This window comes from Streptomyces sp. NPDC056479 (assembly GCF_042795335.1).
Lineage (GTDB): Bacteria > Actinomycetota > Actinomycetes > Streptomycetales > Streptomycetaceae > Streptomyces.
Window position 1 is genome coordinate 136,718 of the sequence record NZ_JBHTRZ010000010.1, and the last position, 112,809, is coordinate 249,526.

General features: G+C 70.3%; 107 protein-coding genes and 1 pseudogene. 76 read left to right on the plus strand and 32 right to left on the minus strand.

Annotated elements, in window-relative coordinates; translation table 11 throughout:
• Positions 1-308 precede the first annotated feature (308 nt).
• Positions 309-887, plus strand: a complete 579-nt coding sequence (locus tag ACFQ6S_RS34305) for a hypothetical protein (RefSeq protein WP_383418503.1) — start codon at positions 309-311, stop codon at positions 885-887.
• Positions 888-945: 58 nt separating this feature from the next.
• Here ACFQ6S_RS34305 and ACFQ6S_RS34310 read toward each other — a convergent pair whose 3' ends face one another.
• A complete protein-coding gene (locus ACFQ6S_RS34310; RefSeq protein ID WP_383418505.1) occupies positions 946-1,251 on the minus strand; it encodes a ferredoxin in 306 nt (101 codons plus the stop codon).
• Positions 1,252-1,498: 247 nt separating this feature from the next.
• On the opposite strand from ACFQ6S_RS34310, the gene arc reads away from it, so the two are divergent.
• The 6 genes from arc (at position 1,499) to prcA (ending at position 7,706) form a co-directional block, all read left to right on the plus strand.
• Positions 1,499-3,265 (plus strand): proteasome ATPase, encoded by a 1,767-nt coding sequence (gene arc / locus ACFQ6S_RS34315; protein ID WP_383418507.1) that lies wholly within the window; start codon positions 1,499-1,501, stop codon positions 3,263-3,265.
• 245 nt (positions 3,266-3,510) lie between these two features.
• Positions 3,511-5,022 (plus strand): depupylase/deamidase Dop, encoded by a 1,512-nt coding sequence (gene dop, locus ACFQ6S_RS34320; protein WP_383418509.1) that lies wholly within the window; start codon positions 3,511-3,513, stop codon positions 5,020-5,022.
• 198 nt (positions 5,023-5,220) lie between these two features.
• The gene (locus ACFQ6S_RS34325; RefSeq protein WP_030244016.1) at positions 5,221-5,439 is read left to right on the plus strand and encodes a ubiquitin-like protein Pup; all 219 of its coding nucleotides are present in this window, start codon (positions 5,221-5,223) and stop codon (positions 5,437-5,439) included.
• A 129-nt stretch (positions 5,440-5,568) separates the two neighbouring features.
• Positions 5,569-6,081: an endonuclease VII domain-containing protein gene (locus ACFQ6S_RS34330; RefSeq protein ID WP_383418512.1), complete on the plus strand. Its 513-nt coding sequence runs from the start codon at positions 5,569-5,571 to the stop codon at positions 6,079-6,081.
• Positions 6,033-6,878, plus strand: coding sequence for a proteasome subunit beta (gene prcB / locus ACFQ6S_RS34335; RefSeq protein WP_383418514.1), 846 nt, complete (start codon positions 6,033-6,035; stop codon positions 6,876-6,878). The genes ACFQ6S_RS34330 and prcB overlap by 49 nt, the downstream gene beginning before the upstream one ends.
• A gap of 60 nt (positions 6,879-6,938) precedes the next feature.
• On the plus strand, positions 6,939-7,706 hold the full coding sequence (gene prcA, locus ACFQ6S_RS34340; RefSeq protein WP_383418516.1) for a proteasome subunit alpha: 768 nt from the start codon (positions 6,939-6,941) through the stop codon (positions 7,704-7,706).
• A gap of 78 nt (positions 7,707-7,784) precedes the next feature.
• Here the strand turns inward: prcA and ACFQ6S_RS34345 are convergent, their stop codons facing one another.
• Positions 7,785-8,801 (minus strand): LacI family DNA-binding transcriptional regulator, encoded by a 1,017-nt coding sequence (locus ACFQ6S_RS34345; protein WP_383418518.1) that lies wholly within the window; start codon positions 8,799-8,801, stop codon positions 7,785-7,787.
• A 98-nt stretch (positions 8,802-8,899) separates the two neighbouring features.
• Between ACFQ6S_RS34345 and ACFQ6S_RS34350 the strand changes: the two genes are divergently transcribed.
• From ACFQ6S_RS34350 to ACFQ6S_RS34400, 11 genes are all read left to right on the plus strand, one after another.
• Positions 8,900-10,159 (plus strand): MFS transporter, encoded by a 1,260-nt coding sequence (locus tag ACFQ6S_RS34350; protein WP_383418520.1) that lies wholly within the window; start codon positions 8,900-8,902, stop codon positions 10,157-10,159.
• A gap of 9 nt (positions 10,160-10,168) precedes the next feature.
• Positions 10,169-11,530, plus strand: a complete 1,362-nt coding sequence (gene pafA / locus ACFQ6S_RS34355; protein ID WP_028801611.1) for a Pup--protein ligase — start codon at positions 10,169-10,171, stop codon at positions 11,528-11,530.
• A gap of 149 nt (positions 11,531-11,679) precedes the next feature.
• Positions 11,680-12,681, plus strand: coding sequence for an FKBP-type peptidyl-prolyl cis-trans isomerase (locus tag ACFQ6S_RS34360; RefSeq protein WP_383418522.1), 1,002 nt, complete (start codon positions 11,680-11,682; stop codon positions 12,679-12,681).
• 64 nt (positions 12,682-12,745) lie between these two features.
• Positions 12,746-13,117 (plus strand): FKBP-type peptidyl-prolyl cis-trans isomerase, encoded by a 372-nt coding sequence (locus ACFQ6S_RS34365; protein ID WP_383418524.1) that lies wholly within the window; start codon positions 12,746-12,748, stop codon positions 13,115-13,117.
• Between the two features lie 167 nt (positions 13,118-13,284).
• A complete protein-coding gene (locus ACFQ6S_RS34370; RefSeq protein ID WP_383418526.1) occupies positions 13,285-14,238 on the plus strand; it encodes a helix-turn-helix transcriptional regulator in 954 nt (317 codons plus the stop codon).
• A gap of 19 nt (positions 14,239-14,257) precedes the next feature.
• Positions 14,258-15,274: a helix-turn-helix transcriptional regulator gene (locus tag ACFQ6S_RS34375; RefSeq protein ID WP_383418528.1), complete on the plus strand. Its 1,017-nt coding sequence runs from the start codon at positions 14,258-14,260 to the stop codon at positions 15,272-15,274.
• Between the two features lie 44 nt (positions 15,275-15,318).
• Entirely contained in the window at positions 15,319-15,612 is a 294-nt protein-coding gene (locus ACFQ6S_RS34380) for a hypothetical protein (protein ID WP_383418530.1), read from the plus strand.
• A gap of 20 nt (positions 15,613-15,632) precedes the next feature.
• A complete protein-coding gene (locus ACFQ6S_RS34385) occupies positions 15,633-15,827 on the plus strand; it encodes a hypothetical protein (protein ID WP_030956492.1) in 195 nt (64 codons plus the stop codon).
• A gap of 260 nt (positions 15,828-16,087) precedes the next feature.
• Positions 16,088-16,381: a Sec-independent protein translocase subunit TatA gene (gene tatA / locus ACFQ6S_RS34390; RefSeq protein WP_383418532.1), complete on the plus strand. Its 294-nt coding sequence runs from the start codon at positions 16,088-16,090 to the stop codon at positions 16,379-16,381.
• Positions 16,382-16,428: 47 nt separating this feature from the next.
• On the plus strand, positions 16,429-17,379 hold the full coding sequence (gene tatC, locus ACFQ6S_RS34395) for a twin-arginine translocase subunit TatC (RefSeq protein ID WP_383418534.1): 951 nt from the start codon (positions 16,429-16,431) through the stop codon (positions 17,377-17,379).
• Between the two features lie 113 nt (positions 17,380-17,492).
• Positions 17,493-20,345, plus strand: coding sequence for a DEAD/DEAH box helicase (locus tag ACFQ6S_RS34400; RefSeq protein WP_383419013.1), 2,853 nt, complete (start codon positions 17,493-17,495; stop codon positions 20,343-20,345).
• 75 nt (positions 20,346-20,420) lie between these two features.
• Here the strand turns inward: ACFQ6S_RS34400 and helR are convergent, their stop codons facing one another.
• Entirely contained in the window at positions 20,421-22,604 is a 2,184-nt protein-coding gene (helR, locus tag ACFQ6S_RS34405; RefSeq protein ID WP_383419015.1) for an RNA polymerase recycling motor ATPase HelR, read from the minus strand.
• 741 nt (positions 22,605-23,345) lie between these two features.
• On the opposite strand from helR, the gene ACFQ6S_RS34410 reads away from it, so the two are divergent.
• The 5 genes from ACFQ6S_RS34410 (at position 23,346) to ACFQ6S_RS34430 (ending at position 27,967) form a co-directional block, all read left to right on the plus strand.
• On the plus strand, positions 23,346-24,938 hold the full coding sequence (locus ACFQ6S_RS34410) for a sensor histidine kinase (protein ID WP_383418536.1): 1,593 nt from the start codon (positions 23,346-23,348) through the stop codon (positions 24,936-24,938).
• Positions 24,935-25,342 carry a roadblock/LC7 domain-containing protein gene (locus tag ACFQ6S_RS34415; protein ID WP_383418538.1) on the plus strand — a complete coding sequence of 136 codons (408 nt, stop codon included), beginning with the start codon at positions 24,935-24,937 and terminating at the stop codon, positions 25,340-25,342. The genes ACFQ6S_RS34410 and ACFQ6S_RS34415 overlap by 4 nt, the downstream gene beginning before the upstream one ends.
• Complete coding sequence (locus ACFQ6S_RS34420; RefSeq protein ID WP_383418540.1) at positions 25,339-25,740, plus strand: DUF742 domain-containing protein; 402 nt, start codon at positions 25,339-25,341, stop codon at positions 25,738-25,740. Before ACFQ6S_RS34415 ends, ACFQ6S_RS34420 begins: the two co-directional genes overlap by 4 nt.
• Entirely contained in the window at positions 25,721-26,341 is a 621-nt protein-coding gene (locus ACFQ6S_RS34425) for an ATP/GTP-binding protein (protein ID WP_383418542.1), read from the plus strand. The genes ACFQ6S_RS34420 and ACFQ6S_RS34425 overlap by 20 nt, the downstream gene beginning before the upstream one ends.
• A 135-nt stretch (positions 26,342-26,476) precedes the next feature.
• On the plus strand, positions 26,477-27,967 hold the full coding sequence (locus ACFQ6S_RS34430) for a cytochrome P450 (RefSeq protein ID WP_383418544.1): 1,491 nt from the start codon (positions 26,477-26,479) through the stop codon (positions 27,965-27,967).
• 18 nt (positions 27,968-27,985) lie between these two features.
• Here the strand turns inward: ACFQ6S_RS34430 and ACFQ6S_RS34435 are convergent, their stop codons facing one another.
• Positions 27,986-28,927 (minus strand): RluA family pseudouridine synthase, encoded by a 942-nt coding sequence (locus tag ACFQ6S_RS34435; RefSeq protein WP_383418546.1) that lies wholly within the window; start codon positions 28,925-28,927, stop codon positions 27,986-27,988.
• Positions 28,928-29,509: 582 nt separating this feature from the next.
• Here ACFQ6S_RS34435 and ACFQ6S_RS34440 point away from each other — a divergent pair.
• Entirely contained in the window at positions 29,510-29,671 is a 162-nt protein-coding gene (locus ACFQ6S_RS34440) for a hypothetical protein (protein WP_383418547.1), read from the plus strand.
• Between the two features lie 565 nt (positions 29,672-30,236).
• Here ACFQ6S_RS34440 and ACFQ6S_RS34445 read toward each other — a convergent pair.
• Entirely contained in the window at positions 30,237-30,446 is a 210-nt protein-coding gene (locus ACFQ6S_RS34445) for a hypothetical protein (RefSeq protein ID WP_383418548.1), read from the minus strand.
• Between the two features lie 206 nt (positions 30,447-30,652).
• Between ACFQ6S_RS34445 and ACFQ6S_RS34450 the strand changes: the two genes are divergently transcribed.
• From ACFQ6S_RS34450 to ACFQ6S_RS34460, 3 genes are all read left to right on the plus strand, one after another.
• Positions 30,653-31,660: a hypothetical protein gene (locus ACFQ6S_RS34450; protein ID WP_383418550.1), complete on the plus strand. Its 1,008-nt coding sequence runs from the start codon at positions 30,653-30,655 to the stop codon at positions 31,658-31,660.
• A gap of 17 nt (positions 31,661-31,677) precedes the next feature.
• A complete protein-coding gene (locus ACFQ6S_RS34455; protein WP_383419017.1) occupies positions 31,678-33,057 on the plus strand; it encodes a cytochrome P450 in 1,380 nt (459 codons plus the stop codon).
• A gap of 134 nt (positions 33,058-33,191) precedes the next feature.
• Positions 33,192-33,488, plus strand: a complete 297-nt coding sequence (locus tag ACFQ6S_RS34460; RefSeq protein WP_383418551.1) for a hypothetical protein — start codon at positions 33,192-33,194, stop codon at positions 33,486-33,488.
• Positions 33,489-33,614: 126 nt separating this feature from the next.
• Here the strand turns inward: ACFQ6S_RS34460 and ACFQ6S_RS34465 are convergent, their stop codons facing one another.
• Together ACFQ6S_RS34465 and ACFQ6S_RS34470 are read right to left on the minus strand one after the other, a co-directional pair.
• Positions 33,615-34,460, minus strand: a complete 846-nt coding sequence (locus ACFQ6S_RS34465; protein ID WP_383418552.1) for a siderophore-interacting protein — start codon at positions 34,458-34,460, stop codon at positions 33,615-33,617.
• 172 nt (positions 34,461-34,632) lie between these two features.
• On the minus strand, positions 34,633-35,562 hold the full coding sequence (locus ACFQ6S_RS34470; RefSeq protein WP_383418554.1) for a 5'-3' exonuclease H3TH domain-containing protein: 930 nt from the start codon (positions 35,560-35,562) through the stop codon (positions 34,633-34,635).
• Between the two features lie 187 nt (positions 35,563-35,749).
• Here ACFQ6S_RS34470 and ACFQ6S_RS34475 point away from each other — a divergent pair, with 187 nt between their 5' ends.
• The 4 genes from ACFQ6S_RS34475 (at position 35,750) to ACFQ6S_RS34490 (ending at position 40,464) form a co-directional block, all read left to right on the plus strand.
• A complete protein-coding gene (locus tag ACFQ6S_RS34475) occupies positions 35,750-36,826 on the plus strand; it encodes a glycine betaine/L-proline ABC transporter ATP-binding protein (RefSeq protein ID WP_383418555.1) in 1,077 nt (358 codons plus the stop codon).
• The gene (locus ACFQ6S_RS34480) at positions 36,819-38,645 is read left to right on the plus strand and encodes an ABC transporter permease/substrate binding protein (protein WP_383418557.1); all 1,827 of its coding nucleotides are present in this window, start codon (positions 36,819-36,821) and stop codon (positions 38,643-38,645) included. Before ACFQ6S_RS34475 ends, ACFQ6S_RS34480 begins: the two co-directional genes overlap by 8 nt.
• A 530-nt stretch (positions 38,646-39,175) precedes the next feature.
• Positions 39,176-39,745, plus strand: a complete 570-nt coding sequence (locus ACFQ6S_RS34485) for a helix-turn-helix domain-containing protein (protein WP_383418559.1) — start codon at positions 39,176-39,178, stop codon at positions 39,743-39,745.
• Positions 39,745-40,464 carry a helical backbone metal receptor gene (locus tag ACFQ6S_RS34490; protein ID WP_383418560.1) on the plus strand — a complete coding sequence of 240 codons (720 nt, stop codon included), beginning with the start codon at positions 39,745-39,747 and terminating at the stop codon, positions 40,462-40,464. The genes ACFQ6S_RS34485 and ACFQ6S_RS34490 overlap by 1 nt, the downstream gene beginning before the upstream one ends.
• On the opposite strand, the gene ACFQ6S_RS34495 is transcribed toward ACFQ6S_RS34490, so the two are convergent.
• The gene (locus ACFQ6S_RS34495; RefSeq protein ID WP_383418562.1) at positions 40,376-41,500 is read right to left on the minus strand and encodes a TDT family transporter; all 1,125 of its coding nucleotides are present in this window, start codon (positions 41,498-41,500) and stop codon (positions 40,376-40,378) included. The genes ACFQ6S_RS34490 and ACFQ6S_RS34495 overlap by 89 nt on opposite strands.
• 70 nt (positions 41,501-41,570) lie before the next feature.
• On the opposite strand from ACFQ6S_RS34495, the gene ACFQ6S_RS34500 reads away from it, so the two are divergent.
• The gene (locus ACFQ6S_RS34500; protein WP_383418564.1) at positions 41,571-42,494 is read left to right on the plus strand and encodes a LysR family transcriptional regulator; all 924 of its coding nucleotides are present in this window, start codon (positions 41,571-41,573) and stop codon (positions 42,492-42,494) included.
• Positions 42,495-42,509: 15 nt separating this feature from the next.
• On the opposite strand, the gene ACFQ6S_RS34505 is transcribed toward ACFQ6S_RS34500, so the two are convergent.
• From ACFQ6S_RS34505 to ACFQ6S_RS34515, 3 genes are all read right to left on the minus strand, one after another.
• The gene (locus tag ACFQ6S_RS34505; RefSeq protein ID WP_383418566.1) at positions 42,510-43,208 is read right to left on the minus strand and encodes a gamma-glutamyl-gamma-aminobutyrate hydrolase family protein; all 699 of its coding nucleotides are present in this window, start codon (positions 43,206-43,208) and stop codon (positions 42,510-42,512) included.
• 20 nt (positions 43,209-43,228) lie between these two features.
• Positions 43,229-44,674, minus strand: coding sequence for an ethanolamine permease (gene eat, locus ACFQ6S_RS34510; RefSeq protein ID WP_383418568.1), 1,446 nt, complete (start codon positions 44,672-44,674; stop codon positions 43,229-43,231).
• 169 nt (positions 44,675-44,843) lie between these two features.
• Positions 44,844-45,590 (minus strand): FadR/GntR family transcriptional regulator, encoded by a 747-nt coding sequence (locus tag ACFQ6S_RS34515; protein ID WP_383418570.1) that lies wholly within the window; start codon positions 45,588-45,590, stop codon positions 44,844-44,846.
• Between the two features lie 86 nt (positions 45,591-45,676).
• Between ACFQ6S_RS34515 and ACFQ6S_RS34520 the strand changes: the two genes are divergently transcribed.
• Genes ACFQ6S_RS34520 through ACFQ6S_RS34535 form a run of 4 tightly spaced genes read left to right on the plus strand, consistent with a single transcriptional unit; the run spans position 45,677 to position 50,170 of the window.
• Positions 45,677-47,041, plus strand: a complete 1,365-nt coding sequence (locus tag ACFQ6S_RS34520) for a glutamine synthetase family protein (protein WP_383418572.1) — start codon at positions 45,677-45,679, stop codon at positions 47,039-47,041.
• 8 nt (positions 47,042-47,049) lie between these two features.
• Positions 47,050-48,423 (plus strand): aldehyde dehydrogenase family protein, encoded by a 1,374-nt coding sequence (locus ACFQ6S_RS34525; RefSeq protein ID WP_383418574.1) that lies wholly within the window; start codon positions 47,050-47,052, stop codon positions 48,421-48,423.
• The gene (locus tag ACFQ6S_RS34530; protein ID WP_383418576.1) at positions 48,420-49,202 is read left to right on the plus strand and encodes a 3-oxoacyl-ACP reductase; all 783 of its coding nucleotides are present in this window, start codon (positions 48,420-48,422) and stop codon (positions 49,200-49,202) included. Before ACFQ6S_RS34525 ends, ACFQ6S_RS34530 begins: the two co-directional genes overlap by 4 nt.
• Before the next feature lie 26 nt (positions 49,203-49,228).
• Positions 49,229-50,170, plus strand: a complete 942-nt coding sequence (locus tag ACFQ6S_RS34535; protein WP_383419019.1) for a DUF2510 domain-containing protein — start codon at positions 49,229-49,231, stop codon at positions 50,168-50,170.
• Position 50,171: 1 nt separating this feature from the next.
• On the opposite strand, the gene ACFQ6S_RS34540 is transcribed toward ACFQ6S_RS34535, so the two are convergent.
• Positions 50,172-51,374, minus strand: coding sequence for an amino acid deaminase/aldolase (locus tag ACFQ6S_RS34540; protein ID WP_383418578.1), 1,203 nt, complete (start codon positions 51,372-51,374; stop codon positions 50,172-50,174).
• Between the two features lie 1,105 nt (positions 51,375-52,479).
• Here ACFQ6S_RS34540 and ACFQ6S_RS34545 point away from each other — a divergent pair.
• Together ACFQ6S_RS34545 and mycP are read left to right on the plus strand one after the other, a co-directional pair.
• Positions 52,480-53,730 carry a hypothetical protein gene (locus ACFQ6S_RS34545; protein ID WP_383418580.1) on the plus strand — a complete coding sequence of 417 codons (1,251 nt, stop codon included), beginning with the start codon at positions 52,480-52,482 and terminating at the stop codon, positions 53,728-53,730.
• A 20-nt stretch (positions 53,731-53,750) separates the two neighbouring features.
• Positions 53,751-54,971: a type VII secretion-associated serine protease mycosin gene (gene mycP, locus ACFQ6S_RS34550; protein ID WP_383419021.1), complete on the plus strand. Its 1,221-nt coding sequence runs from the start codon at positions 53,751-53,753 to the stop codon at positions 54,969-54,971.
• 8 nt (positions 54,972-54,979) lie between these two features.
• On the opposite strand, the gene ACFQ6S_RS34555 is transcribed toward mycP, so the two are convergent.
• Positions 54,980-55,993 (minus strand): serine hydrolase, encoded by a 1,014-nt coding sequence (locus ACFQ6S_RS34555; RefSeq protein ID WP_383418582.1) that lies wholly within the window; start codon positions 55,991-55,993, stop codon positions 54,980-54,982.
• Positions 55,994-56,142: 149 nt separating this feature from the next.
• Here ACFQ6S_RS34555 and ACFQ6S_RS34560 point away from each other — a divergent pair, with 149 nt between their 5' ends.
• Positions 56,143-56,874, plus strand: a complete 732-nt coding sequence (locus tag ACFQ6S_RS34560) for an SseB family protein (protein WP_383418584.1) — start codon at positions 56,143-56,145, stop codon at positions 56,872-56,874.
• Between the two features lies 1 nt (position 56,875).
• Here ACFQ6S_RS34560 and ACFQ6S_RS34565 read toward each other — a convergent pair whose 3' ends face one another.
• A complete protein-coding gene (locus ACFQ6S_RS34565) occupies positions 56,876-57,241 on the minus strand; it encodes a DUF1844 domain-containing protein (RefSeq protein ID WP_383418586.1) in 366 nt (121 codons plus the stop codon).
• Positions 57,242-57,573: 332 nt separating this feature from the next.
• Here ACFQ6S_RS34565 and infC point away from each other — a divergent pair.
• The 10 genes and pseudogenes from infC (at position 57,574) to ACFQ6S_RS34615 (ending at position 68,554) form a co-directional block, all read left to right on the plus strand.
• Positions 57,574-58,273 (plus strand): annotated as a pseudogene (gene infC, locus ACFQ6S_RS34570) (translation initiation factor IF-3).
• Between the two features lie 112 nt (positions 58,274-58,385).
• Positions 58,386-58,580 carry a 50S ribosomal protein L35 gene (gene rpmI, locus ACFQ6S_RS34575; RefSeq protein ID WP_383418588.1) on the plus strand — a complete coding sequence of 65 codons (195 nt, stop codon included), beginning with the start codon at positions 58,386-58,388 and terminating at the stop codon, positions 58,578-58,580.
• A 101-nt stretch (positions 58,581-58,681) separates the two neighbouring features.
• Complete coding sequence (gene rplT, locus ACFQ6S_RS34580; RefSeq protein ID WP_006141703.1) at positions 58,682-59,065, plus strand: 50S ribosomal protein L20; 384 nt, start codon at positions 58,682-58,684, stop codon at positions 59,063-59,065.
• 102 nt (positions 59,066-59,167) lie between these two features.
• Complete coding sequence (locus ACFQ6S_RS34585) at positions 59,168-60,016, plus strand: TrmH family RNA methyltransferase (RefSeq protein WP_383418591.1); 849 nt, start codon at positions 59,168-59,170, stop codon at positions 60,014-60,016.
• A gap of 53 nt (positions 60,017-60,069) precedes the next feature.
• Positions 60,070-61,206 carry an ATP-binding protein gene (locus tag ACFQ6S_RS34590; RefSeq protein ID WP_383418593.1) on the plus strand — a complete coding sequence of 379 codons (1,137 nt, stop codon included), beginning with the start codon at positions 60,070-60,072 and terminating at the stop codon, positions 61,204-61,206.
• Between the two features lie 147 nt (positions 61,207-61,353).
• Positions 61,354-62,475: a phenylalanine--tRNA ligase subunit alpha gene (gene pheS / locus ACFQ6S_RS34595; RefSeq protein ID WP_383418595.1), complete on the plus strand. Its 1,122-nt coding sequence runs from the start codon at positions 61,354-61,356 to the stop codon at positions 62,473-62,475.
• The gene (pheT, locus tag ACFQ6S_RS34600) at positions 62,475-64,991 is read left to right on the plus strand and encodes a phenylalanine--tRNA ligase subunit beta (RefSeq protein WP_383418597.1); all 2,517 of its coding nucleotides are present in this window, start codon (positions 62,475-62,477) and stop codon (positions 64,989-64,991) included. Before pheS ends, pheT begins: the two co-directional genes overlap by 1 nt.
• A 241-nt stretch (positions 64,992-65,232) precedes the next feature.
• Positions 65,233-66,306, plus strand: a complete 1,074-nt coding sequence (locus tag ACFQ6S_RS34605) for a PP2C family protein-serine/threonine phosphatase (RefSeq protein WP_383418599.1) — start codon at positions 65,233-65,235, stop codon at positions 66,304-66,306.
• A 276-nt stretch (positions 66,307-66,582) separates the two neighbouring features.
• Positions 66,583-67,923: a transcriptional regulator gene (locus ACFQ6S_RS34610; RefSeq protein ID WP_383418600.1), complete on the plus strand. Its 1,341-nt coding sequence runs from the start codon at positions 66,583-66,585 to the stop codon at positions 67,921-67,923.
• An 85-nt stretch (positions 67,924-68,008) separates the two neighbouring features.
• Complete coding sequence (locus ACFQ6S_RS34615; RefSeq protein WP_383418602.1) at positions 68,009-68,554, plus strand: NUDIX hydrolase; 546 nt, start codon at positions 68,009-68,011, stop codon at positions 68,552-68,554.
• Between the two features lie 14 nt (positions 68,555-68,568).
• Here the strand turns inward: ACFQ6S_RS34615 and ACFQ6S_RS34620 are convergent, their stop codons facing one another.
• Both ACFQ6S_RS34620 and ACFQ6S_RS34625 read right to left on the minus strand, forming a co-directional pair.
• Positions 68,569-68,826 (minus strand): hypothetical protein, encoded by a 258-nt coding sequence (locus tag ACFQ6S_RS34620; RefSeq protein ID WP_328882801.1) that lies wholly within the window; start codon positions 68,824-68,826, stop codon positions 68,569-68,571.
• 224 nt (positions 68,827-69,050) lie between these two features.
• Positions 69,051-69,923, minus strand: coding sequence for a 3-hydroxybutyryl-CoA dehydrogenase (locus tag ACFQ6S_RS34625; protein ID WP_383418604.1), 873 nt, complete (start codon positions 69,921-69,923; stop codon positions 69,051-69,053).
• Positions 69,924-70,141: 218 nt separating this feature from the next.
• Between ACFQ6S_RS34625 and ACFQ6S_RS34630 the strand changes: the two genes are divergently transcribed.
• Positions 70,142-71,383, plus strand: coding sequence for a glycoside hydrolase family 10 protein (locus ACFQ6S_RS34630; RefSeq protein ID WP_383418606.1), 1,242 nt, complete (start codon positions 70,142-70,144; stop codon positions 71,381-71,383).
• Positions 71,384-71,390: 7 nt separating this feature from the next.
• On the opposite strand, the gene ACFQ6S_RS34635 is transcribed toward ACFQ6S_RS34630, so the two are convergent.
• Together ACFQ6S_RS34635 and ACFQ6S_RS34640 are read right to left on the minus strand one after the other, a co-directional pair.
• The gene (locus tag ACFQ6S_RS34635) at positions 71,391-71,585 is read right to left on the minus strand and encodes a DUF1918 domain-containing protein (RefSeq protein WP_383418608.1); all 195 of its coding nucleotides are present in this window, start codon (positions 71,583-71,585) and stop codon (positions 71,391-71,393) included.
• Positions 71,586-71,679: 94 nt separating this feature from the next.
• On the minus strand, positions 71,680-72,594 hold the full coding sequence (locus ACFQ6S_RS34640) for a DMT family transporter (RefSeq protein ID WP_383418610.1): 915 nt from the start codon (positions 72,592-72,594) through the stop codon (positions 71,680-71,682).
• Here ACFQ6S_RS34640 and ACFQ6S_RS34645 point away from each other — a divergent pair.
• From ACFQ6S_RS34645 to ACFQ6S_RS34655, 3 genes are all read left to right on the plus strand, one after another.
• Positions 72,593-74,083, plus strand: coding sequence for a PLP-dependent aminotransferase family protein (locus ACFQ6S_RS34645; protein ID WP_383418612.1), 1,491 nt, complete (start codon positions 72,593-72,595; stop codon positions 74,081-74,083). The two genes, ACFQ6S_RS34640 and ACFQ6S_RS34645, sit on opposite strands and share 2 nt — an antisense overlap.
• Complete coding sequence (locus tag ACFQ6S_RS34650; RefSeq protein WP_383418614.1) at positions 74,080-74,529, plus strand: GNAT family N-acetyltransferase; 450 nt, start codon at positions 74,080-74,082, stop codon at positions 74,527-74,529. Before ACFQ6S_RS34645 ends, ACFQ6S_RS34650 begins: the two co-directional genes overlap by 4 nt.
• Positions 74,530-74,641: 112 nt before the next feature.
• The gene (locus ACFQ6S_RS34655) at positions 74,642-75,235 is read left to right on the plus strand and encodes a histidine phosphatase family protein (protein ID WP_383418616.1); all 594 of its coding nucleotides are present in this window, start codon (positions 74,642-74,644) and stop codon (positions 75,233-75,235) included.
• Here the strand turns inward: ACFQ6S_RS34655 and ACFQ6S_RS34660 are convergent.
• A complete protein-coding gene (locus ACFQ6S_RS34660; protein WP_383418618.1) occupies positions 75,217-75,660 on the minus strand; it encodes a DUF6314 family protein in 444 nt (147 codons plus the stop codon). The genes ACFQ6S_RS34655 and ACFQ6S_RS34660 overlap by 19 nt on opposite strands.
• Before the next feature lie 135 nt (positions 75,661-75,795).
• Between ACFQ6S_RS34660 and ACFQ6S_RS34665 the strand changes: the two genes are divergently transcribed.
• The gene (locus ACFQ6S_RS34665) at positions 75,796-78,270 is read left to right on the plus strand and encodes an alpha-L-arabinofuranosidase C-terminal domain-containing protein (protein ID WP_383418620.1); all 2,475 of its coding nucleotides are present in this window, start codon (positions 75,796-75,798) and stop codon (positions 78,268-78,270) included.
• Between the two features lie 49 nt (positions 78,271-78,319).
• Here ACFQ6S_RS34665 and ACFQ6S_RS34670 read toward each other — a convergent pair whose 3' ends face one another.
• The 3 genes from ACFQ6S_RS34670 to ACFQ6S_RS34680 are packed head-to-tail and all read right to left on the minus strand — an operon-like array spanning position 78,320 to position 80,308.
• Positions 78,320-79,030, minus strand: coding sequence for a response regulator (locus ACFQ6S_RS34670; protein WP_383418622.1), 711 nt, complete (start codon positions 79,028-79,030; stop codon positions 78,320-78,322).
• Positions 79,031-79,085: 55 nt separating this feature from the next.
• Positions 79,086-79,808 carry a CBS domain-containing protein gene (locus tag ACFQ6S_RS34675; protein WP_383418624.1) on the minus strand — a complete coding sequence of 241 codons (723 nt, stop codon included), beginning with the start codon at positions 79,806-79,808 and terminating at the stop codon, positions 79,086-79,088.
• Positions 79,809-79,843: 35 nt separating this feature from the next.
• On the minus strand, positions 79,844-80,308 hold the full coding sequence (locus ACFQ6S_RS34680) for a Crp/Fnr family transcriptional regulator (protein WP_383418626.1): 465 nt from the start codon (positions 80,306-80,308) through the stop codon (positions 79,844-79,846).
• Positions 80,309-80,638: 330 nt separating this feature from the next.
• Here ACFQ6S_RS34680 and ACFQ6S_RS34685 point away from each other — a divergent pair, with 330 nt between their 5' ends.
• The 4 genes from ACFQ6S_RS34685 (at position 80,639) to ACFQ6S_RS34700 (ending at position 85,629) form a co-directional block, all read left to right on the plus strand.
• Positions 80,639-81,556 (plus strand): universal stress protein, encoded by a 918-nt coding sequence (locus ACFQ6S_RS34685; protein WP_383418628.1) that lies wholly within the window; start codon positions 80,639-80,641, stop codon positions 81,554-81,556.
• Positions 81,557-81,574: 18 nt separating this feature from the next.
• Positions 81,575-81,808: a hypothetical protein gene (locus tag ACFQ6S_RS34690; RefSeq protein ID WP_383418630.1), complete on the plus strand. Its 234-nt coding sequence runs from the start codon at positions 81,575-81,577 to the stop codon at positions 81,806-81,808.
• 104 nt (positions 81,809-81,912) lie between these two features.
• Positions 81,913-84,294, plus strand: a complete 2,382-nt coding sequence (locus ACFQ6S_RS34695) for a phosphoketolase (RefSeq protein WP_383418632.1) — start codon at positions 81,913-81,915, stop codon at positions 84,292-84,294.
• 264 nt (positions 84,295-84,558) lie between these two features.
• Positions 84,559-85,629 (plus strand): zinc-dependent alcohol dehydrogenase family protein, encoded by a 1,071-nt coding sequence (locus ACFQ6S_RS34700; RefSeq protein WP_383418634.1) that lies wholly within the window; start codon positions 84,559-84,561, stop codon positions 85,627-85,629.
• Positions 85,630-85,669: 40 nt separating this feature from the next.
• Here ACFQ6S_RS34700 and ACFQ6S_RS34705 read toward each other — a convergent pair whose 3' ends face one another.
• Positions 85,670-86,134 carry a pyridoxamine 5'-phosphate oxidase family protein gene (locus ACFQ6S_RS34705; RefSeq protein WP_383418636.1) on the minus strand — a complete coding sequence of 155 codons (465 nt, stop codon included), beginning with the start codon at positions 86,132-86,134 and terminating at the stop codon, positions 85,670-85,672.
• Between the two features lie 397 nt (positions 86,135-86,531).
• On the opposite strand from ACFQ6S_RS34705, the gene ACFQ6S_RS34710 reads away from it, so the two are divergent.
• From ACFQ6S_RS34710 to ACFQ6S_RS34740, 7 genes are all read left to right on the plus strand, one after another.
• The gene (locus ACFQ6S_RS34710; protein ID WP_383418638.1) at positions 86,532-88,259 is read left to right on the plus strand and encodes a GAF domain-containing protein; all 1,728 of its coding nucleotides are present in this window, start codon (positions 86,532-86,534) and stop codon (positions 88,257-88,259) included.
• Positions 88,260-88,423: 164 nt separating this feature from the next.
• Positions 88,424-89,281 carry a universal stress protein gene (locus ACFQ6S_RS34715; RefSeq protein ID WP_383418640.1) on the plus strand — a complete coding sequence of 286 codons (858 nt, stop codon included), beginning with the start codon at positions 88,424-88,426 and terminating at the stop codon, positions 89,279-89,281.
• Positions 89,282-89,408: 127 nt separating this feature from the next.
• Positions 89,409-90,437, plus strand: coding sequence for an N-acetyl-gamma-glutamyl-phosphate reductase (gene argC / locus ACFQ6S_RS34720; protein ID WP_383418642.1), 1,029 nt, complete (start codon positions 89,409-89,411; stop codon positions 90,435-90,437).
• Positions 90,434-91,585, plus strand: a complete 1,152-nt coding sequence (gene argJ / locus ACFQ6S_RS34725) for a bifunctional glutamate N-acetyltransferase/amino-acid acetyltransferase ArgJ (RefSeq protein WP_383418644.1) — start codon at positions 90,434-90,436, stop codon at positions 91,583-91,585. Before argC ends, argJ begins: the two co-directional genes overlap by 4 nt.
• Positions 91,582-92,496, plus strand: coding sequence for an acetylglutamate kinase (gene argB, locus ACFQ6S_RS34730; RefSeq protein ID WP_383418646.1), 915 nt, complete (start codon positions 91,582-91,584; stop codon positions 92,494-92,496). Before argJ ends, argB begins: the two co-directional genes overlap by 4 nt.
• Positions 92,493-93,689: an acetylornithine transaminase gene (locus ACFQ6S_RS34735; protein ID WP_383418648.1), complete on the plus strand. Its 1,197-nt coding sequence runs from the start codon at positions 92,493-92,495 to the stop codon at positions 93,687-93,689. Before argB ends, ACFQ6S_RS34735 begins: the two co-directional genes overlap by 4 nt.
• Before the next feature lie 19 nt (positions 93,690-93,708).
• Positions 93,709-94,245, plus strand: a complete 537-nt coding sequence (locus ACFQ6S_RS34740) for an arginine repressor (protein WP_383418650.1) — start codon at positions 93,709-93,711, stop codon at positions 94,243-94,245.
• A 107-nt stretch (positions 94,246-94,352) separates the two neighbouring features.
• On the opposite strand, the gene ACFQ6S_RS34745 is transcribed toward ACFQ6S_RS34740, so the two are convergent.
• The 6 genes from ACFQ6S_RS34745 to ACFQ6S_RS34770 all read right to left on the minus strand — a co-directional run bounded on the left by ACFQ6S_RS34745 (position 94,353) and on the right by ACFQ6S_RS34770 (position 99,701).
• Positions 94,353-95,156, minus strand: coding sequence for an FAD:protein FMN transferase (locus ACFQ6S_RS34745; RefSeq protein ID WP_383418652.1), 804 nt, complete (start codon positions 95,154-95,156; stop codon positions 94,353-94,355).
• Complete coding sequence (locus ACFQ6S_RS34750) at positions 95,149-95,931, minus strand: FMN-binding protein (RefSeq protein ID WP_383418654.1); 783 nt, start codon at positions 95,929-95,931, stop codon at positions 95,149-95,151. Before ACFQ6S_RS34750 ends, ACFQ6S_RS34745 begins: the two co-directional genes overlap by 8 nt.
• A gap of 37 nt (positions 95,932-95,968) precedes the next feature.
• Positions 95,969-97,351, minus strand: coding sequence for a ferric reductase-like transmembrane domain-containing protein (locus tag ACFQ6S_RS34755; protein WP_383418656.1), 1,383 nt, complete (start codon positions 97,349-97,351; stop codon positions 95,969-95,971).
• Positions 97,352-97,441: 90 nt separating this feature from the next.
• Positions 97,442-98,143, minus strand: a complete 702-nt coding sequence (locus ACFQ6S_RS34760; RefSeq protein WP_383418658.1) for a L,D-transpeptidase — start codon at positions 98,141-98,143, stop codon at positions 97,442-97,444.
• A 3-nt stretch (positions 98,144-98,146) separates the two neighbouring features.
• Entirely contained in the window at positions 98,147-98,734 is a 588-nt protein-coding gene (locus tag ACFQ6S_RS34765; RefSeq protein WP_383418660.1) for a pyridoxamine 5'-phosphate oxidase family protein, read from the minus strand.
• Positions 98,735-98,849: 115 nt separating this feature from the next.
• Positions 98,850-99,701: a hypothetical protein gene (locus tag ACFQ6S_RS34770; protein WP_383418662.1), complete on the minus strand. Its 852-nt coding sequence runs from the start codon at positions 99,699-99,701 to the stop codon at positions 98,850-98,852.
• Between the two features lie 274 nt (positions 99,702-99,975).
• Here ACFQ6S_RS34770 and argH point away from each other — a divergent pair, with 274 nt between their 5' ends.
• The 4 genes from argH to ACFQ6S_RS34790 all read left to right on the plus strand — a co-directional run bounded on the left by argH (position 99,976) and on the right by ACFQ6S_RS34790 (position 104,736).
• Positions 99,976-101,409, plus strand: a complete 1,434-nt coding sequence (gene argH, locus ACFQ6S_RS34775) for an argininosuccinate lyase (RefSeq protein WP_383418664.1) — start codon at positions 99,976-99,978, stop codon at positions 101,407-101,409.
• Between the two features lie 194 nt (positions 101,410-101,603).
• Positions 101,604-102,575, plus strand: a complete 972-nt coding sequence (locus ACFQ6S_RS34780; protein WP_383418666.1) for an aldo/keto reductase — start codon at positions 101,604-101,606, stop codon at positions 102,573-102,575.
• An 83-nt stretch (positions 102,576-102,658) separates the two neighbouring features.
• Positions 102,659-103,210, plus strand: a complete 552-nt coding sequence (locus tag ACFQ6S_RS34785) for a TetR/AcrR family transcriptional regulator (protein WP_383418668.1) — start codon at positions 102,659-102,661, stop codon at positions 103,208-103,210.
• On the plus strand, positions 103,207-104,736 hold the full coding sequence (locus tag ACFQ6S_RS34790) for an MFS transporter (protein ID WP_383418670.1): 1,530 nt from the start codon (positions 103,207-103,209) through the stop codon (positions 104,734-104,736). Before ACFQ6S_RS34785 ends, ACFQ6S_RS34790 begins: the two co-directional genes overlap by 4 nt.
• Before the next feature lie 161 nt (positions 104,737-104,897).
• Here the strand turns inward: ACFQ6S_RS34790 and ACFQ6S_RS34795 are convergent, their stop codons facing one another.
• Positions 104,898-105,572 (minus strand): lysophospholipid acyltransferase family protein, encoded by a 675-nt coding sequence (locus tag ACFQ6S_RS34795; RefSeq protein WP_383418672.1) that lies wholly within the window; start codon positions 105,570-105,572, stop codon positions 104,898-104,900.
• A 378-nt stretch (positions 105,573-105,950) separates the two neighbouring features.
• On the opposite strand from ACFQ6S_RS34795, the gene ACFQ6S_RS34800 reads away from it, so the two are divergent.
• From ACFQ6S_RS34800 to ACFQ6S_RS34810, 3 genes are all read left to right on the plus strand, one after another.
• On the plus strand, positions 105,951-107,114 hold the full coding sequence (locus tag ACFQ6S_RS34800; RefSeq protein ID WP_383418674.1) for a glycerophosphodiester phosphodiesterase: 1,164 nt from the start codon (positions 105,951-105,953) through the stop codon (positions 107,112-107,114).
• A 74-nt stretch (positions 107,115-107,188) separates the two neighbouring features.
• Positions 107,189-107,704, plus strand: coding sequence for an RNA polymerase sigma factor (locus ACFQ6S_RS34805; protein ID WP_383418676.1), 516 nt, complete (start codon positions 107,189-107,191; stop codon positions 107,702-107,704).
• A 45-nt stretch (positions 107,705-107,749) separates the two neighbouring features.
• Positions 107,750-108,250 (plus strand): GNAT family N-acetyltransferase, encoded by a 501-nt coding sequence (locus ACFQ6S_RS34810; protein ID WP_383418678.1) that lies wholly within the window; start codon positions 107,750-107,752, stop codon positions 108,248-108,250.
• On the opposite strand, the gene ACFQ6S_RS34815 is transcribed toward ACFQ6S_RS34810, so the two are convergent.
• Both ACFQ6S_RS34815 and ACFQ6S_RS34820 read right to left on the minus strand, forming a co-directional pair.
• On the minus strand, positions 108,240-108,683 hold the full coding sequence (locus ACFQ6S_RS34815; protein ID WP_383418680.1) for a hypothetical protein: 444 nt from the start codon (positions 108,681-108,683) through the stop codon (positions 108,240-108,242). The two genes, ACFQ6S_RS34810 and ACFQ6S_RS34815, sit on opposite strands and share 11 nt — an antisense overlap.
• Complete coding sequence (locus ACFQ6S_RS34820; RefSeq protein ID WP_383418682.1) at positions 108,664-109,023, minus strand: hypothetical protein; 360 nt, start codon at positions 109,021-109,023, stop codon at positions 108,664-108,666. The genes ACFQ6S_RS34815 and ACFQ6S_RS34820 overlap by 20 nt, the downstream gene beginning before the upstream one ends.
• 69 nt (positions 109,024-109,092) lie before the next feature.
• Between ACFQ6S_RS34820 and ACFQ6S_RS34825 the strand changes: the two genes are divergently transcribed.
• From ACFQ6S_RS34825 to ACFQ6S_RS34840, 4 genes are all read left to right on the plus strand, one after another.
• Entirely contained in the window at positions 109,093-109,740 is a 648-nt protein-coding gene (locus ACFQ6S_RS34825) for an HAD family hydrolase (RefSeq protein ID WP_383418684.1), read from the plus strand.
• Between the two features lie 328 nt (positions 109,741-110,068).
• The gene (locus ACFQ6S_RS34830; RefSeq protein ID WP_383418686.1) at positions 110,069-111,103 is read left to right on the plus strand and encodes a methionine ABC transporter ATP-binding protein; all 1,035 of its coding nucleotides are present in this window, start codon (positions 110,069-110,071) and stop codon (positions 111,101-111,103) included.
• Entirely contained in the window at positions 111,100-111,825 is a 726-nt protein-coding gene (locus ACFQ6S_RS34835) for a methionine ABC transporter permease (RefSeq protein ID WP_383418687.1), read from the plus strand. The genes ACFQ6S_RS34830 and ACFQ6S_RS34835 overlap by 4 nt, the downstream gene beginning before the upstream one ends.
• A 62-nt stretch (positions 111,826-111,887) precedes the next feature.
• Entirely contained in the window at positions 111,888-112,721 is an 834-nt protein-coding gene (locus ACFQ6S_RS34840) for a MetQ/NlpA family ABC transporter substrate-binding protein (protein ID WP_383418689.1), read from the plus strand.
• Positions 112,722-112,809: the final 88 nt, after the last annotated feature.

The window sequence follows — 112,809 nt, forward strand, 5'->3', positions numbered from 1 at the left end:
CCAACCTACGGGGGGACCTCTTCTAGTGAGGCCCGTCCGCTCTCCGCTCGGAACCGGTGGGGGGGTGGTGGGGGTTCTAAGCAAAATACTGCGCCCCCACCCACAGCGCCTTTTGGTTGACCCCTCATGTTGACGCGACGCGCCCATGACCGAACGGCCTGAGCACGCCGCACGCCCCGTGCGCACCCCGAACCGCCGGACATCCGGCACGTGAACTCCACACCCCCGCCGTTCCCCCAGCATGTGACGTGTGGCACGATGCTGGCCACCCACCCCCACCGGCACAGCCCTCACAGGAGACGCTCCTAGTGCAGCAATCCGCCGTCCCGGAACTGGCACACACCCACACCCGGCCCATCCACTGGCTCGCCACCGCCACAGCGGTCGCCGGAGTCGTGGCCTTCTCCTCGGTCCTCCAGCCCAACTCGGCGACCGCGGCCCAGGCAGCCGGTCCGGAGACGAAGCACGCCGCCGCCGTGCTCACACCGCCCGACCCCGCGCGCGCCGACTTTCCGCTCGAATGCGGCCCCGTGAAGGCGATCGTGGTCAAGAAGGCCACCGGAGACCTCGACGGCGACGGCAGCCCCGAGACCGTGGCCGTCGTGCACTGCGACTCCCCGATGGGCACCCCGCCCGACGGTGTCTACGTCCTCACCCACGCCAAGGCCGCGGCCGCGCCCCGCCTCGTCGCGACCCTCATCGACCCGAAGGACAACATCACCGTCAGTGACGTCGCTGTCCGTGACGGAGCGGTCAACGCGAGCCTGCTCGGCTACTCGTCGGACGACGTGCCGCGTTGCTGCCCCGACGTGAAGGACAGCGCGAAGTGGCAGTGGAAAAATGGCGCGTTCGTCCGCTCGACACCGGCCGGTGCCCACAGCGTCTGACCCACGCCACCGAGCGTTGTGAGAAATCAGACAGTCGTAACACCCCGTATGCGCAAGGTCACTCGGCGTCCGGGCCGTACACCTCGACCCTGTCCGAAACGCGACGCACATGGATGCAGTCGCCCGGGCACTCCTTCGCCGAATCCACCACATCCGTGAGAAGGGGCAGCGGTACGGGCGTTGTTGCCCCCTTGGCCTGCAAAAGCTCGTCCTCGGAGCCCTTCACATAGGCCAGACCGTCGATGTCCAGCTCGAACACCTCGGGCGCGTACTGGGCGCAGATGCCGTCGCCGGTACAGAGATCCTGGTCGATCCAGACCTCCAGCGCCTCACTCTCGACCCCGGCCGTCTGCTCCACGCTCATCTCTCCTGCCGTCTGCCTGCCCCCGAGCCGCACGGGAATCCGGCCAGCTCTGACGGGTGTTGAACACTTTGACCCTACCTGGACCTGGGTTCCAATCATGTGCGGTGGGTATTCCCCTGGCGTGAGGGAGAGCGCAAGGGTGAAGATCGGACACACCCCGACCGTCTTTGTGATCTAGGGGTTTCAATCGACACCCACCCAGGTAGGGTCTGGAAGCGTCCAGCTCCCCTTGGAGGAGGTGAGGACCGTGGCAGCCCACGACGACGACATGAACCGCGGCATCCGCCCGGGACGGGGGTCCGACGACCCGGCCGGGCAGATCGCTTACCTTGAGCAGGAGATCGCCGTCCTGCGACGCAAGCTCGCCGACTCTCCGCGGCACACGAGGATTCTCGAAGAGCGGATCGTCGAGTTGCAGACGAATCTGGCCGGTGTGTCCGCACAGAACGAGCGACTGGCCAACACGCTCCGTGAGGCCCGAGACCAGATCGTGGCCCTCAAGGAAGAGGTCGACCGGCTCGCGCAGCCGCCGGCCGGCTTCGGTGTCTTCCTGCAAGCCAACGAGGACGCCACCGCCGACATCTTCACCGGAGGCCGCAAACTCCGCGTGAATGTCAGCCCGAGCGTCGAACTCGACGACCTCCGGCGCGGCCAGGAAGTGATGCTCAACGAAGCGCTCAACGTGGTCGAGGCCATGGAGTTCGAGAGCGTCGGCGACATCGTCACCCTCAAGGAGATCCTCGAGGACGGCGAGCGTGCCCTGGTACTCGGGCACACCGACGAGGAGCGCGTGGTCCGGCTCGCCGAGCCGCTGCGGGGCATCACCATCCGCCCCGGCGACGCCCTCCTGCTCGAACCCCGCTCCGGCTATGTCTACGAGATCGTTCCGAAGAGCGAGGTCGAGGAACTCGTCCTCGAGGAAGTCCCGGACATCGGCTACGAATCGATCGGTGGCCTCGGCAACCAGATCGAGATGATCCGCGACGCGGTCGAGCTCCCTTACCTCTACCCGGACCTGTTCAAGGAGCACGAACTGCGGCCGCCCAAGGGCGTCCTCCTCTACGGGCCCCCCGGATGCGGCAAGACGCTCATCGCCAAGGCCGTCGCCAACTCGCTGGCCAAGAAGGTCGCCGAGGTCACCGGCCAGGCCTCCGGCAAGAGCTTCTTCCTCAACATCAAGGGCCCCGAGCTGCTGAACAAGTACGTCGGCGAGACCGAGCGGCAGATCCGCCTCGTCTTCCAGCGTGCGCGTGAGAAGGCCAGCGAGGGCACGCCCGTCATCGTCTTCTTCGACGAGATGGAGTCCCTCTTCCGCACCCGCGGCTCCGGTGTCAGCTCGGACGTGGAGAACACCATCGTCCCGCAGCTGCTCGCCGAGATCGACGGTGTGGAAGGCCTGCAGAACGTGGTCGTGATCGGCGCCTCCAACCGCGAGGACATGATCGACCCGGCCATCCTGCGCCCCGGCCGCCTGGACGTGAAGATCAAGATCGAGCGTCCCGACGCCGAGGCCGCCAAGGACATCTTCGGCAAGTACCTCACCCAGCGGCTCCCGCTCCACCCCGAGGACGTCGGCGAGCACAGCGGCGACAAGTCGATGACGGTCCAGAGCATGATCCAGACCGCCGTCGAGCAGATGTACGCCGAATCCGAGGAGAACCGCTTCCTGGAAGTCACCTACGCCAACGGCGACAAGGAAGTCCTCTACTTCAAGGACTTCAACTCCGGCGCCATGATCGAGAACATCGTGGGCCGCGCCAAGAAGATGGCGATCAAGGACTTCCTGGAGCACAACCAGAAGGGCCTCCGCGTCTCCCACCTCCTCCAGGCATGCGTGGACGAGTTCAAGGAGAACGAGGACCTGCCGAACACCACCAACCCGGACGACTGGGCCCGGATCTCCGGAAAGAAGGGCGAGCGGATCGTCTACATCCGCACCCTGATCACCGGAAAGCAGGGCGCGGACACCGGACGCTCCATCGACACGGTGGCCAACACCGGTCAGTACCTGTAAAAGGCAGGGCGGCTGCGGGTGCCCTCACCGGGTACCCGCAGCCGACTGTTTTTCGGGCCAGGATCGGAACACAAGGCGTGCAAGGCAATGACGCAAATGATCTCCCCACCAGGACAAAGGCGCTCTAGGCTCTTCCGTACCGCCAAGTCGCGCAGTGCGGGGACGGGCACCGCACACGCAACCGAGCGCCAGCGGTACTTGTGCGGCGCCCACGACCGAGGGTGCCGCCGGGCAAGGAGGGCCGCATGACCGTACGGCGAGTAATGGGCATCGAGACGGAGTACGGGATCTCCGTCCCCGGCCACCCCAACGCCAATGCCATGCTCACCTCATCCCAGATCGTCAACGCCTACGCGGCGGCGATGCACCGGGCCCGCCGGGCTCGCTGGGACTTCGAGGAGGAGAATCCGCTGCGGGACGCGCGAGGCTTCGACCTCGCCCGTGAGGCCGCCGACGCCAGCCAGCTCACCGACGAGGACATCGGGCTGGCCAATGTGATCCTCACCAATGGCGCCAGGCTCTACGTCGACCACGCGCACCCCGAATACAGCTCCCCGGAGGTCACCAACCCACGGGACGCCGTGCTGTGGGACAAGGCCGGCGAGCGGATCATGGCGGAGGCCGCCGAGCGCGCGGCCCAGCTGCCCGGTGCCCAGCCCATCCACCTCTACAAGAACAACACCGACAACAAGGGCGCCTCCTACGGCACGCACGAGAACTACCTGATGAAGCGGGAGACCCCCTTCTCGGACATCGTGCGCCACCTCACGCCCTTCTTCGTCTCCCGTCAGGTCTTCGCCGGAGCGGGCCGCGTCGGCATCGGCCAGGACGGCCACGAGCACGGCTTCCAGCTCAGCCAGCGCGCGGACTACTTCGAGGTCGAGGTGGGCCTGGAGACGACCCTCAAGCGCCCCATCATCAACACCCGCGACGAGCCGCACGCGGACGCGGAGAAGTACCGCCGCCTCCATGTGATCATCGGCGACGCGAACCTCTCCGAGATCTCGACCTACCTCAAGCTGGGCACCACGGCCCTGGTGCTGTCGATGATCGAGGACGGCTTCATCGCCGTGGACCTCGCCGTCGACCAGCCCGTACGCACACTGCACCAGGTGTCGCACGACCCGTCCCTGAAGCGGCTGGTCACCCTCCGTAGCGGTCGCACACTCACCGCGGTACAGCTCCAGATGGAGTACTACGAGCTGTCGCGCAAGTACGTGGAGGAGCGCTTCGGCGCGGACGCCGACGAGCAGACCAAGGACGTCCTCACCCGCTGGGAGGACACCCTGAACCGCCTGGAGCGGGATCCCATGAGCCTCGCCGGCGAACTGGACTGGGTCGCCAAGCGGGAGCTCATGGAGGGCTACCGCCGCCGCGACAACCTCGACTGGGACGCCGCCCGGCTGCACCTCGTCGACCTCCAGTACGCCGACGTACGCCCCGAGAAGGGCCTCTACAACCGTCTGGCGGCCCGCGGACGCATGAAGCGCCTCCTGGACGAGGAAACCGTCGAACGGGCGAAGGCGAAGCCGCCGGAGGACACCCGGGCGTACTTCCGCGGCCGCTGCCTGGAGCAGTACGCCGACGACGTCGCCGCGGCTTCCTGGGACTCGGTCATCTTCGATCTCCCCGGCCGGGACTCCCTCCAGCGCGTCCCAACCCTCGAACCGCTTCGCGGAACGCGAAATCACGTCAAGGAGCTCCTGGACCGCTGTCGCACCGCGGAAGACCTGGTCAAGGTCCTTTCAGGCGGCTGAGGGGTACTCGGGCGGTGTCGGCCGGACGTCGGTGGGCAGGGTGGAAAACCCGGCGTCCGGGAATCATCGAGGTGGCCCCCGTACGTTGGAGAAACTGCGGGGCCGATGTCAGACCCGGCTTGTAGGGTCTGATCATCACCGATCGGCAGGAATGCCGACCTGTCGACCATGTCGGGCGAACTGAGCGGGGTGAGGGATATGGCAACCAAGGACACCGGCGGCGGACAGCAGAAGGCCACGCGTTCCACTGAGGAGGTCGAGGAGCAGGCAGCGGAAGCGCAGGCTTCCGAGGACCTCAAGGAGCGCCAGGAGAAGCTGAGCGATGACGTCGACTCGGTTCTGGACGAAATCGATGATGTGCTCGAGGAGAACGCAGAGGATTTCGTTCGCTCCTTCGTGCAAAAAGGTGGGCAGTAGGCCGCTTTTCCCTTCGAATTGAAGGCTTGTGGCTAACGGGGGCATCGAGTGCAAGAAGAGCAAGGTGTGAAGCGCTGTCCGCGGTGCGAGGAGGACAAGCCTCGGACAGCCTTCGCAAGGAACAAGGCGATGCGTGATGGGCTGCAGGTCTACTGCCGGGAGTGTGCGTCGGCGTACCACCAGGCGCGGCAGGTGGCCAAGGGGCGCAACGTGCGGCCGCGAGTGGATGTACCCGCAGGCCACAAGTACTGCCGCACGTGCGGCAAGATCAAACCGCACAGTGAGTGGACGCGGAATCGCAGCGCTTCGGACGGCTTCGCGACGCTCTGCAAGCCATGCAAGGCCATTAAGGGGCAGGCAGGCCATCTCAAGCGCCACTACGGCATCACCGAAGCCGAACGCGACGAGATGATCGCCTCTCAAATGGGGCTCTGCGTGATCTGCCTGAAAGCTCCGGCCGCACATGTGGATCACTGCCACGAGACGGGTAGGGTCCGTGGCGTACTGTGCTTCAACTGCAATTCGGCCATCGGCAAGTTGGGTGACGATCCCGACGCCGTCCGCCGGGCCGCCGCTTACTTGGAAGGAATCGCGTGGAAGCCAACACTCGTAGCACCGGGCGTCTACCAGCTGCCTTCCTGACGCCTGGGTCGTCCTCGTTCATGGACTTTCTCTCCGACCACCAGCCGGAGCTGCTGCCCGGCAAGCGTCAACTCCCGCCCACGCAGGGTGTGATCGAGGCGCCGCACGGCACGACGATCGTGTCCGTGACGTTCCCCGGTGGTGTCGTGCTCGCCGGTGACCGTCGCGCCACCATGGGCAACGTCATCGCGCAGCGGGACATCGAGAAGGTCTTCCCGGCGGACGAGTACTCGGCTGTCGGCATCGCCGGCACGGCAGGCCTGGCCGTCGAGATGGTCAAGCTCTTCCAGCTGGAGCTGGAGCACTTCGAGAAGGTCGAGGGTGCCCAGCTGTCGCTGGAGGGCAAGGCGAACCGGCTGTCGACGATGATCCGGTCGAACCTGGGCATGGCGATGCAGGGGCTGGCCGTCGTGCCGCTCTTCGCCGGGTACGACGTCGATCGCGAGAGGGGGCGGATCTTCTCGTACGACGTCACCGGTGGCCGTTCCGAGGAGCACGGCTTCGCCGCCACCGGCTCCGGTTCGATCTTCGCGCGTGGCGCCATGAAGAAGCTCTTCCGTGATGACCTGAGCGAGTCCGATGCCACGACGCTCGTGGTGCAGGCCCTCTACGACGCGGCTGACGACGACTCGGCGACCGGTGGTCCCGATGTCGCCCGCCGGATCTACCCGATCGTCACCGTGATCACCGAGGACGGTTTCCGTCGTCTGGGCGATGACGAGTCCTCCGAGATCGCCCGTTCCATCCTGGAGCGGCGTCTGGAGCAGCCCGACGGCCCGCGCGCCGCGCTGCTGTAGGCGACGGCTCGGTCTTATCAAGGTGATCCTGTGACTTCGACAGAAAGGGACGGATAACCGGTGTCGACGCCGTTCTATGTCTCACCCCAGCAGGCCATGGCCGACCGGGCGGAGTACGCGCGCAAGGGCATCGCCCGTGGCCGCAGCCTGGTCGTCCTCCAGTACGCCGACGGCATCGTGTTCGTCGGTGAGAACCCGTCCCGTGCGCTGCACAAGTTCAGCGAGATCTACGACCGCATCGGCTTCGCGGCGGCCGGCAAGTACAACGAGTACGAGAACTTGCGGATCGGCGGTGTCCGGTACGCCGATCTTCGTGGCTACACCTATGACCGTGATGATGTGACCGCCCGTGGTCTGGCCAACGTCTACGCCCAGACGCTGGGCACGATCTTCTCCTCCGCGGCCGAGAAGCCGTACGAGGTGGAGCTGGTCGTGGCCGAGGTGGGGGTGACTCCCGAGGGTGACCAGATCTACCGGCTGCCGCACGACGGGTCGATCGTGGACGAGCACGGTTCGGTCGCGGTGGGTGGCAATGCCGAGCTGATCAGCACCTACTTGGATCAGCGTCACCAGGACGGCATGACCCTCGCCGAGGCCCTGGAGCTGGCCGTGCAGGCGCTGTCCCGTGAGTCGAACGGCTCGCAGCGGGAGATCCCGGCCGAGCGGCTGGAGGTCGCGGTGCTGGACCGTACGCGTCCGCAGTCACGGAAGTTCAGGCGCATCGTGGGTCGTGAGCTGGCTCGGCTGCTGGAGGCCGGTGGCGCGGCCACCGGGGCCGAGAGTGCCGACGACGAGGACTCCGACGAGTCCGGCGCTTCCGACGAGTAGTTCCCCGCCCCGCTTCATCCTGCCCTTACTGTGCCCCGGCCGACCGCTCGGCCGGGGCACAGGGCGTTGGGGGGCCCGTCAGGGCGTGCTGGGCGGGGCTGTGGAGCCTCGTACGGCGAGTTGGACCGGAATGTCGCCCTCCTCGGGTTCTCGGCCCTCCAGGACCGCCAGGAGGGCTTCCATGCCGCGCTCCCCGAACAGCTCGGCGTCCAGGCGGACGGTCGTCAGCTCCGGGTCGATGGCGGTGGCGAGGGCGAGGTCGTCCAGGCCGGTGACGGAGATGTCGTCGGGGATGCGCAGGCCGAGGCGGCGTACGGCTTTGTAGGCGCCGGCGGCGAGCTTGTCGTCGTCGCAGACGATCGCCGTGGGGCGGGGGCCCTTGGCGGCGAGGGCGGTCGTGGTGGCGGTCTGCGCCCCGTCGATGGCGATGGGCGCGCGAACGGTGAGCAGCGAGGTGCCTGGTACTGCGCCGACCCGTGCGGCCAGTTCGCGTGCGCGTACCTCGAAGGTCCAGGACGCGATGTCGGCGGCGAGATGCAGGATGCGCTGGTGGCCGAGGCCCAGCAGGTGCTCGGCGATCTGGCGGACACCGTCGGCGATGTCCAGGTTCACGGTCGCGGCGCCCAGGCTGCCGGCCGGGTCGCTGTCCAGCATGACCAGGGGGAGCTGGTCGCCGCGGATGGCGGTGAGGGCGTCGGCGGCCATGGAGGAGGCGATCACGCCGTCGAGGGCGGCCTGGGCGGATGCGAAGGGGTTGCGGGCTGGGCCGATGCCTTCGGGGGAGGGGTAGAGGACGACGCCGAAGCCGTGCCGGGCGGCGACGCGGGCGGCGCCGGTGTAGACGCCCGCGAAGAATTCGGTGGTGAGGGCGGGGACCACCAGGAGTACGGTTCTGGTGTGGCCGAGGCGGAGGTTGCGGGCGGCGAGATTGGGCCGGTAGCCCAGTTCGCGGGCGGCCTCGCGGACCCGTTCGGCCGTGGCCTCGGAGACCCGTCCGCGCCACTTGTCGCCGAGCACCAGTGAGACCGCTGCCTGGGACACGCCCGCCACCTGGGCCACGTCCCGGCTGGTGGGGCGGGTGCTGCCGTGTGCCACCGTGCACCTGCTTCTTCGTCTGGACTCCTGAACAGCGCACATGGTACGTATGACGAAGGACGTTATACGTAAAACTTCAGCGGAGGGCGGCGCGGCCGATGACCGGCGCATACGTGGAGATCCTCAGGGCGAGGCATGCCGCCCGGCTGCTCGTCGGCACGCTCACCGGGCGGCTGCCGAACGCCGTCGCCGCGCTCGCCATCCTGCTGTTCGTGCGCTCGGAGGGCGGTTCCTACAGCCTGGCCGGTGCCCTGGCGGCTGTGTACGGGGTCGCCAACGCGGTCGGTCAGCCGCTGCTGGGGCGGCTGGTGGACCTGCACGGCCAGCCCCGGGTGCAGCTGCCCGCCGCGATCGCCTCGGCCCTCGCGATGGCCGCGTTCGCCTTCGTGGGCATCGGCGCGCTGCCGCTCGCGTACGCCGCGGTGGCGGCCTCGGGACTGTTCACACCGCCCCTGGAGGGCGGCCTGCGGGCACTGTGGTCATCAGTCCTGCCCAAGGAGGGCCAGGTGCACACGGCGTACGCGATGGACGCCGTGGCGCAGGAAGTCATGTTCACCGTCGGACCGTTGCTGCTGACGCTGTGTGCGTCGCTGTGGTCGGCGCAGGCGGCGCTGCTCGTCCTGAACGTCATCGGGGTGCTGGGCGCGCTGTCGGTGGTCGTCTCGCCGCCTTCGCGCGCGTGGCGCTCGGCGCCGCGCGAGGCGCACTGGCTGGGCGCGCTGCGCTCGGCGGGGCTGCTGGCGCTGCTCGCGTCCTTCCTGTTCGTCGGCATGGCGATGGGCTCCATCGCGGTGGCGGCCGTGTCGTACGCGGACGACAACGGCGGTGACGTGGTGTACGGCTGGCTGATGGCGGGCCTGGGCCTGGGCGCGCTGATCGGCGGCACGGTGTACGGGTCGCGGGAGTGGGGCGGCGAGCCGGCCCGGCGACTGCGGGTGCTGGTGGCGCTTCTGGCGGTGTGTTACCTGCCGCTGATGCTGATGCCGGGTGCGGTCGCCATGACGCTTCTGGCGGTGCTCGCGGGTGTGTTTCTGGCGCCCTGTATCGCCTGTGCCTTCGTGCTGGTCGACCGGCACGCGCCGCGGGGGACGGTCACCGAGGCCTTCTCCTGGCTGGTGACCACGTTCACGGTGGGCGCGTCGGTCGGAACGGGCCTCGCGGGTCCGGTCGTCGAGGCGGGCGGGGCCTTCTGGGGGTTCGCCGTGCCGGGTGGGGCAGGGGCGGTGTCGTTGCTGGTCCTGCTGGCCACCGGACGGGTCCTCGCAGCTCCCGGCAGGGGTGCGGTGGTTGCGGCTTCATCGGAAAATGATCCAAACCGTGCTGTCGAACCCCGTTTCAGCTCAGGGGATCGGGCGTAATGTTCAGTCATGGACCGCCGCATTTTCGGGCTGGAGAACGAGTACGGCGTCACGTGCACGTTCAGGGGACAGCGCCGCCTGTCGCCTGACGAGGTGGCGCGGTACCTCTTCCGCCGTGTCGTGTCATGGGGCCGCAGCAGCAATGTCTTTCTGCGAAACGGCGCCCGCCTCTATCTCGACGTGGGATCACATCCGGAATACGCCACACCCGAATGTGACAACGTGACCGAACTGGTCACCCACGACAAAGCAGGCGAGCGCATTCTCGAAGGACTCCTGGTGGACGCCGAACGACGCCTGCACGAGGAAGGAATCGCGGGCGACGTCTACCTCTTCAAGAACAACACCGACTCGGCGGGCAACTCCTACGGCTGCCACGAGAACTATCTCGTCGCGCGCCACGGCGAGTTCTCCCGGCTCGCGGACATCCTCATTCCGTTCCTCGTCACGAGGCAGCTTCTGTGCGGCGCCGGAAAGGTGCTGCAGACCCCGCGGGGCGCGGTGTACTGCGTCAGCCAGCGGGCCGAGCACATCTGGGAGGGCGTCTCCTCGGCGACGACCCGTTCCCGGCCGATCATCAACACGCGCGACGAGCCGCACGCGGACGCCGAGCGCTACCGCCGCCTGCACGTCATCGTGGGCGACTCGAACATGTCCGAGACGACCATGCTGCTCAAGGTCGGCGCGACCGACCTGGTGCTGCGCATGATCGAGGCGGGCACCGTGATGCGCGACCTGACCCTGGAGAACCCGATCCGGGCGATCCGCGAGGTCAGCCACGACATCACCGGCCGGCGCAAGGTGCGGCTGGCCAGCGGCCGCGAGGCCTCCGCGCTGGAGGTGCAGCGCGAGTACTACGAGAAGGCCGTGGACTTCTGCGAGCGCCGAGGCATCCGCACCGGCACGGTCGAGCAGGTCCTGGAGCTGTGGGGCCGCACGCTGGACGCGATCGAGGCCGAGGACCTCGACCGGATCGGCACCGAGATCGACTGGGTGATGAAGTACAAGCTCATCGAGCGGTACCGGGCCAAGCACAACATGACCATGTCGCATCCGCGGGTCGCGCAGATAGACCTCGCCTACCACGACATCCACCGGCGTCGTGGCCTCTACTACCTGCTGGAGAAGAAGGGTCAAGCAGCGCGTATCTGCAACGACTTGAAGATCTTCGAGGGCAAGTCCGTCCCGCCGCAGACCACTCGGGCCCGGCTGCGCGGTGATTTCATCCGCAGGGCTCAGGAACAGCGCCGGGACTTCACCGTCGACTGGGTCCATCTGAAGCTGAACGACCAGGCGCAGCGCACGGTGTTGTGCAAGGACCCGTTCCGTTCGGTGGACGACCGGGTGGAGAAACTGATCGCCGGTATGTGATGGCCGGTAAGTGAGTGACGCGTTCCCCTTGGCCGGCGCGGTCGGCCGGAACGCAACACGGGCGCCGTACGTTTCCGTACGGCGCCCTGCTCACGCCGTAGAGTTGCGCGCACGCCATCCACAAGATCGACGATTACGAGGCCCCCACCGTGCGCCGACGCTCACTTCTCATCGCCGTACCCGCAGGACTGGTCACGCTCGCCGGATGCGGTGACGACAAGGCCGACTCCAGCAAGGCGAGCGACAGCCCGTCGCCGTCGGCCCCGGAGGGATCGGCCGCGCCGTCGCCCAAGATCGTGGACGGTCCGCTGCCGAAGATCACGGCGGGCACGAAGTTCGACGAGAAGCCGACGGTCGCCAAGGGCAGCGGTGAGCCGTCGAAGGACCTCGCGGTGAAGACGGTGATCGCGGGCAACGGCACGACGGTCGCGGAGAACGACTACATCCAGGCGAACTACCTGGGCCAGATCTGGGCCACTGCCAAGGTCTTCGACAACTCCTACGACCGCAAGGCACCCCTGCTCATCCAGCTCGCCCAGGGCCGCATCATCGACGGCTGGCGGTACGGCCTGGTCGGCAAGAAGACCGGCAGCCGCGTCGAGATGGCCGTACCCCCGACCTGGGGCTACGGCAAGGAGGGCAACGCCCAGGCCGGTATCAAGGGCACCGACACGCTGGTGTTCGTGGTCGACATCCAGGACACCTTCAACAGCAAGAGCTCCGCCAAGGGCACCGAGGTCGCGCAGGACAACGTCGACCTGCCCAAGGTCGGCACCAACACCGACGGCAAGGCGCCCTCCCTCGAGGTCCCCAAGACGGACCCGCCGAAGAAGCTGGTGGCGAACTACGTCCTCGAGGGCGACGGCGACGAGCTCACGGCGGAGAACACCGTGCTGGTGCAGTACAAGGGCGTGCAGTGGTCGGACGGCAAGCAGTTCGACTCGACGTACGCCAAGAAGCAGCTGGTGTCGTTCCCGCTGCAGCAGGTCGTCCCGGGCTGGTCGCAGGGGCTGACGGGCAAGAAGGTCGGCAGCCGCGTGCTGATCGTCATCCCGCCGGACCTGGCATACGGCGACAACCCGCCGCCGGACAGCCACATCGCCAAGGGCGCCACCCTGGTGTTCACGGTGGACATCCTGGCCAAGATGTGACGTCGCCCGGGGTGATGAAAGACTGGGGCCGTTGCCTTTCCACAACAAGCTTGGAGCGTAGGACGTGAGCATCGACAAGCCCGAGATCGACTTCCCGGGCGGCGAGCCCCCGGCGGACCTCGAGATCAAGGACATCTGGGAGGGCGACGGCGCGGTTGCGCAGGCGGGCCAGACCGTCACCGTCCACTACGTGGGCGTGGCCTTCAGCACCGGTGAGGAGTTCGACGCGAGCTGGAACCGCGGCACGCCGTTCCGCTTCCCGCTGGGTGGCGGCCGCGTCATCAAGGGCTGGGACCAGGGCGTGCAGGGCATGAAGGTCGGCGGCCGCCGCCAGCTGACCATCCCGGCGCACCTCGCCTACGGCAACCAGAGCCCGACCCCGCTGATCAAGCCCGGTGAGACGCTGATCTTCGTGGTCGACCTGCTCGGCGTCTGATCGTCGTCGGACTCGTCGCGTCCGGTCGTCGGCTGTGATCGGCGCACGACCGGAGCCGACTACCTGGGGCCCATGCCTGTGCGGGCATGGGCCTCGGCTTTTGCCGGGCCACTTCGGAGCGGTACGGTCAACGCTCGTAAGCACCATAGGGAAGGCGAAGGGCGTCGATGGCCATTGCCAAGGCCGAGCGGCTCATGAACCTGGCGCTGTGTCTGCTCGGGACGCGGCGGCCGCTGAGCAAGCGCGAGCTGCGTGAGTCCATCGAGGCCTATCTCGAAGCGGGCAGCGACGACTCCTTCAACCGGATGTTCGAGCGCGACAAGGACGATCTGCGCGAGCTCGGCCTGGTCATCGAGACGGTGGAGAACCTCGACGGCGAGGTCGGCTATCTGGCCCGCCGCGACAGCAACCGCCTCGCGCCCGTCACCCTGGACGCCGAGGAGGCCGCCGCCCTGGGCCTGGCCGCCAAGGTGTGGCAGCAGGCCCGGCTCGCGGGCGCGGCCAGCGGCGCCCTGCAGAAACTGCGCGCGGCGGGACTGCTGGAGGACGTCGACCCGTATGAGGCGCACGGCGCGCTGGAGCCCCGAATCCCGGTGCACGAGGCGGCGTTCGAGCCGTTGATGCTGGCCTGCCGTGACCGTCGCCCGGTCGTCTTCGACTACCGCAAGGCCACCGCCGCCCGCCCCGAGACGCGGCATGTCGAGCCGTGGGCGCTGGAGTGCTGGCGCGGCCACTGGTATCTCGCGGGCTGGGACCGGGACCGTGGTGCCGAGCGGGTCTTCCGGCTGTCCCGGATCACCGGCAAGGTGCGCAGCCGCAGCGGCCGTTTCACCGCCGAGGTCCCCGATGTCGTCACCGTGCGCGAGACGGTCGCGAGCTGGGCGGGGGAGACCGCCGACCGCTCCGCGCTGATCCGGCTGCGCACGGACGCCGGGTACCCCCTTCGGGCGAAGGCCAGGTCGGTGCGGGAACTCGGGGACGGCTGGGACGAGTTGGAGATTCCGTACGGCCATGGGCTGGATGCCTGGCTGGTCGAGTTCGGGCCGGACGTGGTGGTCGTGGAGCCCGCCGAGCTGCGGGCCGATGTGGTGGACCGGCTGCGTGCCGTGGCCAAGGGCTGAGGGGGAGCGGAGCGACACAGTGGCAGGTAAACCGGTCAGGCCCACGAGCGCCATCGACCAGACCCGGCGGATGCTCTCCCTGGTGACATATCTGAGGGAGCGTCCCGGCGCCCGCGTCGAAGACGTCGCGCGCGCATTCGGCATCTCCGAGGACGAGCTGGTCTCCGACCTGGACGTGCTGCCCATGTGCGGCACCAGTTTCCGCGGCGGCGACCTGCTCGACATCGACACCGACGGCGAGCGCATCTGGTGGCACAACCCCGACGACGTCGCCGAGCCGCTGCGGATCGCCGCCGACGAGGCGACCGCGTTGCTGGTGGCCGCCCGTGCCGTCTCCACACTGCCGGGGCTGCGCGAGAGTGACCGGCAGGCGCTGCTGCGGGCGACGGCCAAGGTGGAGGCCGCGGCGGGGGAGGCGGCCGGCGCCAGCTCCCGGCTGTCGGTGACCTTCGAGTCCGAGGGCGGTGTCTTCGCCGACGTCGATCGGGCGATCTCCGAGCGGCGCCGGCTGTGGATCCGCTACTACTCGCCGGCCCGCGACGAGGTCACCGAGCGCGAGATCGATCCCATCCGCCTGGTCAGCGTCGGCCACACCTATGTCGAGGCCTGGTGCCGGCGCTCCGAGGCGCGCCGCACCTTCCGGCTGGACCGGGTCGCCGAGATCAAGATCCTCGACGAGCCGTCCGCGCCGCCCGAGGTCGAACTGCGGGACCTGTCGGAGGGGCTGGTGCAGCCCGCGGCGGAGGATCCGGAGGTCGTCGTCGAGGTGGCTCCGGCCGGACGCTGGGTCGCGGAGTACTACCCGCACGACAGCGCGGATGAGCTGGCGGACGGCGGACTGCGTATCTCCCTGCGTACTCCCGACCCCACCTCACTGCGCCGCCTGGCCCTGCGGCTCGGCCGCGACGGCCGGATCGTCTCGCCGCCCGAGCTGGCCGACAGCGCCCGGCAGGCGGCCCGCGAAGCGCTGGCGGCGTACGACGGGATAGAGGTGCGGGGCGCTCACGAAGCGCATGGAGTCGACGACGGACAGTAGGACAGGCAGTTCGGCAAGGCAGTGCGACAGGCGGGAGCAGGGGCTTGAGCGAGTCGGCGACGTCCGGTGTACGGGGTATGACGGTGGCTTCCGCTTTCGCCGGGATGAGAAGCGTGACCCAGGTGGTGTTCAAGGCGGGCTGCCCGGACTGCCGGGGCCGTTTCGAGCTCGCCGCGAGCGCCCTGCGGCTCGTCATCGGCGCGACCAGCCGTACGACGTTCTACTCCTTCACCTGCCCCGAGTGCGGCGCCTCCGTCCGTAAGCCGGCCGGCGAGCGGGTCGTCGAGCTGTTGACGGGCGGCGGGGTCAGCACCCTGCGGCTGCATTCCACGGTGTAGGACGGTCTAGGCTCGCCTTCATGTTCTGGCCGATGTTCGCGGTAGCTGTGGGTTTCCTGGGTCTCGCCGTCCTCGGTGTGCTCGCCGTGCGGGTCTTCCTGGAGGCGCAGCGCCTGGGCCGGCAGGTCACGGACTCCGCGCAGCGCATCAGCAGGGCGGCCGAGGATCTGGAGCGGGCCAGTATGAGCGCGGCCCGGGCTGTGGACTCCCTCTAGGCCCCCCAAGGATTGGGTGTGAGTCCTGCGCCCGATGCGTTTTGGGCCACTTCGCCCTGTCAACTTGCCGTGGGGGCCAGGTACGCTGCTGGTCGCGGCCGGAGAACGAGGCCCGGCCCGCGGACAGGGAGTACGCACGGGGATTGCCTGACGTTTACCCCTGAGCGTTACGATCGCTGTCAACGCGATCGTTCGGACACATGTCCGACCGATCGGACGGCAATCCCATCCCAGCAGCCTCGGTGAGAAGGTAAAGACTTATGTTCGGAAGGCTCGGAGCCCCCGAGATCATTCTCATCCTCGTCGTCATCATCCTGCTGTTCGGCGCGAAGAAGCTTCCGGACATGGCGCGCTCGCTCGGCAAGTCCGCGCGCATCCTGAAGAGCGAGGCCAAGGCGATGAAGGACGACGGCAAGTCCGCCGCCCCGGCCGACCCGCCGAACAACACGGGCGACGACCAGCAGCCCCCGGCTCAGCGCATCATCCAGGCTTCCCCCGGCGACGTGAACAGCTCACGCCCGGTCACCGAGCCGACGGACTCCACGAAGCGCTGACGCAGGGCCGGTGACCTCCGGCCCGCCGCACGAGATGGGAACGTGGGTTGCTGAAGTCTGCCCGCAATGAGGAGAAGGATCCCGAGGGGCGGATGCCCCTCGCGGAGCACCTTCGTGAGCTCCGCAACCGGCTCGCGAAAGCGCTGCTCGCGATCGTCGTGATCACGGTCGTCGCCGCCTTCTTCTATCAGGACATCATCAACTTCTTCACCAAGCCGGTCCTCGAGTCGGTCGGCTGCCCGAAGTCGTTCGAGGAACTGGCCAAGACGGCGCGCGACGAGAATCCGTGCGCGCAGATCACGATCAACGGTCTGCTCGCGCCGTTCACGCTGGCCCTGAAGGTGTCCCTGATGGCCGGTGTCGTGCTGGCCGCACCGGTCTGGTTGTACCAGCTGTGGGCCTTCGTCGCCCCCGGCCTGCACAAGCACGAGCGGAAGTACGCCTACGCGTTCGTCGCCACGGGCACCCCGCTCTTCCTGGCCGGCGCCTTCTTCGCCTACAAGGTGCTGCCCAAGACGGCCGAAGTCCTGATCGAGTTCACCCCGTTCGGCGTGGACAACCTGCTGCCGCTCGACGACCTGCTCGACCTCGTCACGCGCATGGTGATCGTCTTCGGTCTCTCCTTCGAGCTGCCGCTGCTGCTGGTGATGCTCAACTTCACCGGCGCCATCACCGGCAAGCGCATGCTCGGCTGGTGGCGCGGCATGATCATGGGCATCACCGTGTTCGCGGCCATCGCGACGCCCAGCACGGACCCGCTGACCATGATGGCCCTCGCCGGACCGATCTGGTTCCTGTACTTCGCGGCCGTCGCCGTCTCCCTGGTCAACGACCGCCGCAGGCGCCGCCGTGACGAAATGGGCCCCGACGACGACGAGGCCTCCGACCTGGACCTGACCCCCGAGGCGATCGGCGAGGTCGAGACCGTCTCCGCCGCCCGGGCGCTGCCCGAGCAGGCGAGCAGGGACCGCGTCAACGGATACGACGACGTGACCTGAGAGGCGGATCTCAGGAAGCCACGGCCGGGGCGCCCGCGGGGCGCACCCGGCCGTTCGCGTCGAGCGGTCGTGAGCTGCGCGGATCCCGGGTTTGCGGAGTGCCGATCCGGATAATGATCGTCCTGTTGTCAGTGGGGCCCGGTACGCTCGAAAGCACGATGACAGAGGACCTCTCACCGGCCGAGCGGTACGCGGCGGCACGCATGCGCGCTGCGGAGCAGGCCACCGCGCTCGCCTCCTTCCGCGAGATGTACGACTTCGGCCTCGACCCCTTCCAGATCGAGGCATGCCAGGCGCTCGAGACGGGCAAGGGCGTGCTGGTGGCCGCGCCCACCGGCTCGGGCAAGACGATCGTCGGCGAGTTCGCCGTCCACCTCGCCCTGATGCAGGGCAAGAAGTGCTTCTACACCACGCCCATCAAGGCGCTGTCGAACCAGAAGTACGCCGACCTGTGCCGCCGTTACGGCAACGGCATGGTCGGTCTGCTCACAGGCGACAACAGCGTCAACCCCGACGCCCCGGTGGTCGTGATGACCACAGAGGTGCTGCGGAACATGCTGTACGCCGGATCACAGACCCTCCTCGGCCTCGGCTACGTCGTCATGGACGAGGTGCACTATCTCTCCGACCGCTTCCGCGGCGCCGTATGGGAAGAGGTGATCATCCACCTCCCCGAGTCGGTCACCCTCGTCTCGCTGTCGGCGACCGTGTCCAACGCCGAGGAGTTCGGCGACTGGCTCGACACCGTCCGCGGCGACACCGAGGTGATCGTCTCCGAGCACCGGCCCGTGCCGCTGTTCCAGCACGTACTCGCCGGGCGCCGGATGTACGACCTGTTCGAGGAGGGCGAGGGCCACAAGAAGGCCGTCAACCCCGACCTCACGAGGCTGGCCCGCATGGAGGCCACCCGGCCGTCGTACCAGGACCGCAGACGCGGCCGCGCCATGCGCGAGGCCGACCGGGAGCGCGAGCGCAGACAGCGCTCCCGGGTGTGGACGCCTGGGCGGCCCGAAGTCATCGAGCGCCTCGACTCCGAGGGGCTGCTGCCCGCCATCACCTTCATCTTCAGCCGCGCCGCCTGCGAGGCCGCCGTCCAGCAGTGCCTGCACGCGGGCCTGCGGCTGAACGACGATGAGGCGCGGGAGAAGGTGCGCGCCATCGTCGAGGAGCGCACCACCTCCATCCCGACCGAGGATCTGCACGTCCTCGGGTACTACGAGTGGCTGGAGGGCCTGGAGCGCGGCATAGCCGCCCACCACGCGGGCATGCTGCCGACCTTCAAGGAGGTCGTCGAGGAGCTGTTCGTGCGCGGCCTGGTGAAGGCCGTGTTCGCCACCGAGACCCTCGCCCTCGGCATCAACATGCCCGCACGCTCGGTGGTGTTGGAGAAGCTCGTCAAGTGGAACGGCGAGCAGCACGCCGACATCACACCCGGCGAGTACACCCAGCTGACGGGTCGTGCGGGCCGCCGCGGCATCGACGTCGAGGGACACGCCGTGGTGCTGTGGCAGCGCGGGTTCAGTCCCGAGCACCTCGCGGGACTGGCCGGCACGCGCACCTATCCGCTGCGGTCCAGCTTCAAGCCGTCGTACAACATGGCGGTCAACCTCGTCGAGCAGTTCGGCCGGCACCGCTCACGCGAGCTGCTGGAGACGTCCTTCGCGCAGTTCCAGGCCGACAAGTCGGTCGTCGGGATCTCGCGTCAGGTGCAGCGCAACGAGGAGGGGCTGGCGGGTTACAAGGAGTCCATGACCTGCCACCTCGGGGACTTCGAGGAGTACGCGCGGCTGCGCCGCGAACTCAAGGACCGCGAGAACGAGTTGGCCCGGGAGGGCGCGGTGGAGCGGCGCGCCGAGGCCGCGACCGCGCTGGAGAAGCTCAAGCCCGGTGACGTCATCCATGTGCCGACGGGCAAGTACGCCGGTCTGGCACTGGTGCTGGACCCGGGGCTGCCGGCCGGGCGGTCCAACGGGCACCGCGGCTTCGAGCACCACGACGGACCGCGCCCACTGGTCCTGACCGCCGAGCGGCAGGTCAAGCGGCTCGCGTCGATGGACTTCCCGGTGCCCGTCGAGGCGCTGGAGCGGATGCGGATCCCGAAGTCCTTCAACCCGCGCTCCCCGCAGTCCCGTCGGGACCTGGCGTCCGCGCTGCGCACCAAGGCCGGGCACATCGCGCCCGAGCGGCATCGCAGGCGCCGCTCCGAGGCGGCCGACGACCGCGAGATCGCCCGGCTGCGCACAGCGATCCGCGCCCACCCCTGCCACGGCTGCAACGACCGCGAGGACCACGCCCGTTGGGCCGAGCGCTACCACCGGCTGATCCGGGACACCTCACAGCTGGAGCGCCGGATCGAAGGACGCACGAACACCATCGCGCGCACCTTCGACCGCATCGTCGCGCTGCTGACCGAACTGGACTATCTGCGCGGCGACGAGGTCACCGAGCACGGCAAGCGGCTCGCGCGGCTGTACGGCGAACTCGATCTGCTGGCCAGCGAGTGCCTGCGCGAAGGGGTGTGGGAGGGCCTCGACCCGGCCGAACTGGCGGCCTGCGTCTCGGCGTTGGTGTACGAGGCCAGGGTCGGGGACGACGCGATGGCCCCGAAGCTGCCGTCGGGCAAGGCCAAGGCCGCGCTCGGTGAGACGGTCCGGATCTGGGGCCGACTGGACGCCCTGGAGGAGGACTTCCGGATCAACCAGACCGAAGGGGTCGGCCAGCGCGAACCCGACCTCGGCTTCGCCTGGGCCGCCTACATGTGGGCCAGCGGCAAGGGGCTGGACGAGGTGCTTCGGGAGGCGGAGATGCCGGCCGGGGACTTTGTGCGGTGGTGCAAGCAGGTGATCGATGTGCTGGGGCAGATCGCCGCGGCTTCTCCTGTGGAGGGCTCGACCGTGGCCAAGAACGCGCGGAAGGCCGTCGAGGGGCTGCTCCGGGGAGTGGTCGCCTACTCGTCGGTGGGGTAATGGTGCCTTGGTGGGTGCGGGGTTCGTCGTGGCTTGTCACGCTGCTCCCCGCGCCCCTGGGGCGTGTCCGTGTCCTCACCCGAGGATGACCAGTTGCCGGGTTGCTCGGGTCATCGCCACATAGCGGTCCACCGCTCCCTCGATATCCGCGCCGAAGTCCTGTGGTTCGACCAGGACGACCAGGTCGAACTCCAGGCCCTTCGACAGCTCCGGAGTCAGTGACCGGACCCGGTCCGTCGGGCGGAACGTGGGGTCGCCGATGACGCAGGCGGTTCCCTCGGCGTGTGCGGCCAGCCAGGTGTCGAGGATCGAGTCCAGGTCCGGGACGGATCCGTGTACGACGGGGACGCCGCCGCTGCGGATGGATGTCGGGACGTTGGCGTCCGGGAGCGCCGCCCGGATGACCGGCTCGGCCTGCGTCATGATCTCCTGCGGTGTCCGGTAGTTGATGTTCAGGGAGGCCAGTTCGATCCGGTCGAACCCGACCCGTTCGAGCCGTTCCCGCCAGGACTCCGTGAATCCGTGCCGGGCCTGGGCGCGGTCCCCGACGATGGTGAAGCTGCGGGACGGGCAGCGCAGCAGCAGCATCTGCCACTCGGCGTCGGTGAGTTCCTGCGCCTCGTCGACGACGATGTGCGCGAAGGGGCCCGCGAGCCGGTCGGGGGCGGCGACGGCCAGTTCGGCCTCGTCGACCAGGCTGACCTGGGCATCCTGGCCCCGCAGCATCGTCACCAGGCCCATGCCCTCGTCCATGTCGGCGCCGGACTCGGACGCGGCCTCGATCAGGTTGTCGACGACCTGCGTCATTCGCTCGCGCTGGGCGGCGAGGATGCCCTCCTGCCGGCGCCTGCGCCGGGCCGCCTCCGGGTCGCCGAGCCGCTGCCGTGCCGCGTCCAGGAGCGGCAGGTCGGACACCGTCCAGGCCTGGGCGTCCGCGCGCTGTAGCCGCTGAACCTCCTCGCGGCCGAGCCAGGGAGCGCACATCCGCAGGTACGCGGGGACGGACCACAGGTCGGAGACGAGGTCGGTCGCCTCAAGGACAGGCCATGCGCGGTTGAAGGCGGCCAGCAGCTCCCTGTTCTGCCCCAGCGACCTGCGGACCAGCTCCGCCGAGACCTCGCCGTCGTCACCCGAGGCGTCCTCCCCGTGCCGGTCCACCAGCATCGTGAGCAGCTCTTCCCAGACCTGGTCGCGCGCCTCGTTGTGCGGCGTACCGGGCTCGGCCGCCTCGAACGCCACCGTCCAGTCCTCGGCGCTCAGCCATATGTCGGACCAGTGGGTCGAGACCGTCATGCCTTCGGCGGGTGGCTCCTCGTAGAACCGGACGGCCTTCTCGATCGCCCCCACCAGGTCCCCGGACGCCTTCAGACGGGCCACCACCGGGTCCGCCTCGACCGTCGCCGTGGCTCCCTCGGGGACCAGGTCGCGCAGGACGCAGGTCTGCACGCCCTCCTCGCCGAGGCTGGGGAGGACGTCGGAGACGTACGCCAGGTACGGCCGGTGCGGGCCGACGAACAGCACGCCGCCGCGGCGGTGGTCGACGCGGGGGTCGGAGTGGAGCAGGTAGGCGGACCGGTGCAGGGCGACGACGGTCTTGCCCGTGCCCGGACCGCCGTCGACGACGAGGGCACCCCGGGAACCGGCGCGGATGACGGCGTCCTGGTCGGCCTGGATGGTGCCGAGGACATCCCGCATCCGGGGCGAGCGATTGCTGCCGAGGCTGGCGATGAACGCGGACTGGTCGTCGAGCGCCGCGTGCCCGGCGAACCCGTCCGGGGTGAACACCTCGTCCCAGTAGTCGCTGATCAGAGCCCGGGTCCAGCGATACCTGCGGCGGCTGGCCAGGCCCATCGGGTTGGCGTGCGTGGCCCCGAAGAACGGCTCGGCGGCGGGGGAGCGCCAGTCGACCAACAGCCGACGGCCCGTGCTGTCGGTCAGGCCGAGCCGTCCGACGTACACCGGCTCCGGGCTGTCCGTGCCGACCATGCGGCCGAGGCACAGGTCCAGTCCGAAGCGGCGCAGGGTACGCAGGCGGGCCGTCAGCTGATGGATCTCCATGTCCCGGTCCATCGCCTCCCGGCCCATCCCGCCGGGCGCCTTGCGCACGGTCGTGAGGCGGTCGGACAGCTCGGCGATCGACTGGTCGAGGCACTCGGCGATGGCAGTGAAGTGCTGCTCGTCGGCGGCGATCAGGGTTGGGTCGGCCTTGGGGGAGAGGCGGGCGGGGAGGTTGAACACGCTGGCGGGGAGGGGGTTCACGCCAGTGGTGAGCGGGTTCGCGCTGGTGGTGAGAGGGTTCACGCTGGTGGTGAAGGACTTCACGTATGGCTCCGAAAATCGGTCGGGTACGACCACGGGGTGCGGTGAGGTGCCACGGCGGTGGCCCGCTTGCGGGTCTCGGGGGGCGGGGGTGGTTTCGAGTCCGGTCGATCCGTACGACATCAACAGCACACGCGCTTCTACGACTCCCGTTTTCGCAGGTCTTCGGCCTAGGCCGGAGATTCTGCGGCAGGAGGGGGGCCTTGCCGCAAGCCCCCCAGTGCGCTATAAGTTGAGAGTGGCAAGGAGTGGTTGACCTCCTTGCCTTTGTTTTTGCCCCGCCTCTTTCCACGCGCTCTCGCGTGTTCCCGCGCTCCCCGCGGCGCGCCTCTCTGCCCACCCTCGGCGGCCGGACTTCCCCGTCCGGAACGGGGTGCGGAACCCGATCTTCACCCGTCACGGTGAGTATCCATCGAACGCCCGTTCGCCGCTACGCACCGTGTTCGAACGTGATCTGAGCGTATAAATGCGCCCGAGCGTACTCCTGCCAAGCAGCCCGTTTCAGGTGCTTGCTGAATATGACACGGCGATGATCCGGTCGGACTAAGCTCGCCCGCAGCGCACCGAGTTGAGGCGTATTCGTGCGCTTGTTCCCAAACAAGCAGAAGATCCCGACATACCCATGACGTACCCCGCTGCAAGCTCCCCCAACACCCACCCGATTAGTTTCAGAGGGCCCACATGGTGAGCGTTCAATCCCCGACCCGTCGCCGTGAACTGCCGTACGCCCGCGTGCTGTTGCTGCCGGCCATAGTGATGGCCGCGGCGACCGGAGCCGCCGTCGCCGTGGTGGCGGAGCCAGCCCGGACGGCCGTCGGCGTGTGCGGTGCCGTGGCCATCCTGCTCGTACTGGCCGCCGCGGCCGAAGCGGTGCGCCGCGGCCGCACTCTGCGGGACCTGCGGGCCGAGCACGCCCGTCACACCGCGTATCTGGAAGGGCGCATCGCCGCCCATGACGGGGAGATGGCCCGCCTCGCCACGGAGATCACGCCCGCCGCGATCTACCGGCTGCAGTGCGGCAATTCGCCCTATGAGGTGATGCGCGACCTCGCCGAGATCGACCCGTCCTACGCCCATCTCTCCCGGGCCGAAACCGCGCTGGTGCAGTCGATGCTCGACATCGTCGACCACGAGGAAGCCCTCCGCGACTCCGCCCAGCGCTCGTTCGTCAACATCGCCCGCCGCGTCCAGGCCATCGTCCACCAACAGGCCGTGGAACTGCGGGAGATGGAGGAGGACCACGGTCGTAACCCCGAGGTCTTCGACGACCTGCTGCGCATCGACCACGGCACCATGCTGATCGGCCGCCTCGCCGACTCCATCTCCGTGCTCGGCGGCGGCCGCCCCGGACGCCAGTGGCCCGAACCCGTCCCGCTGTACAGCGTGTTGCGCGGCGCCATGTCCCGGATCCTGGAGTACCGCCGCATCAGCCTGGACTCCATCGCCCAGGTCAACATCGCCGGCATCTCGGTCGAGCCGATCATCCACGCCGCCGCCGAGCTCCTCGACAACGCCACGCGCTACTCGCCGCCGCAGACCAAGGTGCACGTCACCGCCACCGAGGTGCAGACCGGAATCGCGGTCGAGATCGAGGACTCCGGTGTCAGCCTCAGCGAGGAGGCACGCGCCAGGGTCGAGGGCATGCTCGAACGCGCCAAGCAGGGCACCGACCTACAGGATCTCGGCGAGTCCCCGCGCCTGGGCCTGGCCGTCGTCGGCCGTCTGTGCACGGCGTTCAACATGCAGGTCTCGCTGCGCTCCTCGGCGTACGGCGGTGTGCGCGCCGTGCTCGTGGTGCCGCGCGAGATGATGACCAACGACCCCGCGCCCGGACTCGCCCACGGCATCGGTGCCGCAGTGGCGCCCAAGGCCGACCCCGACGCACTCGAAGGCCCCAAGCGGGCCCCCAAGAAGCGGCGTCCGACCAGCCCGAAGATCGCCGCCACGGCCGCCATGGAGGACGACGTCCCCGTGGTCACCGAGTGGACCGCGGGCGGGCTGCCGCAGCGCCGCAGCCGGGTCAAGACCCCGCTCAGCAAGCGAATCGCCGAGCAGGCGGCCATCGAGCAGGCCGAGCGGGAGGGCCGGCCGACCGTCTGGTCGACGCACAAGACCGAGCCCGAGCCCGAGCCGGAGAAGGTCGACGAGCCCGCCCCCGGAGCGTGGGTCGAGGCGTTCTGGAACGGACTCAAGGACAAGCCGGACCCCTACACACTCCAGCCGCGTACTCAACCGGCCCGCCCCGAGGCCGAAGACGAGGGGGACACCAAGTGATCCAGCAGCGCGCCAACTTCGACTGGATGCTCAAGGAGCTCCACGACGGCGTACCGGGCATCGAGATGATCGTGGTGCTCTCCGCCGACGGCCTGCGCATCGCCCGCTACGGCGGTGACCCGGACACCGCCGACCGCGTCGCCGCGGCGTGCGCGGGTCTGCAGAGCCTGGCGAGCGCCGTCGCCACGGAGATCCCGAACAGCGACGGCACGATGAAGATGGTCCTGATCGAGATCAAGGGCGGCTACTTCTATCTGATGGCCGCGGGCGCGAACGCCTATCTCGCCGTGCTCTCCGACACGTTCGCCGAACCCGGTCTGATGAGCAACCGCATGTGCGACCTCGTCGCCCGCATCGGCGCCCATCTCACCAGCCCGCCACGACGCAACGGGCAGACCGTATGACTCCTCCGCAACGCCAGCGGCGATTCCCCAAGGAACAACCACCGTCACCGCCTCCCCGGACGGGGAAGCAGAAGAACCCCGAGCGGCTCTTCGTGGTGGCCGGACCGGACGGCGGCGAGCGCGACGGCGACCTCGACCTCGTCACCTTAATCGTGGCGCGCGCCGACCCTCCGCCCTCCCCGACACCCGAGCAGTCGGCGCTGCTCCGGCTGTGTACCACCCCTCTGTCCGTGGCCGAACTGTCGGCCTATCTCAACCTGCCGTTCAGTGTGATGACGGTCCTGCTCACCGACATGCTGACGGCCGGACTGGTGACGGCACGCAACCCGATCGTGCGCCAGACCGTCGCCGACCGTTCAATCCTCGAAGCGGTGATGCATGGACTTCAAAGGCTCTGACACCGTCCCCGGCCCACGGACCGAGGACCAGCTGCCGCACACGGCCGAGGCCGCGGTCAAGATCGTGATCGTGGGCGGCTTCGGCGTCGGCAAGACGACCATGGTCGGCTCGGTCAGCGAGATCAGGCCGCTGACCACCGAAGAGACCATGACGCAGGCGGGCATCGGCGTCGACGACAACTTCGGCTCGGACACCAAGACGGCCACCACCGTGGCGATGGACTTCGGCCGCATCAGCATCACCGAGCAGTTGGTGCTGTATCTCTTCGGTACGCCCGGCCAGGAACGCTTCTGGTTCCTGTGGAACGGGTTGTTCGACGGCGCGTTGGGCGCGGTCGTCCTCATCGACACCCGGCGCCTCGAGGTCAGCTTCGACGTCATGGGACGACTGGAGGAGCGGGGCGTGCCCTTCGTGGTCGCCGTCAACACCTTCCCGGACGCGCCCAGTTACCCCATTGCCGAACTCCGCACGGCGCTCGATCTGCCCGAGGAGATCCCCATCGTGGAGTGCGACGTCCGCCGCCGGGCTTCCAGCCGGGATGTGCTGATGACCCTGATGCACCTTCTGCATGCGCTGGCGACAGCGAAGGCGCCTGCGTGAGCCACGCACCGGTCGAGCCGTACGGCCACCCAACCCGTCCCGCGCTTGACCTCCCCCCTGCTCCCGGCTTCGCCGCCCGCCGGGGGACCCACCTCTCCTGTACACCGGAATCACTTCAGCTTCGGAGCGACCATCGTGACGCCTGAATCTCTCTCCCCGACCGGTACGGACGAGCCCATGGCCACTCCGCCCCCCGGCTGCCCCGCGCACGGTATCGGCCCCGGCGATCTGCGCCGGCTGTACGGTCCTGAGGCGGAGGACCTGGGAGCCGTGTACGAGAAGCTACGGGCTGAGCACGGCCCCGTGGCTCCTGCGCTGCTGCCCGAGGACGTGCCTATCTGGGTGGTGCTCGGTCACGCCGAGAACATGCACACGATGCGCACCCCCTCGCAGTTCTCCCGTGACACCCGGTTGTGGACCTCGATGCAGGACGGCACCGTCAAGCCCGATCATCCGCTCATGCCACACCTTGCCTGGCAGCCCATCTGCTGTCACGCCGAGGGCGACGAGCACATGCGGCTGCGCGGCGCGGTCACCGGAGCCATGTCGACCATCGACCACCGGGGCATCCGCCGCTACATCAATCGCGCGACCCAGGACCTCGTCAACCAGTTCTGCGAGGAGGGCGAGGCCGACCTGGTCAGCCAGTTCGGCGAGCGCCTGCCGATGATCGTGCTGTGCGAGATCCTTGGCATGCCCCACGAGTACAACGACCAACTCGTACAGGCCGCCCGCGACATGCCCAAGGGCACCGAGACGGCCATCGCCAGCAACGCCTACATCATGGACGTCCTGATGCGGCTCACCGCCAGCCGCCGGTCGGAACCCAAGGACGACTTCACCAGTCACCTGATCAACCATCCGGCGCGGCTCAGCGACGAGGAGGTCGGCCAGCACCTGCGTGTCGTCCTGATCGTCGCGTACGAGGCCACCGCCAACCTCCTTGCCAACGTATTGCGAGTGGTACTCACCGACCCGCGGTTCCGGGCGCAGCTCAGCGGCGGCCAGATGACGGTGCCCGAGGCGGTCGAGCAGTCCCTGTGGGACGAGCCGCCGTTCAGCACCCTCTTGGGCTACTTTGCCAAGCAGGAGGTCGAGCTGGGCGGCCAGCGCATCCGCAAGGGCGACGGCCTCCTCGTGGGGCTAGCGCCGGGAAACGTCGACCCACGTGTCCGTCCCGACACCAAGGCCAACATGCAGGGCAACCGCTCCCACCTGGCGTTCAGCGGCGGTCCCCACGAGTGCCCGGGCCAGGACATCGGCCGCGCCATCGCCGAGGTCGGCGTCGACGCGCTGCTGACCCGTCTCCCCGATGTCGAACTCGCCTGCGAGGAACACGAGCTGAGTTGGCGGGCTTCCATCTCGAACCGGCACTTGGTCGAACTGCCGGTGAAGTTCGCGCCCAAGCCGCAGCAGGACGTGATGGCGCGTCCCGCGCACCCGGTGACGGCACAGCGTCCCAGCAACTGGCAGTTCAGCACGCCACAGCCGCAGCCGGTGGCTCCGCAGCCGGTGGCTCCGGATCCGGCCGCTCCGTCCACCGCGCCGTCTTCGACACCGACGCCCGAACCGGCCCGCCGGCCTGGGCTGTTCCGGCGCGCCCTGCGCTGGTGGCGCGGCGACTGAGCCGTTCGGGCACCAGGACTACCTGGCCCACTCGTCGTACGACGACCAGGCCCCCAGCACACGTCGGCTGACGAACCGGTGCTCGCGCCCTGTGATCGGATCGGTGAACTCCAGCACCCGTGCCAGCAGTTGGAGCGGGCGCCGGAAGTCACCGGCCGCCACGGGGCCGGCCACCACCGGATAGAGGGGGTCTCCGAGGATCGGCAGCCCCAGGGCGCTCATGTGCACCCTCAGCTGGTGCGTCTGCCCGGTACGTGGTACCAACCGGTACCGGCCGCGCCCGTTGCGGTGCTCCAGCAGATCGACCTGGCTGTCGGCGTTGGGCTCGCCCTCGACCTCGCGGGCCGCCATCACGCCGCGCTCCTTGACGATCCGGCTGCGCACGGTGCACGGCAGCTTCACTGAGGGGTCGTACGGAGCCACCGCCTCGTACTCCTTCGCCACCCGCTTGTCTCGGAACAGTGTCTGGTAAGCCCCGCGCTCCTCCGGTCGCACGGTCAACAGCACCAGCCCTGCCGTCAGCCGGTCCAGCCGGTGTGCCGCGCTCAGCGTAGGGATGCCCATTTCACGCCGCAGTCGCGCCAGGGCAGTCTCGGCGATATGGCTGCCGCGCGGCGTGGTGGCCAGGAAGTGTGGTTTGTCGGCCACCACGACGTGTTCGTCCCGGTACACGACCTCTACCGCGAACGGCACTCGCTCCTCGTCGGGGAGCTCACGATGGAACCACACAAACATGCCGGATACGTACGGCATCTTCTTGGACACCGGACGCCCGGTGGCGTCCACGATCTGCCCCGCGTCCAGCATCCCGTCGATCACCCCTGCCCCGGCCGCGAGCCGCGCCACGAGATGATCCCGCACGGTCGCCCACGCCCCCCCGGTCGGCAACCGCAAGCGCACGGGATCCACCCCGTCACGCTGCGGTAGGGGAGAGGGCGGAGGTGGAGCGTGGCGTCTCATCACGATCGAGTCTACGAGCGGTCAGTGGGCCGGCCGACGGAGAGCTGGAAGGCCAACGACACCGACCAGGACTGCATGCTGCTTGAGCCGAGGCTGTCCCGGTGATGAGATCAGGGCGCAGTGTCATCGCGGCGGGGCGCACGGGGGTGCGAGGTACTGAGATGCGCGCGTCGCGCGGGAGTACGGACTGCGGTCATCTCAGGGGGCGCACTTCGCAGGTTGTCTACGTCGGCGCGAATATGCTTGCGCCCTCCCCCTATGGGCTTGTCGCTGGCACAGTTGTAGGACTCGTCCGGGTCGTACAAGCGGCCCCGGAGCGGCGTGCTCTACCTGTGGGCCGGGCGCGTGGGGTGATGTCTGTGGACCAGAGACCAACTGCGGGACAGGCGCTGTCTGTGTTGTGCGCTCCAGCCACGGTGAAGGCATTGTGCGCGGAGCGGCCTGTCGAGCTGGGAGCCGCGATCCGCGAGTTTTTGGTGGCCAAGATGTGCGCCGTGGGCGGGCATCGGAGCCTGAACCTGGGTGTGCTGGAGCCAGCCCTTACACATCGGCGCAGTCTTGGTCGGTGTCGACCGAGACCTCGTGGACACGCTCACCGCCCAGGCGCTGTCCCTGGGCGAAGGGTTCCAGATGAACGGCTGCCCGTTCGGCGCTTTTGGCGATCAGCACGTCGCGGGCATGTCCCGTCTGGAAGATCTTCGCGAGGGCGAACACATGGCCCTGCTCGCCCTCGCGCTGCGGTAAGCCGCCACCGCGTCACGCGGACGCGTTGCGCCGCCTGGTCGGTCGGACCTCATCGAGGCTGACGCCGCCCAGACCCGCGCCACCGTCCCGTCACCTGTGTGTTCCTGCGTCGAAGACATGATCACTGAGAGCTGCGACGCCGGCCTGCCCTTCTCGGCACTCTCGTCCCTGTCCCCGACTAACACCCCGCACCTGCGGCGCCTGGCGGACACCATCACACGGAGGGCGCATGATCCCACCTGGCAAACGCGTGTTGTCGCTCGTCCAGGTCCGGCACGAGAACGTGCACAACACCCACATGGTGGGCGAACTGGGAGGGCGAAGGAAACGGCCTTTGCCGAGGAGACCGACGGAGTTCCGCAGGTCGCGGTCGTCATCTTCTCTTCCTATGGTGTCACTCCGGTGGTCCATGCGTTTGCCGCACGACGGAGGTTGTCGGTCTGCGACGGAATGTGTCCGTCGGATACCAGGGTGCAGCGCGAAGTCGTCCATGCCCCTTCCAATATTGTCCGACTGTCCCAGACACTGTTGTCGGTGGATGAAACCAGGCAGACCGTCAAGGCCCTCAAGCGCCGTTTTCCTGCCTGTTGCACACGCCCGGCGACGACATCTGCTCCGCCACGCAGAGACACCAGCTCGCCGTACTGCAGATGCCCGCCAGGTCCATCCGGTCAACGGTACTGGGGCTGTTCACGCTTTCGCGCGACTCGTCCACGCCAACGGCCTGGCGGGCGGCGAACGCCCGTGCATCCTGCCGGTCCTCGATGCCATGCACGGTGAGGAGATGATCTACGGCCGGTACCGTGATGCGGCCGCTACCGGCCGACCCACCAGAGACAGCGAACCCGTCCCGGCGATCATCCATTACAGGACCGCCAAGTACACCTGTGATCGCCCCATACATATCGGTGCGACCCTCGGTTCCCCCTACGCCTTGCCACTGGGCGAGAGCTTCCAACCACAATGCCCCAGGGGAAAGACATGTCACAGGAAACGCAATTCTCGATTCCGTTTCCGTCCCGCACCAGCCCGGACGGAAAACGTTGCCACGACCGTGGATGCCAGTGGATGCGGGACGAAGGTCTCTTGAGTGGCCCCGGGTCGCTGCGGACGTTCCTTCGAACGGTGGATCACATAGGGTTGGCGATCCTCACCTATCCCTACGCGGTGGGCACGGCGCTGGACCTGGCCGCCGACACACTGGGGCTGGCATTCGTGATGGATGACGAGCTGTCAGGGCCGGGAGAGCGGGCACCGGGCCTGGTCGCCAGGATCATCGATGAGGTGACGGCCGTCTCGTCGCCCGCTCAAGCAACGCGCGCCCCCGCTGCGCCCGTCCGGGGCAGGCCCCTGCGCCGTACCCCGTTCGGCCGGGTCTGGCTTCGTGTGTGGCGGGACCTGTGCGAGGGCATGTCGCCGGACTGGCAGGCACGATCAGCTCGGAACTGGGCAGCGTTCTTCGCCACCTTCCCGCTGGAGGACCACAACCACCGCAACGGCATCGTCCTCGACATCGACAGTTACCGCGCCCTGCGTCGTATCAGCGTGGGGGTAGAGCCGTTGATCGACGTGGCCGAACGAGTCGGCGGATTCGAGGTGCCGGCCCGGGTACAGGACAGCGCGTGGATGAGGCGGATGAGGTACACGGCATCCGACGCGATCGCTGTGATGAACGACGTCCACGGGGTGGAGCGGGAGGAGTCGCACCAGGACACGCACAACCTTGTCCTGCTGCTGGAGCACCACGAGAAGCTGTCCCGCGACGAGGCGATCGACGAAGGGGTGCGGATATTTGACCAGCAACTGGCCGACTTCACCAGCTTATACGAGCAGGTACCCCGGCTGTGCGCCCCGCTGGACCTGAACGGACGGGAACGCGACGCCGTGGCGAGGTTCACCGAGGCCCTGTGCCTCTGGATATCCGGCAGTTACGCATGGAGCCTCGATACCAACCGCTATGCGCTTCCGAAGAGTGCGCAGAGGGCATAGGAGGGGAGGAACAGCCCATGTCCACCAACTTCGTCAATGGGACCGCCCCCAGGGCACTGCCACTTGTCGGGCACGCGATCCCGCTGATGCGACGGCCAGTTGAGTTCCTTGACTCGCTGCCTGCCTACGGTGACCTGGTCGAGATCCGGCTCGGCCCAACCCGCGCGTACGTACCCTGCCATCCCGAACTGCTGCGACAGGTCCTGATGGAGGACCGCGTCTTTGACAAGGGCGGCCCGCTCTTCGACCGGCTCCGGGACATCGTCGGGAACGGACTGGGCAGCTGCCCGCACCGAGACCACCGCAGGCAGCGCCGACTGCTCCAGCCCGCTTTCCACCGGGCACGGCTTCAGCACTACGCGGACGTGATGGAACAGGAGAGCACCGTGCTGACCGAGTCCTGGCAGGAGGGTCAGGTCATCGATGCCTTCCCGGTGCTGTACGGCTTTGCTCTCCGCACCGCGACTCGCACGCTGTTCACCGCCCACGTCGACGACGGCGACGTGGAGACCATCCAGCGCTCCTTCGAGACCGCGCTCGGCGGGCTCTTCCAACGCATGTTCCTGCCCAGAGCGTGGCAGCGACTGCCCCTGCCCGCGAACCGTCGCTATCAGCAGGCACTGGATCACCTGCACGGCAGGGTGGACCGCATCATTGCGGACTACCGGCGCGGCGGCCAGAACCACGGAGACCTGCTGTCGATGCTGATGTCCGCCCGCGACGAGGACGGCGGAGCGACCCTGAACGACGACGAGGTCCACGACCAGGTCATCACCATGCTGTTCGGCGGATCCGAAACCGTTGCCGCGAACCTGACCTGGACCCTGTACCTGATGTCCAGGCATCCGGAAGCCGCCCGCAAGGTCCACGAGGAGACCGACGCCGTGCTCGAAGGACGCCCGGCAGGTTGGAGCGACCTGCCCGAACTGCCTTTCACCAACCGGATGATCACCGAATCCCTGCGGTTGTATCCGCCCGCGTGGTTGTACACGCGGATTACCGCATCGCAGGTGGAACTGGCCGGTCGGCGGCTGGAGCCGGGTACGACGCTGGTGATCAGCCCCCCGGTAGTGCACCGTCAGGCGTCAGTTCACGCCGACCCGACGGACTTCTCTCCGGACCGTTGGTTGCCGGACCGCACTGCCGATCTACCCCGCGGGTCGTTCGCCACCTTCGGTGCCGGCGCCCGTAAGTGCATAGGCGATGCCTACGCGCTGGCCGAGGCGACACTGGCGCTCGCCACCATCGCGAACCGGTGGCAGGTGGAGTGCGATCCCGGCACAGATGTCCGACCGAGCACGTTGGCGACCGTGATGCATCCCCGCCGCCTGCATCTGCGACTGGCGCGACGTACCACGAAGACGGCCCGCCACAACGCACGGCGCGGTCCGTCCTGACAGCCCGGACGACCGAGGACCCCGGCTGAGGCCGGGCGTCCTCGGCGTGCAAACCAGCGGCGCCACTGCGGCCGTGGGCGGGCCACGGACGCCCCCGCCGTGCACGCCGACCTCCAGGACCCCGTCCTCCAGCGGTGACACGCCGGGCCGCCGACTCAGCAGAGGAGGCCGGCGACTGGATCGAGGCCTGGCACAAGGACGGGGAGGAGGAGCGGACCGCGCAGTGGGCGGTGGTCGATGCGGACGCCGACTGTCTGCTGGGCCGCGTGGCGCTGCGCGAGACACGGTTCGACGACGGCACGGCCGAGGTCGTGGAAGGCGTCGCCGCGATGCCCGCGCTACTCGCCGTGCTCGAACGGGCCGGGGTGGGCGTCGCTACCGTGACCCTCGCCCTCATCCGGACGTTCCGGTCGTACCAGCGGTCGGTCTGAGCATCCGGGGCACGCACGTACACGGCCATACCCGAACACGGCAGAACACGGCAGAACACGGCAGAGAGGCGGCAGTAAAGGGGCGGCACCTTCGAAGGTGCCGCCCCTTCCGACTTCCCCGCAGAGCTACGCCGCCGGCGCCGCCCCCTCCTGTTCCGCCTCGATCCGCGCGTTCCAGTCCCGCTTCGAGGCCTGCCAGCCGTCCTCGTTGTGACCCAGGCGCCAGTAGCCGGAGATCGACAGGTCCTCGCGGGCCACATCGCGCTCGACCCGCAGCAGTTGGCGCAGTTCCTTCACGAAGTGGGCCTCGCCGTGCACGAACGCGTGTACCCGGCCCTCGGGGAACTCCAGCGCGCGCACGGCCTCCACCAGCGCCTCGCCGATGGGGCGGGAGCCGCGGTGCAGCCAGGTGACCTCGACGTCGGAGTCGATCTTCTGCTCCTCCTCGGGGCCGGCGACCTCGACGAAGGCGTACGCCGTGGCGCCGTCGGGCAGCGACTCCAGGGAGCGGGCGATGGCGGGCAGGGCGCTCTCGTCACCGACGAGCAGATGCCAGTCGGCGTCCGGATCGGGGGCGTAGGCGCCGCCGGGGCCCATGAAACGTACGGTCTCGCCCGGCTGGGCGCGCATCGCCCACGGGCCGGCCAGGCCCTCGTCGCCGTGGATGACGAAGTCCAGCGTCAGCTCACGGTGCTCCGGATCCCAGGCCCGAACCGTGTACGTCCGCGTCACCGGCCACTGCTCACGGGGCAGTTCCTCGCGGATGCGTTCCAGGTCGAAGGGTTCGGGGTAGGTCACACCGTCGGGGGAGAACAGCATCTTCACGTAATGGTCCGTGCAGGTGTCCGCCGCGAACCCGGCGAGCTGCTCACCACCCAGCACCACACGCTGCATGTGCGGGGTCAGCCGTTCGGTACGGATGACCTGCGCGGAGTGGGGCTTGCGCGGCTTGCGGGCAGGGCGTAGAGCCATCACTGGCCTCCCTCGTTCCAAGCTTAGGTTTACCTAAGTTAGCACCTCCCCCTGATGAATGCCGCTATGAACGTTTACGAAGTGGTGCGCATGTCGCTTACACAGGGAACGAATTCCCCGCGCCATGAGCCCCATGCACGCGATCGGGCCGCCCCGCGCGCCCCCGGTGCTCTCACGCCCCCAGTGTCACGAGCAGTCGCTGCAGCGACCCGCCCAGCCCCCATCGCGCGGCCAGCTCGTCCAGTCCCGCCGAATCCCTGGGCGCACGCGGCAGTGCTGTGTCCACGTCGGGCAGCGGGACATCGGCCGCGACCCGGACCACCGTCGGCGCGACGGCGACATACGGCCGCGACTCGTCCAGCCGCTTGCGCTGCGAGGGCGTGAGCTTCGCCTTCGGGTCGTCGAGCGCCGCCATGATCCCGGCCAGGTCGCCGAACTCGGTCAGCAGCTTCGCGGCCGTCTTCTCACCGATCCCCGGCACGCCCGGCAGGCCGTCGCTCGGGTCGCCGCGCAGCAGTGCCAGATCCACGTAACCGCTGCCGTCGACGCCGTACTTCTCGCGCAGCCACGCCTCGTCGGTCAGCTGGAGGGTGCCGACGCCCTTGAGCGGGTACAGCACCCGCACCCCGCGCGCGTCGTCCACCAGCTGGTACAGGTCGCGATCGCCCGTGACGATGTCGACCGGGCCCTTCGCCCGCGCCGTGAACGTGCCGATCACGTCGTCCGCCTCGTACCCCGCGACTCCCACGCGCGCGATGCCCAGCGCGTCCAGGACGGCCTCGATCACCGGCACCTGCGGCGACAGCGTGTCCGGTACCTCCTCCTCGTCCGGCCCGAGCTCGCGCTCCTCGGCGACGCGATGCGCCTTGTAGGAGGGGATCAGGTCGACCCGCCACTGGGGGCGCCAGTCGGCGTCCATGCAGGCCACCAGCGCGTCCGGGCGGTGGTCCTTGACCAGGCGGTCGATGAAGTCGAGCAGCCCGCGCACGGCGTTCACCGGAGTGCCGTCCGGGGCCTTCACGGAGTCCGGGACGCCGAAATAGGCGCGGAAGTAGAGCGAGGCGGTGTCGAGGAGCATCAGTCGTCCGGTCACGCCACGCATCATGCCGTACGGCACTGACAGCGGCCCCGGTGTGACCGTCCCGTCGCGGCGTGTGGCGGCTCTGTGGCCTGGACCACTTGTGCGTTTGTGTGCGGAGAACCAGGGCAGGCGCGCAGCCGAGCGACGCCTCCTGCGCAACTGTTGCGCCAGTCGCTCTCTTTATTTGCCGTCGAGACAAGAGGTACCCGTGTCATCCAGGCTTGAGGCCGACCATCTGTACAAGGTGTTCGGCAGACGACCGAACGAGGCTGTCGAGCGGCTCCGCCAGGGAGCCGACCGGGAGGAGCTGCGCGCCGACGGCACCACCGCCGCCGTGATCGACGCCTCCTTCACCGTGGAACCCGGCCAGATCTTCGTCGTCATGGGCCTGTCCGGATCCGGCAAGTCCACCCTGCTGCGCATGCTCAACGGGCTCCTGGAGCCGACCGCGGGTCACGTCCGCTTCGACGGCCAGGACCTGACCGCGATCGGCGACCGCGAGCTGCGCGAGGTGCGTGCGAAGAAGATCAGCATGGTCTTCCAGCACTTCGCGCTGTTCCCGCACCGCAGCGTCCTGGAGAACGCCGCCTACGGTCTCGCCGTCCAGGGCGTGCCCCGCGCCGAGCGCGAGAAGCGCGCCGCCGAGGCCCTGGAGCTGTGCGGCCTGGCGGGCTGGGAGAAGTCCTGGCCCGACGAGCTGTCCGGCGGTATGCAGCAGCGTGTGGGCCTCGCCCGCGCGCTGGCCACCGACGCCGACCTGCTGCTGATGGACGAGTCCTTCAGCGCGCTCGACCCGCTGATCCGCCGTGACATGCAGGACCAGCTGCTCCAGCTCCAGCAGACCCTGAAGAAGACCATCGTCTTCATCACCCACGACCTGAACGAGGCCATGCGCCTCGGCGACCGCATCGCCGTCATGCGCGACGGCCGTATCGTCCAGACCGGTACGGCGGAGGACATCCTGCTGAGCCCGGCCAACGACTACGTCGCCTCCTTCATCCAGGACGTCGACCGCTCCCGTGTGCTGACCGCGGGCGCGCTCATGGACACCTCGGTCACCGCCGACGCCCCGCTGTGCACCTGCGAGACCGCGACCCGCGAGACGTCGTTCGTGGAGCTGTGCGCGATCAGCGCCCGCCTGTCGCACCGCGTCACGGTGGTGGACGAGGAGAACCGGGTCATCGGCGTCGTACCGAGGCAGCGTCTGGTCGGCTTCCTCGGCGACGAGAGTGCCGACCCCGCGCCCTGCGACAACCCGGACGGCAAGGTGATCGCCCATGCCTAGGCTCCATCTCGGCGACTGGGTCGACTCCGGCGTGGACTGGCTCGTCGCCCACATGGGCTGGCTCTTCGACGCGATCAAGGCGGTCGTCGAGGGCATGTACGACGCCGTCAACGCCCTCCTCACCGCACCCGAGTCCCTGCTCCTCGCGGGCATCTTCGCCGTCCTCGCCTGGTGGCTGCGCGGCGTCGTCGCGGGTGTCCTCGCCTTCGGCGGCTTCGCGCTGGTCGACTCGCTCGACCTGTGGGACCGGGCCATGTCGACACTGGCCCTCGTCCTGGTCGCCACCGTGATCGCGCTGGTGCTCTCGATCCCGCTGGGCATCTGGGCGGCCCGCTCCAAGACGGTCAGCGCGGCGGTGCGGCCCGTACTGGACCTGCTCCAGACGATGCCGTCGATGGTGCTGCTGATCCCGGCGATCCTCTTCTTCGGGCTCGGCACCGCCGCCGGCGTCATCGCCACCCTGATCTTCGCGCTCGCCCCCGGCGTCCGCATGACCGAGCTCGGCATCCGTCAGGTCGACGGGGAGCTGGTCGAGGCCGCCGAGGCGTTCGGCACCACACCCCGCGACACCCTGCTGCGCGTCCAGCTGCCGCTCGCCCTGCCGACGATCATGGCGGGCGTCAACCAGGTGATCATGCTGAGCCTGTCGATGGTCGTCATCGCCGGCATGGTCGGCACCGGCGGCCTCGGCGGCGCGGTCAACGAGGCCATCGGCCAGCTCGACATCGGCTTCGGCTTCGAGGCGGGCGTCGGCATCGTCGTCCTCGCCATCTACCTGGACCGCATCACCGGCGCGCTCGGCGAACAGATCTCCCCGCTGGGCCGCCGCGCCGCCGCCAAGGCGCGTGCCGCGGGCGGCATCAAGGTCTGGAACTACCGCCCGCGCCCGGTCGTCGCCGTCGCCGGCGTCGCCGCCCTGGCCCTCGTCGCGGGCGGCATGGGAGTCTTCGGCCCCACCTCCGGCACCGCCGAGGCCTCCGCCACGGACGTCGGCAAGGGCAAGGAACTCAAGATCGGCTACATCCCGTGGGACGAGGGCATCGCCTCCACGTACCTCTGGAAGGAACTGCTGGAGCGGCGCGGCTTCAAGGTCACCACCAGCCAGTACGCCGCCGGGCCCCTGTACACGGGCCTCGCGACCGGCCAGATCGACTTCGAGACGGACTCCTGGCTGCCCACCACGCACGCCGAGTACTGGAAGAAGTTCGGCAAGCAGCTCGACGACCTCGGCTCCTGGTACGGCCCGACCTCCCTTGAGCTCAGCGTCCCGTCGTACGTCAAGGGCGTGGACTCCCTGGAGGACCTCAAGGACAACGCCTCCAAGTTCAAGGGCAAGATCGTCGGCATCGAGCCGAGCGCCGGAATGATGGGCATGCTCAAGGACAAGGTCCTCAAGGAGTACGGCCTGGAGGGCACCTACGACGTCGTGGACGGATCGACGCCCGCGATGCTCGCCGAGCTCAAGCGCGCGTACGCCAAGAAGGAGCCCATCGCCGTCACGCTCTGGTCGCCGCACTGGGCGTACAGCGACTACGACCTGAAGAAGCTCAAGGACCCCAAGGGCGCCTGGGGCAAGGGCGACGGCGTGCACACCCTCGCCCGCAAGGGCTTCGCGGACGACAACCCCGAGGTCGGCGAGTGGCTGAAGAGCTTCTCCATGACCGAGAAGCAGCTCACCGATCTGGAGTCGCAGATCACGAAGGCCGGCAAGGGCAAGGAGCAGGACGCCGTCCGCACCTGGCTCAAGCAGAACCCGGGGCTGCTGGACAAGTGGGCCCCGGTCGACGGAGCCGAGCAGAAGAGCCAGGCGGCCGGGTGACCTGACGGGCCCGGACCGCCGCCCGAGGGGTGGGTCACGCCGTACGTTTTTCCCCTCCGTACGGCGGGCCCACCCCTCGTGGCATCCCCGCATAGTCCCCCGGCATGCCTACGGGAAGGATCCGGCCAACCACGCAGCGCTATCCCACCACCTGAGCCGGGGCGTCCGAACTCCCCGCGGCCGGCACCTACTTCCCGACCCGGCCGGTGGTCCGCCATCACCCCTCTGACCAGCACTGCCAGTCGGTGCGGAGGCGGGAACACGGGGGAGTGGCGGATCATTGAACAGAACAGCGGCCCTCATCTGCTGAACGGGAGTCAGAGGTGGCGCGAGGGCGCCCGGGGCGTGTCGGGAGCCGATCCGCTGGCGCGAACCTGTGGGTCGTACTCCCCCCGATGTGTCGTCGATGTGACGGGCGCATGAAACGGTTTGCCGAACATGCGTAGGGTGCAAGGAACTCAACAGAAGGTGTGCGCCGTACGGCGGGCGCGAGGACAGTGGACCGACGAGCGAAGGAGGGAGCCGGAGCGATGGGCGACCACAAAGAGCAACCCCTTCGGGTGGGCGCGGCCGTGCGGCGGCGGCGGCGCGCGCTGGACCTCACCCTCGCCGTCGTGGCCGAACGCAGCGGCCTTTCGGTGCCCTTCCTGAGCCAGGTCGAGAACGACCGGGCACGCCCCAGCAGAAGCTCCCTCGAAAAGGTCGCGGACGCCTTGCGTACGACCGCCGTCGAGCTCCTCGCCGCCGCCGACCCGGCGTGCAGCGTGGACGTGGTGCGGGCCGACACCATCGAACTGGCGCCGGAGCCGCGGGTGCGTTCCCTGGTGCGCGGTCACCATCAGATGCACGCCTCGGAGTTCACCGGCGACCATGACGCGGGCCGTGAATTCCAGTACCGCAACGACCAGTTGATGTATGTCGCCGACGGCGCCGTGGAGATCGAGGCGGAGGGCCGCGCCTATCGCCTGGGCCGCGGCGACACCCTGTACCTCACCGGTGGGGTGCGCCATCGCTGGCGTGCGACCGTGCCGGACACGCGCGTGGTCGTCGTCGCCGTGGCGGAGCACATCGAGGCCGTCCGGGACCGGCCGGGGCGCTGATGCGCGTCGTCTCCCTGGTGCCGTCGCTGACGGAGGCCGTGGCCGTCTCGGCACCGGGCCGTCTCGTCGGAGCCACGGACTGGTGCAGCCACCCTGCCGATCTGGACGTCACGCGGGTCGGCGGCACCAAGAACCCCAAGGCCGACCACATCCTCGCTCTCGCCCCCGACCTCGTGATCGCCAACGAGGAGGAGAACCGCGAGCCCGACCTCGCCGCCCTGCGCGCGGCCGGCGTCGAGGTCCTGGTGACCGAGATACGGGACGTGCCGCAGGCCTTCCGCGAGCTGGCCCGCGTGCTGGCCGCCTGCGGAGTGGCGGGGCGTCCACGCTGGCTGGACGAGGCGGAGGAGGCCTGGTCGGCGCCGCCGCTCCCCGAGCGCCGTACGACGGCCGTGGTCCCGATCTGGCGGCGCCCCTGGATGGTGCTGGGCCGCGACACCTTCGCGGGCGACGTGCTGGCCCGCCTCGGCGTGGACCACCTGTACGCCCCGCACGAGGAGCGCTACCCCCGCATCCCCCTGGACGACCTGCGGGCGGCGGCCCCGGACGTCGTCGTCCTCCCCGACGAGCCGTACCGCTTCACGGCGGACGACGGCCCGGAGGCGTTCCCCGGCCTGCCCTGTGCGCTGGTCAGCGGACGGCACCTGACGTGGTACGGCCCGTCGCTGGCCGAGGCACCACGAGTGCTGTCCGAGGCGCTGCGAGCAGCACACCGCTGAGCAGACCGCGAGCGGTGCGGACGGCCGTGACGGCCCAGGCCGCGACGAGCACGAGGTAAAGACCGACGGCGAGACCCTCGTAGACGACGAGTCCGGTGTGCCGGGCCAGGGCCGCGGCGCCGGTGACGCAGGTGCCGACCGGGAAGGTGAACGCCCACCAGGTCATCGCGAATCCCATGCCGTGCCGCCGGGCACGCAGGACATGGGCGGTGGCGAGCCCGAACCACAGCAGCGCGAAGCCCATGACCGGTACGCCGTACAGGACGGCGAGGATCCCGAAGCCCTCGCTGTACGGCGCCGGGACCACGCCGGGCGCGATGTCCGCGAAGCTGCCGACGGCGGTGGTGGACTGCCCGAGCGGGCCCAGCACCAGGAACAGGCTCGGGGTGAGGGCGAGCGGGAGTGGCCCGCCCGTGATCAGCCGGGCGAAGACCAGCGGCAGCATCAGCATGGTGGCGAGCAGACTGAGCCCGAACATCGCGACGCAGGCGAGCAGCAGCGTCTCCCTGGCCTGCCCGGACGGCAGATGCGGCACCAGCAGCGGACCGAGCGCGGCGGACACCATGGGCGCGACGAGCGGCAACAGCCATACGGGCGTCGCCTGCGCCGGCTCGATCCGATGGCGTACGGCCATGAGGTACGGGACGGCGACGGCGGCCGCCAGCCCGATGGCCGTACCCGCGACGAACAGGACGGCGTCGAGCGCGACCGCCGGGCCGGTCCCGATCCAGTCCTTCCCGACGATGACGGCACCGCCGCCGACGGCGAGCAGAGCCATGGACAGACAGCCGTAGAAGGGCGCCATGGCGGCGTCGAGGAGGTGGGCGCGGGCCTGGTCACGGTGGTGGGTCCAGTGCAGTGCCCGGGCGGCGAGCAGGGTGACGAGCAGGACGAGGGAGAGCGCCCAGACGGCTGCGCAGGTCGTGCGCAGGCCGGGGACGTGGAGCGGCAGCCCGGCTCCGGCCGTGGCGACGGCGGCGGTGCCCATGACGGCGGCGTACCAGTTGGGTCCGAGGTGACGGACGACGGTGACCATGCTTTCAGCGTCGCGTCGGGGGTGACAGACCACCAGGGAGTTCGTCTCTATGGCGACATAAACTGGGCTTATGACAGAGGCGGCGGAGGGGCAGTTTCGCGCGGGGTCCTTGGCGCACCGCGTCCCGGAACTGGGTGCGCTGGAGTTGCTGCTGGCGGTGGCGCGGCTCGGGAGTCTCGGTGGGGCGGCCCGTGAGCTGGGGATCACTCAGCCGGCGGCGAGCAGCCGGATCCGGTCGATGGAACGCCAGCTGGGGGTGGCGTTGGTGGACCGGTCGCCGCGGGGGTCGCGGCTGACCGACGCCGGGGCGCTGGTGACGGACTGGGCGCGGCGGATCGTGGAGGCGGCGGAGGCGTTCGACGTGGGGGCGCAGGCGTTGCGGGATCGGCGGGACTCGCGGCTGCGGGTGGCGGCGAGCATGACGATCGCGGAGTATCTGCTGCCGGGCTGGCTGCTCGCGCTGCGGGCGCAGCGGCCGGACACGGCGGTGTCGTTGCTGGCCGGGAACTCGGCGGCGGTCGCCGAGCGGCTGCTGGCGGACGAGGCGGATCTGGGGTTCGTGGAAGGGCTGACGGTGCCGACGGGGCTGGACTCGGTCGTCATCGCCCACGACAACCTGATAGTGGTGACCGCGCCGGGGCATCTCTGGTCTCGTCGGCGTCGGCCGCTGGAGGCGTCGGAGCTGGCGGCGACCCCTCTGATCCTGCGGGAGGAGGGTTCGGGTACGCGGCAGGTCCTGGAGGCGGCGCTCGGTGGTCTGGCCCGCCCGCTGATCGAGTTGTCGTCGACCACGGCGGTCAAGGCGGCGGCCGTGAGCGGGGCGGGGCCGGCGGTCCTGAGCGAGCTGGCCGTCGGCGAGGAACTGTCGATGCGGCGCCTGGTCGGTGTCCCGCTGGCGGAGGTCTCCCTTGCGCGCGACCTGCGGGCGGTGTGGCCGACGGGGCATCGGCCGGTGGGGCCGGCGCGGGATCTGCTGTCGCTGACCCGCGGCTAGCGTTCCCCGCCCCCGTCAGACGCCCACTGCCGCTCCCACCAACGCCCCCATCACCCGCGCATCCTCACCCATCTCCGGATGCCACTGCACCCCCAACACCCACCCTGCCGCGGACGGCAGTTCGACCGCCTCCACCGTCCCGTCCGCCGCGTACGCCGACGCGACAAGGCCCTCGCCCAGACGGTCCACGGACTGGTGGTGGTACGTCGGCACGGACATCGCCTCCGGGACGACACCGGCGTACAGACTCCCCGGCACGGGCTTGACGTCGTGGCTGCCGAACACACCCACCACGTCCGCATGCCCGTCGATGTGCTGCACGAGCGTCCCGCCGAGGGCGACGTTCAGGAGTTGCATGCCACGGCAGATACCCAGCAGCGGCACGCCCGCGGCCAGCGCCGCGTCGATCAGGGCCAGCTCCCAGGAGTCCCGCTCCCGCGCCGGCGGCCCGGTACGCGCCTCCCGCTCCGCCCCGTAGCGGACCGGCTCGACGTCCTGGCCGCCCGCGATGACCAGCCCGTCAAGGCGGGCCACCGCGGCCGCGGCCTGCTCCGGGGCGTCCGGCGGCAGCATCGCGGCGAGGCCGCCCGCCCGCTGCACCAGCCGCGGATAGCCGACCGGCAGCAACGCCGCGTCAAGCTCCCACACCCCCCAGCGCGCACCCGATTCCAGATACGTACTGACACCGATCAACGGCCTGCCCACGATGCTCATGCTCCTTCACAGGGAAGCGTTCAGTCCCGTGCCAACTCTGCCTCGGCAGCCGCCAGCGCCGCGAATTCCTCCTCCGGCGCCTTCGCCACCAGACGCTTGCGGCTGTACAGGCCGAAGTAGCCGAGGGCCACGACGTACACCACGAGCGCGATCAACGCCGCCGTCACATCCACCAGGAACGTCGCCACCAGCGCCGCACACGCCAGCACCAGGGCGACCGAGGAGGTCAGCACCCCGCCCGGCGTACGGTACGGCCGCGCGAGCTCCGGCTCCCGGCGGCGCAGCACGATGTGGGACAGGGACATCAGCGCGTAGGAGATGGTCGCGCCGAAGACCGCGATGTTCAGCATCCGCGCGCCGTCGCCCGTCACCGCCGCCAGCAGGAAGCCGATCGTGCCGGGCACCAGCAGGCCCAGGTACGGCGCCTTGCGGCGGCTGGTGAGGGACAGGAAGCGGGGGAGGTAGCCCGCGCGGGACAGGGCGAACAGCTGGCGCGAGCCCGCGTAGATCAGGGAGAAGAAGGACGCCACCAGGCCCGCCAGGCCGGCGTAGTTCACGATCCGGCTCAGGGTGGTGGCCTTCCCGTCCGGCTGGAGCGCCTCCACCAGCGGGTTGCCCGCCTCCTGGATCGCCGCCGAGCCGCGCGCACCGGCCGCCGCGAAGAAGGTCACCACGGCCAGGACGACGAGGATCGCCATCGACCAGCGGATCGCCTTCGGCAGCGTGCGGGCCGGCTCCCTGGTCTCCTCGGCGGCCAGCGGCACCCCCTCGACGCCCAGGAAGAACCACATGCCGAACGGGAACGCCGCCCAGATGCCGAGCAGGCCGAAGGGCAGCCAGGAACTCGACCCCGCCGCCGAGGCGTCGACCGGGATGTCGTCCAGCGATCCGACGGAGAAGTCCGGCAGCGCCGCCAGCGCGAACACGATCAGGGCCACCACCGCGATGCCGGTGACCACGAAGCTGAAGCGCAGGGCCTCGCCGACGCCCCAGAGGTGGATGCCGAGGAAGATCGCGAAGCAGACCAGGTACATCGGCCAGCCGGACTCCAGGCCGAAGAGGCCCAGCGACTCGACGTAGTCGCCGATGAAGATGACGATGGCGGCGGGCGCGAGGACGTACTCGATGAGGATCGCCGTACCGGTGAGGAAGCCGCCCCAGGGGCCCAGGGCCCGGCGGGCGAAGCCGTAGCCGCCGCCGGCCGTCGGCAGGATCGAGGACAGTTCGGCGAGCGCGAAGACCATGCAGGCGTACATGGTGCCCATGAGCACCATGGCGATCGCCAGGCCGCCGAAGCCGCCCTCGGCCAGGCCGAAGTTCCAGCCGGAGTAGTCGCCGGAGACGACGTAGGCGACGCCGAGTCCGGTCAGCAGTACCCAGCCGGCGCTGCCGCGGCGCAGGGCTCTGCGCTCCAGATAGTCGTCCGCCTCCGGGGCGGCGGGTGTGCTTGTGGATTCGAGGGACATGGAGCAACTCCCCACGTGCGGTGGACACCGGGCATTTCCGGGCACGGTGGGGTCGACCGAGCTCCGGGGCAATGGAATGGATCCATACCTTTGCGGTGCGGCCGCCCGAACGCAATACCCCTGCGTTAATCGGGCGTAAATCCACGCTCACGGGGGGCGTGTGTTCCGTTCAGCCGAGGAAGCCGCGCAGCAGTGCCGCCGTGCCCCCGCAGTGTTCGCGCATGATCTCCCGCGCCTCCTCGGCGTCGCCCTCGATCACGGCGTCCACCAGGGCCGTGTGCTGGCGCTGGGAGTGCTCCAGGTTGCGGACCAGCAGCGGGATGCAGTCGAGCAGGTCGTTGACGGTCGCGCGGACGGCCGCGTACTGGGTGGTGAGCGTGGAGGAGCCGGAGAGTTCGGCGAGCGTCAGGTGCAGCAGCGTGTCCAGGCGGCGGTAGTCGGCCAGCGGGGCGTCGTGCGTGTGCGCCAGGGCCTCGCGCAGGCGGTTCGCCTGCTCCTCGTCCAGTCCGTGGGCCGCGCACAGCCCGGCCGCGCCCACCTCGAGGACCTCGCGGAAGCGCAGCGCGTCCTCGACGTCGACGCCCTTCAGGCGGCGGCGCAGCTCCTCCTCGCCGGGCGTCTTGGAGCGCGGCAGCACGAAGGTGCCGCCGTAGCGACCGCGCCGCGACTCCACCAGACCCTGGTCCTGGAGCACCTTCAGCACCTCGCGCAACGTCACCCGGCTGATCCCCAGCCGGTCCGCCAACTCGCGCTCGGCGGGCAGCCGTTCGCCGCCCGGCACCAGGCCGAGCCGGACCACCTGGAGGATCTGTTCCAGGGCCTCCTCGAAACCGTTGCCGGCCCGCACCGGCCGCAGGACCGACGTCAGCCGGTCGTCGGCCCCGGGTGCCCCGTGCTCCGTGCCCGTCTGCGACATCTGGTCGGACCCCCTTCCCAAGCAATGGTCCTGCGCAATACCTTATGGCTTCCGGCTGACCGAAGTAGCCAGATGGAGGCTCTCCCGTGGCAGACCGCACGCCCCCGCTGAGCGTCGAGGAGCTGCACGCCCTCGTCGCCAGCGGTGAGATCGACACTGTCGTCCTGGCCTTCCCCGATATGCAAGGGCGGCTGCAGGGCAAGCGGTTCGCCGCCCGCTTCTTCCTCGACGAGGTCCTGCACCACGGCACCGAGGGCTGCAACTACCTCCTCGCCGTCGACACCGAGATGAACACCGTCGACGGCTACGCCATGTCGTCCTGGGACCGGGGCTACGGCGACTTCGCCATGCACCCCGACCTGGCCACGCTGCGCCGCGTGCCCTGGAACGCGGGCACGGCCATGCTCGTCGCCGACCTGGCCTGGAACGACGGCTCGCCCGTCGTCGCCGCGCCCCGCCAGATCCTGCGCCGCCAGCTGGAGCGCCTCGCCGAGCACGGGTACACCGCGAACGTCGGCACCGAGCTGGAGTTCATCGTCTTCAAGGACACCTACGAGCAGGCCTGGGACGCGAACTACCGGGGGCTCACACCGGCGAACCAGTACAACATCGACTACTCGGTGCTCGGCACCGGGCGGATCGAGCCGCTGCTGCGCCGTATCCGCAACGAGATGGCGGGCGCCGGGCTCACCGTCGAGTCCGCCAAGGGCGAGTGCAACCCCGGTCAGCACGAGATCGCCTTCAAGTACGACGACGCCCTGATCACCTGCGACCAGCACGCGATCTACAAGACCGGCACCAAGGAGATCGCCGCCCAGGAGGGCGTCTCGATCACCTTCATGGCCAAGTACAACGAGCGCGAGGGCAACTCCTGCCACATCCATCTCTCGCTCGCGGACGCGGCCGGCAACAACGCCATGGCGGGTGACGGCGAAGGCGGCATGTCCGACGTCATGCGGCACTTCCTCGCCGGTCAGCTGGCCGCGCTGCGCGACTTCTCCCTTCTCTACGCCCCCAACATCAACTCCTACAAGCGGTTCCAGCCGGGCTCCTTCGCCCCGACCGCCGTCGCCTGGGGCTACGACAACCGCACCTGCGCCCTGCGCGTCGTCGGCCACGGCCGCTCCATGCGCTTCGAGAACCGGCTCCCGGGCGGCGACGTCAACCCCCACCTCGCGGTGGCAGGGCTGGTGGCCGCCGGTCTGTACGGCATCGAGCAGAAACTGGAGCTCCCCGAGCCCTGTGCGGGCAACGCCTACGCCGCCGGCTTCGAGCACGTCCCCACGACCCTGCGCGAGGCCGCCGAGGTCTGGGAGAACAGCCCGATCGCCAAGGCCGCCTTCGGCGACGAGGTCGTCGCCCACTACCGCAACATGGCGCGCGTCGAGCTGGACGCCTTCGACGCCGCGGTCACCGACTGGGAGCTGCGCCGCTCCTTCGAACGCATGTGAGGCCCTCCGTGTCCGACCAGCTCCAGGTACTCAATCCGGCCACCGAAGAGGTCGTCGCCACCGTGCCGGCCGCCACCGCGGCCGACGTGGACGCGGCGGTCGTACGTGCGGCCAAGGCGCAGTCCGTGTGGTCCGCCCTCGCGCCCGGCGAACGCGCCCGGCTGCTGCGCCGGTTCGCCGTCGCCGTCGACGAACACCTCGAGGAACTCGCCCGGTTGGAGGTCCGCGAGGCCGGGCACACCATCGGCAACGCCCGCTGGGAGGCGGGCAACGTCCGGGATCTGCTCGACTACGCGGCCGGGGGTGTGGAGCGGCTCACCGGCCGTCAGATCCCGGTCCCCGGCGGCCTGGACGTGACGATCCTCGAACCGCTGGGCGTCGTCGGCGTCATCGCCCCCTGGAACTTCCCGATGCCGATCGCGGCCTGGGGCACCGCGCCGGCGCTCGCGGCGGGCAACGCGGTCCTCCTCAAGCCCGCCGAGACGACCCCGCTGACGGCCCTGCGGCTTGCGGAACTGGCCCTGGAAGCCGGACTTCCCGAGGGGCTGTTCCAGGTCCTGCCCGGCCACGGCGCGGTCGCCGGCAACGCCCTCGTCGAGCACCCGGGCGTCGCGAAGATCGTCTTCACCGGGTCGACGGCCGTGGGCAAACAGGTGCTGGCGAAGGGCTCGGCGCTGCTCAAGCGCGTCACCCTCGAACTCGGCGGCAAGAGCCCCAACATCGTCTTCGCCGACGCCGACCTCGAGGCCGCCGCGGCCGCCACGCCCATGTCGTTCCTCGACAACTCCGGCCAGGACTGCTGCGCCCGCACCCGCATCCTCGTCCAGCGCTCCGCATACGACCGCTTCATGGAGCTGCTGAGCCCCGCGATCGAGGCGGTGACCGTCGGCGACCCGGCCGACGACGGGACCGACATGGGCCCGCTCATCTCCAAGGTCCAGCTGGACCGGGTCCGTTCGTACGTCACCGACGACCTCGACGGCATCCGCGGCAAGGCCCCCGAGGGCCCCGGCTTCTGGTTCCCGCCCACCGTCCTCACCGGCGTCGACCCCCGCGCGCGTGTGGCCGTCGAGGAGGTCTTCGGCCCCGTCGCCGTCGTCCTCCCCTTCGAGGACGAGGCGGCGGCCGTCACCCTCGCCAACGCCACCGACTACGGCCTCGCAGGCTCCATCTGGACCCGTGACGTCGGCCGCGCCCTGCGCGTCTCCCAGGCGGTCCGGGCCGGCAACCTGTCCGTCAACTCCCACTCCAGCGTCCGCTACTGGACCCCCTTCGGGGGCTTCAAGCAGTCCGGCATCGGCCGTGAACTGGGCCCGGACGCCCTGACCGCCTTCACCGAAACCAAGAACGTCTTCATCAGCACGGAAGGCCCCGCACAGTGACCGAAGAGAACATCTGCAGGCGTCTCGTCGGCCGTACCGCCGTCGTCACCGGCGCCGGCAGCGGCATCGGCCTCGCCACCGCCCGCCGCCTCGCCTCCGAGGGCGCCCACGTCGTCTGCGGCGACGTCGACGAACAGCGCGGCAAGGCGGCCGCCGAGGACGTCGGCGGGATCTTCGTGAAGGTCGACGTCACCGACCCGGAGCAGGTCGAGGCGCTGTTCAAGACGGCGTACGACACCTACGGCAGCGTCGACATCGCCTTCAACAACGCCGGCATCTCGCCGCCCGACGACGACTCCATCCTGGAGACCGGCCTGGAGGCCTGGAAGCGCGTCCAGGAGGTCAACCTGACCTCCGTCTACCTGTGCTGCAAGGCCGCCATCCCCTACATGCGGCAGCAGGGCAAGGGCTCCATCATCAACACGGCGTCCTTCGTGGCCCGGATGGGCGCGGCGACCTCGCAGATCTCATACACGGCCTCCAAGGGCGGCGTCCTCGCGATGTCCCGCGAGCTCGGTGTGCAGTTCGCCCGCGACGGCATCCGGGTCAACGCCCTGTGCCCGGGGCCGGTCAACACCCCCCTCCTGCAGGAGCTGTTCGCCAAGGACCCGGAGCGCGCCGCACGCCGGCTCGTGCACATCCCGGTCGGCCGTTTCGCCGAGGCCGAGGAGATGGCCGCCGCGGTCGCCTTCCTGGCCAGCGACGACTCCTCCTTCGTGAACGCAACCGACTTCCTCGTCGACGGCGGAATCTCGGGGGCGTACGTCACGCCGATGTAGGCCGCCCTACAGTTGCCGGAATGAGCATGACGCCCCCGCCCGGCTGGTACCGCGATCCCTCCGCCCCGCATGTGGAGCGCTGGTGGGACGGCACGGCCTGGACCGAGCACCGGCGCGCCCCCGAGGCGACGGCATCGCCGTCCCCGACACCGCCGGTGCCCGGTCCACAGGGGTACGGTCCGCAGTCGACCGTGCCGATGACACCCGGGCGGCCCACCGCCGGCGGTGCCTCCGGGCGGGCGCCCAAGGTCGTCGCCCTCGTCGCCGCGGGGGCCGTCCTGCTCACGGCGATCGTCACGGGCGTGATCGTCCTCGGCAAGGACGACGGGGGCGCGGACGTGGACACCGCGCCCACCCTCGCGACCACGGCGCCCGTGGACCGCGAGCCCGCCTCCGACACCCCCACCCCGTCGGTCTCCGCCTCCGAGCCGGCCGCCGACGACCCGGCCGTGGTGACGGACCAGCTCAACGGGATCACCCTGCCGCTGCTCGCCGGCTGGGTCAGGCCGCGCAACCTCACCGAGGCGGACGTCCTGATGACCACGGACGGCACCTACGAGTGCCCCGCCGACTTCGGCTACTGCCGGCACGGCGAGGTCAGCTCGCGCACGGCGACCGCCGACGACGGGACCTCGTCGGAGGCCATCGCCAAGGCGGACATCCAGGACGCGGCCGGCGACGCCTACGACCGCGACCTCGTCGGGCGACGCCCCTTCGGCGGCATCGAGTCCCACCAGGTCGTGGGATCGGGCCGGGTCACGGTGTCGGGACGCGCCGGCTACTTCGTGCGCTGGCGGGTCACGACGGCCGAGGGACCGGGCGGCTACGTCCAGTCGCTGGCCTTCCCGTCCCGCGTCGGCACCGAGTCGCCGGTCGTCGTGCGCTATGTCTTCGACGCGGGCGAGGACGGTCCGCCGCTGGCCGACATGGACCGCTTCACCCAGGGCATCCGGTCCACGGCGGACTGAACTACAGGAACGTGTGGCCCTCGCCCCGGTAGGTCGGCACGGTCGCCGTCACCGCGTTGCCCTCGACGAGGTGCAGCGCGTCGAACCGCTCGCACATCTCACCGGCCTTGGCATGCCGGAACCACACCTTGTCGCCGATCAGCAGATCGTCGGCGGGGGAGCCCAGCAGCGGTGTCTGCACCTCGCCGGGCCCCTCCTGGGGGTCGTAGTGCAGCCCTTCCGGCAGATACGGCACCGGCAGCCGGTCGCGTCCCGCCACACCCGAGGCCGGATACCCACCGCCGAGGACGGTCACCACGCCGACCCCCGGCCGGCGCACGACCGGCTGGGCGAACAGCGCGGCCGGACGCCCGCTGAACGAGGTGTAGTTGTCGAACAGCCTCGGTACGTACAGTCCCGACCCGGCCCCGATCTCGGTCACGGCGTCCTCGGCGGCCGTGAACTGCACACTGCCGGTCCCGCCGCCGTTGACGAACTCGAGCTCCGGCACCACGGCCCGCACCGCCCGCACCACCTCGGCCCGGCGCTCGGCGAGCTCCCGGCGGGCGGCGGCCTGCATCAGCCGTACGGCACGCGATCGCAACGGCCGGCCCGCCAGGGAGTCCCCGACGCCGGCGATGTGCCCCTCGTACGCCATGATCCCGACGACCTCGAACCCCGGACGCCGGGCCACGGTCCGGGCCATGTCGGCGACCTGTGCGGGGGAGTGCAGCGGGGAGCGCCGGGCACCGACCCGGACCCGTCCCCCCAGCAGCTTCAGCGAGGTGTCCAACTCCAGGCAGACCCGGACCACTTCGCGACCACCGTTGCGTGCCCCGTCGATCAGCCGCAGCTGTGCCGGGTCGTCGATCATCACGGTGACGGCGGACGCGAGCTTGGGATCGCTCGTCAGCTCGGCGAATCCGGCGCGGTCGGCCGACGGGTAGGCGAGCAGGACGTCGTCGAACCCGGAGCGCGCGAGCCACAGGGACTCGGCGAGGGTGAAGGACATCAGGCCCGCGAAGCCGTCCTTCGCGAGGACGCGTTCCAGCAGGGCCCGGCAGCGTACGGACTTGCTGGCGACGCGGATCGGCTTGCCGCCGGCCCGGCGGCGCATGTCGTCCGCGTTGGCATCGAAGGCGTCCAGGTCCACGATCGCGAATGGGGCTTCGAGATGGGCGGTGGCCCGGTCGTAACGGGCCCGGTCAGCGGAGCGCGCAGTCATGAACGCAGCCTGCCAGACGGGATTACCGCAGGGTAGGGGGACGTTCCGGGCAGATGTGCACGGGGTCGTGGACTGGTTCCCGTTCGCGCAGGTTCAACCCGTAGAGTGACGCGCACGCACGTGGGAACGTCCCCGGCCGCACGCTCGCGCCGGGATGACGCTCCCTCGGTGCGGGTATGCGTGCCTGGTCGGAGCAGTCGGTGCCGGGTGGGGCATACGGAACGACGCAACGACGGCCCACGCACGCGGACGGGCCCGGGTACGAGGAAGCGGGGGGTGCATGAGCACGGAAGCGCGTCGCGCCCCCATTCCCCCACGCCCGGCGACCCCGCCCCCGCCCGCCGTCCCGCCCCGCCCCACGACCCCGCCCAGACCCGCGGAACCGCCGAGGCCCGGCGACCAGCGGGACGAGGAGACGGACGAAGCGGGCACGGCAACCCCACGACCGACCGGCGAGGGCGCGCGAACGGAGGGATCGGTGCCAGGCGGTGTCGGCGTGCGGCGGGATTCTCCCGGCGACCCTTCGGAGGGACGTGCGGCAGGCGTGAGACGGGACTCCCGCGGCGGCTCGGCGGACGGATTCGCGGCTGCGACGGGCGGCCCGTCGGGTTCCCGCACACCGACGGCGCCCACGGCCGGAACCGGCCCTGACATGCCCGCCCCACGCCGCCACACCCACGAAGCCGCGCCCACGTCCGCGTCTTCCGGCGTCCAGCCTCAGCCGACCCCGCGCACCCCGGCCCCCGGAAACGGCACCCCCACGGCCCCGCCTCCGCCCCGAGCCTCGGCCCGCTTCCCGGACGCACCGCCGATGGCCGGGCGCGCGGATGCCGGTGACCCACCGCGCGCCGAGCGCCCGGGACCGACGCCCGGAGCCGCGCCCCCTCGACCGGCTTCGCCGCACCCTGAAAGCACAGGCCGGTCGGTGCCGGGAGCGATGCCGCCCCGTTCTGTTTCGCCGGGCGCTGAGGGCGCTGGTCGGTCGGCTGCGGGAGCGATGCCGCCCCGTTCTGTTTCGCCGGGCGCTGAGGGCGCTGGTCGGTCGGCTGCGGGAGCGATGCCGCCCCGCTCTGCCCCACCGCGCCCTGAGGGCGCCGGTCAGGCGGTGCCCCGGACCCCTCAGCCCCGTCCCGCCGACCGGCCCTCGACACCACGCCGTACAAGCGCACCGGCCGAGACCGCCGCGGAGACCACGTTCCGCCTCCGGCCGATCCCGGCGGATCCCCGCGACTCCGGCAACCGCCCCTCCGCCGACCGGAATTCCGGCGCGCGCGGCGCCGCGTCCGGGCAGGGTTCCACCGCGGCGCCCTCCCGGCCGGGCTCCGCGCCCGGTACATCCGCCCCTCTGCCGCCGATGCGCCCCGCGCACGAGCCCCCGCCCGGCGGGTCGGCCGGGTCCGGTTACGCGGGCTCGGCGCCCGCCGGCCCTCCCCGGGGCATGCCGCCCTCCGCAGGCGGCCACCCCGCAACCTCCGCCTTCTCGCCCGACCCCTCCCTCTCCTGGAGCGCCCCGATGTCGCCGGGTTCCGGGCGGCCCGTCGTGTCGTTCGGGGAGCCCGAGGGGTACGACGAGCAGGCGCGACCGCGCCCCCTCGGGGTACGGATCCGCCCCCGGATCGCGATGGCCGCCGCCTGTGTCGTGCTCGGTGTGGGGCTCATCGGCGGGGCGCTGACCGGCAGTTGGCTGGTCGGGGACGGCGGTGACGACGGAGCGCAGGACACCACCTTCGCCGAGGCCGGGAGCCTGTGGCACAGCGTCCCCGTGGACCAGCTCTTCCCGCCCACCGTGAGCGGCAAGGGCGCCGGTCCCGGCGGTGCCGACCGCACCTGGACGCGGATCGCCGTCGCACCGGACACCGGCTGCGCCAACGCCTTCGACCCCCTGCTGCGCAAGGCCCTCGCCCCCGTCGGCTGCGAGCGCCTTCTGCGTGCTACCTACATCGACGCCACCCAGAGCTACGTCACCACCGTCGGTCTGCTCTTCACCACGGCCGACGCCACCGCGATGCGCTCGCTCGACTCCCGTTTCAGCAAGGAAGGCCTCGACCGCCGTACGGACCTCATGCCCCGCCCGTACGCCGCCAAGGGCACCCCGGCCGCCGGATTCGGCGACGAGCAGCGCGCCTCCTGGACCCTCTCGGTGCTCACCGACGCTCCCGTCGTCGTGTTCGCCGTCTCCGGCTGGGCCGACGACCGCACCGTCGACGACCCCCAGCCCGCCGAGGAGGCCATGGCGTCCGGCGCCACCACGGCCGCCGCCCAGGCCGGCCTCGGCCACGAGGCGCAGGGCCTCGCCGACCGCGTCGAACGCGCTCTGCGCAAGAACGTCGGCCCGTCCACGGAGCAGTCGTCATGACCACCGGCACGAACAACAACATGAACAGCGCGGCGGCCGGCGCCGTGAACCGTGCTGTGAAGAACCTCGTGACCCGTCGCACCCGTCGCACCGGCCCCCTCGCCGTCCTCCTCGGCGCCGGCCTCGCCCTGCTGCCGCCCACCGCGGCGCACGCCGACTCCATACGCGCCCAGCAGTGGGCCCTGGAGGCCATGCACACCCAGGAGGCCTGGCAGACCACCAAGGGCGAGGACGTCACCGTCGCCGTCCTCGACACCGGCGTGGCGGCCGACCACCCCGACCTCGTCGGCAACGTCCTCCAGGGCAAGGACATGGTCGGCTTCGGAGCCGACCGCGGCGACCGCGCCTGGGCCCGGCACGGCACCGCGATGGCCGGCATCATCGCCGGTCACGGACACGGCGCCGACAAGGGCGACGGCGTCCTGGGCATCGCCCCCGAGGCCAAGATCCTCCCCGTCCGCGTGATCCTGGAGGACGGCGACCCGGCCCGCGCCAAGGCCCGCAGCACCCGCGGCAACGCCCTCGCCGAAGGCATCCGCTGGGCCGCCGACCACGGCGCCGACGTCATCAACCTCTCCCTCGGCGACGACTCCAAGTCCGCCCACCCCGAGGCCGGCGAGGACGAGGCCGTGCAGTACGCCCTGAAGAAGGGCGCCGTCGTCGTCGCCTCGGCCGGCAACGGCGGCGAGAAGGGCGATCACATCTCCTACCCGGCCGCCTACCCGGGCGTGATCGCCGCGACCGCCGTCGACCGGTACGGCACCCGCGCCTCCTTCTCCACCCGCCGCTGGTACGCCACGGTCAGCGCCCCCGGCGACAAGGTCGTCATCGCGGACCCCGACCGCAAGTACTACGAGGGCTGGGGCACGAGCGCCGCGGCCGCCTTCGTCTCCGGCGCGGTGGCCCTGGTCAAGGCGGCCCACCCCGGCCTGACCCCGCCCCAGATCAAGAAGCTCCTGGAGGACACGGCCCGCAACGCCCCCGCCGACGGCCGTGACGACTCCCGCGGCTACGGCTTCATCGACCCGGCCGCCGCCATCAAGAAGGCCGCCGGACTGAAGCCGGGGAGCCTGAAGCCGGCGGCGTACGGCGAGGAATACTTCGGCTCCGGCCCCGATGCCGCCGCCTCGGAGGACGACGCGACAAGCTGGACCGCCTGGCTCGCGGGCTGCGCGGGCGGGCTCCTGCTGGTGTCGGCGGTCGTCGTCTGGCGTGGCCGCCGTGGACGCTTCGGTTTCTAGCGCACGAGCTACGACGAGGCCGTGACGGCCACCGGCGGCGCGGAAGCCGACGCGTCCTGGCCGACGAACACCGACACGGCCGCCACCGCGGCCGCCTCGACCAGCGAAATCCCCTTCGCCTGCGTCGCGTTGCCGTCCGACAGCACGGCCACCAGACAGTCACGGCCGCCGACCGTCACCCGCCCGACGCTGTTGATGTCCCACAACCCGGTCGCCGTACGCGGCAGCCAGCCGTTCTTCAGCGCCCACGCGGAACCGTCGGCCGCCGCCGACACCCCCCACCGCTGATCCACGGCGATCTGCCCCATCAGCCCGCGCAGATACGTCCGCGAGGCCTCGCTCAGCTCCGAGTCGTCCCCGAACACCTGCCGCAGCAGCCGGAGTTGATCGGCGGCGGTGGTCTGGGTCAGCCCCCACAGCATCCCGTCGCCGCCCTCGGTCCCGGTGAGCCCGAAGCGCTCGTTCGCGGCGTCGAGCCCCTCGGCCTCGCCGATCGTGCGCCACAGCTCCGACGCGGAGGCGTTGTCGCTGTTCTCGATCATCGCGGTCGCGTAGGACTTCTCCGCCGCCGTCAGCTGCCGCCCCTCGTCCTGCGCCCGGAGCAGCAGCGCGGCCAGGATGTCGACCTTCACGATGCTCGCCGTGTCGAAGGCGTCCTCCCCGTACGTGGCGCTCGCACCGGACTCCAGGTCGAGCACCGCCACCGACACCTCCGCACCGTCCGGGACGTCCACCGCCTTCATGGCCGACGCCAGCAACTCGTCGTGGTCGACCGCCGGCCGCGTCACGGATTCCACCGAAGCCTCCTCGCCCGCCGGTCCCGCAGCCGTGGCCGAGGGCGAGGCCGACGGCGCCGCGGCCGACGATACGGCCCCCATCCCCGAGTGCGCCCGCGCCTTCACATACGCGGTCCCCACGGCCGTGGCGCCCAGGACGACGGCGGTGGCGAGGGCGCCGTACAGCAGAGGACGGCTTCTGGGCGGGTGAGCGCGGCGGCCGTGGCGGGCTCCGGGGGACTCCATGCCCGCGATCGTCGGGGCCGTGTCTGTGTGTGCCGTTAGACGGACGTTAGATGTGTGTCAGAGAAACGGAGATCCCGGGCAGGCGTGTCACGGCGGGGTTTCCGGGGCCGCACAAGCCCAGCAGCATCCCCCCGATAGGGTCGGTGACCGTGGCGAACAAGAACATTCCCGACTCCCCCTTCTCCGACGACGACGGCTCCGCCGACCTCCGGCTGAGCGCCGCGCTCGCGGCCTGGGCCGAGGACCGCACCGCCGAGGGCCCGGTCCTGGAGGCGCTCAAGAGCGCCCGGCTGCTCGTGCCGGTGGTCGCCGTGCTCGGCGAGGTCGAGGAGGACGAGAACGGACTGCGCCACGAGAAGACCAGCGACATGGCCGTCCCCACCCTGAAGGCCGGCGACCGCACCGCGCTGCCCGCCTTCACCTCCACCGAGTCCCTCGCCCGCTGGGACCCGGCCGCCCGCCCCGTCGCCGTCCCCCTGCACCAGGCCCTGCAGGCCGCGGCGCACGAGAAGGCGGACACGATCGTCCTCGACATGGCCGGCCCGGTGCCCTACGAGCTGACGGGCCGCGCGCTGCTCGCGCTCGCCGAGGGACGTACGACCACGGATCCGCTGACCGACCCGGCGGTGCGGGAGGCGGTGCGGGCCGCGGTGGCCGCCGAGCCCGCGGTGCTGCGCGCGCACCTCGGCCCCGGACAGGCCGACGGCACGCTCGCGCTGGTCCTGGACTCCTCCGCCCTGCCCGCCGAGGCCGCCCGCGCGGTCGCCGAGCGGCTCGCCGCCGATGAAACGCTGAGGGCCCGCCTGGTGCGCGGTCTCGACCTGGCACTGCTGCCGGCCGGGACGACGCCTCCGGGCGAGCCCCTGTACGTACGCGGGTGACCTAGCCGTAGATCGGGCCGGTGTACTTATCGCCCGGCCCCTGACCCGGCTCGTCCGGGACGAGCGACGCCTCGCGGAAGGCCAGCTGGAGCGACTTCAGGCCGTCGCGCAGCGGTGCCGCGTGGAACGAGCTGATCTCGGTCGTGCTCGCGTCCAGCAGCCCGGCGAGGGCGTGCACCAGCTTGCGGGCCTCGTCCAGGTCCTTGTACTTGTCGCCCTCCTCGGTCAGACCGAGCTTCACGGCGGCCGCGCTCATCAGGTTGACGGCGACCGTCACGATCACCTCGACGGCGGGGACCTCGGCGATGTCGCGGGTCATCTCGTCGAAGTGGGGGGAACCAGGGGACTCAGGAGGGGTGTCACTCATGTCCCACACGATAGGGCCCGATGCCCGCCGGTTCGCACCACCCCCGGGTAGCTGCTAACCTTGTGTGACGACCGGCTGGATACTCGAGTGTCCGGCCCACAAGTGGAGGCTCCGATCTCCCACCTGACCGTCCCCCGGGACGGCGGGTCACCCCGGTCAGGCGGCCACCATCGTTCCGTACGGACGATGGAGTCGCCCGAAAGCGCGCCCCGCGATTGCGGCGGTGCTCCGGTAGTGCTTTGGAGCCCCGCCTGTGATCGTCCGGGGCATTTTTTGTGCTTCGGCGCGGTTAGGTCGAGAAAGAGACAAACGCGGCTGTCCGCCAGACCGCCGTGTGGTGCTAACCGAGGAGGATCCATCAGCGCCGAGCCCCGCATCAACGACCGGATTCGCGTTCCCGAGGTGCGACTTGTCGGTCCCAGTGGCGAGCAGGTGGGCATTGTCCCGCTGGCCAAGGCACTGGAGCTTGCGCAGGAGTACGACCTGGACCTGGTCGAGGTCGCGGCGAACGCCCGTCCGCCCGTGTGCAAGCTCATGGACTACGGGAAGTTCAAGTACGAGTCGGCCATGAAGGCCCGTGAGGCGCGCAAGAACCAGGCGCACACGGTCATCAAGGAGATGAAGCTCCGGCCGAAGATCGACCCGCACGACTATGACACCAAGAAGGGTCACGTCGTCCGGTTCCTCAAGCAGGGCGACAAGGTCAAGATCACGATCATGTTCCGTGGTCGCGAGCAGTCCCGGCCCGAGCTGGGCTACCGACTGCTGCAGCGGCTCGCGACGGACGTCGAGGACCTCGGGTTCGTGGAGTCGAACCCGAAGCAGGACGGCCGCAACATGATCATGGTTCTCGGTCCGCACAAGAAGAAGACCGAGGCGATGGCCGAGGCCCGCCAGGCGCAGGAAGCCCGCAAGGCAGACGCGAAGGCCAACCCCGGCAAGTCGCAGAACGCTGCGGAGTCCGAGGAGGCCGCGGAGTCCGAGGACGCCGTGGACACCGAGGCCCCTGCCGAGGCTTCCGCCGAGGCGTGATCCCGGGGGACGTCAAGTCCCCAGGACGTAACCGACAAAAGAGCGACGCTCCACCGTGCCCGGTTTTCACGACCGGGCACCGGAGTGCCACTGACGAGGAGAGAACGGCGCTATGCCGAAGAACAAGACGCACAGCGGTGCCAGCAAGCGCTTCAAGATCACCGGCTCCGGCAAGGTGCTCCGTGAGCGCGCCGGCAAGCGCCACCTGCTCGAGCACAAGTCGTCCCGCAGGACGCGTCGCCTGACCGGCAACGCCGAGATGGCCCCGGGCGACGCCGCGAAGATCAAGAAGCTTCTCGGCAAGTGACATCGGGCGCGGAACCACTTTCGCGCCTGATCTCTGACCGGGACCCAATCGATACCGGGCCGTGTGAGTCCAACCACGGCCCCGCTACAAGGAGTTAAAAAGTGGCACGCGTCAAGCGGGCAGTGAACGCCCACAAGAAGCGTCGGGCGATCCTCGAGCAGGCCTCCGGCTACCGCGGTCAGCGTTCGCGCCTGTACCGCAAGGCCAAGGAGCAGGTCACCCACTCGCTGGTCTACAACTACAACGACCGCAAGAAGCGCAAGGGTGACTTCCGTCAGCTGTGGATCCAGCGCATCAACGCCGCTGCCCGCGCCAACGGCATCACGTACAACCGCTTCATCCAGGGCCTGAAGGCCGCCAACGTCGAGGTCGACCGCAAGATCCTCGCCGAGCTGGCCGTCAACGACGCGAACGCGTTCGCCGCGCTCGTCGAGGTCGCGCAGAAGGCGCTGCCGAGCGACGTCAACGCCCCCAAGGCGGCGTGAAGCTCCGGCTGCTCTAGGCAGACGTGACTGAAGGGACCCGCAGGCCGAGAAGGTCTGCGGGTCCTGTTGTGTCCGTGAACTTCAGAACTCCAAGGTGAACCCATGCCTCCCGCCAGCCCCGAGCTGATCTCCCCCCGGTCCCCCCGCGTCTCCGCCGCCCGGCGGCTGGCCAAGCGGAACTTCCGGAGCAAGGAGCGGCTGTTTCTCGCGGAGGGGCCGCAGGCCGTGCGCGAGGCGGCGGCCTACGGGCCCACGCTCGTGGAGCTGTTCACCACCGTCGACGCCGCCGAGCGCTACGCCGAGATCATCGGTGAGGCCCGCGCCGCCGGTGCCCGCGTGCATCTCGCCGAGGAGCAGGTGATCGCCGACATCTCCACCACCGTGACACCGCAGGGGCTCGTCGGGATCTGCCGGTTCGTGGACACCCCGTTCGAGGAGATCCTCGCCGCCCGGCCGAAGCTCGTCGCCGTGCTCGCGCATGTGCGGGACCCCGGGAACGCCGGGACCGTGCTGCGGTGTGCCGATGCCGCCGGGGCCGAGGCCGTCGTCCTCACCGACGCCTCGGTGGATCTGTACAACCCCAAGGCCGTACGGGCCTCCGTGGGCTCCCTGTTCCATCTGCCCGTCGCCGTGGGCGTGCCCGTCGAGCGGGCCGTGGCCGGGCTCAAGGACTCCGGGGTGCGGATCCTCGCCGCAGACGGCGCGGGTGACCGGGACCTCGACGACGAGCTCGACAAGGGGAGCATGGGCGGGCCGACCGCCTGGGTGTTCGGCAACGAGGCATGGGGGCTTCCGGAGGAGACCCGCGCGCTGGCCGACGCCGTCGTGCGCGTCCCGATCCACGGGAAGGCCGAGAGCCTGAACCTCGCCACCGCCGCGGCCGTATGTCTCTATGCGTCGGCCCGTGCACAGCGCGCCTCCGGAGGGTGCCGCACCGTCACCGAGAGCTAGTAGGGTGACCAGCTCGGGGGCCCCTCAGCCGTCGTGAGAGGTGGGGTACGGGGATGACTGTCGGCACGAGCAGCGCACCGGGGGCACGGGAGGTGCGGGGGCAGTCCGCGTCCCGGTCCGGTGATCTGGCCGAGCTCGGATTCGACCCCGACGACCTTCCCGACGGTCTCGTGGTCGCCGATGGGCAAGGGCACGTCATCAGCTTCAACGCCGCCGCCGAGCGCATCACCGCCGTCCGTGCCGCCGACGCCCTCGGGCAGCGGCTGGAGAAGGCCCTGCCGTTAGAGGACCTGGAGGGGCGGCGCTGGTGGCAGCTGACCGATCCCTACGGCGGGCTGGCCATCAGGCGCAGACAGCCCGAGCGCAACCTCCTGCTGCCCGGCGGGCGTGAGGTGCTGGTCTCGGCACGCTATGTCCGCACCGAGCCCACCGGGCCCGTCAGCCGCGTGGTCGTCTCCCTGCGGGACACCGAGGCCCGCCGCCGCACCGAGCGCAGTCACGCCGAGCTGATCGCGACCGTGGCCCACGAGCTGCGTTCCCCGCTCACCTCGGTCAAGGGCTTCACCGCCACACTCCTCGCCAAGTGGGAACGCTTCACCGACGACCAGAAGCGGCTCATGCTGGAGACCGTCGACGCCGACGCCGACCGCGTCACCCGGCTCATCGCCGAGTTGCTCGACATCTCGCGGATCGACAGCGGACGCCTGGAGGTGCGCCGCCAGCCCGTCGACATGGGCGCGGCCGTCGGGCGGCACATCCAGGCCTACGTCGCCGCCGGCCAGCCCGCCGACCGGTTCCTGCTGCGCGTCGAGCAGCCGCTGCCCGACCTGTGGGCCGACCCCGACAAGATCGACCAGGTGCTCAGCAACCTGATCGAAAATGCGGTGCGGCACGGCGACGGAACGGTCACCATTGACGTCACGGCCACGGCGTCCCCTCGTGAGGGGGAGGACGCCGGCACGTCGGTCACGGTGAGCGACGAGGGGCCCGGCATCCCGGAGGAGTCCATGAACCGCGTCTTCACCCGCTTCTGGCGGGGCAGCAAGCGCGGCGGCACGGGCCTCGGGCTCTATATCGTCAAGGGCATCGTCGAGGCGCACGGCGGCGCCATCGAGGTCGGCCGCGCCCCCGGCGGCGGCGCGCAGTTCCGATTTACGTTGCCCGTGGCGGCACCGGCGTATCTCACCTGAGATCCGGACCGGGCCCCACGGGCGCATTCGCTTACCCCAACCCCGTTAGACTCGGCCTTTGGCACCTTTGTGTCCCAAAAACCGTGACGATCTGTCCACGAGTCGGTACGGGGACCATCCGCCAGCCAATCGGAAGCACGGGAAGAGATGTCGGCACCGAATAAGTCGTACGACCCTGTAGAGGTCGAGGCCTTGAAACCGGAAGAGATCGAGCGCATGCGGGACGAGGCGCTCGCCGCCTTCGCCGCCGCGGACTCCCTCGACGCGCTCCAGGAGGCCAAGGTCGCCCACACCGGCGGCACCTCCCCGCTGGCCCTCGCCAACCGCGAGATCGGCGCCCTGCCCCCGCACGCCAAGGCCGAGGCCGGCAAGCGTGTGGGCCAGGCCCGGGGCGCCGTCAACAAGGGCCTCGCCGCCCGCCAGGCGGAGCTGGAGGCCGAGCGCGACCAGCGGGTGCTGGTCGAGGAGGCCGTGGATGTCACGCTGCCGTACGACCGCGTGCCGTCCGGCGCCCGCCACCCGCTGACCACGCTCTCGGACCGCATCGAGGACGTCTTCGTGGCCATGGGCTACGAGGTCGCCGAGGGTCCGCAGGTCGAGGCCGAGTGGTTCAACTTCGACGCCCTCAACATCGGCCCGGACCACCCCGCGCGGGGTGAGGCCGACACCTTCTTCGTGCAGGGCCCGGACGGGAGCGGTGACTCCGGTGTCGTACTGCGCACCCACACCTCACCCGTGCAGATCCGCTCCCTGCTGGACCGGGAGCTGCCGGTCTATGTGATCTGCCCCGGCCGCGTGTACCGCACCGACGAGCTGGACGCCACCCACACCCCGGTGTTCCACCAGGTCGAGCTGCTCGCCATCGACGAGGGCCTCACCATGGCCGACCTCAAGGGCACTCTGGACCACATGGTCCAGTCCCTGTTCGGCGAGGGCATGAAGACCCGGCTGCGGCCCAACTTCTTCCCGTTCACCGAGCCGTCCGCCGAGATGGACATGGTGTGCTACGTCTGCCGCGGCGAGTCCGTCGGCAACCCCGACCGGCCCTGCCGTACCTGCTCCTCCGAGGGCTGGATCGAGCTGGGCGGCTGCGGGATGGTCAACCCCAAGGTGCTGACCGCCTGCGGTGTCGACCCGGAGAAGTACAGCGGCTTCGCCTTCGGGTTCGGCATCGAGCGGATGCTGATGTTCCGCCACAACGTCGAAGACATGCGAGACATGGTCGAGGGTGACGTCCGGTTCACCCGGCCGTTCGGGATGGAGATCTGATGCGGGTCCCGCTTTCTTGGCTGCGGGAGTACGTCGACCTGCCGGCGACGGAGACCGGGCGCGACGTCCAGGCCAAGCTCATTTCCGCCGGTCTGGAGGTCGAGTCCGTCGAGCAGCTCGGCGACGGCCTCAAGGGCCCGCTCGTCGTAGGCCAGGTGCTGACCATCGAGGAGCTGACGGAGTTCAAGAAGCCGATCCGCTTCTGCACCGTCGACGTCGGCCAGGCCAACGGCACCGGCGAGCCCCAGGAACTCATCTGCGGCGCCCGTAACTTTCAGGTCGGCGACAAGGTCGTGGTCGTGCTCCCCGGCGCCGTCCTGCCCGGCGGCTTCGAGATCGCCGCGCGCAAGACCTACGGCCGCGTCTCGCACGGCATGATCTGCTCCACCAGCGAGCTGGGCATGGGCGACGACGGCACCCACGGCATCATCGTGCTGCCGCCGGAGACCGAGGTCGGCAAGGACGCGATCGAGCTCCTGGAGCTGGTCGACGAGGTCCTGGACATCGCCGTCACCGCCAACCGCGGCGACTGTCTGTCCATCCGCGGCGTCGCCCGCGAGACCGCCATCGCCTACGGCCGCCCGCTGCGCGACCCGGCCCTGCTCGACGTGCCCGGCCCGAACGCCTTCGGCTACCCGGTGCAGGTCTCGGACCCGATCGGCTGCGACCGCTTCACCGCCCGCACGGTGACCGGCCTCAGCCCCGAAGCCCGCTCCCCGATCTGGCTGCAGCGCCGTCTGCAGAAGGTCGGCATGCGCCCGATCTCGCTCGCCGTCGACATCACCAACTACGTGATGATGGAGCTCGGCCAGCCGCTGCACGCCTACGACCGCAAGCTGGTCCAGGGCACCATCGGCGTGCGCCGGGCCCAGGAGGGCGAGAAGCTCGTCACCCTCGATGGCACGGAGCGCAAGCTGCACGCCGAGGACCTGGTCATCACCGACGAGCGCGGCCCGATCGGCCTCGCGGGCGTCATGGGCGGCGCCAACACGGAGATCGCCGACCACGAGGACGTGGAGAACGCGTCCACCGACGTCGTCATCGAGGCGGCCCACTTCGACCAGGTCGCCATCGCGCGTACGGCCCGCCGCCACAAGCTGTCGTCCGAGGCGTCCCGTCGCTTCGAGCGCGGCGTGGACCCGGCCGCGGCCGCCGCGGCGGCCCAGCGGACGGTGGACCTGCTCGTGCTGCTCGCGGGCGGTACGGCGGAGGGTGGCGTCACCGAGGTCAGCACGCCGTCGGGGCCGCACACCATCACCGCTTCCGCCGACCACCCGGACAAGGTCGCCGGCGTCGAGTACGGCCGCGAGACCGTCGTACGGCGGCTGCAGGAGATCGGCTGCGACGTGTACGGGCAGGACGAGCTGATCGTCACCGTCCCGTCCTGGCGGCCCGACCTCGTCGAGCCGAACGACCTGGCCGAAGAGGTCATCCGCCTGGAGGGCTACGAGAGCCTGCCCTCCACGCTGCCGAAGCTGCCCTCCGGCCGTGGCCTGACCCACCGTCAGCGACTGCACCGCCGGGTCGGCCGTGCGCTGGCCGGTGCCGGTTATGTCGAGGCGCCGAACTACCCCTTCGTCGGCGAGCAGGTCTTCGACCAGCTCGGCCTGGCGGCCGACGACCCGGCCCGCCGGGTCGTCAGGCTGGTCAACCCGCTCAACGACGAGGAGCCCGCGCTGCGCACATCGCTGCTGCCGGGTCTGCTCGGCGCGCTGCGGCGCAACGACGGGCGGGGCTCGCACGACCTGGCGCTGTTCGAGACCGGGCTGGTCTTCCACCCGCGCGAGGAGCAGGGTGCTGCCGCCGGTCATCTGCCGGTCGACCGCCGCCCGACCGACGAGGAGATCGCCGCGCTGAACGCCGTGCTGCCCGAGCAGCCGCGGCATGTGGCCGTCGTCCTCGCCGGCGCGCGGGAGCAGGCCGGCTGGTGGGGCGGTGCCCGTCCGGCCGGATGGGCCGACGCGGTCGAGGCGGCACGTGTCGTCGCGCGGGAAGCGGGCGCCGAGCTGGTCGTGCGCTCCGGTCAGTACGGGCCCTGGCACCCGGGACGGTGCGCCGCGCTGGCGATCACCGTGGACGGCGCCGAGCTGGTCATAGGTCACGCCGGTGAGCTGCACCCGCGGGTCCTGAAGGCCCTGGGCCTGCCCGCGCGCACCTGCGCGATGGAGCTGGACCTGGACGCCCTGGAGCAGGTCGGCAACGGAACGCCCCAGGCGCCGAGCATCTCCACGTTCCCGGTGGCCACGCAGGACGTCGCCCTCGTCGTCGACAAGCCGGTGCCGGCCGCGGAGGTCGAGGCCGCGCTGCGTGAGGGGGCGGGTGAACTCCTCGAGGGCATCCGGCTGTTCGACGTGTACATCAACGACGAGCAGCTCGGGGACGGGAAGAAGTCGCTGGCGTACGCGTTGCGCTTCCGCGCGGGGGACCGGACGCTGACCGTCGATGAGGCGTCGGCGGCTCGGGACGCGGCGGTCGCCCTGGCGGGCGACCGTACGGGTGCGGTGCTGCGGGGCTAGTTCGCCCAAGGGGCGGGGGACTGCTGTTTTTGGCGGCTGCGGGCTCGTCGTGGCTGGTCGCGCAGTTCCCCGCGCCCCTTGTGGGGGCACGCCCCCACACCCCCAAATTCGGTCACCTCACTCGTTTGAGTGATATCCCTGGGTGATCTGGTCCTTCCGGACCATGCGGTCGACAGAATCGGACCGGCCTTTCGAGGTCGGTCCGTTCTGCGTTGTCAGGGCCTATTGGGGGGCCATCGGCATGTTCCGCTTCAAGGCTCGGGTTCCCCGCAAGGTGGTGGCGATGGGGCTGCCCACCGCCTGGGGCGCGATGGCGATCACCTACAAACTGGCCTGCCCGCTCGCCCAGCAGGACAGCCTCGGTGCCCGGGTCGTCACCAGCGCCGTCTTCTTCGCCGTGGGGACCGGACTCGTCGTGCATGTCCGGCAGGCACTGTTGCGTGAGCTGCGGCAGGTGCGGCGGGTCGCAGGGGCCGCACAGAGTGTGCTGCTGCGGCCGTTGCCCTCCCGCATCGACGGGCTGAGCGTCGGCGCCGCCCAGCTCTCCGCGGATCGCGGTGCCTGTGTCGGCGGTGACCTGTACGAGGTCATCGCCACCGAGCACGGCGTACGGGCGGTCATCGGCGACGTACGCGGCCATGGCATCGCCGCCTTCGGCACGGTCGCCGCGATCCTCGGCAGTTTCCGGGAGGCCGTCCATGACGAACCCGACCTGGGCCGGGTGCTGCACCGACTGGACCGGGCCCTGGCCCGGCATCTGCGCGAGCGGGCCCGTGACGAACACCCCGCCGCGGGCCGGGAGCCCGGCAATCCGGTCGCCGAGGAGTTCGTCACCGTACTGCTGCTGGAGATCGGCCGGGACGGCGAGATCTCTGCCCTCAACTGCGGTCACCCCTGGCCGTATCTGCTGAGCGGCACGACCGTCGAACCCCTCGCCCGCGCCGACCCCCTCCCACCCCTGGGCCCGTTCCCCCTCCCGCCCGAACCGACCCCGCTGCCTTGCGGCTCCCTGCTCCCGGGCGACTCCCTGGTCCTGTACACGGACGGCGTCGAGGACGCGAGGGACGCGAGAGGCCGGTTCTTTTCGCTCCAGGCGGCACTCATCGGCGTCGTGCGACATCACCCGATCACGCCCCCGACGATCCTGCGCTCGCTGTTCACAGCCCTCCTTCGCCACACGAGAGGAAGGCAGGCAGACGACCTGGCGCTCCTGGTCCTGCGGAACGATCGAACGCCGGTCGACTGTGGTTCGCTGGGGGCGCGAGGAACTGCGCGACCAGCCACAACGCACCCGCAGCGGACCAACCACCTTTAGTCCGGCGGCGATTGGTCGCGCGGCCCAGCCGGCGGCAGCCGTCCGCCCCGCCACGGAGTGTCGGGCAGGCAGCTGGGCGGACGGCGCGGATGCGGGCCGCCGCACTGTACGAGGGGGAGCCGGCGGCCCGGCCGGCCTCTTGCGAGGCATTTCAGTCAACCGGTTGGAAACTCTCCGCAACAGCGCGCGCACCCTACGGATTCGGGCACTCGGTTCACACCCCGTGTGAACCGGTTCGCACTACTCTGACGGCACCGAGCCACCCGGGGGGCATACATGCAGCCCAATACTCTGCTCGACGCGATCCTGGACGAGGCCGGGGTCTCGCACGCGGGGCTGGCAGCACACGTGAACCAGGCGGGGCGGGCGCGTGGGCTCGCGCTGAGATACGAACACACCGCCGTCGCGCGGTGGTTGAAGGGGCAGCGGCCACGCGGCCAGGTGCCCGACCTGATCTGCGAGGTGCTCGCCGCCCGGCTGCACCGTACCGTCACGCTCGACGACATCGGACTCGGCGTGCCCGGCGAACCGTCCTCCGCGCACACCACCTCGCTGTCCGGCTTCGTGGAGCGGGCCACCGCCCTGTGGCGCTCCGACGAGCAGCAACGGCCCCACATACTGGGCGCACCCGCGGTCACGGGCACGCCCGCCGTGATGCCGGTGTGGGAGTGGGAGAACCCGCCCGAGGACGTCGACGTCTCACGCGGGGGCCGGCACCGGGTCACCGCCGGCGACATCGAGATGCTGCGCGCCGCCCGGACCCACTACGAGCAGATGTACCGCAAGGCGGGCGGGATTGCGACCCGCACCCGGATCGTCGGCTTCCTCAACGCCGAGGCCGCCCCGCTGCTGCGCGGCAGCTACACCGACGCGACCGGGCGTCAACTGCACCGGGCCACCGGCGGATTGGTGGCCATCGCGGGGATCTGCGCGTACGACTCCGACGCGCACGGGCTGGCCCAGCGGTACTTCCACCAGGCGCTGCGGCTGGCCAAGGCCAGCGGGGACCGGGGGCTGGGTGCGTATGTGATCGCCCTCCTGGTCAACCAGGCGTTGTTCATGCGGGAGTTCCGGCAGGCCGTCGCCTTCGCCGAGGCCGCGCTGCGGGCCGCCGGCAAGCACATCACCCCCGCGCTCGCCTCCGACCTGTACGCGATGCAGGCGAAGGCGTACGCCCACCTCGGCGACGGCACGAGCGCGCTGTCCTGCATCCGGCGTGCCGAGCAGGCCGCCGACCGCATCCACCGCGGATACGAACCCGACGAAACGGGCTATGTCCAGCCCGGACTTGTCAACGTCCAGGTGGCCGAGGCGCTGCTGAGCCTCGGGGAGCTGGCGGCCGCGGGGGAGCATGCCGCGGCCGCCGTCGACAATCCCGCCCACGACCGGGGCCGGGTGCACCGGCTGGCCATGCTCAGCACGATCGAGCTGCGCCAGGGCAACGCCGACAAGGCGGTGGCCACCGCAGTGCAAATGGCCGAGCAGGCGCGGGGAATGGAGTCCCAGCGCCTGCGCGACAGACTCCGGGCGGTGCGCGAACACCTGGTGCGCAGCGGCAGCGCGGGCACCTCCGAGGCCGCCGAACTCATCGACGGAGCACTGCGCGTACCGCTGTAGTGCGGTGCAGGCGGGTACGCGAACACCGACACCTCATAGTCCCTGCTGCGATATTGCCACTTACTCGACGGAAGGTGGCAGAACCGTGCAGTGGACGAAACAGAACGAACAAACTGTGTATGAAAACCGCTGGTTCACCGTCAACCTGGCAGATGTGGAGCTGCCCGACGGCCGGCACCTGGATCACTTCCTCATCCGGCTCCGGCCGGTCGCCGTGGCCACGGTGGTCAACGAGGCCAATGAAGTCCTCCTCCTGTGGCGCCATCGCTTCATCACCGACAGCTGGGGGTGGGAACTCGCTGCGGGCGTCGTCGAGGACGGCGAGGACATCGCCCGCGCGGCCGCCAGGGAGCTCGAGGAGGAGACCGGCTGGCGGCCGGGACCCCTGCACCACCTCATGAGCGTGGAGCCCTCCAACGGGCTCACCGACGCCCGGCACCACATCTACTGGTCCGACGAGGGCGAGTACATCGGTCACCCCGTGGACGACTTCGAGTCGGACCGCCGGGAATGGGTCCCGCTCAAGCTCGTTCCCGACATGGTCGCCCGTGGGGAGGTCCCGGCCGCCAACATGGCGGCCGCGTTACTGATGCTGCACCATCTCAGGCTGGGGCAGGACGTCTTGCCCTGATGAGACGTCCCTGATCAACGCCCCACCGCCTGCCAGATCGCCACGACGAGGGCACCCACGGCGGTGATGGCGGCGATCGCGGGCAGCGGCCAGCGCGCGTGTTCCAGTGTGTTGATCCGGGTGTTCAGCTCGTCCAGTTCCTTGGCGCTCTCCTCGGTGCGATGGGTGAGCAGAGCCAGCCCGCCCTCCACACGGGCGTAGGCGACGTCGAGGCGACGTCGTAACTCTGCGAGTTCTCCTTGTACGACGGGATGCTCGGGATCGGCGGTCACGAGTCCGCTCCTTTCCGTAGTCATCTCGAATCCCTGGCATGCGCAGGGAAAGTGAACTCGCCTGGTGGGCACCTGGGGAGAGTGTGCGAGGGGCATATGCGAGCCCGGGGCGCACACGGTGTGTGAATGACACGGGCCCGGCACCATCTCGGTGCCGGGCCCGTGTACTTGGCCGGAATCTGACCGACCGTAATCAGCCGCGGAGGCGTTCGACCGGGGAGTGATCAGCCATAGGTGTAGAAGCCGGAGCCCGTCTTGCGGCCCAGCCGGCCCGCGTCCACCATGCGCTGGAGCAGCGGGGGAGCGGCGTACAGCGGCTCCTTGAACTCGTCGTACATGCTCTGCGCCACCGAGGCGACCGTGTCCAGGCCGATGAGGTCGGACAGCTTCAGCGGGCCCATCGGGTGGGCGCAGCCGAGCTCCATGCCGTTGTCGATGTCCTCGCGGCTGGCGATGCCCGTCTCGAACATCCGGATCGCGGAGAGGAGGTAGGGGATCAGCAGCGCGTTCACGACGAACCCGGAGCGGTCCTGGGCGCGGATGGCGTGCTTGCCCAGCAGCTTCTCGGCGAAGCCCTCGGCGCGGGCGATCGTGCCCTCGGAGGTGGTGAGCGCCGGGATCAGCTCGACGAGCTTCTGCACCGGTGCCGGGTTGAAGAAGTGGATGCCGATGACCTGGTCGGGGCGCGAGGTGGCGACCGCCAGCTTCACCAGCGGGATCGAGGAGGTGTTGGAGGCCAGGATCGCGTCCGGCCGGGTCACGACCTGGTCGAGCACCTGGAAGATCTCGGTCTTCACCTGCTCGTTCTCGACGACGGCCTCGATCACCAGGTCACGGTCGGCGAACTCGCCGAGATCGGTGGTGAACGACAGCCGTGCCAGCGTCGCGTCCCGCTCCTCCTCGCTGATCTTGCCGCGCTCGGCGGCCTTGCCCAGGGAGTTGTACAGCCGGGTGCGGCCGATCTCCAGGGCCTCGCCGGTGGTCTCGGCGACCTTCACGTCCAGCCCGGCGCGGGCACACACCTCGGCGATGCCCGCTCCCATCTGGCCGCAGCCCACCACACCGACGCGTGCAATATCTCCGGAGATGCCGGTCACATCGACCCCTTCGCTGATCCACGACTGCGGCAGGTCCGCCGTTGTTCGACGCCTGCTCCAAACCTGCACGTTACCTTCGGCGAAGCTTGATCGATCGTTCGGGTGCCTCATGAAAGGCTGACGCCGGACCGGTCCGGTACGCGCGGATCTGTCCCCGGGTGAGGCCCTTGACCACGGCACACGGAGGTACGAAGACGATGCTGCACCGGAAGTCACGGATGTCGCGACGGGCGTTCTCGTTGACCGCCCTGTCGGCGATCGTGGCGGCGAGCGGGGCGATGGCGGCCGGTGCCGCCCCGGCCGGCGCGACGAACCGGAACCGGCGGTACGTGGAGCGCGAGATGCGCGGTGTGTGGGTGGCGACCGTGGCGAACCGGGACTGGCCGGCCAAGCCGGGACAGACCCCCGACGAGCAGCGCGCCCAGCTGATCGCCCACCTGGACACGGCCGTGAGCCGCGGGCTGAACACGGTGGTCCTCCAGGTGCGCCCCACCGCCGACGCCCTGTGGCCCTCGCCGTACGAGCCGTGGTCGCAGGTCCTCACCGGCACCCAGGGCCAGGACCCCGGCTGGGACCCGCTGGGCACGGCCGTCGAGGAGGCCCACGACCGCGGTCTTCAGCTGCACGCCTGGTTCAACCCGTACCGCATCGCCAACCACACGGACCTCGGCCGGCTGACCGAGACCCACCCCGCCCATGAGCATCCGGACTGGGTGGTGGCCTACGGCGGCAAGCTCTACTACAACCCAGGGCTGCCCGAGGTCCGTGCCTTCGTGCAGCGGGCGATGCTCGACGCGGTGGAGAAGTACCCGGTCGACGCGGTCCACTTCGACGACTACTTCTACCCCTACCCGGTGGCCGGCCAGAGCTTCGACGACGACCAGGCCTACGACACCCATGGCGGCGGCTTCGCGGTCCGGGCCGACTGGCGTCGCGACAACATCGACAAGCTGATCCTGGAGATGGCGGCCGGCATCAGGCGGATCAGGCCCGGAACGCAGTTCGGCATCAGCCCGTTCGGCGTGTGGCGCAACGCGGCCACCGACCCGCTCGGCTCCGACACCCGGGCCGGCGTCGAGACGTACGACGACCTGTACGCGGACACCCGCAAGTGGGTCCGCGAGGGATGGATCGACTACATCTGCCCGCAGCTGTACTGGCACATCGGCTTCGCCGCCGCCGACTACGCCAAGCTCCTGCCGTGGTGGGCCGAGGTCGCGCGGGGCAGCAGGACCAGCCTCTACCTCGGCGAGGCCCTCTACAAGGCCGGTGACTCCGCGCAGCCCGCCGCCTGGCAGGACCCGGCCGAGCTGTCCCGGCATCTCACACTGGCCGAGGACCACCCGGAGGCGCGCGGACACGTCTTCTTCGCCGCGAAGGACATGGCCGCCGACCGGATCGGGGCCATGGCGCGGGTGGTCGCCGACCACTACGGGCAGCCGGCGATTCCCCCGCGCTGAATCCGGGCTACCTCGTGGTGTTCGTGTGACGGATCTCGGTGTCGGGGCCGGGGGAGCACAGACCCTCGTGCCCGTCCTCGAAACGGACGCGGTACGGGGGGTTGCCCTCTTGGCCCAGGATCTCGACGATCTCGCCGACCTTGTCGTGTTGCCCGACCACCCTGCCGTGCTGAACAAGCTGGTCGCCCACGATTGCACGCATATGTCGGTCCTCCTCACCAGGTGCGGGAGCAGCGGTCCGTGGCCTTGAGTCTACGGCGTGGAGCGGCGGTTGGAAGTGGGTCGTCAGGGCCCGCTCAGCCACGCGCCCGCTGGGTCACGGCGATACACACGAGCACCGCCGCGGCCGTCAGCGGGGCGGCCACTGTCAGGTGCTCGCCCAGCAGCAGCACCGACCACACCAGTGTGAGCAGGGGCTGGGCCAACTGCAACTGGCTGGCCTTGGGGATGCCGATGGCCGCCATGCCCCGGTACCAGACGACCATGCCGACGAACTGCGAGCCCACCGCGACCCACAGCAGTCCGCTCACGCCGTGCCAGGTCAGGTCGACGGGTTCGTACGACAGCGCGACCGCGGCGGCCGGGAGGGTGAACGGCAGACACAGCACCAGTGCCCAGCCGATCACCTGCCAGCCCGGCATGACCCGGGCCAGCCGGCCGCCCTCGGTGTAGCCGGCCGCGCACACCAGCAGCGCGGCGAAGAGATACAGGTCGGCGGTGGTCAGGGCGCCGCCGCTCTGCTGCACGGTGAAGGCGACCACCGCGGCGGCGCCCGCGAGCGCCGCCGTCCAGAAGGTGCGGGAGGGGCGGGTGCCGACGCGCAGGGCGGAGAACAGGGCGGTCGTCAGGGGGAGCAGACCGACCACGACGGCCGCGTGCGCGGTGGTGGACGTCCGGAGCGCCAGCGTGGTGAGGAGGGGGAAGCCGACGACCACTCCGGCGACGACCACCGCGAGGCCCGTCCAGTGCCGGCGGGCGGGGAGCGGTACTCGAAGGGCGAGCAGGCAGCCGCCCGCGATCAGCGCGGCCAGCACACTGCGCACGGCGACCAGGGACCAGGGTCCGAAGCTCTCCAGACCCCAGGCGGTGGCGGGGAACGTGAGGGAGAAGGCCGCGACACCGAGGGCGGCCTGAAGCGTGCCGAACGAGCTCCCGGGCCGACTGCTGACCGCTATCCCGGTCGGGGCGATAGCGCTACTCTTGGTTCTCATGCAAGAGCGTAGCAGTGTGGCTGATCTGGTGGAACAGTTGCGAAGGGAGCTCGACCGCTACTCTCCCGGTGGAAAGCTCCCGTCGAGTCGGGCGCTCGTCGAGCGGTTCCGGGTGAGCCCGGTGACCGTGTCCCGCGCCCTCGCCCAGCTCGCCGCCGAGGGCCTGGTCGTGACCCGGCCCGGTGCCGGTGCCTTCCGCGCCCGGCCGCGCACTCCGGCAGCGGCGGCGGGGGACACCTCCTGGCAGGAGGTCGCCCTCAGCGCCGACAGCGCCGCCGACGTCGTACCGCGCACCGTGGACGCTTCAGGCGTCACCGTCTGTCTCGCCACGCCGCCGCCCGGAGTGATCGAATTCAACGGCGGTTATCCCCACCCCACACTCCAGCCCGAGAAGGCCATGGCCGCGGCGCTGTCCCGGGCCGGTCGCCGTCCCGGTGCCTGGGGCCGGCCGCCGCTGGAGGGACTGCCGGAACTGCGCGAGTGGTTCGCCCGCGAGATCGGCGGCACCGTCACCGCCGCCGGGGTGCTGATCGCGGCGGGCGGCCAGTCCGCGCTGACCACCGCGCTGCGCGCGCTCGCGCCGCCCGGCGCACCGGTGCTGGTCGAATCGCCCACCTACCCCGGCATGCTGGCCATCGCCCGCGCCGCCGGACTGCGCCCGGTGCCCGTACCGGTGGACACGGACGGAGTGAAACCGGCCCTGCTCGCCGACGCGTTCCGCGCCACCGGCGCCCGTGTCTTCGTGTGCCAGCCGCTCTTCCAGAACCCGACCGGCGCGGTCCTCGCCCCCGAACGCCGCCCGGAGGTGCTGCGCATCGCGCGCGAGGCCGGTGCCTTCGTCGTGGAGGACGACTACGTACGACGGCTGGTCCACGAGGACGCGGGTCCGCTGCCGCGTCCGCTCGCCGCCGACGACTCCGACGGCGTCGTCGTCCATGTCTCCTCGCTCACCAAGGCGACCTCGCCCAGCTTCCGGGTCGGCGCACTCGCCGCGCGCGGACCGGTGCTGGAACGGCTGCGCGCCATCCAGATCGTCGACACCTTCTTCGTGCCCCGCCCGCTGCAGGAGGCGGCCCTGGAACTCGTCGGCTCGCCCGCCTGGCCACGCCATCTGCGGGTCCTGTCCGCCGAGCTCAAGGTCCGCCGGGACGCCATGACCGCGGGCCTGCGGCTGCACCTGCCCGAACTCGCCCTCCCGAACATCCCGTCCGGCGGCTATCACCTGTGGCTGCGCCTGCCCGACGGCACCGACGAATACGCCCTGACATCGGCCGCCCTGCGCACGGGCGTCGCGCTGACGCCCGGCCGCCCGTACTTCAGCGCGGAGCCTCCGGCCGGGCACATGCGGCTGAGCTTCGCGGCCGTGGCCGGGGTGGGGGAGATCGCGGAGGGGGTAGGGCGGTTGCGGGCGGCCTGTGACGAGGTGCTCCAGCCCACCGGGAAATCCGCTCGACGTCGTCCGGCTGACCCTGCGAGCCTCGCCGTATGACCGACACCCCGCCTCTCGCCGAGGGCTACGAGATCTCCGCCGACTCCGACCGCATCGACCGCGAGCGGGTGCACCGGTGGCTGTCCACCGACGCGTACTGGGCGCTCGGGCGGGCGCGTGAGCAGCAGGACCGGGCGATCGAGGGGTCGCTGAACTTCGGGGTGTACGAGTCGGTTTCGGGGGAGCAGGTGGCGTATGCCCGGATCGTCACCGACCGGGCCACCTTCGCGTGGCTGTGTGACGTGTACGTCGATCCGTCGGTGCGCGGCAAGGGCATCGGGACGGCGCTCGTCGCGGCCGTACGGGAGCACCTGCGGCCGTACGGAGTGAAGCGGGTCCTGCTCGCCACGCACGACGCGCACGGGGTCTACGAGAAGCTCGGATTCGCGCCGCTGGAGAGGCCGGACCGGTGGATGGCGCTCTACTTGAATCTTCCAACTGCTTGATTTCGGCGACTTGTCCGCCTGATCCTGACCCCGCGGTAAGGATTCGTCAACCCTCGGTGACACCTGCACAACGCCTCTTGACCTGCGCACTTTCGCGACACACCATCGCCGCATGTCACTTCGGGTCACGTTCGTCGCCGCGGCGCGCAGCTCCTCGCTGCTCGCGGAGCGCTTCGAGGACGACCGGCCGCTGGACCAGGCCGGCTGGGACGAGGTGCAGCACGTCGCGCGCGACCTGCTGCCGCTGGCCGCGGCCGAGCTGCGCTACTGCTCGCCGACCCCGCGCAGCCGTGCGACCGGTGACGCCCTCGGCTACGCGCCGCTGGTGCAACTCGCGCTGCGCGACTGTGGCATGGGCCGCTGGCGCGGGCTCACGCTCGGCGAGGCGATGGCCCGTGAGCCGGAGGCGGTGGACGCCTGGCTGGCGGACCCGCGCGGCACACCGCACGGCGGCGAGTCGCTGATCGCGTTCATCTCCAGGGTCGGCGGCTGGCTCGACACCCGGCCCGTGGACGACGGCGGCCGTATCGTCGCCGTGGCCGAGCCGTCCGTGATCCGTGCCGCGCTCGTGTACGCGCTCAAGGCGCCGCCGTCGACGTACTGGAACATCGACGTACGTCCCCTGTCCGCGACCACCGTCACCGGTCACGCGGGACGCTGGAACCTCCGCTTCGACGGGGCGCCGATTCAGCACTCGCGGACGTAGCCGGTGGTGAGGACCAGGTCCTTGGCCGGGCCGCGCACCCGCCACACGCTCCGCCAGTGGTCCGCGTCGAGGACGGTGAACTCGCCCCGGTAGAGGTCGGCCGCGCAGGGGTGGTCGGCGACATGGTGCCCAGACGTCAGATCCAGGTCATGGAAGGGCCGGCCGTCGGAGAAGCGCACCGCCGCCTTTCCCGGTGAGCTCCCGGGCAGGAAGCGCAGCGTCCGCTCGGCGGGGCGCGGGACGCCCTGCCAGACGAACACACCGGACTCGTGATGCAGCAGTCCGCCGCCCTCCAGCGGATCGAAGGCCGTCGTGCCGGAGAACTCGCCCGTCTCCCCGCTCGCGAGATCCCGCACGGACCGCTCGGCCCGCCAGCTTCCGGCCAGATACCTCAGTGCATCCGGTACCGGCCAGAACTCGCCCATCCGTTCCACCGTCCCGACCCTTCCGACACTTTCGAAACCGCGCGACCCGTTGACGCTCCGGAATCCCCTCCCTATCTTGCCGTTCGAAGTGCTGATCATCGTCTGATATTTCGAACATCGAGCCGCGGAGTATCCATGTCACGCACGCGCTGGAGATACGGCGTAGCCGCCACCGCCTTCCTGATGGCAGCAGGCCTCATCCCCACCACCGCCCACGCCGAGGACGTCACCGACTACTCGATCACCGTCGACCCGGCCGCCCGGGGCGCGAAGATCGACGACACGATGTACGGCGTCTTCTTCGAGGACATCAACCGGGCCGCGGACGGCGGGCTGTACGCCGAGCTCGTGCAGAACCGGTCCTTCGAGTACTCCACCGCTGACAACGGCTCCTACACGCCGCTCACCTCCTGGACGGTCGACGGCACCGCGCAGGTCGTGAACGACTCCGGCCGCCTCAACGGGCGCAACCGCAACTACCTCTCCCTCGGCGCCGGTTCATCCGTCGTGAACGCCGGCTACAACACCGGCATCCGCGTCGAGCAGGGCAAGCGCTACGACTTCTCGGTATGGGCCCGCGCCGCCGGCGGCACCACGCTGAGCGTCGCCCTCAAGGACACCGCCGGCGCGCTGGCGACCGCCCGCCAGGTGGCCGTCAAGGACGGCTGGGCCCAGTACAGGGCCACGTTCACCGCGACCCGCACCAGCAACCGCGGGCGTCTCGCCGTCGCCGCCGAAGACGCGGCGGCCCTCGACATGGTGTCGCTGTTCCCGCGCGACACCTACAAGAACCAGCCGAACGGCCTGCGCAAGGACCTCGCCGAGAAGATCGCCGCCCTGCACCCGGGCTTCGTCCGCTTCCCCGGCGGCTGCCTGGTCAACACCGGCTCCATGGAGGACTACAGCGAGGCCTCGGGCTGGCAGCGCAAGCGCTCCTACCAGTGGAAGGACACCGTCGGCCCGGTCGAGGAGCGCGCCACCAACGCCAACTTCTGGGGCTACAACCAGAGTTACGGCCTCGGCTACTACGAGTACTTCCGCCTCTCCGAGGACATCGGCGCCATGCCGCTGCCCGTCGTCCCGGCCCTGGTGACCGGCTGCGGCCAGAACAAGGCCGTCGACGACGAGGCGCTGCTGAAGCGGCACATCCAGGACACCCTCGACCTCATCGAGTTCGCAGGCGGCCCGGCGACCTCGAAGTGGGGCAAGGTGCGCGCTGAGATGGGCCACCCCAAGCCGTTCCGCCTCACGCACATCGAGGTCGGCAACGAGGAGAACCTCCCGAACGAGTTCTTCGACCGCTTCAAGCGGTTCCGTGCCGCCATCGAGGCGAAGCACCCGGACATCACCGTCGTCTCCAACTCCGGCCCGGACGACAGCGGCACGACCTTCGACACCGCCTGGAAGCTGAACCGCGAGGCGAACGTCGACATGGTCGACGAGCACTACTACAACAGCCCCAACTGGTTCCTGCAGAACAACGACCGCTACGACTCCTACGACAGGAGCGGCCCGAAGGTCTTCCTCGGTGAGTACGCCTCCCAGGGCAACGCCTGGAAGAACGGCCTCTCCGAAGCCGCGTTCATGACCGGCCTGGAGCGCAACGCGGACGTCGTCAAGCTCGCCTCGTACGCGCCCCTGCTCGCCAACGAGGACTACATCCAGTGGCGGCCGGACCTGGTCTGGTTCAACAACCGCGCCTCCTGGAACTCGACGAACTACGAGGTCCAGAAGCTGTTCATGAACAACGTCGGCGACCGGGTCGTCCCGTCGAAGGCCACGACCACGCCGGACGTCAGCGGCCCGATCACCGGTGCCGTCGGCCTGTCGACATGGGCGACCAGTGCCGCGTACGACGACGTGTCGGTCACGGCGGCGGACGGCTCGACGCTGCTGAGCGACGACTTCTCCGGTGACGCCTCGAAGTGGACGCACCCGGGCGGCGGCAGCTGGAGCGTCCAGGACGGCCAGTACGTCCAGACCGACGCCGCCGCCGAGAACACCATGGTCCAGGCCGGCGACCCGTCCTGGCACGACTACGACCTGCATGTGAAGGCCACCAAGAAGTCCGGTAAGGAGGGCTTCCTCGTCGCGTTCGGCGTCAAGGACACCGGCAACTACTACTGGTGGAACCTGGGCGGCTGGAACAACACCCAGTCCGCGATCGAGCAGGCCGTGGACGGCGGCAAGGGCACGCTGATGACCAAGGCCGGGTCGATCGAGACGGGCCGCGCCTACGACATCGACATCAAGGTGCGCGGCCGCCAGGTGACCCTGTACCTGGACGGCGAGGAGTGGGGCGGCTTCACCGACGACAAGCCGGCCGAGCCCTTCCGCCAGGTCGTCACGCGCGATGCCGCGAGCGGCGACCTGATCGTCAAGGTCGTCAACGCCCGGGCCACGGCGGCCCGAACCGCCATCGACCTGGGCGGCGCCAAGGTCGCCTCCAGGGCCCGGGTCACCACCCTGGCCGCCGACCAGGACGCGGTGAACACCGAGACGGACGCGCCGGTCACCCCGGCGACGTCGACCTTCTCGGGGGTGGCCGGCAAGTTCACGTACACCTTCCCGGCGAACTCCGTGACCTTCCTGCGGATCAAGCAGAGGTAGCTCCCCGACGGTCCCCGGCGGCGGCTCACCGCCGGGGACCGTGCGGTGCTCACCTCGTGGGACGGTCTCCGGCGTCCGGCTGCTCCAGATGGGAGGCCAGCACCGCGGCCTGGACCCGGCGCTGGACCCCCAGTTTGGCCAGCAGCCGGGAGATGTGGTTCTTGATGGTCTTCTCCGACAGGTAGAGCCGCTTGCCGATCTCGCGATTGGTCAGGCCCTCGCCGATCAGGGCGAGGATGTCCCGCTCCCGGGGAGACAGGCTTTCGAGCTCGGGCGGGACGGCCGGCGGGCCGTCGGAGTCGGCCGGGTCGGCGCGCAGCGAGCGCATCAGACGGGCCGTGGTCGCGGGGTCGAGCATGGACTGGCCCGAGGCGACGGTACGCACCGCCGAGACCAGGTCCGAGCCCCTGATCTGCTTGAGGACATAGCCCGAGGCCCCGGCCATGATCGCGTCGAGCAGCGCGTCCTCGTCGTCGAACGACGTCAGCATCAGACAGGCCAGCTCCGGCATCTGGCTGCGCAGCTCGCGGCAGACCGAGATGCCGTCGCCGTCCGGGAGGCGTACGTCGAGCACGGCGACATGCGGACGCAGGGCGGGACCGCGGACGAGGGCGTGCTCGGCGGTGTCCGCGTCGCCGACCACCGAGATGTCCGGTTCGGCGTCGAGCAGGTCGGTCAGGCCGCGTCGTACGACTTCGTGGTCGTCCAGCAGGAACACCCGGATCGGATGCTCCTGGGTGAAGGTGCCTGTCTCGGTCATGACGACCCCTTGTTCCCGGTGGCTCAGGTCCGTGGACCACGGACCGTCCGTCCGATCATTGCTCGCCCGGTCCGCGATCACCAGGGCCGACCGGCCCCACTCGGCCCGCGGAGAGGTCCACCCGGCCCGGGGAACGGTGGCCGTCCAGCGCGAAGTCGACGTCCACGACGCCCTCCACGGCACGCGCCAGCCGCGCGGCCACGGGAATCAGAGACCTGTCCCGGACCCGCCCGGCGAGCGTGACGACCCCGTCGTGCACCTGGACCCGGATCGCCGAGTCCGGCCCCGGGAAGAGCTGGGTCACGACCTCGCGGCGCACCTCCTCGGCGATCTCGTCGTCGCCGCGCTGGAAGACCTTGAGCAGGTCGGCCCTGCTGACGATGCCCGCCAGCGCGCCCCGGTCGTCGACCACCGGCAGCCGCTTGACCCTGGCGTGGGCCATGGCGCGGGCGGCCCGGGCAAGCGTCACGTCGGGGCGGGTGGTGAGCGCGGGGGAGGTCATCAGGTCCTCCGCGGTGAGCCCGCCCGCCTTCGCCAGGTCGCAGCGGCGACGGAGCTGGGTGTACCGGTCGGGGTCGCTGTCGCGGAACTCCTCCTTGGGTAGCAGGTCGGCCTCGGAGACGACGCCGACGACGCGGCCCTCGCCGTCGAGGACGGGCAGCGCGCTGACCTTCCGGTCCCGCATCAGCCGCACGATCTCCTTGAAGGCGGCGTGGCCTGCGACGGCGGCGACCGTGCGGGTCATGACATCACCGACGATGTGCGGGGTGCCGTACATGGTGGCTCCTTCCTCGCCACGGCTCGCGCGCGTCTTCAGAGGGGGCTGCCGGCGCCGTAGGGCGCGTACAGGTCCAGCAGCCGGGTCCGGGCGCACCGCAGGCGGTGGGCGAGCACCTCACCGACCCACAGGGTGACGGCGCGGCTCAGGGCCGGGTCGTCCTGGCACAACGACCGCACGGCCGTGGCATCGAACTCGTACGCCCGCACCGGGGTCGTCGCCTCGGCGCCCAGGTGCCAGACGTGCGGGGAGAACAGCCAGGACCAGCCGACGAGTTCGTTGTGCCGGAGGCCCTCGATGACGGCCGCCCGACGGCCGGGTACGCGCATGTCGAGCTCGATCGTGCCGGTCCGGATGATCCAGAAGCGGTCGGCCTTGCCGCCCTCCTCGAACAGGCGCGTCCCTTCGGCGAAGGACACCTCGCGGGCCACGGGCATGAGCCGTTGCCGGTGCTCGCTGGGCAGGGCCCGCAGCGTGCTGGGCGCGGGTGTGGTGATCATGGCGTGCCTCCCGACGGGGGTACCGGTGCTTCCAAGGCCAGCGTGTGCCGACCGTGGGCAGCGGCCCAGGGGCCGTTCGGTCCCTGCGTCGCGCCACACGGCTCCGACGACGAGACCTTCGGCACCCGGCGACGACATCGCGGCCGGTTCAGGCCGGTGCGGCGGCTCCGGTACCCCAACGGGCCATGCGGACAGGGCCGTTCAGCCCTATGACCGCAGACCTTCGGCATCCTGCGGACACCGCCCGACGGGGCCAGAGTGAGCAGCGGCGGACACCCACCGGGTCCAGGGCGAAGCCCGCACAGGGCCCACCGAGTCAGGAGGGGAATCATGATCCGCACCATCACCCTCGGCGTCACCGCCGGCCTCGACGGCTCGCGTGAGAGCCGTGCGGCGGCCGAGTGGGCGGCCCGCGAAGCCGAGTTGCTCGGATTGCCCCTGAAGCTGGTCCACGTGGACGAGCCGTCACCGGCGCCCCTGGCGCAGGCACCGCTGCTCGGCGCCGAGACCCTGCAGTACTGGACCGAGCGGGTCCCCCGCGAGGCGGCCGAGGGCATCCGACTGCGCCACCCCGGCCTGGACGTGAAAATCGAGCAGCTGTCCGGCCGGCCCGCCGAAGCTCTGGCCGACGAGGCGAAGGACGCCGAGCTGCTGGTCCTCGGCTCCCGTGGGCTGAGCGGGATCGGCGGTTTCATGGTCGGCTCGGTCGGACTCGCGGTCGTGGCGCGCGCCGAGCGGCCGGTCGTCCTGGTCCGGGCCGGCGAGCAGGCCGCCGACGAGCACGAGCCGGACCCCGCCGGCATCCCGTCCGCCGCGACCGCCTTCCGGCCCGTCGTCCTCGGCCTCGACATCGAGAACCCGGACGAGGCGCTGATCGACTTCGCGTTCGCCGCAGCCTCCCGCCGCCGTACCTCGCTGCGAGTGGTGCACGCCTGGGACGTGCCCCCGTACTACGCGTACGGCCTGTCCGTGGACCTGGAGCTCCACGAGTCCCTGGCACGGGCCGAGAACACCGCCCTGACCGAGGTCCTGAGCCCGTGGCGCACGAAGTACCCGGACCTCGAGGTCACGGCCGAATCCCCTTACGGCAGCCCCGGCAGCCACCTCGTCGACGCCTCCCGCACGGCCTCCCTGGTGGTCGTCGGCCGCCGAGTCCGCCGGGGCCCGGTCGGCGCGCACGTCGGCCCCGTCACCCACGCCGTCCTCCATCACTGCGCCGCCCCGGTCGCCGTGGTCCCACACGACTGACGGAACGCACCCGGATGCATGAGCGACCGGCGATGGAGGTACTGGGAAGAGGCGCTGTACGACGCCTCCGCCGAACGGCACGGAGCGGGTCGCACCCGGAACGCGCTGGTGGGCGGCTCGCGTGAGGGCCACCGCAGGGTCGTCCGGGCAGGCGCCGGCGCCGGCACCCCGAGCTCCGGCCGGCGCGGGTGGTCCACGGGGTACCGGACCACCCTGGTCCGCCCGGTCGCCGTGGTGCCCGAGCGGCGGTAAGCGTGTGAGCAGCGACGCCCTGCGCGGCATTGCCATCGCGTTGTCGCCGGTCAGCCCAGTTCCACCGCCCGATGACCTGAATCGACGCCTCCCGGAGTCTTCCCATGTCCAAGGCCGAACACCGCGACGCCACCGTTCTCCACGACGACGAACTGCGCACCCTGGACGCCCATTGGCGTGCCGCCAACTACCTCGCCGCCGGACAGATCTATCTGATGTCGAACCCGCTGCTGACCGAGCCGCTGAGGACCGAGCACATCAAGCCGCGGCTGCTCGGCCACTGGGGCACCTCACCGGGCCTGAACCTCGTCTACACCCACCTCAACCGGGTCATCAAGGCGCGCGGGCTCGACACGCTGTGCGTCTGGGGCCCGGGACACGGCGGTCCGTCGGTGCTCGCCGGCTCCTGGCTGGACGGCAGCTACAGCGAGATCTACCCGGACGTGTCGCGCGACGCGCAGGGCATGGAGCGGCTGTTTAGGCAGTTCTCCTTCCCGGGCGGGGTGCCGAGCCATGTGGCGCCGGAGGTTCCGGGGTCCATCCATGAGGGCGGCGAGCTCGGCTATTCCCTCGCCCACGCCTACGGCGCCGCGTTCGACCACCCGGACCTGCTCGTCGCCTGCGTCATCGGCGACGGCGAGGCGGAGACCGGTCCGCTGGCCGCATCCTGGCACTCCAACAAGTTCCTCGACCCGGTCCACGACGGCGCCGTCCTGCCGATCCTGCACCTCAACGGCTACAAGATCGCCAACCCGACCGTGCTGTCCCGTCTGCCCGAGACCGAACTCGACCAGCTCCTGCGCGGATACGGCCACGAACCGCTCCATGTCGCCGGGGAGGACCCCGTCGCCGTCCACCACGCCCTGGCCCACGCCTTCGACGAGGCACTCGACCGCATCGCCCGGATGCAGCGGTCCGCCCGCGAGGACGACGCCGGCGAGCGCGTCCATTGGCCGATGATCGTCCTGCGCACACCGAAGGGCTGGACCGGCCCGACCGAGGTCGACGGCCTGCAGGTGGAAGGAACCTGGCGCTCCCATCAGGTCCCGCTCGCCGGCGTACGGGAAAACCCGGAGCACCTGCGGCAGTTGGAGGCGTGGCTGCGCTCGTACCGGCCCGAAGAGCTCTTCCACCCGGACGGCCGGCCCGTGGCCGACGTGGTCGCCTGCGTGCCCGAGGGCGCCCGGCGTCTAGGGGCCACCCCGTACGCCAACGGCGGTCTGCTCGTGCGCGACCTGCCCGTCCGGTCCCTGGAAACCTTCGCCGTACCCGTCGAGAAGCCGGGCTCGACCCTGCACGAGCCGACCCGGATCCTCGGGGAGCTGCTGGAACAGGTCATGAAGGACACCGGTGCCCGCCGGGACTTCCGGCTCGTCGGCCCCGACGAGACCGCCTCCAACCGGCTCCAGGCCGTCTTCGACGCCAGCGGCAAGGCCTGGCAGGCGGAAACCCTTCCGGTCGACGAGCACCTGGACCGGCACGGCCGGGTGATGGAGATCCTCTCCGAACACCTCTGCCAGGGCTGGCTGGAGGGCTATCTCCTGACCGGCCGGCACGGGCTCTTCTCCTGCTACGAGGCGTTCGTGCACATCGTCGACTCGATGGTCAACCAGCACATCAAGTGGCTGAAGACGTCCAGGCAACTGCCGTGGCGCGCCCCCATCGCCTCCCTCAACTACCTGCTCACCTCGCACGTGTGGCGGCAGGACCACAACGGCTTCTCCCACCAGGACCCCGGCTTCGTCGACCACGTCCTCAACAAGAGCCCCGAAGTCGTACGGGTGTACCGGCCGCCGGACGCCAACACGCTGCTCTCCGTCGCCGACCACGCCCTGCGCAGCCGGGACTACGTCAATGTGATCGTGGCCGGCAAACAGCCCTGCTTCGACTGGCTGTCCATGGACGCCGCGCGCGCCCACTGCGCACGCGGAGCCGGCATCTGGGACTGGGCCGGCACGGAGAACGGCGGCGAACCGGACGTCGTCCTCGCCTGCGCCGGCGATGTGCCCACCCAGGAGATCCTGGCCGCCGCCCAGCTGCTGCGCCGCCACCTGCCGGAGCTGGCGGTCCGCGTGGTCAACGTCGTCGACATGACCCGGCTGCTGCCGCGCGAGGACCATCCGCACGGCATGACCGAGTTCGAGTACGACGGCCTGTTCACGCTGGACAAGCCGGTGATCTTCGCCTACCACGGCTACCCGTGGCTGATCCACCGCCTCGCCTACAGCCGCACCGGCCACCAGAACCTGCATGTGCGCGGCTACCGGGAGTCCGGCAGCACGACCACGCCGTTCGACATGGTCGTCCGCAACGACCTCGACCGATACCGCCTCGTCATGGACGTCATCGACCGCGTCCCGGGCCTGGCGGTGCGCGCCGCCGCCGTACGGCAGTCGATGGCCGACGCCCGCACCCGCCACCACGCATGGATCCGCGAGCACGGCACGGACCTCCCCGAGGTCGCCGACTGGGCCTGGAACGCCTGAACACTCGCTCCCGCGCGGAGTTCCACGACCACCTCCCAGGAGGGGACCGGTGCCGCCGATCACCGGTCCCCTCCCCCTTTCCGGGAGGGCCGGCCGCGCGGGCCCGAGCGGCCGGCCCTCCCGGCCCATGCGTTCCTCGCGCGTCCGGGCCAACCTGGAGGTGCGGGGCAATTCCGGCGCAGGCGGCGCCAGGTTCGTACCGGTCGCCGAAACCTCACCGCCGGACCCGGGCTCCGCAGCACATCGAGTGGGGTGAGGAGCGTCATGAAGGGCTATGTGTTCCACGGCGCCGGAGAGTCCGCCTGGGAAGAGGTCCCGGACCCGGCCATCAAGGAGCCCACCGACGCGGTCGTGCGCGTCGGCGCCGTCACCATCTGCGGCACGGACCTGCACATCCTCAAGGGCGACGTGCCCGAGGTACGCCCCGGCACCGTCCTCGGCCACGAGGCGGTCGGCGAGATCGTCGAGGTCGGCAGCGACGTCCGGACCGTGCGGCCGGGGGACCGGGTACTGGTCTCCTGCATCACCGCGTGCGGGCGCTGCGACTACTGCCGCAGGGGGACGTACGGCCAGTGCCGGGGCGGGGGCGGCTGGATTCTCGGCCATCTGATCGACGGCACCCAGGCCGAGTACGTCCGGGTGCCCTACGCCGACCTGTCCGTGCACCCGCTGCCGGGCGCCATGGACAGCGCGGACGCCGTCCTGCTGGCGGACATCTTCCCGACCTCCTACGAGGTGGGCGTGCTCAACGGGCGGGTGCGGCCCGGAGACACCGTCGTCGTGGTCGGCGCCGGTCCCATCGGGCTGGCGGCCGTCGCCACGGCGCGACTGTTCTCCCCCGAGCGGATCGTCGCCGTCGACCTGGTTCCGGACCGGCTGGAGGCCGCCCGGCACCTCGGGGCCGACGCGGTGGCCGAGGCCGGAGAGACCCCGGAAGAACTGGTCGCCGACCTCACCGACGGGCTCGGCGCGGACGTCGTCGTCGAGGCGGTCGGGGTGCCGGAGAGCTTCGAGCTGTGCACCCGCATGGTCCGGCCCGGGGGGCACCTCGCGAATGTCGGCGTGCACGGCGCCCCCGCGACACTGCACCTGGAAGACCTCTGGATCAGGAACATCACCATCACCACCGGCCTGGTCGACACCTACTCCACCCCCACCCTGCTGCGGATGACGGCCGCAGGCCGCCTGCCCACCTCGCAGCTGGTCACCCACACCTTCCCGATGGACCGCATGCAGGAGGCGTACGACGTCTTCGCCCACGCCGCCGACACCGGAGCCCTCAAGGTCGTCCTCGGCGGGGAGCAGCACGAACTCGTCGCCGTGGACGCGGCCTGACGACGCGCCTCAACAGCCCCGACTGCCGCCCCGGCGTGGTTCAGACCCCGCTCGGGCGGCCGCCCGTGGTGAGCAGGATGCCGGTGACCAGGTCGGGCCGGATGCGGATCGCCTGGTCCATGGCCTGCTCCACCCACGGCTCCACCAACGTCCGGCAATGGGCCAGGTCATCGGGATCGGTCACCAGCCGGGCGTATCCGGTCACCACCACACTCCAGCCGAGATGCGTCCGCGGGTCGATCGCGTCGGCCTCGTAGGCGACCACCACACCCGGGTCGTCGGCCCGCTGGGTGTGCGAGGTCAGGGCGGCGCCCTCGTGGGTGCGGATGACGATGTCCCCGCCGTCCAGGGCGTGGTTGACGGGCCGCACGGTCGGCAGGGCGTGCCGGGTGAACACGATCCTCCCCAGCGAGACGCTGCCCAGCAGCCGCAGCGCCGTGGAGCCGTCGAGCTCGATGCGGTGGCGGGGTTCCGCGGGGGCCGGCCGGCCGTCGTCGTGGACCATGAGGGGCTTCCGTCGGGGTGTGTCGCTCTTCGGTGGGTCTGCGTATGGCACGGAGCGACACCGCGGGGGATCGGTGCCGCTCCTGCCTCCACTGTCTCCCCGTCCACGCACCGTGCCAAGGGCCGATGGGCCCCGATGCGGGTCCGGACGGCCCGGACGTTCGGTATGCGATGGGCTCGGAGGCGGTCGCGACAGTGTCGTCTCCCCAGCGTCGAACGCGGGACGGCGGGCCGGTAGATGCCGTCCGTCCTCCCGGCAGGCCGAACGGCCCGCACGACCGCCGGAGCACGTGCCCCGGCGGGTCCGATTTCGTACCGTCGGGTGTGACGGGCCGGTAGCGTGACCCATGTCCGGAGCGGCTGGTGCGAGACCGCCCACGGGACCGGAGGAGACGCAGGTGGGAAGCGCCGAGGAGCCTCGGGAAGCCCGCGTACGGCTGCCGCAGCTGAGGCTGGACGAGCTGCTGGAGGAACTCCAGGCCCGGCTGGACGCGGCCCGCGGGACGCGCGACCGGGTGCACAGCCTGTTGGAGGCGGTGCTGTCCGTCGGCCGGGAGCTGGACCTGGAGCAGGCGCTGCACAGCATCGTCGAGGCCGCCGCGGTGCTGGTCGACGCCGAGTACGCGGCCCTGGGAGTGATCGGGCCGGACGGCAGGCGACTGTCCGCGTTCCACACCGTCGGGGTCGGCGAGGACCAGATCATCAGGATCGGTCACTTTCCGGAAGGACACGGCATCCTCGGCGAGCTCATCCGCCACCCTGAGCCGCTGCGCCTGGCGAAGATCTCCGAGCACCCGGCCTCGTACGGCTTCCCGCCGAACCACCCGCCGATGAACACCTTCCTCGGCGTTCCCATCCGGGTGCGCGATCAGGTCTTCGGCAATCTGTATCTGACCGAGAAACGGGGCGGGGCGCAGTTCGACGAGGAGGACGAGTCCGTCCTGTCGACCCTGGCCGTGGCGGCGGGCGTCGCCATCGACAACGCCCGCCTCTACGAGGAGTCCCGGCAACGGGAGCGCTGGCTGCGGGCCAACGCGGAGATCACCCACACCCTGATGTCCGGCGGCGACCGCGGTGAGGTCCTCGGGCTGATCGCCGACCGGGCCCGGGAGATCACGGGTGCGACGCTCGCCCTGGTCGCGATGCCGATGCAGGACACCGACTCGCTCAGCGTGGAGCTGGCCATCGGGCCCGAGGCGCAGACGCTGCGCGGACTGGTGCTGCCCCTCGACGGAAGCCTCATCGGCGAGGCCTTCTCCACGGTCGCCCCGGTCACCAGCCCGGACGTCTCCCACGACGCACGCGTCCCGGCCGGGCCCCCGCGCTTCGCCGGCCTCGGCCCCGCCGTCGCCGTCCCCGTCGGAACGGGAGAGGGCGGCGTACGCGGCGTCGTCCTGCTGATCCGCGGCGCGGGGCAGACGGTCTTCACCGGCAAGGAGATCGAGCCGCTGCTCGGCTTCGCGGCGCAGGCCGCCGTCGCGATGGAGCTCGCGGAACGCCGGCAGGACGCCGAGGAGGTCGCCGTTCTCAAGGACCGCGACCGCATCGCCCGCGACCTGCACGACCTCGCCATCCAGCGGCTGTTCGCCACCGGGATGACCCTGCAGAGCGCGGGCCGCTTCATCGAACACCCCGAGGCCGCCGAACGCGTGGTGCGGGCGGTGGACGACCTGGACGAGACCATCAAGATCATCAGGTCGACGATCTTCGGCCTGCGTTCCCGCGAGGGCACCGGCGGGTCCGGGCTGCGGGCGCGGGTGGTGCGGATCGTGGGGGAGGCCGCACCGGTGCTGGGCTTCGCGCCCAGCGTGCGGATGGAGGGTCTGGTGGACACGCGGGTGCCGCGCGAGATCGCCGACCATGTGGTCGCCGTGCTCTCCGAGGCGCTCACCAACATCGCCCGCCACGCCCACGCCGACCGCGCCGACGTCGCCCTCACGGCCGACTCCCATCAGATCCGCCTGACGGTCATCGACAACGGGGTCGGGATCCCGGCCGACGGCCGCCGCAGCGGGCTGCGCAACATGGCGGAGCGGGCCCGGCAGTCGGGCGGCGAGCTGGAGCTGAGCAGGCCGGCCGAGGGCGGCACCAGCCTGGTGTGGTGGGTACCGGTGCCGACCCAGTAGCGCCTCACGCGGGCGGGGCCGACCGGGCCGAATGCGGAAGGCATGGGCCGATCGTCCCCCGCACCTGCCCGTTCGCCCCTCGTGACGGACCCCCGACGGGTGCGACCGTGAGATCGGAGCCCCGGCCGTCCGGCAGGGCGGCCCGACAGAAGGCGGTGAGGGTGATGACACTCCCCCTGGTCGTGGGCGTCGACGGATCGGACGCGAGCCTTGCGGCCGTCGACTGGGCCGTGGACGAGGCCGCACGCGGCGGTCTTCCGCTGCGGCTGGTGTACGCCTCCCTGTGGGAGCGCTACGAGGGGGCCGTACCGACCGACGGATCGCAGCGTCCCGCCGAGCGCGTACTCGCCGAGCACATCGTCGCCTCGGCGGCCGAGCGCGCCGTACGGCGGAACCCCGGTGTGAAGGTGACCACCGCCGTCCGCCCCGAGGATCCGGTGGACGCCCTGCTGCACGAGGGCAACAACGCCTTCGCCCTGGTGACGGGGGAGCGGGGCCGCGGTGAGCTGAAGGGATTGCTGCTCGGATCGGTCGGACTGGGCGTGGCCGCGCGTGCGCACTGCCCGGTGATCGTGGTCCGGGGCGACGAGACGGGCCTGGTCGGCATGCACGAGCGGATCCTGTTCGGCGCGGGAGATCCGGGCACCGGCGACCGTGCCGTGCGCTTCGCCCTGCGCGAGGCCGAGACACGCGGGTGTGCGCTCGACGTCGTACGCGCCTGGCGCTGGTCCCCGCATGAGGGCACGGACCATCCGGCGCGCGAGCAGGAGGAGCGGGCGACGGCTCAGCTCGACGAACTGCTGCACGAGGCCGTGGCCGCATACCCGGGCGCCTTGGTACGCCGGATGGCCGTCGAGGGCCCGCCCCGCCGGATCCTCGTGGACCGCTCGGCAGCCGCCGACCTCGTGATCATCGGGGCGCGCCGGCGGCACGGCCACTTCGGCCTCCAACTCGGCCTCGTGGGCCACACGCTGCTGCACCACGCGCACTGCCCGGTCGCGGTGGTTCCGCAGCTGGCGTGAAGCGTCGTTCTGGCACACCATCGATCCTCGGCACAGCGTCGACCGGTCCGGTCTCCGCGGCCGATTGAATCCGATTGCATAAACCTGCGGCGAAACGTATAGTCATGCCGTCTAGGAGGAGGATCCCATGGCGGTACGTGCGGCAGTGGCCGGAGCGAGCGGATACGCGGGCGGGGAACTGCTGCGTCTGCTCCTGGCGCACCCCGAGGTCGAGATAGGAGCGCTGACCGGCAACTCGAACGCGGGGCAGCCGCTCGGTGCGCTGCAACCGCATCTGCCGCCCCTCGCCGACCGCGTGCTCCAGGAGACCACGGCCGACGTGCTGGCCGGGCACGATGTCGTCTTCCTCGCCCTGCCGCACGGTCAGTCCGCCGCCGTCGCCGAGCAGCTCGGCCCGCAGCCGCTGGTCGTCGACATGGGCGCCGACTTCCGGCTGAAGGACGCGGGCGACTGGGAGACGTTCTACGGCTCCCCGCACGCCGGCACCTGGCCCTACGGCCTTCCCGAACTTCCGGGTGGCCGCGCCGCGCTGGAGGGGTCCAAGCGCATCGCGGTACCCGGTTGCTACCCGACCGCCGTCTCGCTCGCCCTCTTTCCGGCCTACGCCGCCGGTCTCGCCGAGCCCGAGGCCGTGATCGTCGCCGCCTCCGGCACGTCCGGCGCGGGCAAGGCGCCCAAGCCGCATCTGCTGGGCAGCGAGGTCATGGGCTCCATGACGCCGTACGGCGTCGGCGGCGGCCACCGGCACACGCCCGAGATGATCCAGAACCTCAGCGCGGCCGCGGGCGAGCGGGTCTCCGTCTCCTTCACGCCGACCCTCGCGCCGATGCCGCGCGGCATCCTCGCCACCTGCACCGCGTCCGCGAAGCCGGGCGTGACCGGCGAGTCCGTCCGCGCCGCCTACGAGAAGGCCTTCGCCGACGAGCCCTTCGTCCACCTCCTGCCCGAGGGGCAGTGGCCCGCCACGGCGTCCGTCTACGGTTCGAACGCAGTTCAGATCCAGGTCGCTTTCGACGCCGCCGCGAACCGCATCATCGCGATCAGCGCCATCGACAACCTCACCAAGGGCACGGCCGGCGGCGCTGTCCAGAGCATGAACATCGCCCTCGGGTTCCACGAGAACACCGGGCTTTCCACGATCGGAGTCGCACCGTGAGTGTCACGGCAGCCAAAGGGTTCACGGCGGCGGGCATCGCCGCCGGGATCAAGGAGAACGGCAACCCGGACCTGGCCCTCGTGGTCAACACCGGGCCCCGCCGGTCCGCCGCGGGCGTCTTCACCTCCAACCGCGTCAAGGCCGCCCCGGTGCTGTGGTCCGAGCAGGTCCTGACCAGCGGCCAGGTCTCCGCGGTCGTCCTCAACTCCGGCGGCGCCAACGCCTGTACCGGACCGAAGGGCTTCCAGGACACCCACGCCACGGCCGAGAAGGTCGCCGAGGTCCTCGGCCGGGGCGCCATCGAGGTCGCCGTCTGCTCGACCGGCCTGATCGGCGTCCTGCTGCCCATGGACAAGCTGCTCCCCGGCGTCGAGACCGCCGCGGACCAGCTCTCCGAGCACGGCGGTGAGAAGGCCGCCATCGCCATCAAGACCACCGACACCGTCCACAAGACGTCCGTCGTGACCAAGGACGGCTGGACTGTCGGCGGCATGGCCAAGGGCGCCGGAATGCTCGCCCCCGGCCTCGCCACCATGCTGGTCGTCCTCACCACCGACGCCGCTCTCGACGGCGACGTCCTGGACAAGGCCCTGCGGGCGGCGACGCGCACCACCTTCGACCGGGTGGACTCGGACGGGTGCATGTCCACCAACGACACGGTTCTGCTGCTCGCCTCGGGCTCCTCCGAAATCACCCCGGGGTACGAGGAGTTCGCCGAAGCCGTACGGCAGGTCTGCGACGACCTCGGCCAGCAGCTGATCCGGGACGCCGAGGGCGCCAGCAAGGACATCAAGGTCGAGGTGATCAACGCCGCGACCGAGGACGACGCCGTCGAGGTGGGCCGCTCCATCGCCCGCAACAACCTCCTCAAGTGCGCCATCCACGGCGAGGACCCCAACTGGGGCCGCGTCCTCTCGGCGATCGGCACCACCTCCGCCGCCTTCGAGCCCGACCGGCTCAACGTCGCCATCAACGGCGTCTGGGTGTGCAAGAACGGCGGCGTCGGCGAGGACCGCGAGAAGGTCGACATGCGCTATCGCGAGGTGCATGTCGTCGCCGACCTCGCCGCCGGGTCCGAGACCGCCACCATCTGGACCAACGACCTCACCGCCGACTACGTACACGAGAACAGCGCCTACTCCTCATGAGCAACGCACCCGCGCGGAAGCACACCGCGCTCCCCAAGGCCCAGATCCTCATCGAGGCGCTGCCCTGGCTGGTCCGGCACAACGGCAAGACCGTCGTCATCAAGTTCGGCGGCAACGCCATGATCGACGAGGACCTGAAAGCCGCGTTCGCCCAGGACGTCGTGTTCCTGCACCACGCCGGCCTCAAGCCGGTCGTCGTGCACGGCGGCGGCCCGCAGATCAGCGCCGCCCTCGACAGGCACGGCATCGTCAGCGAGTTCAAGGCGGGCCTGCGCGTCACCACCGAGGACGCCATGGACGTCGTTCGCATGGTGCTCGCCGGACAGGTGCAGCGCGAGCTGGTCGGCCTGCTCAACCAGCACGGCCCGCTCGCCGTCGGCCTGACCGGCGAGGACGCGCACACCATCACCGCCACCCGGCACCAGCCCGAGATCGACGGGGAGCTGGTGGACATCGGACGGGTCGGCGAGATCACCGACATCGACACGGGCGCGATCGAGGCACTGCTGGCCGACGGCCGGATCCCGGTCGTCTCGTCGATCGCCCGTAGCCAGGACGACCACCATGTCTACAACGTCAATGCTGATACGGCGGCTGCGGCACTCGCTGCTGCTCTGGGCGCCGAAACCCTCATGGTCCTCACGGACGTCGAGGGCCTCTACGAGGACTGGCCCAACTCCGACGAGGTGATCAGCCGCCTCACCGCTTCCCAACTGGAGAAGTTGCTGCCGGAGTTGAGCTCCGGCATGGTGCCGAAGATGGAGGGCTGCCTGCACGCGGTCCGGGGCGGCGTGACCACCGCCCGCGTCATCGACGGCCGGGTCCAGCACTCGATCCTGCTGGAGATCTTCACCGACGAAGGAATCGGCACGATGGTCGTGCCGGACGCGCCTGAGGGGGACGCCGAATGACCGGGACCGCGACAAACGCAGAGTACGGCCAGCGGTGGCAGGGCTCGCTCATGAACAACTACGGCACCCCGCGGCTCCCTCTCGTGCGCGGCGAGGGCCTGAAGGTCTGGGACGCCGACGGCAAGCAGTACCTCGACTTCGTCGGCGGCATCGCGACCAACGCGCTGGGCCACGCCCACCCGGCGATCGTCGACGCCGTGAGCAAGCAGATCGCGTCCCTCGGCCACATCTCCAACTTCTTCATGGCCGAGCCCACCCTGGCCCTCGCCGAACGGCTGCTCCAGCTCTTCGGCCGGGACGGCAAGGTCTTCTTCTGCAACTCCGGCGCCGAGGCCAACGAGGCCGCGTTCAAGATCGGCCGACTGACCGGGCGGACCCACATGGTCGCCACCGACGGCGGCTTCCACGGCCGCACCATGGGCGCCCTCGCGCTCACCGGCCAGCCCGCCAAGCAGGACCCGTTCCGGCCGCTGCCGGCCGACGTCACGCATGTGCCGTACGGCGACGCGCAGGCGCTGGCCGCGGCGGTGACGGAGGAGACGGCTCTGGTGATCATCGAGCCGATCCAGGGCGAGAACGGGGTCGTGGTCCCGCCGTCCGGCTACCTCAAGGCGGCTCGGGCGATCACCGCGGCCACCGGGGCGCTGCTGGTGCTGGACGAGGTGCAGACCGGCATCGGCCGGACCGGGCCCTGGTTCGCCTACCAGGCGAGCGAGGGCGTCCTGCCGGACGTCGTCACCCTCGCCAAGCAGCTCGGCGGCGGACTGCCGCTCGGCGCGACGGTCGCTTTCGGGCGGGCGGCGGAGCTGCTGCAGCCCGGTCAGCACGGGACTACCTTCGGCGGGAACCCGGTCGCGTGTGCCGCGGGGCTCGCCGTGCTGGACACCATCGCGAGCGAGGGGTTGCTGGAGAACGTCAAGCGGCAGAGCGAGAAGTTGCGCGACGGAATCGACGCACTTGGCCACCCGTTGATCGATTATGTCCGGGGCGCGGGCCTGCTCCTGGGTATCGTGCTCACCGAGCCGCTCGCCGCCAAGGCGCAGCAGGCGGCTCAGGACGCCGGTTTCCTGGTGAACGCGCCCGCCCCCGATGTCGTACGGCTCATGCCGCCGCTGAACCTCGCGGACGATGAAGTGGAGGCGCTTCTCCGGGCGCTGCCCGGCATCCTTGACGTGGCCAACGGGGACGGATGATCCGGGGAATGAGACGACGATGAGTCAGGCGCAGGACCACGGGCACAACGGGGCTGCCGTGCCGCAGACCCGCACCGCACGCCACCGCCGGATCGTGGACATCCTCAACCGGCAGCCGGTGCGCTCGCAGAGCCAGTTGGCGAAGCTGCTCGCCGACGACGGGCTGAGCGTCACTCAGGCGACGCTCTCCCGGGATCTGGACGAGCTCAACGCGGTGAAGATCCGCAACAACGACGGTGACCTGATCTACGCGGTGCCGAGCGAGGGCGGGTTCCGTACGCCGCGCGCGCCGCTGGGGGAGTCGGCGAAGGAAGAGCGGATGCGGCGGTTGTCGCAGGAGCTGCTGATCTCCGCGGAGGCTTCGGCCAACCTTGTGGTCCTGCGTACCCCTCCGGGGGCTGCGCAGTTCTTGGCCTCGGCGATTGATCAGGCTGAGCTGCAGGACATCTTGGGGACCATTGCCGGGGACGACACGTTGCTGTTGATCAGCCGGAATCCTACGGGTGGGCAGGCTTTGGCCGATCATCTGTTGCGGTTGGCCCAGAACGGGCACTGAGTGGGGTGGTGGCGGGTTGGTCGCCGAGTGCGGGTGAGTCGTGGCTGGTCGCGCCCGCGCGGCGGAGCCGCACATCGATACAGCCCCGCGCCCCTGGGTGGGTCCACTCACCCGAGTCGAGCCGCCAAGCCCCCCGTGCACCGCACCTCGTCGCCCGCCGTGATCAGGAGTGCCTCCACGTCCGGCAGGGACTCCAGCCAGGTCAGGCCCTGCCGCGAGCCCATCGCGAACGCCGCCGTCGCCCAGCAGTCCGCCCAGGTCAGGCGAGGGGCCACCACGGTCACGGCCACCAGGTCCGTCACCGCGGAGTGACCCGTGCGGGGGTCGACGATGTGCGTGCCCCGTTCCGCCGAACCGGAGGTGGCCACCGCCAGTTCATCGAGGCCGGCGGCGGAGATGACCGCCGCGAGGCCGCCGGGGCGCAGCGGGTCGGACACGCCCACCCGCCAGGGGCGTTGAGGGCCCGGCACGCCCAGCAACTGCACGTCGCCGCCGCCGTTCACGCTCACGCCGATCACGCCGGGGACGTCCGCGAGCGCACGTGCCGCCCGCTCGACGGACCAGCCCTTGACGATGCCGGTCGGGTCGATGCGGCCCTCGTACGTCGTGCTGAACCAGCCCTCGCTGAGCCGCTCCGCCTCCGCGGCCAGGTCGAGGACCTCGGCGACCTCCGGGGCACAGTCGTCGACGGTCAGCTCGCCGCGCGCCAGCCGGGATATCTCGCTGCCGTCGCGGTAGGTGCTGAAGACGTCGTCGACCCGGTGCAGCCCGGCGACCGCCTCTTCCAGTGCCGTCTGCACGGCACCGGGATCCCCGCCGCGGACGTCGAAGGAGAAGACCGTCCCCATGACCTCCTCCGCCCGACGTACCGCGGCGGGAGCCTGTGTCGGTTCCACCACCGTGTCAGCCACCGGCCTGGTCCAGGGCCGCCTGGAGCGATTCCTTGTAGCCGGCGCTGGTGTACGTCGCCCCGGACACCGCGTCGATGTCGGCGCTGCCGGCCGCCACGGCCGCCTGGTTGAGCTTCGGTACGGCGTTCGCGGTGACCTGGTCGCTCTGGCCGCCCTTGGGCGTCTGGACCGCCTCGGCCTTGGTGATCTTCCCGCCGCTGACGGTGATACGGACCTGGACCGGCCCGTACTGGGTCTGGGCGACGCTGCCGGTGACGGTACGGGCCTGGGCGGCGCCCGAACCCTGCGAACCGGAGTCCTGTGAGCCGGAGTCCTGTGAACCGGAGCCCTGCGAGGAGCCCGCGTTCGCCTTGTCGATCGCCGACTGGAGGGACTTCTTGTAGCCGGCGCTGGTGTACGTCGCCCCGGACACGGCGTCGATGTCCGCGATCTGCTCGGTGACCACCGCCTGGTTGAGCTTGGGCACGGCGTTGGCGGTGATCTGGTCGCTCTGGCCGCCCTTGGGCGCCTGCACGGCCTCGGCCTTGGCGATCTTGCCGTTGGCCAGGGTCAGCCGGACCTGCACGGCACCGTACTGGGTCTGCGCCGCGTCACCGGTGACCGTGCCGGCCGCCTGGGCGCCACCCTGGGCCGAGGCCGCCGGCGGTGCACCGACGCCCGCCGCCTGCGCGGAACCCGGGTCGGACGCCGGCTTCAGCGACAGCAGCAGCACGATCCCGGACACGGTGGCGGCGCCGGCCAGCACGACACGCCGGATCGGGTGACTCTTCCTCATGGCTTCTACAGCTCCTGAAGTCTTGAAGTCCCGTCGCTCACATCTCGAACGACTCGTGATGGATGCGGCGGGCAGGCACACCCGCGCCGCGCAGTGCTTCGTAGACGGACTGTGCGAAGCCGGCCGGCCCGCACATGAACACGTCGTGGTTGTCGATGTCGGGCAGCTTCTGCCGCAGCCGCTCCGCCGAGATGTCGGGCCGCTCGCCGTCGGGGCTGTTGACCGCGTACATCAGGCGGGCACCGCGCTCGTCGGCGATGGCCGCGAGCTCGTCCCACAGCGCCAGGTCCTGGGTGCTGTTGGCCCGGTAGAGCAGGGTGATGTCGCCGGACGCGCCGGGCAGCGTCTCGAACAGGGCCCGCATCGGCGTGATACCGACGCCGCCCGCCACCAGCAGCACCTTGCCCCGGCTGCGCCGCTGGGCGGTCATGGCGCCGTACGGACCCTCGGCCCACACCTTGGTGCCGGGCTTCAGGTCGCGCAGCCGGGACGTGTGGTCGCCGATCGCCTTGACCGTGATCCGCAGCATGTCGGGGCGGGGCGCCGCCGACAGCGAGTACGGGTGGGAGCTGAACCGCATGCCCGGTGCCTTGAACCGCCAGCGGAAGAAGTGCCCGGCCTCCGCGCCCATACGGTGCAACTTGCGTCCGCCGATCAGCACCGAGACGACGCCCGGCGTCTCCTCGATGACCGCCTCGACGTACATCCGGTGCCGCAGGTTGAGGCGGACCGGGGTGATGATCCGGTACCAGACCACGGCCGCGGTCACGGCCCCGTACAGCCCGTACCAGAAGGTCTTCGCGGACGGTTCGACGGCGAACTCGTTGCCCGTGGTGATCTGGTGCCAGAACGTCAGGTACACGGCGGCGTACGTGAGCAGGTGCACGTGGTACCAGGTGTCGTACGGGATCCGGCGGCGGATGCCCCCGATCGAGATGAACGCGATGAAGAACAGCAGCCCGGTGCCGATGGCGGCCTTGCCCATGTCCGGCAGCGTGTTGACCGAGTCGATCGTCTGCTGGACGACGTCGCCGAGCGTCTTGCCGGCCTGGAGCGCGTACGCCCACATGGTGAGGAAGACATGCGCGATGACCAGGCAGATCGTGTAGCGGCCGCTCATCGCGTGCCAGCGCGCCACCCGGTCCGAACCCACCCGCCGCTCCAGCGCGGGCACCCGCGCCATCTGCAGCACCACGAGCGCCATCAGATAGCCGGCGAGCAGTCCGGTGATGCGGCCCGCCGCGAGGATCTTGGCCGTGTTGTCCGCGAGGGACGGTGTGTTGTCCCACCACAGCCACAGCACCGCCGCCGCGCCCGCCCATAGGGCGATCACCAGCGGTACGGCCGGGGAGCGGCGCGGACGGATGCGGCGCATCGTCTGGCGTCGGGCGGCACGGCCGCCCGCGAGCGTGGTGGTCACGGTTCCTCCGGGGACGGGAGCAAGGGGGGTGGCGTGGTCCCTTGGCCCAGAGGTACGTGCGGGGAGGTCCGTGTGTTCAGTGGTTCGCGCTCAGTACCGGGTGATGGCGGTCCGCCCGTTCGCCGTCCCGATCGCGATGTGCGGTTTCCGCCCCGGAACGGCCCATTTGAGGATCCGTTTCATCGCGCCCGCGGAGACCGACACACAACCGGCCGTCGCCCCGCGCCCCTTCACATGCAGGAAGATCCCGGCCCCGCGCCCCTTCACCGGGCGCTCGTAGTTGAAGCCGATGACGAGCGCGTGGGCGTACAGCGCGCCGTAGGAGACGAGGTGCTCGGACTCGGCCGCCCGGCAGTCGCGCGCCAGCGGCTCGGTCCAGCGGTTGTATGCGCGGGAGCCGTTGTCCTGGCACCACCAGGAGTCCTTGTGGACACGGCGGTACTTGTACGCCGTCCCGCGCGGCGCCGCCTTGATGCCGAAGGCGTACGGCAACCCGTACAGCCCCGTCGGCGTCGTGTTCGTGCTCTGCTTGCGCGCGGCCCCTTCGACGAGCCCCTTCGCGCCGAAGCGGGCCCGCGCCGAACCCGCCCGCACCCACTGTCCGTCGACCCGGTCCCACCAGGTGACCGTCCCCGACGTCGAGCCCGTCCTCGGGGCCACGGCGGTGATCAGCTGGCTGCCGCCCCCGGTGTCGGCCATCCGCGCGGGCAGCGGCTTGGGGGGCCCGCCGCCCGGCGCGGCGCCGAGCACGAGGAGGGACAAGGACGCTAGGGCGACGACACCGGGGCGCATGGCTCAGACGCTAGACGGAGGCAACGGCAACGGCAGCCCGGGTAGGCCATCCAGGCTTGTCGCGATGTACTCCTTCTTGGCGAAGTAGGCGCTGAGTGACTCGTCGTCCTCACGGGCGAACCGCTTGCCGTGCAGGTCGCGGTCCTCGTCGTACGTCATGAGAGGGACCGCGTACCCGCAGGAGTCGCGAATCACCTCGGCCCGCACGACGATGATCGCGCGCAGGCCGTGCAGGGACGGGTCGATGTCGGGGAAGTTCCCGAGCAGCTCCTTGAACCGCGGGTCGTCACGGAAGACGGCCTCCCCGCGGCCGTGGACCCGGACGATGTTGGGCGGGCCCTGGAAGGCGCACCACATCAGGGTGATCCGGCCGTTCTCCCGCAGATGCGCGACGGTCTCGGCGTTGGACCCGGCGAAGTCGAGGTAGGCCAGGGTCAGTTCGTCGAGGATCACGAAGGAGCCCTTGAGGCCCTTGGGCGAGAGGTTGACCGTGCCGTCGCCGGACAGGGGAGCGGTCGCGGTGAAGAAGAGCGGCTGCTCCTCGATGAACGTGCGGAGCCTGCCGTCTATGCGCTCATAAGTTTTTCCCACGTCCACCGATTATGGAGGGGGATCGTTCGTCTGTCTAAGGAATTGCGGCGTCCGGTCGGCACGTCCGTGGCCGCCCCGGCCGGCGTTCAGCGGGGCGGCCACAGCGCCTGTCACGTCACTTGGTGAGCGTGCAGGCGGCCAGGGAGTTCAGGCCCTGGGGCTTCGCCGCCGTACGGCCGATGGAGATGGCGATGCGGTCGATCGCGGCCACTCGCTTGTCCTTCAGGGGGCCGAGGATGGCGTTCTGGACGAAGTTCGGCCCGCCTTGGCCGACCGAGGAGGCGAGTCGCTTGTTCGCCTCCTGGATCTGCGTGTTGAGCAGGGCGAGGTTGCGGTCGACCTCGGCCTTCGCGGTCGCGGGGACCGCCGGGAGCTTCGACCTCACGTCCGGGCAGGAGATGGTGCCGACGGCGTTGGTGTTGCCCGAGCCGCCCGCATTTCCGGTGTTCCCGGTGTTGCCACCGGTCTGCTTGGTCGGAGTCGCCTTCGGGGTCGCGGCGGGTGCGTTCCCGCCCGCGTTGAGGGTGCACATTGCCAGCGCGTCCAGGCCCTGCGGTCTGGCGGCCGTGCGGCCGATGGCCGTCGCGATGCGGTTGACCGTCGCCACTCGCTTGTCCTTCAGCGGGCCGAGGATGGCGTTCTGGACGAAGTTCGGCCCACCCTGGCCCACGGTGTCGACCAGTCGCTTGTTCGCCTCCTGGATCTGGGTGCTGAGCAGGGCGAGGTTGCGGTCGACCTCGGCCTTCGCCGAGGCCGGCACCGCGGGCAGCTTGGACTTCACGTCCGGGCACGAGATGGTGCCGGGCCCGGCCAGCGTGCGGGCGTTTGTGCCGCCGCTCTTCGAAGACGCCGTCGTCTCCCCGGCGAGCGCGAAGCCGGCGATCACCGTGCCGGACAGCGCCAGCGCGGCGGCGCCGCCGATGAACGTGACGCGGCGCTTGTTGTACTTCGGAAGAGCCCTGGACATGCGGATGCCTCACTTGGGGGTGTCGTCGTTTTCGGGGTGTCGTTGTTTACAAACGCGGCGCCTGCGTTCGGCGAGAGATACGGGAAAGCGGTTTCTCGCGTTCAAGGGGCTCTCGAAATTTCGTCACGACAGGGCCCGGATTGACGAATCATGCAGAGGTCTGCATACTCATGCATGCCAAGTGCGGCGACCGCGCACTAGCCTGACGACCGCCTCCCCGTTCACGCCACGGGGAGGCGGTGCCACACCCGGACCCTCCCGAGGAGCACAGCGAGTGAGCAGCAACAGCGGTGACGTAAGGCTCTGGGGCGGCCGTTTCGCCGACGGTCCCGCCGAGGCCCTGGCCAAGCTGTCCGCGTCCGTCCACTTCGACTGGCGGCTCGCGCCGTACGACATCGCCGGTTCGCGTGCCCACGCGCGCGTGCTGCACAAGGCGGGCCTGCTCACCGAGGACGAGCTGCAGCGCATGATCGCCGGCCTGGACCGGCTCGAGGCGGACGTGGCCTCGGGTGACTTCGTCGGCACGATCGCCGACGAGGACGTGCACACCGCCCTGGAGCGCGGCCTGCTGGAGCGCCTCGGCGCGGACCTCGGCGGCAAGCTGCGTGCCGGCCGCTCCCGCAACGACCAGGTCGCGACCCTCTTCCGGATGTACCTGCGCGATCACGCCCGCATCGTCGGCGGTCTGATCGCCGACCTCCAGGACGCGCTCATCGGTCTGGCCGAGGCCCATCCGGACGTGGCGATGCCGGGGCGCACCCATCTCCAGCACGCCCAGCCGGTGCTCTTCGCCCACCACGTCCTGGCCCATGTGCAGTCCCTGTCCCGGGACGCCGAGCGGCTGCGGCAGTGGGACGAGCGGACGGCCGTGTCGCCGTACGGCTCGGGCGCCCTCGCGGGTTCGTCCCTCGGTCTGGACCCGGAGGCGGTCGCGAAGGACCTCGGCTTCGAGCACGGCTCCGCCGCCAACTCGATCGACGGCACCGCCTCGCGTGACTTCGTCGCCGAGTTCGCCTTCATCACCGCGATGATCGGGGTGAACCTCTCCCGGATCGCCGAGGAGGTCATCATCTGGAACACGAAGGAGTTCTCCTTCGTGACCCTGCACGACGCGTTCTCCACGGGCTCGTCGATCATGCCGCAGAAGAAGAACCCGGACATCGCGGAGCTGGCGCGCGGCAAGTCCGGCCGGCTGATCGGCAACCTGACGGGCCTCATGGCCACGCTCAAGGCGCTGCCCCTGGCCTACAACCGCGACCTCCAGGAGGACAAGGAGCCGGTCTTCGACTCCTGCGACCAGCTGGAGGTCCTGCTCCCCGCCTTCACCGGCATGATGGCCACCCTCACCGTGCACCGTGAGCGCATGGAGGAACTGGCCCCGGCCGGCTTCTCCCTGGCCACGGACATCGCCGAGTGGCTGGTCAAGCAGGGCGTTCCCTTCCGTGTCGCGCACGAGGTCGCCGGCGAGTGTGTGAAGGTCGCCGAGGCCGAGGGCAAGGAGCTGGACGGCCTGACCGACGAGCAGTTCGCGAAGATCTCGGCTCACCTGACGCCGGAGGTGCGGTCGGTGCTGAACGTGCCGGGCGCCCTGGCGTCCCGCAACGGCCGGGGCGGCACGGCACCGAGCGCCGTGGCGATCCAACTGGCCGAGGTGAAGCAGGACGTGGCGCAGCAGCACGCCTGGGCGAACGCCAAGCGGCAGAGCTGATCCGACGCCGCCGATTCCCGCGCCCCAAGGGGCGCGGGGCTTCAATCAATGTGCGGCTCCGCCGCGTGGGCGCGACAAGCCACGATGAGCCCGCACTCGCCGAACCGCCGTACGAACCGAGCTCCGATTGCGAAGGTCGTCGCGGGGTACGTTGATCGGAATCCGGTACCGGAGCCGACCGAACGGAGCCCGCGATGCCTTTCGCCCGACTGGCAACAGCAACGACACCGACCTGCCACATCGGACTCGGCCTCGCCGCCGTCGGCCGCCCCGGCTACATCAACCTCGGCCGGGGCGAAGACCTCGGAGAGAACCGCAGCGCCGAGGCGCTGCGTACCCGCACCCACGAACTCCTCGACGCCGCCTACGCCCAGGGCGTCCGCTACTTCGACGTGGCCCGCTCCTACGGCCGCTCGGAGGAGTTCCTCGCCGACTGGCTGCGCGCCCGCCCCTCATTCGACGACATCGTCGTGGGCAGCAAATGGGGCTACACCTACACCGCGGACTGGACGACCGACGCCGACAAGCACGAGGTCAAGGACCACAGCCTCGCGACCTACGACCGTCAGCGCGCCGAGTCCGGCGAACTCCTCGGCGACCGCCTGGACCTCTACCAGATCCACTCGGTGACCCCGGACAGCCCCGCCCTCACCGACAAGGACCTCCACGCCAGGCTGGCCGAAGCCGCCGCCGCCGGCCTCACCATCGGCTTCTCCACCAGCGGCCCGGCCCAGGCCGACGCCATTCGCGCCGCCCTCGCCGTGACCGTCGAGGGCGAGCCCCTCTTCCATACCGTCCAGTCGACGTACAACGCGCTGGAGACCTCGGCCGCCCCCGCCCTCGCCGAGGCGCACGACGCCGGGCTCACGGTGATCGTCAAGGAGGGCATGGCCAACGGACGGCTCGCGGACCCGTACGCACCGGACGCGCTGAAGGCCGTGGCCGAAGAAACGTCCCTGGGCTGCGACGCCGTGGCCCTCGCGCTGATCCTGCGCCGGCCGTGGGCCGGTGTGGTCCTCTCCGGCGCGGCGACGACCGTGCAACTCGCGTCCAATCTGCACGCCGCGGCGGTGGACCTCGAGGAGGACCAACTGGAGCGGCTGGCCACGCTGGTGGAGGAGCCGGGCGCGTACTGGGAGCGGCGCGGTCAGCTGCCCTGGCACTGACGTACACCCCCGTTGATCAACAACTATGAGTCAAGCATGTCCAGTGTGAGACATGAGTGTCTCACATGCGCTACTCTTGTCTCATGGCTGTCGATCGTGACCACGTACTGCGCACCGCCGCAGCTCTGCTGACCCGCAAAGCCACCGCGACCATGGACGAGGTCGCCAAGGCCGCCGGGATCAGCCGCGCCACCCTGCACCGGCAATTCGCCGGGCGCGACGCGCTCGTGCGGGCGCTGGAGTCGCTCGGCATCGCGGAGTGCGAGGCCGCGCTGGACGCGGCCCGGCCGGACGAGGGCCCGGCGCGCGACGCCGTGCACCGGCTGGTCCGAGAGCTCGAGCCCTCGACCGGACTGCTGGCCTTCCTCTACACGGAGAACCAGCTGTTCGAGGGCGAGCAGCAGAACGCGGGCTGGGCACGCATCGACGACCGCATCGCCGCGCTCTTCCGGCGCGGCCAGCAGAGCGGCGAGTTCCGTATCGACCTCAGCCCGGTCTGGCTCACCGAGGCGCTCTACGGCCTGCTGGGCTCGGGCGCCTGGGCCGTCGCGGAGGGCCGGGTCGCCCGCAACGACTTCACCCACATGATCGTCGAGCTGCTGCTCGGCGGAGCACTACGGAGAGAGGAATCATGACCAGCACCCTGCAGCCGGCGAAGACGACCGAGGCGGTGACGAAGCGCCCCGGTCGTTGGCTGGCGCTGTCCGTCCTCGTGCTCGCCGTGCTGCTGGTGGCCGTCGACGCGACCGTCCTCGGCCTCGCGACCCCCTACATCAGCGAGGACCTGAAGCCCTCCGGGAACCAGCTCCTGTGGATAGGCGACGTCTACTCCTTCGTGATCGCGGGTCTGCTCGTCTCGATGGGCAGCCTCGGCGACCGCATCGGCCGCAAGCGGATCCTGCTCGTCGGTGCCACGGCGTTCGGCGCGATATCCGTCCTCAACGCCTACGCGACGACCCCGGAGATGATGATCGTCGCCCGGGCCCTGCTCGGCGTCGCGGGCGCCACCCTGATGCCGGCGACCCTCGCCCTGATCCGCAACCTCTTCCACGACCCGCGCGAACGCAGCCTCGCCATCGGCATCTGGGGCGCGACCGCCTCCGCCGGTACGGCGGTCGGTCCGATCGTCGGCGGCTTCCTGCTCGAACACTTCTGGTGGGGCTCGGTCTTCCTGATCAACCTGCCGGTGATGGTGGTCCTGGTCCTCGTCGGCATCAAGCTGCTGCCCGAATCCCGGAACCCGAGTCCCGGCCCGTGGGACCTGATCAGCGTCACCCTGTCGCTCGTCGGCATGATCGGCATCGTGTACGCCGTCAAGGAGGCGGCCTCCCACGGCTTCACCTGGATCACCCTTGCCACGGGCCTGCTGGGCGCGGCCGCGCTGTACGGCTTCGTACGCCGCCAGCTCACCCTGCCTGCCCCGCTGCTGGACATGCGGCTGTTCCGCAGCCGTGGCTTCAGCGGCGCGGTGCTGGCCGACCTGCTGACCATCCTCGGCCTGTCCGGCCTGGTCTTCTTCCTCTCGCAGTTCCTGCAACTCGTACAGGGCAGGGGCCCGTTCGAGGCGGGTCTCGCCGAACTGCCCGCCGCCATCGGCGCGGTGGTGGCCGGCCTGATCGCCGGTCGTGTGGCCCGCCGCTACTCGGTACGGGCCGTGGTCTCCGGCGGCCTCGCGGCGATCGGCCTCGCCCTGGCCGTACTCACGGTGATCGACCGCTCGACGGGCTACCCCCTGCTGGGCGCGGCCCTGCTGGTGGTCGGCATCGGCGCGGGCTTCTCCTTCACGGTCACGTCCGACGTCATCCTGTCCTCCGTACCGAAGGAGCAGGCAGGCGCGGCGTCGGCGGTGTCGGAGACGGCGTACGAGCTGGGCGCGGCGCTCGGCATCGCGGTGCTCGGCTCGATCGTGACCGGCGTCTACCGGGACTTCACCGGTCCGACGGGCACCCCGGCCGAGGCCCACGAGTCACTGGGCGGCGCGGTGGAGGCGTCGGCGGGCCTGCCGGCGCAGACGTCCGAAGCGATGCTGGACGCGGCCCGCAGTTCGTTCGTGGACGGTCTGGCGATCGCGTCGGGCGCCGGCGCGGCGGTCCTGCTGGCGGCGGCGGTGGCGGCATGGTTCCTCCTGCGAGGCCAACGCCTGGAGAACGCCGCTTCGTAGCGGAGCAAGTGACAGGCGGGCCGCCGAAGGAGCGGCCCGCCTGAGTAGCGCCTCAAGGGGGCGCGGGGCTGTGTCGATGTGCGGCTCCGCCGCGTGCACGACGGACCCGCAGTCGACCGACGGCCGGCAGCCCGACGAACCCCCCCGGCGAACCAGCGGAGCTACGCCGCTTCCTTGGCCTTGCTGGCGTAGATGTCCACGTACTCCTGCCCCGACAGCTGCATGACCTCGGCCATCACGGAGTCCGTCACCGCCCGCAGGACGTAACGGTCCCGGTCCATCCCCTCGTACCGGGAGAACTCCATCGCCTCGCCGAACCGCACCGTCACCTTGCGCGGCCGGGGCATGCCCGCCCCACCCGGCTGGATCTTGTCCGTGCCGATCATGGCGAAGGGCACGACCGGTGCCCCGGTCATCAGGGTGAGGCGCGCGATGCCGGTGCGCCCCCGGTACAGCCGCCCGTCGGGCGAGCGCGTGCCCTCGGGGTAGATGCCGAAGACCTGACCCTCCTCCAGGATCCGGCGCCCGGTCATCAGCGCCGCGACGCCGCCCCGGCCGCCGTCCCGGTCGACCGGGATCATGCCGACGCCCGTGAAGAACCAGGCCATCAGGCGGCCCTTGAGGCCCTTGCCGGTGACGTACTCGTCCTTGCCGATGAACAGGACCTGACGGTCGCAGACCAGCGGCAGGATCATCGAGTCGATGAACGTGAGGTGGTTGCCGGCCAGGATGACCGGACCGTCGCCCGGAATGTGCTCCGCGCCTTCCACCTGTGGGCGGAACATCAGGCGCATGATCGGTCCGAGCACTGCCTTGATGAGCGCGAAGCGGGACAACGGGCCCTCCGGTGTCAAGGGATTTGTAGAAGTCTGTGCAGGTGAGGACGATACTCGCGGTCCGGGGGATCCCGCACATCGGGTGGGCCGACTTCACTCAGGTCTTACTCGCCATTGACCTACGTTTACCTGCGGTGACGTGCCGTGGACCGTCCGTAACGCGCCCGCAATGATGTGACGGACATCGCTCCGGGGTGCACCGGACGGGTGCCCCGCCCCGCCGTGGTGAATCCGACCGTGAATCCGACGGCCCGTCACCTCGCCGTTCGAATACGACATCCGACGTCACCCGCGAGTTCCGCCCCGGGTCTCCCGCCTGTCATGGACGCGCACCTACGATCGGCGCGCATCGATGAGGAGAAGTCAGGAAGGGCGCTCATGGGAACCCAGGAGAACGAGCAGACGTCCGGCACCGGACGGCGGAAGCTTCTCGGCGCGGCCGTGTTCGGCGCGGGCGGCGCGGTCCTCGGGCTGTCCGGCACGGCGAGGGCCGCGGAGGCCCGGCACGGAGGCGGTGGCGTGAAGAGCCTGCCCAAGCCGACGATCATCGGCCACCGCGGAGCCAGCGGCTACCGGCCCGAGCACACCCTCGGCTCCTACCAGCTGGCCCTCGACATGGGCGCCGACATCGTCGAGGCGGGCGACCTGGTGCCCACCAAGGACGGCCATCTCGTCTGCCGGCACGAGCCGGAGATCGGCGGCACGACCGACGTCGCCGCCCATCCCGAGTTCGCCGACCGCAAGAAGACGAAGTCTCTCGACGGTGTCGCCTCCACCGGCTGGTTCACCGAGGACTTCACGCTCGCCGAGCTGAAGACGCTGCGCGCGACCGAGCGCATCCCGGCCAACCGCCCGCACAACACCCTCTACAACGGTCGCTGGGAGATCCCGACCTTCGAAGAGGTCCTGAAGTGGCAGGAGGAGCAGACCCGCAAGCGCGGCAAGCAGGTCTGGATCTACCCCGAGCTCAAGCACCCCACCTACTTCCGCAAGCAGGGCCTCGCTCTGGAAGAGCGGGTCGCCAAGGTGCTGCACAAGTACGGCCGCGACAGGCGGAACTCGCCGGTCATCATCCAGTCCTTCGAGCCGACCAGCATCCAGCGCCTGAACAAGCTGGTCGACAACCCGCTGGTGGTCCTGCTCTCCGGCGCGACGACCCGCCCCTGGGACTTCGTCGAGACGGGTGACCCGCGCACCGTCGCCGACCTGATCAAGCCGGCCGGCCTCAGGGAGATCGCCTCCTACGCCCAGGGCATCGGCCCCACCCTGGACCTGGTCATCCCGAAGGACGCTAACGGCAACCTCACCCAGCCCACCACGCTGGTCGCCGACGCGCACAAGGTCGGCCTGATCCTGCACCCCTACACGATGCGCAACGAGAACCCCTTCCTTCCCACGGGCTTCCGCAAGGGCACCGACGCGGACGCCTACGGCGACGTCTTCGGCGCCTACCGGACGTACTTCGCGACCGGCATCGACGGTGTCTTCACCGACAACCCCGACACCGGTCTGCTGGCCCGCGAGGACTTCGTCAACGGCTGAGCCTCCCGCCCCGGTTGGGGTGACTGTCGGCCGCCCGGGCAACCTTGCGCCCGGGCGGCCGCGTCGTGCCGCATATGACGGACGACCTGGTTGCCGCCCTGCGTCCCCTGCTCATCGCGGAGGCCTCCGCCGAGGCACCCGCCTCCGGAGCGGAGCCGGGCGACCTCGAACAGGCGGTCTGGCTCCGCCTCCTGGAACGCCTCGACTCCGAGGGCCCGCCCCCGGACCCCTCGGGCTGGCTGCGCCGAGCCGTGCGCTCCGAGGCCCGCCGCAGCCGCCGTACCACCCGCCGTGAACTGCCGTACGAGCACGAGCACGAGCCCGCCGCCGACGCCGACCGTCACGATCCCGAACGCCTCGCGCTCACGGCCGCCCGCCACCGCGCCCTGCGCGACGCCGTACGCCGCCTCCCGGGCCGCTGCCCCCGACTGATGGCCGCCCTCCTCTCGCCGGAGGACCCGACATACCGGGAAATCGCGGGGGAGTTGGGTATCTCACAGGGCAGTCTCGGCCCGGAACGTTCCAGATGCCTGGGATGTCTGCGCCGATTGCTCACGCCGGAGGTTGCGGCCCGCAGTGCGCGGGGATAGGAGTGAGGAACCACAGGCGATCAGGTGAGCGGGAGGCGTGCGCACATGGGCATGAGTGTGACCATTTCTGCGGCGACCGAGCAGGACGCGGAGCAGATCTTCAGGCTTCAGTACCTGTGCTTCCAGAGCGAGGCGGCGCTGTACGGGAACTACCGCATCGACCCCCTCGTCCAAACCCTGGACTCGGTCCGGGCCGAGGTCGCCGCGGACTGCGTCTTCGTGGCACGGCTGGGCGAGGAAGTGGTCGGCTCGGTCCGCGGCAGCAGCACCGAGGACGGCTCGGCCGCCATCGGCAAGCTCTGCGTCCACCCCCGCCTCCAGGGCCATGGCATCGGCGCCCGCCTCCTGCGCGCCGCGGAAGCGGCCCTGACCGAACAGCACGGCGCCAAGCGGTTCCGCCTGGAAGCGGGCCACCGCAGCGAGGGCAACCTCCGCCTCTACCGCAAGGTGGGCTACGAGACGGTGGGCACGTCGAAGGGCGGCGCGGACGGGGTCCCGATGATCGTCCTGGAGAAGGCGGCCGGCGCTTTCGTCGCTACGGCTTGAGGGTTCGCGCCTTGCGGAGCCAGTAGATGGCCGACAGGGGCAGCAGGACGGGGATGAACAGATACCCCATGCCGTAGTCGGACCACACCGTCGCGTCCGGGAACGCCGAGGGCTCCACCAGGGTCCAGGTACCGACGATCAGTACGCCCGCGAGCTCGGCGGCGCAGCACACCAGCGCCGCCCTGCGGGCCTTCTCACCACCCCTGACGAGCGTGTACGTGATGAACCCGTACACCACCCCCGCCAGTGCGGAGAGCGCGTACGCGAGTGGCGCCCGGTCGAACTCGGTCGCGATCTGGTACGCCGACCGCGACAGGGCCCCGACGACCATCACGCCGTACAGCCACACCAGCAGGATCCCGGGCCCGCTGATCAGTCGCGTCCTGGTGGGTTTCTCCTCCGACACGGCCACCTCAGCCTCCCCAGATGTCATAGAGCCGCACCTCCAGCACGGCCAGCACCACTCCGCCGGCGGCGACCGTCGCCGAACCCCACTTGCTCCGCTCGGCCAGCGACATGAAGCCCGCCGCGGGAACGCACGCGAAAGACCCCAGCAGATACGCCACGAAGATCGTCGTGCCCTGCTCCGGCTCCTCGCCCCGTGCCAGCAGCACGATCCCGATCACCAGCTGCACCAGCGTCAGCACCGTCACCACGGCCATGCCGATGAAGTGCCAGTCCTTGGTCGGCTGATCACGGTACGCCGCCCACCCGCACCACGCGGCGAGCAGCAGCGCGGCGACCCCGGTCACCAGCGTCAGGGCATCAAACATGTGGCGAGCCTATTACGGCCCAAAAGGCCTGATGCGGCCGCCCCCGCAGCGCACCGTAGGGTCGAGGGCATGAAGATCCGCGCACAAGCCCTCCTGTTCGACAACGATGGCACTCTCGTCTCCTCCCTCGATTCCGTGGACCGCTGCTGGGCGAGGTGGGCCGAGGAGTACGGCATCACGGAGGAGTTCGGCAGGGTCGAGCTGCACGGGCGTCCGGCCGTGGAGATAGTCGCCGAGCTGCTGCCGGCCGACGTCGTGCCGGAGGCCCTCGCCCGGATCGAGACACTGGAGATCGAGGACGTACCGAACGGCGGCGTGCAGCTGCTGCCCGGCACCAAGGACTTCCTCGACTCGCTGCCCGCCGACCGCTGGGCCGTCGTCACCTCCGCGACCCGGCGGCTCGCCGAAGCCCGGCTCGACGCCGTCGGCATCCTCCCCAAGTCGATGGTCACCGCCGACGACATCAGGCGTGGCAAGCCCGACCCCGAGCCCTACCTGCTCGCCGCCCGCGAACTGGGCGTCGACCCGGCCCACTGCGTCGTCTTCGAGGACGCCCCCGCGGGCCTCGCGGCCGGTCGCGCCGCCGGAATGACCACCGTGGCGTTGACCACAACCCACGAGGCACATGAGGTCGACGCCGACCTCGTCGTGCCCGACCTCTCCGCCTTGTCCGCGCTGGTCAGCGACGGCGGCGTGGAGATCTCCGTCCGCGGCTGACGGCTGTCCGCCGCTGTCCACCATGCGGACAGCGGCGGCGGGTAAGGACCGTACGTCTGGTTTACTGATCGCATGACCACGACGAGCTACCGCACCCCTGCGACCGAGGCGACGATGACGCCCGGTGCTCGTTGCATGTGTCGCATGTGCCGAATGTGCGCCTTCTAGAGGGCCCCCGCACCACTCCCTGAGTCTCGCGCCCCGAAGCGAGCCCCCGTGGCATGTCCGTACGCCGTTCGCCGTACGTGACCACAGTGCCCGCGCACATCCTTCCTCCCGTACCAGGGCACACCCATGCCCCGCGTACTCGACAGTGATGGAAACCCCAGTGATCACCACAACGGGCCTGACCAAGGTCTACCGCTCGCGCGGCCGCGAGGTCACCGCCCTCGACGGCGTCGATCTGCACGTCCGCGAAGGCGAGGTGTACGGCGTCATCGGCCAGTCCGGCGCCGGCAAGTCCTCGCTCATCCGCTGCGTCAACCTGCTGGAGCGCCCCACCGCCGGCACGGTGACCGTCGCCGGACAGGACCTCACCGCCCTCGCGGGCCGCGGTCCCCGGGCCGGCAAGGAACTGCGCCGGGCGCGCAGCCGTATCGGCATGGTGTTCCAGCACTTCAACCTGCTGTCCTCCCGGACGGTCCAGGACAATGTCGAGCTTCCGCTGGAGATCCTCGGAAAGTCGGGCAAGGAGCGCTCCCTCAAGGCGCTCGAACTGCTCGACCTCGTCGGTCTCGCGGACAAGGCCAAGGCCTACCCCGCCCAGCTCTCCGGCGGTCAGAAGCAGCGCGTCGGCATCGCCCGCGCCCTGGCCGGCGACCCCAAGGTGCTGCTCTCCGACGAGGCCACCAGCGCCCTCGACCCGGAGACCACCCGCTCCATCCTCCAGCTGCTGCGCGACCTGAACCGGCAGCTGGGCCTGACCGTCCTGCTCATCACGCACGAGATGGACGTCGTGAAGTCGATCTGCGACTCGGCCGCGCTGATGGAGAAGGGCCGCGTCGTCGAGTCCGGCACGGTCAGCGAGCTGCTCGCCACCCCCGGCTCGGAACTCGCCTCCGCGCTCTTCCCGGTGGCCGGCGAGGCCTCCGGCGACGACCGCACCGTCGTCGACGTCACCTTCCACGGCGAGGCCGCCACCCAGCCGGTGATCTCCCAGCTCTCGCGCACCTACAACATCGACATCTCGATCCTCGGCGCCGCCATCGACACCGTCGGCGGCCTCCAGGTCGGCCGGATGCGCATCGAACTGCCCGGCCGCTACGAGGACAACGTCGTGCCGATCGGCTTCCTGCGCGAACAGGGCCTGCAGATCGACGTACTGGGCCAGGAGCCCGTTCTGCTCAAGGAAGGTGCCAAGTGACCTGGTCCGAGATGCAGCCCCTGCTGGAGCAGGCGTGTTGGGACACCCTCTACATGGTCGGCTGGTCCACCCTCATCGCGGTCGTCGGCGGCCTCCCGCTGGGCATCCTCCTGGTCCTCACCGACCGGGGCGGCCTGCTCCAGAACGTCCTCGCCAACAAGGTCATCGGGCAGATCGTGAACGTCGCCCGGTCGATGCCGTTCATCATCCTGATGGTCGCGCTGATGAGCTTCACGCGCTGGGTCACCGGCACGACGATCGGCCGTGAGGCCGCCATCGTGCCGCTCGCCATCGGCGCGATCCCGTTCTTCGCCCGCCTCGTCGAGACGGCTGTCCGCGAAGTGGACGGCGGGCTCGTGGAGGCCGTGCAGTCGATGGGCGGCAACACCTGGACCATCGTGCGCAAGGTCCTCGTACCCGAGTCCCTGCCCTCCGTCATCGCCAGCACCACGACCACGATCGTCGCCCTGATCGGCTACTCGGCCATGGCCGGCACGGTCGGCGCCGGCGGCCTCGGCGACATCGCCATCCGCTACGGCTTCCAGCGCTTCGAGACCGAGCTGATGTGGATCACCGTGGCGATCCTCGCCGTCGTCATCTCCCTCATCCAGTCCGCCGGCGACTACGCGGCCCGCTCCCTGCACCGCCGCGGCGGCCAGTCGGGACCGGCGCCGAAACTGCGGCTGCTGAAGGCGTCGACGGCCACCGGCAAGACCGTCTGAGCCCCCCAGATCTCCCCGTAACACCACCACGGGGTTGCACCACATAAGGAAAGGCACTTTTCGTGCGTAACACCGCCAAGATCACCACTGCCGTCCTCGCCGCCGGAGCCCTCACCCTCGGCCTCTCCGCCTGCGGCTCGGACAAGGACTCCGGTTCCGACGCGAGCGCCCCGCTGAAGGTCGCCGCCACGCCCACCCCGCAGGGCGAGATCCTCACCTACATCAAGGACAACCTCGCGAAGAAGGCCGGCCTCGAGCTCGAGGTCAAGGAGTTCACCGACTACGTGACGCCGAACACGGCCGTCCAGCAGGGTGAGGTCGACGCCAACTACTTCCAGCACCAGCCGTACCTGGACGACTTCAACAAGAAGAACGGCACCGACATCGTCGCCGTGCCGAACGCCACGGTGCACCTGGAGCCGCTCGGTGTGTACTCCCAGGGCGTCAAGAAGCTGACGGACCTGAAGAAGGGCGCCACGGTCGCCCTGCCGAACGACACCACCAACGAGGCCCGCGCGCTGAAGCTGCTGGAGGCCAACGGTGTGATCAAGCTCAAGGCGGGCGTCGGCTACGAGGCGACCCCGAAGGACGTCGCCTCCAACCCGAAGAACATCGAGTTCAAGGAGCTCGAGGCGGCCCAGCTGCCGCGCTCCCTCGCCGACGTCGACGCCGCCGTCATCAACGGCAACTACGCGCTGGAGGCCGACCTCAACCCGGCCAAGGACGCCCTCGCCGCCGAGTCGCCCAAGGACAACCCGTACGGCAACTTCCTCGCCGTGAAGAAGGGCAACGAGGACGACCCGCGGGTGCAGAAGCTCGCGAAGCTGCTGACCTCGCCCGAGGTGAAGAAGTTCATCGCGGACAAGTACGACGGAGCGGTCGTCGCCGCTTTCTGACGGGGCGTAACCGGCGTATCGCCACGCACGGGGTCCACACCTTCACTTGGTGTGGACCCCGTGGTGCGGTTCAGTGCTTTCATGCTGC

What these genes read in the sequence shown, in the direction of transcription:
- ACFQ6S_RS34310 (WP_383418505.1), bottom strand. Translation starts at nt 1,251, where the DNA reads ATGAGCGTGGAGCAGACGGCCGGGGTCGAGAGTGAGGCGCTGGAGGTC.
- dop (WP_383418509.1), top strand. Translation starts at nt 3,511, where the DNA reads ATGACCGTACGGCGAGTAATGGGCATCGAGACGGAGTACGGGATCTCC.
- ACFQ6S_RS34325 (WP_030244016.1), top strand. Translation starts at nt 5,221, where the DNA reads ATGGCAACCAAGGACACCGGCGGCGGACAGCAGAAGGCCACGCGTTCC.
- ACFQ6S_RS34330 (WP_383418512.1), top strand. Translation starts at nt 5,569, where the DNA reads ATGCGTGATGGGCTGCAGGTCTACTGCCGGGAGTGTGCGTCGGCGTAC.
- ACFQ6S_RS34350 (WP_383418520.1), top strand. Translation starts at nt 8,900, where the DNA reads ATGACCGGCGCATACGTGGAGATCCTCAGGGCGAGGCATGCCGCCCGG.
- pafA (WP_028801611.1), top strand. Translation starts at nt 10,169, where the DNA reads ATGGACCGCCGCATTTTCGGGCTGGAGAACGAGTACGGCGTCACGTGC.
- ACFQ6S_RS34370 (WP_383418526.1), top strand. Translation starts at nt 13,285, where the DNA reads ATGGCCATTGCCAAGGCCGAGCGGCTCATGAACCTGGCGCTGTGTCTG.
- ACFQ6S_RS34385 (WP_030956492.1), top strand. Translation starts at nt 15,633, where the DNA reads ATGTTCTGGCCGATGTTCGCGGTAGCTGTGGGTTTCCTGGGTCTCGCC.
- tatA (WP_383418532.1), top strand. Translation starts at nt 16,088, where the DNA reads ATGTTCGGAAGGCTCGGAGCCCCCGAGATCATTCTCATCCTCGTCGTC.
- ACFQ6S_RS34400 (WP_383419013.1), top strand. Translation starts at nt 17,493, where the DNA reads ATGATCGTCCTGTTGTCAGTGGGGCCCGGTACGCTCGAAAGCACGATG.
- ACFQ6S_RS34410 (WP_383418536.1), top strand. Translation starts at nt 23,346, where the DNA reads ATGGTGAGCGTTCAATCCCCGACCCGTCGCCGTGAACTGCCGTACGCC.
- ACFQ6S_RS34420 (WP_383418540.1), top strand. Translation starts at nt 25,339, where the DNA reads ATGACTCCTCCGCAACGCCAGCGGCGATTCCCCAAGGAACAACCACCG.
- ACFQ6S_RS34425 (WP_383418542.1), top strand. Translation starts at nt 25,721, where the DNA reads ATGGACTTCAAAGGCTCTGACACCGTCCCCGGCCCACGGACCGAGGAC.
- ACFQ6S_RS34435 (WP_383418546.1), bottom strand. Translation starts at nt 28,927, where the DNA reads ATGAGACGCCACGCTCCACCTCCGCCCTCTCCCCTACCGCAGCGTGAC.
- ACFQ6S_RS34450 (WP_383418550.1), top strand. Translation starts at nt 30,653, where the DNA reads ATGTCACAGGAAACGCAATTCTCGATTCCGTTTCCGTCCCGCACCAGC.
- ACFQ6S_RS34455 (WP_383419017.1), top strand. Translation starts at nt 31,678, where the DNA reads ATGTCCACCAACTTCGTCAATGGGACCGCCCCCAGGGCACTGCCACTT.
- ACFQ6S_RS34465 (WP_383418552.1), bottom strand. Translation starts at nt 34,460, where the DNA reads ATGGCTCTACGCCCTGCCCGCAAGCCGCGCAAGCCCCACTCCGCGCAG.
- ACFQ6S_RS34470 (WP_383418554.1), bottom strand. Translation starts at nt 35,562, where the DNA reads ATGCGTGGCGTGACCGGACGACTGATGCTCCTCGACACCGCCTCGCTC.
- ACFQ6S_RS34480 (WP_383418557.1), top strand. Translation starts at nt 36,819, where the DNA reads ATGCCTAGGCTCCATCTCGGCGACTGGGTCGACTCCGGCGTGGACTGG.
- ACFQ6S_RS34485 (WP_383418559.1), top strand. Translation starts at nt 39,176, where the DNA reads ATGGGCGACCACAAAGAGCAACCCCTTCGGGTGGGCGCGGCCGTGCGG.
- ACFQ6S_RS34490 (WP_383418560.1), top strand. Translation starts at nt 39,745, where the DNA reads ATGCGCGTCGTCTCCCTGGTGCCGTCGCTGACGGAGGCCGTGGCCGTC.
- ACFQ6S_RS34495 (WP_383418562.1), bottom strand. Translation starts at nt 41,500, where the DNA reads ATGGTCACCGTCGTCCGTCACCTCGGACCCAACTGGTACGCCGCCGTC.
- ACFQ6S_RS34500 (WP_383418564.1), top strand. Translation starts at nt 41,571, where the DNA reads ATGACAGAGGCGGCGGAGGGGCAGTTTCGCGCGGGGTCCTTGGCGCAC.
- ACFQ6S_RS34505 (WP_383418566.1), bottom strand. Translation starts at nt 43,208, where the DNA reads ATGAGCATCGTGGGCAGGCCGTTGATCGGTGTCAGTACGTATCTGGAA.
- eat (WP_383418568.1), bottom strand. Translation starts at nt 44,674, where the DNA reads ATGTCCCTCGAATCCACAAGCACACCCGCCGCCCCGGAGGCGGACGAC.
- ACFQ6S_RS34515 (WP_383418570.1), bottom strand. Translation starts at nt 45,590, where the DNA reads ATGTCGCAGACGGGCACGGAGCACGGGGCACCCGGGGCCGACGACCGG.
- ACFQ6S_RS34535 (WP_383419019.1), top strand. Translation starts at nt 49,229, where the DNA reads ATGACGCCCCCGCCCGGCTGGTACCGCGATCCCTCCGCCCCGCATGTG.
- ACFQ6S_RS34540 (WP_383418578.1), bottom strand. Translation starts at nt 51,374, where the DNA reads ATGACTGCGCGCTCCGCTGACCGGGCCCGTTACGACCGGGCCACCGCC.
- mycP (WP_383419021.1), top strand. Translation starts at nt 53,751, where the DNA reads ATGAACAGCGCGGCGGCCGGCGCCGTGAACCGTGCTGTGAAGAACCTC.
- ACFQ6S_RS34555 (WP_383418582.1), bottom strand. Translation starts at nt 55,993, where the DNA reads ATGGAGTCCCCCGGAGCCCGCCACGGCCGCCGCGCTCACCCGCCCAGA.
- ACFQ6S_RS34565 (WP_383418586.1), bottom strand. Translation starts at nt 57,241, where the DNA reads ATGAGTGACACCCCTCCTGAGTCCCCTGGTTCCCCCCACTTCGACGAG.
- rpmI (WP_383418588.1), top strand. Translation starts at nt 58,386, where the DNA reads ATGCCGAAGAACAAGACGCACAGCGGTGCCAGCAAGCGCTTCAAGATC.
- ACFQ6S_RS34585 (WP_383418591.1), top strand. Translation starts at nt 59,168, where the DNA reads ATGCCTCCCGCCAGCCCCGAGCTGATCTCCCCCCGGTCCCCCCGCGTC.
- ACFQ6S_RS34590 (WP_383418593.1), top strand. Translation starts at nt 60,070, where the DNA reads ATGACTGTCGGCACGAGCAGCGCACCGGGGGCACGGGAGGTGCGGGGG.
- pheS (WP_383418595.1), top strand. Translation starts at nt 61,354, where the DNA reads ATGTCGGCACCGAATAAGTCGTACGACCCTGTAGAGGTCGAGGCCTTG.
- pheT (WP_383418597.1), top strand. Translation starts at nt 62,475, where the DNA reads ATGCGGGTCCCGCTTTCTTGGCTGCGGGAGTACGTCGACCTGCCGGCG.
- ACFQ6S_RS34605 (WP_383418599.1), top strand. Translation starts at nt 65,233, where the DNA reads ATGTTCCGCTTCAAGGCTCGGGTTCCCCGCAAGGTGGTGGCGATGGGG.
- ACFQ6S_RS34610 (WP_383418600.1), top strand. Translation starts at nt 66,583, where the DNA reads ATGCAGCCCAATACTCTGCTCGACGCGATCCTGGACGAGGCCGGGGTC.
- ACFQ6S_RS34630 (WP_383418606.1), top strand. Translation starts at nt 70,142, where the DNA reads ATGTCGCGACGGGCGTTCTCGTTGACCGCCCTGTCGGCGATCGTGGCG.
- ACFQ6S_RS34635 (WP_383418608.1), bottom strand. Translation starts at nt 71,585, where the DNA reads ATGCGTGCAATCGTGGGCGACCAGCTTGTTCAGCACGGCAGGGTGGTC.
- ACFQ6S_RS34645 (WP_383418612.1), top strand. Translation starts at nt 72,593, where the DNA reads ATGCAAGAGCGTAGCAGTGTGGCTGATCTGGTGGAACAGTTGCGAAGG.
- ACFQ6S_RS34640 (WP_383418610.1), bottom strand. Translation starts at nt 72,594, where the DNA reads ATGAGAACCAAGAGTAGCGCTATCGCCCCGACCGGGATAGCGGTCAGC.
- ACFQ6S_RS34650 (WP_383418614.1), top strand. Translation starts at nt 74,080, where the DNA reads ATGACCGACACCCCGCCTCTCGCCGAGGGCTACGAGATCTCCGCCGAC.
- ACFQ6S_RS34655 (WP_383418616.1), top strand. Translation starts at nt 74,642, where the DNA reads ATGTCACTTCGGGTCACGTTCGTCGCCGCGGCGCGCAGCTCCTCGCTG.
- ACFQ6S_RS34660 (WP_383418618.1), bottom strand. Translation starts at nt 75,660, where the DNA reads ATGGGCGAGTTCTGGCCGGTACCGGATGCACTGAGGTATCTGGCCGGA.
- ACFQ6S_RS34665 (WP_383418620.1), top strand. Translation starts at nt 75,796, where the DNA reads ATGTCACGCACGCGCTGGAGATACGGCGTAGCCGCCACCGCCTTCCTG.
- ACFQ6S_RS34670 (WP_383418622.1), bottom strand. Translation starts at nt 79,030, where the DNA reads ATGACCGAGACAGGCACCTTCACCCAGGAGCATCCGATCCGGGTGTTC.
- ACFQ6S_RS34675 (WP_383418624.1), bottom strand. Translation starts at nt 79,808, where the DNA reads ATGTACGGCACCCCGCACATCGTCGGTGATGTCATGACCCGCACGGTC.
- ACFQ6S_RS34680 (WP_383418626.1), bottom strand. Translation starts at nt 80,308, where the DNA reads ATGATCACCACACCCGCGCCCAGCACGCTGCGGGCCCTGCCCAGCGAG.
- ACFQ6S_RS34685 (WP_383418628.1), top strand. Translation starts at nt 80,639, where the DNA reads ATGATCCGCACCATCACCCTCGGCGTCACCGCCGGCCTCGACGGCTCG.
- ACFQ6S_RS34690 (WP_383418630.1), top strand. Translation starts at nt 81,575, where the DNA reads ATGAGCGACCGGCGATGGAGGTACTGGGAAGAGGCGCTGTACGACGCC.
- ACFQ6S_RS34695 (WP_383418632.1), top strand. Translation starts at nt 81,913, where the DNA reads ATGTCCAAGGCCGAACACCGCGACGCCACCGTTCTCCACGACGACGAA.
- ACFQ6S_RS34700 (WP_383418634.1), top strand. Translation starts at nt 84,559, where the DNA reads ATGAAGGGCTATGTGTTCCACGGCGCCGGAGAGTCCGCCTGGGAAGAG.
- ACFQ6S_RS34705 (WP_383418636.1), bottom strand. Translation starts at nt 86,134, where the DNA reads ATGGTCCACGACGACGGCCGGCCGGCCCCCGCGGAACCCCGCCACCGC.
- ACFQ6S_RS34715 (WP_383418640.1), top strand. Translation starts at nt 88,424, where the DNA reads ATGACACTCCCCCTGGTCGTGGGCGTCGACGGATCGGACGCGAGCCTT.
- argC (WP_383418642.1), top strand. Translation starts at nt 89,409, where the DNA reads ATGGCGGTACGTGCGGCAGTGGCCGGAGCGAGCGGATACGCGGGCGGG.
- argB (WP_383418646.1), top strand. Translation starts at nt 91,582, where the DNA reads ATGAGCAACGCACCCGCGCGGAAGCACACCGCGCTCCCCAAGGCCCAG.
- ACFQ6S_RS34735 (WP_383418648.1), top strand. Translation starts at nt 92,493, where the DNA reads ATGACCGGGACCGCGACAAACGCAGAGTACGGCCAGCGGTGGCAGGGC.
- ACFQ6S_RS34740 (WP_383418650.1), top strand. Translation starts at nt 93,709, where the DNA reads ATGAGTCAGGCGCAGGACCACGGGCACAACGGGGCTGCCGTGCCGCAG.
- ACFQ6S_RS34750 (WP_383418654.1), bottom strand. Translation starts at nt 95,931, where the DNA reads ATGAGGAAGAGTCACCCGATCCGGCGTGTCGTGCTGGCCGGCGCCGCC.
- ACFQ6S_RS34760 (WP_383418658.1), bottom strand. Translation starts at nt 98,143, where the DNA reads ATGCGCCCCGGTGTCGTCGCCCTAGCGTCCTTGTCCCTCCTCGTGCTC.
- ACFQ6S_RS34770 (WP_383418662.1), bottom strand. Translation starts at nt 99,701, where the DNA reads ATGTCCAGGGCTCTTCCGAAGTACAACAAGCGCCGCGTCACGTTCATC.
- ACFQ6S_RS34780 (WP_383418666.1), top strand. Translation starts at nt 101,604, where the DNA reads ATGCCTTTCGCCCGACTGGCAACAGCAACGACACCGACCTGCCACATC.
- ACFQ6S_RS34785 (WP_383418668.1), top strand. Translation starts at nt 102,659, where the DNA reads ATGGCTGTCGATCGTGACCACGTACTGCGCACCGCCGCAGCTCTGCTG.
- ACFQ6S_RS34790 (WP_383418670.1), top strand. Translation starts at nt 103,207, where the DNA reads ATGACCAGCACCCTGCAGCCGGCGAAGACGACCGAGGCGGTGACGAAG.
- ACFQ6S_RS34800 (WP_383418674.1), top strand. Translation starts at nt 105,951, where the DNA reads ATGGGAACCCAGGAGAACGAGCAGACGTCCGGCACCGGACGGCGGAAG.
- ACFQ6S_RS34805 (WP_383418676.1), top strand. Translation starts at nt 107,189, where the DNA reads ATGACGGACGACCTGGTTGCCGCCCTGCGTCCCCTGCTCATCGCGGAG.
- ACFQ6S_RS34810 (WP_383418678.1), top strand. Translation starts at nt 107,750, where the DNA reads ATGGGCATGAGTGTGACCATTTCTGCGGCGACCGAGCAGGACGCGGAG.
- ACFQ6S_RS34815 (WP_383418680.1), bottom strand. Translation starts at nt 108,683, where the DNA reads ATGACATCTGGGGAGGCTGAGGTGGCCGTGTCGGAGGAGAAACCCACC.
- ACFQ6S_RS34820 (WP_383418682.1), bottom strand. Translation starts at nt 109,023, where the DNA reads ATGTTTGATGCCCTGACGCTGGTGACCGGGGTCGCCGCGCTGCTGCTC.
- ACFQ6S_RS34825 (WP_383418684.1), top strand. Translation starts at nt 109,093, where the DNA reads ATGAAGATCCGCGCACAAGCCCTCCTGTTCGACAACGATGGCACTCTC.